General features: G+C 71.9%; 104 protein-coding genes, 2 tRNA genes and 1 riboswitch (1 of these 107 only partly in view). Of the genes, 28 read left to right on the top strand and 78 right to left on the bottom strand.

The features are described from left to right. Nucleotides 1-865: the 3' portion of an ATP-grasp ribosomal peptide maturase gene (gene tgmB, locus ACF1AL_RS00530; protein WP_391825220.1), read on the top strand. It extends 134 nt beyond the left edge of the window; 865 of the gene's 999 nt are visible here — the last part of the coding sequence; its start codon lies beyond the left edge, outside the window; it ends in the stop codon at nt 863-865. Next, nucleotides 843-2,045, top strand: coding sequence for an ATP-grasp peptide maturase system methyltransferase (gene tgmC, locus ACF1AL_RS00525; RefSeq protein WP_391825219.1), 1,203 nt, complete (start codon nt 843-845; stop codon nt 2,043-2,045). The genes tgmB and tgmC overlap by 23 nt, the downstream gene beginning before the upstream one ends. Here tgmC and ACF1AL_RS00520 read toward each other — a convergent pair. The 3 genes from ACF1AL_RS00520 to ACF1AL_RS00510 all read right to left on the bottom strand — a co-directional run bounded on the left by ACF1AL_RS00520 (nt 2,031) and on the right by ACF1AL_RS00510 (nt 4,279). Next, nucleotides 2,031-2,825 (bottom strand): alpha/beta fold hydrolase, encoded by a 795-nt coding sequence (locus tag ACF1AL_RS00520; RefSeq protein WP_391825218.1) that lies wholly within the window; start codon nt 2,823-2,825, stop codon nt 2,031-2,033. The genes tgmC and ACF1AL_RS00520 overlap by 15 nt on opposite strands. Nucleotides 2,826-3,089: 264 nt before the next feature. Next, nucleotides 3,090-3,509, bottom strand: coding sequence for a DUF2267 domain-containing protein (locus ACF1AL_RS00515; protein WP_391695220.1), 420 nt, complete (start codon nt 3,507-3,509; stop codon nt 3,090-3,092). Nucleotides 3,510-3,856: 347 nt separating this feature from the next. Continuing rightward, entirely contained in the window at nt 3,857-4,279 is a 423-nt protein-coding gene (locus tag ACF1AL_RS00510) for an Hsp20/alpha crystallin family protein (protein WP_366834300.1), read from the bottom strand. A 162-nt stretch (nt 4,280-4,441) separates the two neighbouring features. Here ACF1AL_RS00510 and ACF1AL_RS00505 point away from each other — a divergent pair, with 162 nt between their 5' ends. After that, nucleotides 4,442-4,747: a hypothetical protein gene (locus ACF1AL_RS00505; protein ID WP_366834299.1), complete on the top strand. Its 306-nt coding sequence runs from the start codon at nt 4,442-4,444 to the stop codon at nt 4,745-4,747. 140 nt (nt 4,748-4,887) lie between these two features. Here the strand turns inward: ACF1AL_RS00505 and ACF1AL_RS00500 are convergent, their stop codons facing one another. Then, nucleotides 4,888-6,411 (bottom strand): MFS transporter, encoded by a 1,524-nt coding sequence (locus ACF1AL_RS00500; RefSeq protein ID WP_391694367.1) that lies wholly within the window; start codon nt 6,409-6,411, stop codon nt 4,888-4,890. A 120-nt stretch (nt 6,412-6,531) separates the two neighbouring features. Beyond that, nucleotides 6,532-7,794, bottom strand: a complete 1,263-nt coding sequence (locus ACF1AL_RS00495) for a DUF445 domain-containing protein (RefSeq protein ID WP_391659994.1) — start codon at nt 7,792-7,794, stop codon at nt 6,532-6,534. Between the two features lie 463 nt (nt 7,795-8,257). Here ACF1AL_RS00495 and ACF1AL_RS00490 point away from each other — a divergent pair, with 463 nt between their 5' ends. Continuing rightward, on the top strand, nt 8,258-9,613 hold the full coding sequence (locus ACF1AL_RS00490; RefSeq protein ID WP_391825217.1) for an SGNH/GDSL hydrolase family protein: 1,356 nt from the start codon (nt 8,258-8,260) through the stop codon (nt 9,611-9,613). An 86-nt stretch (nt 9,614-9,699) separates the two neighbouring features. Here ACF1AL_RS00490 and ACF1AL_RS00485 read toward each other — a convergent pair whose 3' ends face one another. From ACF1AL_RS00485 to ACF1AL_RS00470, 4 genes are all read right to left on the bottom strand, one after another. Continuing rightward, nucleotides 9,700-10,539, bottom strand: a complete 840-nt coding sequence (locus ACF1AL_RS00485) for a DUF1707 domain-containing protein (protein ID WP_386416981.1) — start codon at nt 10,537-10,539, stop codon at nt 9,700-9,702. 200 nt (nt 10,540-10,739) lie between these two features. Then, a complete protein-coding gene (locus ACF1AL_RS00480) occupies nt 10,740-11,750 on the bottom strand; it encodes an ATP-binding cassette domain-containing protein (protein ID WP_391825216.1) in 1,011 nt (336 codons plus the stop codon). An 8-nt stretch (nt 11,751-11,758) separates the two neighbouring features. Next, complete coding sequence (locus tag ACF1AL_RS00475) at nt 11,759-12,523, bottom strand: ABC transporter permease (RefSeq protein WP_391779357.1); 765 nt, start codon at nt 12,521-12,523, stop codon at nt 11,759-11,761. A gap of 58 nt (nt 12,524-12,581) precedes the next feature. Beyond that, nucleotides 12,582-13,382 carry an ABC transporter permease gene (locus tag ACF1AL_RS00470; protein ID WP_391825215.1) on the bottom strand — a complete coding sequence of 267 codons (801 nt, stop codon included), beginning with the start codon at nt 13,380-13,382 and terminating at the stop codon, nt 12,582-12,584. An 830-nt stretch (nt 13,383-14,212) separates the two neighbouring features. Here ACF1AL_RS00470 and ACF1AL_RS00465 point away from each other — a divergent pair. Beyond that, entirely contained in the window at nt 14,213-17,098 is a 2,886-nt protein-coding gene (locus ACF1AL_RS00465; protein WP_391825214.1) for a transglycosylase domain-containing protein, read from the top strand. 147 nt (nt 17,099-17,245) lie between these two features. Here ACF1AL_RS00465 and ACF1AL_RS00460 read toward each other — a convergent pair whose 3' ends face one another. From ACF1AL_RS00460 to ACF1AL_RS00450, 3 genes are all read right to left on the bottom strand, one after another. Next, nucleotides 17,246-17,566 (bottom strand): multidrug efflux SMR transporter, encoded by a 321-nt coding sequence (locus tag ACF1AL_RS00460; protein ID WP_361622581.1) that lies wholly within the window; start codon nt 17,564-17,566, stop codon nt 17,246-17,248. Nucleotides 17,567-17,599: 33 nt separating this feature from the next. Further along, nucleotides 17,600-17,668: riboswitch (guanidine-III (ykkC-III) riboswitch) on the bottom strand. A gap of 113 nt (nt 17,669-17,781) precedes the next feature. Continuing rightward, a complete protein-coding gene (locus tag ACF1AL_RS00455; protein WP_103784957.1) occupies nt 17,782-18,135 on the bottom strand; it encodes a co-chaperone GroES in 354 nt (117 codons plus the stop codon). 77 nt (nt 18,136-18,212) lie between these two features. Next, on the bottom strand, nt 18,213-18,533 hold the full coding sequence (locus ACF1AL_RS00450) for a DUF3618 domain-containing protein (protein ID WP_391825213.1): 321 nt from the start codon (nt 18,531-18,533) through the stop codon (nt 18,213-18,215). A 93-nt stretch (nt 18,534-18,626) separates the two neighbouring features. Between ACF1AL_RS00450 and bcp the strand changes: the two genes are divergently transcribed. Both bcp and ACF1AL_RS00440 read left to right on the top strand, forming a co-directional pair. Beyond that, the gene (gene bcp / locus ACF1AL_RS00445; RefSeq protein WP_384203546.1) at nt 18,627-19,094 is read left to right on the top strand and encodes a thioredoxin-dependent thiol peroxidase; all 468 of its coding nucleotides are present in this window, start codon (nt 18,627-18,629) and stop codon (nt 19,092-19,094) included. Nucleotides 19,095-19,133: 39 nt separating this feature from the next. Beyond that, nucleotides 19,134-19,220: transfer RNA gene (locus tag ACF1AL_RS00440), tRNA-Leu, on the top strand. A 57-nt stretch (nt 19,221-19,277) separates the two neighbouring features. Here ACF1AL_RS00440 and rdgB read toward each other — a convergent pair. The 4 genes from rdgB to ACF1AL_RS00420 all read right to left on the bottom strand — a co-directional run bounded on the left by rdgB (nt 19,278) and on the right by ACF1AL_RS00420 (nt 21,568). Further along, nucleotides 19,278-19,880: an RdgB/HAM1 family non-canonical purine NTP pyrophosphatase gene (gene rdgB / locus ACF1AL_RS00435; protein WP_391659938.1), complete on the bottom strand. Its 603-nt coding sequence runs from the start codon at nt 19,878-19,880 to the stop codon at nt 19,278-19,280. 66 nt (nt 19,881-19,946) lie between these two features. Beyond that, the gene (locus tag ACF1AL_RS00430) at nt 19,947-20,348 is read right to left on the bottom strand and encodes a hypothetical protein (protein WP_391779322.1); all 402 of its coding nucleotides are present in this window, start codon (nt 20,346-20,348) and stop codon (nt 19,947-19,949) included. Nucleotides 20,349-20,519: 171 nt separating this feature from the next. Then, on the bottom strand, nt 20,520-21,257 hold the full coding sequence (gene rph, locus ACF1AL_RS00425; RefSeq protein WP_366834289.1) for a ribonuclease PH: 738 nt from the start codon (nt 21,255-21,257) through the stop codon (nt 20,520-20,522). A 77-nt stretch (nt 21,258-21,334) separates the two neighbouring features. Then, nucleotides 21,335-21,568, bottom strand: a complete 234-nt coding sequence (locus ACF1AL_RS00420; RefSeq protein WP_043440579.1) for a glucose PTS transporter subunit EIIB — start codon at nt 21,566-21,568, stop codon at nt 21,335-21,337. A 201-nt stretch (nt 21,569-21,769) separates the two neighbouring features. Here ACF1AL_RS00420 and ACF1AL_RS00415 point away from each other — a divergent pair, with 201 nt between their 5' ends. Both ACF1AL_RS00415 and ACF1AL_RS00410 read left to right on the top strand, forming a co-directional pair. After that, a complete protein-coding gene (locus tag ACF1AL_RS00415) occupies nt 21,770-23,089 on the top strand; it encodes a PTS transporter subunit EIIC (RefSeq protein WP_391825212.1) in 1,320 nt (439 codons plus the stop codon). A gap of 119 nt (nt 23,090-23,208) precedes the next feature. Further along, on the top strand, nt 23,209-24,456 hold the full coding sequence (locus ACF1AL_RS00410; RefSeq protein ID WP_391694347.1) for a PTS transporter subunit EIIC: 1,248 nt from the start codon (nt 23,209-23,211) through the stop codon (nt 24,454-24,456). A 117-nt stretch (nt 24,457-24,573) separates the two neighbouring features. Here the strand turns inward: ACF1AL_RS00410 and ACF1AL_RS00405 are convergent, their stop codons facing one another. Beyond that, nucleotides 24,574-25,326, bottom strand: coding sequence for an MBL fold metallo-hydrolase (locus tag ACF1AL_RS00405; protein ID WP_366834284.1), 753 nt, complete (start codon nt 25,324-25,326; stop codon nt 24,574-24,576). A 238-nt stretch (nt 25,327-25,564) separates the two neighbouring features. On the opposite strand from ACF1AL_RS00405, the gene ACF1AL_RS00400 reads away from it, so the two are divergent. Then, the gene (locus tag ACF1AL_RS00400) at nt 25,565-26,011 is read left to right on the top strand and encodes a type II toxin-antitoxin system PemK/MazF family toxin (protein WP_366834283.1); all 447 of its coding nucleotides are present in this window, start codon (nt 25,565-25,567) and stop codon (nt 26,009-26,011) included. A 109-nt stretch (nt 26,012-26,120) separates the two neighbouring features. On the opposite strand, the gene ACF1AL_RS00395 is transcribed toward ACF1AL_RS00400, so the two are convergent. The 7 genes from ACF1AL_RS00395 to clpS all read right to left on the bottom strand — a co-directional run bounded on the left by ACF1AL_RS00395 (nt 26,121) and on the right by clpS (nt 31,001). Next, nucleotides 26,121-27,071: a cysteine synthase gene (locus tag ACF1AL_RS00395; protein WP_366834282.1), complete on the bottom strand. Its 951-nt coding sequence runs from the start codon at nt 27,069-27,071 to the stop codon at nt 26,121-26,123. Nucleotides 27,072-27,077: 6 nt separating this feature from the next. Continuing rightward, entirely contained in the window at nt 27,078-27,356 is a 279-nt protein-coding gene (locus tag ACF1AL_RS00390) for a MoaD/ThiS family protein (protein ID WP_365666880.1), read from the bottom strand. 99 nt (nt 27,357-27,455) lie between these two features. Then, on the bottom strand, nt 27,456-27,551 hold the full coding sequence (locus tag ACF1AL_RS00385; protein WP_019065921.1) for a putative leader peptide: 96 nt from the start codon (nt 27,549-27,551) through the stop codon (nt 27,456-27,458). A 90-nt stretch (nt 27,552-27,641) separates the two neighbouring features. Continuing rightward, a complete protein-coding gene (locus tag ACF1AL_RS00380; RefSeq protein WP_366834281.1) occupies nt 27,642-28,064 on the bottom strand; it encodes a M67 family metallopeptidase in 423 nt (140 codons plus the stop codon). A 170-nt stretch (nt 28,065-28,234) separates the two neighbouring features. Beyond that, nucleotides 28,235-29,695 (bottom strand): amino acid permease, encoded by a 1,461-nt coding sequence (locus tag ACF1AL_RS00375; RefSeq protein ID WP_366834280.1) that lies wholly within the window; start codon nt 29,693-29,695, stop codon nt 28,235-28,237. Between the two features lie 370 nt (nt 29,696-30,065). After that, nucleotides 30,066-30,671 carry a DUF2017 domain-containing protein gene (locus ACF1AL_RS00370; RefSeq protein WP_366834279.1) on the bottom strand — a complete coding sequence of 202 codons (606 nt, stop codon included), beginning with the start codon at nt 30,669-30,671 and terminating at the stop codon, nt 30,066-30,068. 12 nt (nt 30,672-30,683) lie between these two features. Then, nucleotides 30,684-31,001, bottom strand: a complete 318-nt coding sequence (gene clpS / locus ACF1AL_RS00365) for an ATP-dependent Clp protease adapter ClpS (RefSeq protein ID WP_384203533.1) — start codon at nt 30,999-31,001, stop codon at nt 30,684-30,686. 121 nt (nt 31,002-31,122) lie between these two features. Here clpS and ACF1AL_RS00360 point away from each other — a divergent pair, with 121 nt between their 5' ends. Together ACF1AL_RS00360 and ACF1AL_RS00355 are read left to right on the top strand one after the other, a co-directional pair. After that, complete coding sequence (locus ACF1AL_RS00360) at nt 31,123-32,451, top strand: nicotinate phosphoribosyltransferase (RefSeq protein WP_366834277.1); 1,329 nt, start codon at nt 31,123-31,125, stop codon at nt 32,449-32,451. Between the two features lie 203 nt (nt 32,452-32,654). Next, nucleotides 32,655-33,248 (top strand): isochorismatase family protein, encoded by a 594-nt coding sequence (locus tag ACF1AL_RS00355; RefSeq protein WP_366834276.1) that lies wholly within the window; start codon nt 32,655-32,657, stop codon nt 33,246-33,248. A gap of 102 nt (nt 33,249-33,350) precedes the next feature. Here the strand turns inward: ACF1AL_RS00355 and ACF1AL_RS00350 are convergent, their stop codons facing one another. Continuing rightward, the gene (locus ACF1AL_RS00350) at nt 33,351-33,692 is read right to left on the bottom strand and encodes a hypothetical protein (protein ID WP_366834274.1); all 342 of its coding nucleotides are present in this window, start codon (nt 33,690-33,692) and stop codon (nt 33,351-33,353) included. 145 nt (nt 33,693-33,837) lie between these two features. Beyond that, entirely contained in the window at nt 33,838-36,186 is a 2,349-nt protein-coding gene (locus ACF1AL_RS00345; protein WP_391694337.1) for an immune inhibitor A domain-containing protein, read from the bottom strand. A 346-nt stretch (nt 36,187-36,532) separates the two neighbouring features. Between ACF1AL_RS00345 and ACF1AL_RS00340 the strand changes: the two genes are divergently transcribed. Then, nucleotides 36,533-36,775, top strand: coding sequence for a hypothetical protein (locus tag ACF1AL_RS00340; protein ID WP_384203525.1), 243 nt, complete (start codon nt 36,533-36,535; stop codon nt 36,773-36,775). A gap of 23 nt (nt 36,776-36,798) precedes the next feature. Here the strand turns inward: ACF1AL_RS00340 and ACF1AL_RS00335 are convergent, their stop codons facing one another. Together ACF1AL_RS00335 and ACF1AL_RS00330 are read right to left on the bottom strand one after the other, a co-directional pair. Next, nucleotides 36,799-37,575 carry an RDD family protein gene (locus ACF1AL_RS00335; RefSeq protein WP_391694334.1) on the bottom strand — a complete coding sequence of 259 codons (777 nt, stop codon included), beginning with the start codon at nt 37,573-37,575 and terminating at the stop codon, nt 36,799-36,801. 122 nt (nt 37,576-37,697) lie between these two features. Continuing rightward, on the bottom strand, nt 37,698-39,560 hold the full coding sequence (locus tag ACF1AL_RS00330) for an RDD family protein (RefSeq protein ID WP_391825211.1): 1,863 nt from the start codon (nt 39,558-39,560) through the stop codon (nt 37,698-37,700). Between the two features lie 229 nt (nt 39,561-39,789). Here ACF1AL_RS00330 and ACF1AL_RS00325 point away from each other — a divergent pair, with 229 nt between their 5' ends. Continuing rightward, nucleotides 39,790-40,200 carry an SsgA family sporulation/cell division regulator gene (locus ACF1AL_RS00325; protein ID WP_366834268.1) on the top strand — a complete coding sequence of 137 codons (411 nt, stop codon included), beginning with the start codon at nt 39,790-39,792 and terminating at the stop codon, nt 40,198-40,200. 56 nt (nt 40,201-40,256) lie between these two features. Here the strand turns inward: ACF1AL_RS00325 and ACF1AL_RS00320 are convergent, their stop codons facing one another. After that, nucleotides 40,257-41,663 carry an FAD-linked oxidase C-terminal domain-containing protein gene (locus tag ACF1AL_RS00320; protein ID WP_366834267.1) on the bottom strand — a complete coding sequence of 469 codons (1,407 nt, stop codon included), beginning with the start codon at nt 41,661-41,663 and terminating at the stop codon, nt 40,257-40,259. A 205-nt stretch (nt 41,664-41,868) separates the two neighbouring features. On the opposite strand from ACF1AL_RS00320, the gene ACF1AL_RS00315 reads away from it, so the two are divergent. Next, nucleotides 41,869-43,248 carry a tetratricopeptide repeat protein gene (locus ACF1AL_RS00315; protein WP_391825431.1) on the top strand — a complete coding sequence of 460 codons (1,380 nt, stop codon included), beginning with the start codon at nt 41,869-41,871 and terminating at the stop codon, nt 43,246-43,248. Nucleotides 43,249-43,325: 77 nt separating this feature from the next. On the opposite strand, the gene hppD is transcribed toward ACF1AL_RS00315, so the two are convergent. Continuing rightward, nucleotides 43,326-44,474: a 4-hydroxyphenylpyruvate dioxygenase gene (gene hppD, locus ACF1AL_RS00310; protein ID WP_366834266.1), complete on the bottom strand. Its 1,149-nt coding sequence runs from the start codon at nt 44,472-44,474 to the stop codon at nt 43,326-43,328. Between the two features lie 124 nt (nt 44,475-44,598). On the opposite strand from hppD, the gene ACF1AL_RS00305 reads away from it, so the two are divergent. From ACF1AL_RS00305 to ACF1AL_RS00285, 5 genes are all read left to right on the top strand, one after another. Then, nucleotides 44,599-45,081, top strand: a complete 483-nt coding sequence (locus tag ACF1AL_RS00305) for an Lrp/AsnC family transcriptional regulator (RefSeq protein WP_366834265.1) — start codon at nt 44,599-44,601, stop codon at nt 45,079-45,081. A 19-nt stretch (nt 45,082-45,100) separates the two neighbouring features. Next, on the top strand, nt 45,101-45,748 hold the full coding sequence (locus ACF1AL_RS00300; protein WP_384203514.1) for an ABC transporter permease: 648 nt from the start codon (nt 45,101-45,103) through the stop codon (nt 45,746-45,748). Between the two features lie 88 nt (nt 45,749-45,836). After that, nucleotides 45,837-47,144: a betaine/proline/choline family ABC transporter ATP-binding protein gene (locus tag ACF1AL_RS00295; RefSeq protein ID WP_391825430.1), complete on the top strand. Its 1,308-nt coding sequence runs from the start codon at nt 45,837-45,839 to the stop codon at nt 47,142-47,144. Between the two features lie 116 nt (nt 47,145-47,260). After that, entirely contained in the window at nt 47,261-48,037 is a 777-nt protein-coding gene (locus ACF1AL_RS00290; RefSeq protein ID WP_391825429.1) for an ABC transporter permease, read from the top strand. A 77-nt stretch (nt 48,038-48,114) separates the two neighbouring features. Then, the gene (locus ACF1AL_RS00285; RefSeq protein WP_391825428.1) at nt 48,115-48,996 is read left to right on the top strand and encodes a glycine betaine ABC transporter substrate-binding protein; all 882 of its coding nucleotides are present in this window, start codon (nt 48,115-48,117) and stop codon (nt 48,994-48,996) included. A gap of 24 nt (nt 48,997-49,020) precedes the next feature. Here ACF1AL_RS00285 and ACF1AL_RS00280 read toward each other — a convergent pair whose 3' ends face one another. The 3 genes from ACF1AL_RS00280 to ACF1AL_RS00270 all read right to left on the bottom strand — a co-directional run bounded on the left by ACF1AL_RS00280 (nt 49,021) and on the right by ACF1AL_RS00270 (nt 52,237). Next, on the bottom strand, nt 49,021-49,812 hold the full coding sequence (locus ACF1AL_RS00280; protein ID WP_391659949.1) for a S16 family serine protease: 792 nt from the start codon (nt 49,810-49,812) through the stop codon (nt 49,021-49,023). 506 nt (nt 49,813-50,318) lie between these two features. Next, nucleotides 50,319-51,449 (bottom strand): o-succinylbenzoate synthase, encoded by a 1,131-nt coding sequence (gene menC / locus ACF1AL_RS00275; RefSeq protein WP_391694320.1) that lies wholly within the window; start codon nt 51,447-51,449, stop codon nt 50,319-50,321. Next, on the bottom strand, nt 51,446-52,237 hold the full coding sequence (locus ACF1AL_RS00270; RefSeq protein WP_391694317.1) for a chorismate synthase: 792 nt from the start codon (nt 52,235-52,237) through the stop codon (nt 51,446-51,448). Before ACF1AL_RS00270 ends, menC begins: the two co-directional genes overlap by 4 nt. 101 nt (nt 52,238-52,338) lie before the next feature. On the opposite strand from ACF1AL_RS00270, the gene ACF1AL_RS00265 reads away from it, so the two are divergent. Continuing rightward, nucleotides 52,339-53,880 (top strand): PucR family transcriptional regulator, encoded by a 1,542-nt coding sequence (locus tag ACF1AL_RS00265; protein ID WP_391818837.1) that lies wholly within the window; start codon nt 52,339-52,341, stop codon nt 53,878-53,880. Here the strand turns inward: ACF1AL_RS00265 and dapE are convergent. The 7 genes from dapE to ACF1AL_RS00230 form a co-directional block, all read right to left on the bottom strand. Then, complete coding sequence (gene dapE, locus ACF1AL_RS00260) at nt 53,861-54,913, bottom strand: succinyl-diaminopimelate desuccinylase (RefSeq protein ID WP_391694311.1); 1,053 nt, start codon at nt 54,911-54,913, stop codon at nt 53,861-53,863. The genes ACF1AL_RS00265 and dapE overlap by 20 nt on opposite strands. Then, nucleotides 54,910-56,361, bottom strand: coding sequence for an amino acid permease (locus ACF1AL_RS00255; RefSeq protein WP_391694309.1), 1,452 nt, complete (start codon nt 56,359-56,361; stop codon nt 54,910-54,912). Before ACF1AL_RS00255 ends, dapE begins: the two co-directional genes overlap by 4 nt. A 134-nt stretch (nt 56,362-56,495) precedes the next feature. Further along, nucleotides 56,496-57,137 carry a helix-turn-helix domain-containing protein gene (locus ACF1AL_RS00250; protein ID WP_363267245.1) on the bottom strand — a complete coding sequence of 214 codons (642 nt, stop codon included), beginning with the start codon at nt 57,135-57,137 and terminating at the stop codon, nt 56,496-56,498. 363 nt (nt 57,138-57,500) lie between these two features. Next, on the bottom strand, nt 57,501-59,303 hold the full coding sequence (locus ACF1AL_RS00245; protein ID WP_384203507.1) for a DEAD/DEAH box helicase: 1,803 nt from the start codon (nt 59,301-59,303) through the stop codon (nt 57,501-57,503). A gap of 117 nt (nt 59,304-59,420) precedes the next feature. After that, nucleotides 59,421-59,831 (bottom strand): type II toxin-antitoxin system death-on-curing family toxin, encoded by a 411-nt coding sequence (locus ACF1AL_RS00240; protein ID WP_391694306.1) that lies wholly within the window; start codon nt 59,829-59,831, stop codon nt 59,421-59,423. Further along, on the bottom strand, nt 59,828-60,028 hold the full coding sequence (locus ACF1AL_RS00235; RefSeq protein ID WP_384203501.1) for a hypothetical protein: 201 nt from the start codon (nt 60,026-60,028) through the stop codon (nt 59,828-59,830). Before ACF1AL_RS00235 ends, ACF1AL_RS00240 begins: the two co-directional genes overlap by 4 nt. A 200-nt stretch (nt 60,029-60,228) precedes the next feature. Beyond that, nucleotides 60,229-61,716, bottom strand: coding sequence for an MFS transporter (locus tag ACF1AL_RS00230; RefSeq protein ID WP_391825210.1), 1,488 nt, complete (start codon nt 61,714-61,716; stop codon nt 60,229-60,231). Nucleotides 61,717-61,890: 174 nt separating this feature from the next. Between ACF1AL_RS00230 and ACF1AL_RS00225 the strand changes: the two genes are divergently transcribed. After that, nucleotides 61,891-61,965, top strand: a tRNA-Cys gene (locus tag ACF1AL_RS00225). 79 nt (nt 61,966-62,044) lie between these two features. Here ACF1AL_RS00225 and ACF1AL_RS00220 read toward each other — a convergent pair. The 13 genes from ACF1AL_RS00220 to ACF1AL_RS00160 form a co-directional block, all read right to left on the bottom strand. Continuing rightward, nucleotides 62,045-63,331 (bottom strand): tyrosine-type recombinase/integrase, encoded by a 1,287-nt coding sequence (locus ACF1AL_RS00220; protein WP_391825209.1) that lies wholly within the window; start codon nt 63,329-63,331, stop codon nt 62,045-62,047. An 83-nt stretch (nt 63,332-63,414) separates the two neighbouring features. Continuing rightward, entirely contained in the window at nt 63,415-63,642 is a 228-nt protein-coding gene (locus ACF1AL_RS00215) for an excisionase family DNA-binding protein (RefSeq protein ID WP_391825208.1), read from the bottom strand. A 335-nt stretch (nt 63,643-63,977) separates the two neighbouring features. Continuing rightward, on the bottom strand, nt 63,978-65,525 hold the full coding sequence (locus ACF1AL_RS00210) for a YfjI family protein (RefSeq protein WP_391825427.1): 1,548 nt from the start codon (nt 65,523-65,525) through the stop codon (nt 63,978-63,980). Nucleotides 65,526-65,856: 331 nt separating this feature from the next. Continuing rightward, nucleotides 65,857-66,774 carry a bifunctional DNA primase/polymerase gene (locus ACF1AL_RS00205; protein ID WP_391825207.1) on the bottom strand — a complete coding sequence of 306 codons (918 nt, stop codon included), beginning with the start codon at nt 66,772-66,774 and terminating at the stop codon, nt 65,857-65,859. Nucleotides 66,775-66,865: 91 nt separating this feature from the next. Then, a complete protein-coding gene (locus tag ACF1AL_RS00200; protein WP_391825206.1) occupies nt 66,866-67,156 on the bottom strand; it encodes a hypothetical protein in 291 nt (96 codons plus the stop codon). A gap of 13 nt (nt 67,157-67,169) precedes the next feature. Next, on the bottom strand, nt 67,170-67,646 hold the full coding sequence (locus ACF1AL_RS00195) for a hypothetical protein (RefSeq protein WP_391825205.1): 477 nt from the start codon (nt 67,644-67,646) through the stop codon (nt 67,170-67,172). Between the two features lie 14 nt (nt 67,647-67,660). Next, a complete protein-coding gene (locus ACF1AL_RS00190) occupies nt 67,661-67,855 on the bottom strand; it encodes a hypothetical protein (protein WP_391825204.1) in 195 nt (64 codons plus the stop codon). Nucleotides 67,856-67,876: 21 nt separating this feature from the next. Beyond that, the gene (locus ACF1AL_RS00185) at nt 67,877-68,131 is read right to left on the bottom strand and encodes a hypothetical protein (protein WP_391825203.1); all 255 of its coding nucleotides are present in this window, start codon (nt 68,129-68,131) and stop codon (nt 67,877-67,879) included. Nucleotides 68,132-68,272: 141 nt separating this feature from the next. Further along, on the bottom strand, nt 68,273-70,444 hold the full coding sequence (locus ACF1AL_RS00180) for a cell division protein FtsK (protein ID WP_391825202.1): 2,172 nt from the start codon (nt 70,442-70,444) through the stop codon (nt 68,273-68,275). 109 nt (nt 70,445-70,553) lie between these two features. After that, a complete protein-coding gene (locus ACF1AL_RS00175) occupies nt 70,554-70,934 on the bottom strand; it encodes an RRQRL motif-containing zinc-binding protein (protein ID WP_391825201.1) in 381 nt (126 codons plus the stop codon). Continuing rightward, nucleotides 70,931-72,058, bottom strand: coding sequence for a conjugal transfer protein (locus tag ACF1AL_RS00170; RefSeq protein ID WP_391825200.1), 1,128 nt, complete (start codon nt 72,056-72,058; stop codon nt 70,931-70,933). The genes ACF1AL_RS00175 and ACF1AL_RS00170 overlap by 4 nt, the downstream gene beginning before the upstream one ends. Further along, on the bottom strand, nt 72,058-72,705 hold the full coding sequence (locus tag ACF1AL_RS00165) for a GGDEF domain-containing protein (RefSeq protein WP_391825199.1): 648 nt from the start codon (nt 72,703-72,705) through the stop codon (nt 72,058-72,060). The genes ACF1AL_RS00170 and ACF1AL_RS00165 overlap by 1 nt, the downstream gene beginning before the upstream one ends. Next, nucleotides 72,702-72,992 (bottom strand): hypothetical protein, encoded by a 291-nt coding sequence (locus ACF1AL_RS00160; protein WP_391825426.1) that lies wholly within the window; start codon nt 72,990-72,992, stop codon nt 72,702-72,704. The genes ACF1AL_RS00165 and ACF1AL_RS00160 overlap by 4 nt, the downstream gene beginning before the upstream one ends. 628 nt (nt 72,993-73,620) lie before the next feature. On the opposite strand from ACF1AL_RS00160, the gene ACF1AL_RS00155 reads away from it, so the two are divergent. Both ACF1AL_RS00155 and ACF1AL_RS00150 read left to right on the top strand, forming a co-directional pair. Continuing rightward, nucleotides 73,621-74,391 (top strand): helix-turn-helix domain-containing protein, encoded by a 771-nt coding sequence (locus ACF1AL_RS00155; protein WP_391825198.1) that lies wholly within the window; start codon nt 73,621-73,623, stop codon nt 74,389-74,391. Beyond that, a complete protein-coding gene (locus ACF1AL_RS00150; RefSeq protein ID WP_391825197.1) occupies nt 74,388-74,861 on the top strand; it encodes an NUDIX domain-containing protein in 474 nt (157 codons plus the stop codon). Before ACF1AL_RS00155 ends, ACF1AL_RS00150 begins: the two co-directional genes overlap by 4 nt. On the opposite strand, the gene ACF1AL_RS00145 is transcribed toward ACF1AL_RS00150, so the two are convergent. Further along, a complete protein-coding gene (locus tag ACF1AL_RS00145) occupies nt 74,849-75,418 on the bottom strand; it encodes an HD domain-containing protein (RefSeq protein WP_391825196.1) in 570 nt (189 codons plus the stop codon). The genes ACF1AL_RS00150 and ACF1AL_RS00145 overlap by 13 nt on opposite strands. Nucleotides 75,419-75,429: 11 nt before the next feature. Further along, nucleotides 75,430-75,876: a winged helix-turn-helix domain-containing protein gene (locus tag ACF1AL_RS00140; protein ID WP_391825195.1), complete on the bottom strand. Its 447-nt coding sequence runs from the start codon at nt 75,874-75,876 to the stop codon at nt 75,430-75,432. 415 nt (nt 75,877-76,291) lie between these two features. On the opposite strand from ACF1AL_RS00140, the gene ACF1AL_RS00135 reads away from it, so the two are divergent. Further along, a complete protein-coding gene (locus ACF1AL_RS00135) occupies nt 76,292-79,039 on the top strand; it encodes an ATP-dependent RecD-like DNA helicase (RefSeq protein WP_391825194.1) in 2,748 nt (915 codons plus the stop codon). 117 nt (nt 79,040-79,156) lie between these two features. On the opposite strand, the gene ACF1AL_RS00130 is transcribed toward ACF1AL_RS00135, so the two are convergent. From ACF1AL_RS00130 to ACF1AL_RS00090, 9 genes are all read right to left on the bottom strand, one after another. Next, nucleotides 79,157-79,333, bottom strand: coding sequence for a hypothetical protein (locus tag ACF1AL_RS00130; RefSeq protein WP_365739048.1), 177 nt, complete (start codon nt 79,331-79,333; stop codon nt 79,157-79,159). Nucleotides 79,334-80,249: 916 nt separating this feature from the next. Continuing rightward, nucleotides 80,250-80,651 carry a hypothetical protein gene (locus tag ACF1AL_RS00125; protein ID WP_391694300.1) on the bottom strand — a complete coding sequence of 134 codons (402 nt, stop codon included), beginning with the start codon at nt 80,649-80,651 and terminating at the stop codon, nt 80,250-80,252. Between the two features lie 221 nt (nt 80,652-80,872). Then, nucleotides 80,873-81,376 (bottom strand): SUKH-4 family immunity protein, encoded by a 504-nt coding sequence (locus ACF1AL_RS00120; RefSeq protein ID WP_391694297.1) that lies wholly within the window; start codon nt 81,374-81,376, stop codon nt 80,873-80,875. Nucleotides 81,377-81,464: 88 nt separating this feature from the next. Beyond that, nucleotides 81,465-83,771 (bottom strand): xanthine dehydrogenase family protein molybdopterin-binding subunit, encoded by a 2,307-nt coding sequence (locus tag ACF1AL_RS00115; protein ID WP_391825193.1) that lies wholly within the window; start codon nt 83,769-83,771, stop codon nt 81,465-81,467. Beyond that, nucleotides 83,768-85,885 carry a 2Fe-2S iron-sulfur cluster-binding protein gene (locus tag ACF1AL_RS00110; RefSeq protein WP_391825192.1) on the bottom strand — a complete coding sequence of 706 codons (2,118 nt, stop codon included), beginning with the start codon at nt 85,883-85,885 and terminating at the stop codon, nt 83,768-83,770. Before ACF1AL_RS00110 ends, ACF1AL_RS00115 begins: the two co-directional genes overlap by 4 nt. Beyond that, complete coding sequence (locus tag ACF1AL_RS00105; RefSeq protein WP_366841531.1) at nt 85,882-86,775, bottom strand: FAD binding domain-containing protein; 894 nt, start codon at nt 86,773-86,775, stop codon at nt 85,882-85,884. The genes ACF1AL_RS00110 and ACF1AL_RS00105 overlap by 4 nt, the downstream gene beginning before the upstream one ends. Nucleotides 86,776-87,118: 343 nt before the next feature. Further along, the gene (locus ACF1AL_RS00100; protein ID WP_391825191.1) at nt 87,119-88,747 is read right to left on the bottom strand and encodes a beta-N-acetylhexosaminidase; all 1,629 of its coding nucleotides are present in this window, start codon (nt 88,745-88,747) and stop codon (nt 87,119-87,121) included. Between the two features lie 314 nt (nt 88,748-89,061). Further along, nucleotides 89,062-89,349 (bottom strand): DUF3039 domain-containing protein, encoded by a 288-nt coding sequence (locus ACF1AL_RS00095; protein WP_361622442.1) that lies wholly within the window; start codon nt 89,347-89,349, stop codon nt 89,062-89,064. A 29-nt stretch (nt 89,350-89,378) separates the two neighbouring features. Then, nucleotides 89,379-89,951, bottom strand: a complete 573-nt coding sequence (locus ACF1AL_RS00090) for a YqgE/AlgH family protein (RefSeq protein WP_366841533.1) — start codon at nt 89,949-89,951, stop codon at nt 89,379-89,381. Nucleotides 89,952-90,202: 251 nt separating this feature from the next. Here ACF1AL_RS00090 and murA point away from each other — a divergent pair, with 251 nt between their 5' ends. Beyond that, the gene (murA, locus tag ACF1AL_RS00085; protein WP_366841534.1) at nt 90,203-91,540 is read left to right on the top strand and encodes a UDP-N-acetylglucosamine 1-carboxyvinyltransferase; all 1,338 of its coding nucleotides are present in this window, start codon (nt 90,203-90,205) and stop codon (nt 91,538-91,540) included. A gap of 126 nt (nt 91,541-91,666) precedes the next feature. On the opposite strand, the gene ACF1AL_RS00080 is transcribed toward murA, so the two are convergent. From ACF1AL_RS00080 to ACF1AL_RS00025, 12 genes are all read right to left on the bottom strand, one after another. Beyond that, nucleotides 91,667-91,948 (bottom strand): HU family DNA-binding protein, encoded by a 282-nt coding sequence (locus ACF1AL_RS00080; protein WP_361622433.1) that lies wholly within the window; start codon nt 91,946-91,948, stop codon nt 91,667-91,669. A 337-nt stretch (nt 91,949-92,285) separates the two neighbouring features. Then, nucleotides 92,286-93,701 (bottom strand): NAD-dependent malic enzyme, encoded by a 1,416-nt coding sequence (locus ACF1AL_RS00075; protein ID WP_366841535.1) that lies wholly within the window; start codon nt 93,699-93,701, stop codon nt 92,286-92,288. 477 nt (nt 93,702-94,178) lie between these two features. Next, nucleotides 94,179-96,473, bottom strand: coding sequence for a HelD family protein (locus ACF1AL_RS00070; protein WP_391659956.1), 2,295 nt, complete (start codon nt 96,471-96,473; stop codon nt 94,179-94,181). 229 nt (nt 96,474-96,702) lie between these two features. Then, nucleotides 96,703-97,524 carry an anti-sigma factor family protein gene (locus ACF1AL_RS00065; protein ID WP_384203478.1) on the bottom strand — a complete coding sequence of 274 codons (822 nt, stop codon included), beginning with the start codon at nt 97,522-97,524 and terminating at the stop codon, nt 96,703-96,705. Continuing rightward, nucleotides 97,524-98,105 (bottom strand): sigma-70 family RNA polymerase sigma factor, encoded by a 582-nt coding sequence (locus ACF1AL_RS00060; RefSeq protein ID WP_103784269.1) that lies wholly within the window; start codon nt 98,103-98,105, stop codon nt 97,524-97,526. Before ACF1AL_RS00060 ends, ACF1AL_RS00065 begins: the two co-directional genes overlap by 1 nt. A 219-nt stretch (nt 98,106-98,324) precedes the next feature. Beyond that, nucleotides 98,325-98,984 carry a CGNR zinc finger domain-containing protein gene (locus ACF1AL_RS00055; protein WP_391825190.1) on the bottom strand — a complete coding sequence of 220 codons (660 nt, stop codon included), beginning with the start codon at nt 98,982-98,984 and terminating at the stop codon, nt 98,325-98,327. Nucleotides 98,985-99,431: 447 nt separating this feature from the next. Then, entirely contained in the window at nt 99,432-100,592 is a 1,161-nt protein-coding gene (locus ACF1AL_RS00050; protein ID WP_366841539.1) for a uroporphyrinogen-III synthase, read from the bottom strand. Nucleotides 100,593-100,677: 85 nt separating this feature from the next. Then, the gene (locus ACF1AL_RS00045; protein ID WP_391818823.1) at nt 100,678-102,054 is read right to left on the bottom strand and encodes an MFS transporter; all 1,377 of its coding nucleotides are present in this window, start codon (nt 102,052-102,054) and stop codon (nt 100,678-100,680) included. 176 nt (nt 102,055-102,230) lie between these two features. Beyond that, nucleotides 102,231-103,580 carry an acyltransferase gene (locus ACF1AL_RS00040; RefSeq protein ID WP_391818821.1) on the bottom strand — a complete coding sequence of 450 codons (1,350 nt, stop codon included), beginning with the start codon at nt 103,578-103,580 and terminating at the stop codon, nt 102,231-102,233. Beyond that, nucleotides 103,577-105,739, bottom strand: coding sequence for a bifunctional polysaccharide deacetylase/glycosyltransferase family 2 protein (locus ACF1AL_RS00035; protein WP_391694277.1), 2,163 nt, complete (start codon nt 105,737-105,739; stop codon nt 103,577-103,579). The genes ACF1AL_RS00040 and ACF1AL_RS00035 overlap by 4 nt, the downstream gene beginning before the upstream one ends. After that, nucleotides 105,739-107,352, bottom strand: coding sequence for a hypothetical protein (locus ACF1AL_RS00030; RefSeq protein ID WP_391825189.1), 1,614 nt, complete (start codon nt 107,350-107,352; stop codon nt 105,739-105,741). The genes ACF1AL_RS00035 and ACF1AL_RS00030 overlap by 1 nt, the downstream gene beginning before the upstream one ends. 157 nt (nt 107,353-107,509) lie before the next feature. Then, on the bottom strand, nt 107,510-108,481 hold the full coding sequence (locus ACF1AL_RS00025; RefSeq protein WP_391825188.1) for a LysR family transcriptional regulator: 972 nt from the start codon (nt 108,479-108,481) through the stop codon (nt 107,510-107,512). An 83-nt stretch (nt 108,482-108,564) separates the two neighbouring features. Here ACF1AL_RS00025 and ACF1AL_RS00020 point away from each other — a divergent pair, with 83 nt between their 5' ends. Further along, nucleotides 108,565-109,851, top strand: coding sequence for an MFS transporter (locus tag ACF1AL_RS00020; protein ID WP_391825187.1), 1,287 nt, complete (start codon nt 108,565-108,567; stop codon nt 109,849-109,851). Here ACF1AL_RS00020 and ACF1AL_RS00015 read toward each other — a convergent pair. Beyond that, nucleotides 109,843-110,832, bottom strand: coding sequence for an alpha/beta hydrolase family esterase (locus tag ACF1AL_RS00015; RefSeq protein WP_391825186.1), 990 nt, complete (start codon nt 110,830-110,832; stop codon nt 109,843-109,845). The genes ACF1AL_RS00020 and ACF1AL_RS00015 overlap by 9 nt on opposite strands. A gap of 174 nt (nt 110,833-111,006) precedes the next feature. Here ACF1AL_RS00015 and ACF1AL_RS00010 point away from each other — a divergent pair, with 174 nt between their 5' ends. Next, complete coding sequence (locus ACF1AL_RS00010) at nt 111,007-112,146, top strand: haloacid dehalogenase-like hydrolase (RefSeq protein WP_391825185.1); 1,140 nt, start codon at nt 111,007-111,009, stop codon at nt 112,144-112,146. A gap of 15 nt (nt 112,147-112,161) precedes the next feature. Here the strand turns inward: ACF1AL_RS00010 and ACF1AL_RS00005 are convergent. After that, on the bottom strand, nt 112,162-112,539 hold a 378-nt coding region (locus ACF1AL_RS00005; RefSeq protein WP_391825184.1), incomplete at its 5' end, for an IS5 family transposase.

Below are 112,539 nucleotides of genomic sequence, written 5' to 3'. Positions count from 1 at the left end.
GTTCCACATCGGACCGGGCAGGCGTCAATGGAGTGGATGGCTGCGGACGGCGACGCGGATGGTGGAACCCACTGAGATCGGTGCGGTCTACTGGCGACGGCCCACCCCCTATGCGTGTCGGTTCAGCCATCTGCCTGCCCAGCAGCGGGATTTCGCTTCCGCGGAGGCACGGCACGGGCTCGGTGGGGTGCTCAACAGCCTGAGCTCCGCTCTGTACGTCAATCATCCTCACGCGGTGACACGGGCCGACTTCAAGCCGACCCAGTTGCAAAGACTCACCGAGCTCGGGCTGCGGATTCCGCCGACCCTCATCACCAATGACATGGGGGCCGCACAAGACTTCGCCGACCGCCATGAGCGGGTGGTCTACAAGACGTTCCGCGGCCTGCCTCCGTGTGACAGCGGGCAGACCGGCGCCATTTGGACCCAGCGCATCGATCCCACAACCTTCGACGACTCGCTCAGGGCGACCGCGCACCTGTTCCAGGCCGAGATTCCCAAGACCTGTGACGTTCGGGTGACCGTCATCAGTGACCGAGTCTTCGCGCAGCGGATCACAACTCCGAACGGGGACCTCGACTGGCGTCGTGGTGACTGGAACGAACTCATCCAATCTCCCGTCACCGTGCCCGCCTCGATCGAAGGGGCGCTGCACGGCTATCTGGCCTCCTTCGGCCTCGTCTTCGGCTGCTTCGACTTCGCGATCACCGGGGAAGGGGAGGACTCCACGGACTGGTGGGCCATCGAGTGCAATCCGAACGGGCAGTGGGGATGGCTCCCGGACGCCCCCGCCATCGCCGAGGTGTTCGCCGACATCTTGACCCTGAAAGGAGGCGGGGACAGTGACCTTGCCCGCCGATCCTGAAACCGACGCGCTGCCCATGCGCGCGGCGATGACCAAGGCCCTGGCCCAGGAAGGTCTTCTGGACGACGCCGGCTGGCGGAGCGCAGTGGCCACCGTGCCCCGGCACCGCTTCGTGCCGTACTTCTACCTCCCCGCCGACGACCGGGGCGGGGATGGACTGACAGTCTGGGAGCCCATCACAGCGGATCGTGCCTACGGACGATGGCTCTCCGCCGCCTACTCCGACACGACGCTGGTCACACAGTTCGACGGCACCGAGCCCGACTGGCGGAACCCCGCCGTCCGTCACGGCGGGTCACCCACTTCCTCGTCCACGATGCCGTCGCTCGTCGTACGCATGTGGGTGGATGCCGAGGTGGAGGAGGGGCACACGGTACTGGAGATCGGCACCGGGACCGGCTACTCGACCGCGCTGGCCTGCGAACGTCTCGGCTCCTCGCACGTCACCAGCATCGAAGTCGACTCCCGACGGCTGGAGGCTGCTGCCGACACGCTGCACGACTGCGGGTACACGCCGACTCTGGCTGCCGCGGACGGGTTCCATGGGTACTGGCCGGAAGCCTGGTTCGACCGGATCGTCACCGCCTGTTCCTTCCGCAGGGTGCCTCCGGCTCTCGTGCAGCAGACCCGGCCCGACGGGAAGATCCTTCTCAATCTGTCCGGCTGGCTCTACGGCCATGCCCGTGTCCTGCTCACGGTCGCCGGAGACGGAAGCGCCGAAGGCCCACTGCTGCCGGGCACCATCTCGTTCATGTCCGCCCGGGCGCACGCGGCACCGGCATTCGGGAATCCCAGTGACTGGGCCGCGGGCCTCTGCCAGGGGCCACGCCGTGCCCGGCATGCTCCCGCGTTCATCACGGCTGCGACAACGGACGCCTTCCATCTCCGCTTCCTCGCCCAGGCTGCCGTTCCTGACGCCCAGTTGACCGTTCTCCATGGCGTCCACTACCTCATCGACGTCGTCAGCGGATCCGCCGCCGCATTGTCACCGTCCGGCGACGGGTGGGAGGTTCGCGAAGGCGGACCGGTGAGGCTGTGGGAGCGCGTTGAACGCGTCATTGACCTCTACCAGGCTGCAGGCCGGCCAGGGCCGGAGGAGTTCAGTCTTCGGGTCGACAGCGTGGGACGGCAATTCCTGCTGCACCCCCGGATGCCCGACCTCCCTCTACACGGACGGTGATCCGGCCATGAAGGCCACCATCGCCTCGTACACCGCCTCCGGTCGGTCCAGATGTACGTCGTGGCCTGCCCCTGCGATCACCTGCACCCGGGTGTCCGGGCGGCGGGATTGCATTTCCTCCGCCTCCTTGGGGCGCATCGTGCCCTTCTCGCCCCGTAGGAGCAGTGTCGGGCAGGTGATGTGGGACCAGTCCGGCCAGTAGTCGTTCGTGGACAGTTCCTGGATCGCCGCGAGGATCGTGTCTCGGGTGAAGCGGGGGTGGTAGCCGTCCTGGCGTTTTTCCAGGCCTCGGGACCAGGCCTCGTGGCCGAGGAAGGTGGTGGCCTCCGTGAGGGTGGGGAACGGGGTGGGCCAGCTGTCCAGCCAGGTGGCGATCTGGGTGGGGAGGGCCGGGTTCGGGCCCGCCGGGCCGGCCTCGATCAGGATCAGGTGGGAGACCAGGTCGGGGTGGCGGGCGGCCAGTTGGAGGGCTGTCAGGCCGCCCAGGGACTGTCCGAGCAGCGTGGCCGGGGGGACGCGGAGGTGGGTGAGCAGGGCCGCCGCGTCCGAGACCGCCGCCGCTCGGGTCATGTCGGACGGGGTGCGGGTGCTTGCGCCGTGGCCCCGGGCGTCGTAGCGGATCACGCGGTGGCCGTCGGCGAGCAGGCGTGGGGTCAGGTCGTCCCATTCGCCCAGGTGGCCTGCCAGGCCGTGCAGGAGGAGTACCGGCCCGGCCGTTCCGCCGGGGTCCTGGTCGTCGTAGGCGATGCGGGTGCCGTCGCGCGTCGTGAAGTGGTCCACGCGGGACAGTGTTGGCGGTGGCCCCGGTCGGACGCCATCCGGTTTCGGCCGGGACCTCCGATGCGCGGACGTGCGGGCCCCGGCCGGCGGCGTGCCCTTACGGCCGGAACCGCCGGTGCGCGGACGTGCCGTCCCGGCCGGGCGCCGTGCCCATTCGGCCGGGACCGCCGGTGCGCGGACGTGCGGTCCCGGCCGGTGCCGTGCCGTTGCGGCCGGGACCGCCTCCGCGCGGGCGGGCGTTGCCGCCGCCTGCGCGCGGGCGCGTTACTGCTGCGGGGCCAGGTCCGCCCTGCCGAACAGCAGGGCGTAGCCCGTGGGGAGTTCGGCAATGATGCGGTTCGTCAGGTCCTCGCCCAGCAGCGGCGGCAGGACGCTGAGGACGGAGCTGACGTCCCAGCGGGCCGTGGCCGGGGTCGCGCCCTCGATGCGGGCCGCCACCGCGTCCACGAACTCCGCCGCGGTCAGGCGGCGGGTGGCCGGGATCTGGGAGGCGACCACCGTTGCCGCCTCGTGCGGGAGCGCCTGGGCCAGCGCCACGCGCTCCTCGCCGATCACATGGCCGCCCAGCGCGGACAGGACGATACGGGTGACCCGTTCCGCCTCCGCTCTCGTCGTGTACTGGCCCGCCTCCTGCACCGCCTCGGTGAGGCTGCGCCAGCCCTCGTCCTGCTCCCTCGACGTCATCGGCTGCGGCAGTGTCCGCGGCTGTGAGGTCGTCGGCGCCGTCTGGTGTACCCGCGTCCGCGGCGCCTTCGCCGGGTGGGGCAGCGGCGGGGCGTCGGGCGTCCACGCCGGCGTGGTCAGCGTCGTCTTTGGTGTCGTCGTCTCCGGCGTCGTCGTCGGCATCGGCGTGTTCGGCACCGTCGTCGTCATGGGCGGCTCCTCCTCCTGGTCCCGGGCGGCCACGGGCAGGTGCATGCGGTGGACCGTGGCGCCCGTAACCGAATCCCCCGCGGGGCGGTTCGTACACGTCCCGCGGACCGGAAGGGGGACAACTCCGGCCGCGGGACGTTCTTTTGACCGACGGGCGGTCAGCTGTTCAGTTCCTTGCGCTGCCCTCCGCCGCTGATCTGGATGCGGCGGGGCTTGGCCTGTTCGGCGACCGGGATGCGCAGGGTCAGGACACCGGCGTCGTACGAGGCGTCGATGCGGTCCGTGTCGAGCGTGTCGCCGAGGAACAGCTGGCGGGTGAAGGCGCCCGTGGGCCGCTCGGCGGCGATCACTTCGGCGTCCTGGGGTGCGGGCGAGGTGCGCTCGGCGCGGACGGTGAGGACGTTGCGTTCGACGTCGAGTTCGATCGACTCGGGGTCGATGCCGGGGAGGTCGAAGTGGACCAGGAAGTCGTCCCCGTGGCGGTAGGCGTCCATCGGCATCGCGGAGGGGCGGGCCATGGCGCCGAAGACCTGCTGCGTGACGCGGTCCAGTTCACGGAACGGGTCGGTGCGCATGAGCATCACAGTTCACTCCTTCCCGTACGTGCTGCCTCATGCGGTGGCCTACGGTTTTTATATAGCTCCGGGGAAGAAAATTGACAAGGGGGGACTCAGGTACGCGGGCCGGCCTGGGCGCGGAGTTAGCCTCGGGGCAGACGGACTGGTCGGTGACAGGAGGCAGGCATGGCCAAGGTCCCCAGCGCGGTGGTCGCCGCGAGCGGGCTCGTCGGCGGGTACGGCGTGGCCCGGTGGACGAAGAAGCGGCAGCTCGGCGGGGCCGTACTGGCCGTTGCGGGCGCGGCCGCCGCGCAGCAGTGGCGGGCGCGGGCCGGCGGGAAGGCCGCCGGTGCGCTGACGGCCGCGTATGTCGCCGCCTTCGCGGGGTCGCATCCGCTGGCGAAGAAGGTCGGCGCCTGGCCGGCCGTCTTCGGCGTCGCCGGCGCCGTCGCCCTCGCCTCCTGGGCCGTCGCCGACCGCGACGCGCAGTAGGAGGGCCGGGTTCCGGCAGGGCACAGGCTGAGGGGCCGGTCCGAGTCGCTACGGCGACCGGGACCGGCCCCTTCGACGGCTTGCCTCCGCCTGCGCCGTCGCCTGCCTACGCCTGCGCCGCCGCCTGCATGCGCCTACGCCTACGCCGTCGCCGGATTCGACTCCGGCCGCCCCGGTGCCGTACCGGACGCGCCCGCGCCGGAGGCCTTCGTCACCGCGGTGAGCGGCTGGGCGATGTCCTCCAGGGAGCGGCGTTCCGCCTTCACCGCCAGGAAGGCGGCCACCAGGCCCGCCGCGCACATCAGCGCCGCGCCGATGGAGAACGCGAGGACCGTGTCGCCGACCTTGCCCGTGCCGGTCAGGTCGGCGAACAGCACCGGGCCGCTGATGCCGCCGGCCGCCGTGCCGAGGGCGTAGAAGAAGGCGATGGACATCGCGCGGGTCTCCATCGGGAAGACCTCGGAGACGGTCAGGTACGCGCTGCTCGCGCCCGCCGAGGCGAAGAACAGCACCGCGCACCAGCAGGCGGTGAGCGTCGTGGCGTTCAGGTGGCCCTGGTCGAACAGCCAGGCCGTGCCGAACAGCAGCAGGCCGGACAGCAGGTAGGTCCCGGAGATCATCACCCGGCGGCCGACCGTGTCGAAGAGCTTGCCGAGCAGCAGCGGGCCGCAGAAGTTGCCGACCGCGATGACGGCGAAGTAGTAGCCGGTGTGGTCGGACGGCACCTTGAAGAACGTCGTCAGGATCGCGCCGAAGCCGAAGGTGATCGCGTTGTACAGGAACGCCTGGCCGATGAAGAGCGAGAAGCCGAGGATCGAGCGGCGCCGGTAGCGGGCGAAGACCGTGCGGGCGATCTCCAGGAAGGTGACGCTGCCGCGCTGGTTGATGGTGATCTCGCCCTCGGGTTCCGGCAGCCGCTTGCCGCCCTGCTCGGACTCCACCCGCTGTTCGATGGAGGAGACGATTTCCTCCGCCTCCCGGTCCCTGCCGTGGATCAGCAGCCAGCGCGGGCTCTCCGGGACGTGGCGGCGGACCAGCAGGATGACCAGGGCGAGGACGGCGCCGAGCGCGAACGTCAGCCGCCAGCCGAGGTCCTTGGGCAGGATCGCGGTGTTCAGCGCGAGGATCGACAGCAGGGAGCCGCCGACGGCGCCGAGCCAGAAGCTGCCGTTGATGATCAGGTCGACGCGGCCGCGGTAGTTCGCCGGGATCAGCTCGTCGATCGCGGAGTTGATGGCCGCGTACTCACCGCCGATGCCGAAGCCGGTGAGGAAGCGGAACAGGAAGAACCACCAGGCGTCGAAGGAGAACGCGGTCAGGGCCGTGGCCGCGAGATACACCGCCAGGGTGATCATGAACAGCTTCTTGCGGCCCCAGCGGTCGGTCAGGCGGCCCCAGAACAGGGCGCCGGCGCAGGCACCGGCCACATAGAGGGCGGCTGCCGTGCCGGTGATCTGGCCGGAGCTGATGTCCAGCCCGCTGCCGGACTCCGACAGCCGGCTGGCGATGTTGCCGACGACGGTGACTTCGAGCCCGTCGAGGATCCATACGGTGCCGAGGCCGACGACGATCGTCCAGTGCCACCGGGACCACGGCAGGCGGTCGAGACGGGCGGGGATGTTCGTGGTGACGGTACGGCCGGTCCCGGCCTCCGCGGTGGTCATGGGCACCCTCCTCTGCGAGCGAACCGCTCGAACGGGTGCCCCGGCCTGCCCGCCTTACGCCCGGTCAGGCGCCCGGCGCCGCCCCGCGCCGGCTGCCCGGGCGCCCCGCCGGACCCCCGCTCAGGCCCCCAGCGCCTGCGTCACGACGTAGATCAGCAGACCGGCCAGGGAGCCGACGACCGTGCCGTTGATCCGGATGAACTGCAGGTCGCGGCCGATGTGCGCCTCGATCTTGCGGGTGGTGTGCTCGGCGTCCCAGCCGGCGACCGTGTCGGTGATCAGCGAGGTGATCTCCTTGCGGTAGGTGGTGACGACGTGCACGGCCGCGCCCTCCACCCAGCGGTCGACCTTGCCCTGGGTGCCCGGGTCGGACGCCATGCGGGCACCCAGCGCCAGCAGGGAGGCACGCACCCGCAGCCGCAGCTGGCTGCGCTCGTCCTCCGCCGCGGAGACGATCATGGAGCGTACGGCCGTCCACGCCGACGCGATCAGGTCCTGCACCTCGCCGCGGCCCAGCACCTCGCCCTTGAGCCGCTCCACCCGCGCCCGGGTGTCCGTGTCGGACTGCAGATCGCCCGCGAAGTCACCGAGGAAGCGGTCCAGGGCGCCGCGCGCGGGGTGGGAGGGCATGTCGCGCATCTCGGCGCAGAAGCGCAGCAGCTCCTTGTAGACGCGCTCGCCGACCTTGCGGTCCACGAACCGTGGCGTCCAGCCGGGGGCGCCGCCCTGCACGGCGTCCATCACCGAGTCGCCGTGCAGCACGAGCCAGTCGTGGGCACGGGTGACGATCAGGTCGACGACGCGCTTGTGGCCGCCGTCAGCGACGATCTTCTCCAGCATCTTGCCGAGGCCGGGGCCGATCTCCTGGGCGCCCGCGCGCCGGGTGATGGCCTCGCCGACCACCGCCTGCACGTCGGAGTCGCGCAGCACGGTCAGCGCGCCGCGCAGCGCGGTGGACAGCTCGGCGGTCACCCGGTCGGCGTTCGCCGGTTCGGCGAGCCAGGCACCGAGCCTGCTGCCGATGCCGACGGCGCGCAGCCGCTGCCGTACGACGTCCTCGGAGAGGAAGTTCTCCCCGACGAACTCGCCGAGGGAGACGCCCAGCTGGTCCTTCTTCGTCGGGATGATCGCGGTGTGCGGGATGGGCAGGCCGAGCGGGTGGCGGAAGAGCGCGGTGACCGCGAACCAGTCGGCGAGCGCGCCGACCATGCCGGCCTCGGCGGCCGCGGCGACGTACCCGGCCCAGGGGCCCGCGCCGGAGCCGTGCGCCCACTTCGCGAGGACGTAGACGACGGCGACGAGGAGGAGCAGACCGGTCGCGGTGAGTTTCATACGGCGCACACCGCGGCGGCGCTCCTCGTCGGCGGGGCCGAAGGCGGTCATGGCGCGTGCGGTCGTGGTCGCCCGGCCGGCCTGTGCCTCCGGTTCCTGGCCGGTCCGTGTCTCCGGTTGCCGGCCGGTCTGTGTCTCCGGTTGCCGGCCGGTCTGTGTCTCCGGTTCCATCCGCTCCATCCGATCACGGTGCTGCGACCCATTGTCTTGTCCGGTACCCCTCTCGTCCCCCTATGACCGACTCCGGGGGCGGGCGAAAGGTTCCCGGGGGCGGGGGCGGCGGGCGCCCGGGCCGCGGCCTTGCGGGTCCCGTTCCGCGGCCTTGCGTGTTCCCGCTCCGCGGCCTCGGGGCGGCCTGTCCGCGGCCTCGGGGCCGTCAGCCCGGGGCCGCGGGGTGGTTCGTCCCGGGGGCCCGTCGGTGGTCGTTTTTTCCTCATGCCGCATCATGAGGTGATCCTTTCGGAGTACCGGGCACCCGTCCCGGGCTCCCCTGGTCCGAGGAGAGACCTGCCCCATGACCAGGCGTCACGGCACCGCCCTGCTCTGCGCGATCGTCGCTCTCGTCGCGGTCGTGTCGGCCGGCCTGTACGTCTCCGTCGCCGGCACCGGCCTCGGCACCGGCGGCTCCGGCGCGCGCACCGCCGCCGCCCCGCCGGACTCCGCCGCGCCCGCGTCCACCGGGCTGTGGGTGGGCACCTGGTCCGCCGCGCCTTCCGGCACCGAACCGGGGACGGCCACGGGCGGCCTCGCCGGGCGGTCGGTGCGCAACGTCGTGCACACCAGCGTCGGCGGTACGAGTGCCCGCGTCACGCTGTCCAACCTCTACGGCGCCGCGCCGCTGACGATCACGCACGCCTCCCTCGCCGTCGCCGACCCCTCCGGCACCGCCACGGCGCGGCCGGACAGCATGCGGCGGCTGACGTTCGGCGGGGCCCCGAGGGTCGTCATACCGGCCGGCGGGCAGGTGGTGAGCGATCCGGCGCGGGTGGCGATACCCGCCGACGGCGACGTCCTGGTGACCACGTTCTCCCCCGTCCCGTCCGGGCCGGTCACCGTGCACCACCAGGCCCGGCAGATCTCCTACGTCGCCGACGGCGACCGCACCGAGAGCGTGAGCGGCACGCCGTACACCGGACGGGTGCCGTACTGGCGCTACCTGACCGCGCTGGACGTGCTCGGCCACGGGGCCGACGGCACCGTCGTCGTCTTCGGCGACTCGATCACCGACGGCTCCGCCTCGACGGTCGGCGCCAACCGGCGCTGGCCCGACGTCCTGGCGGACCGGCTGCGGGCGGCCGCCGAGGAAGGCCGGGAGGTGCCGCGCTACGGCGTCGTCAACGCCGGGATGAGCGGCAACCAGGTGCTCGCCGACGGGCCCGGGCGGCCCGCGCAGAACCCCAGCGGGCTCGCGCGCTTCGGCCGGGACGCGCTCGGCCGCTCGGGCGTCCGGGTCGTCGTGATCGACCTCGGCATCAACGACATCCTGCGCGCGCCCCGGCTCGCCGACCCCGAGCGGGTGCTCGCCGGGCTGCGGACCCTGGTGCGGCAGGCGCACGCGCGCGGGCTGCGCGTGGTCGGGGCGACGCTGATGCCGTTCGGCGGGCACCACGGGTACTCGGCCGCGCGCGAGGCGGTACGGCAGCGGATCAACGCCGAGATCAGAGCGGGGCACGTGTACGACGCGGTGACCGACTTCGACGCGGCCCTGCGCGACCCGTACGACCCGCGACGGCTGCGGGCGGAGTACGACTGCGGGGACCACCTCCACCCGAGCGACCTCGGCTACCGCCGGATGGCACAGTCCTTCGACCTGCGGCTGCTGACGAGCGGCGCCGAGGGATCGCTGAGCGTGGCGGGGGCGCGGACCTGAGGCCGGGCGGCTGCCTCCGCGTGGTCGCCGGACGCCGGTCGTCGGACGGGAGCCGGGGCGCCCCGTGTCAGTACTCCCCCCGCGCGTCAGTACTCCCCCCGCCTCCTGCGGTCGCGCCGCTCGCGGCGCTCCTCGCGGCGTTCGCGCTGGAGGTCGCGGCGCTCGTGCAGGAGGTCGCGGTGGTCCTCGCGCATGCGGCGGTGGGCCTCGCGGACGTCCTCGTGGAAGCCGGACTGGAGCTCGCGCAGCGACGCCCTGCGGTCCAGCTTCTCGCGGCGGCGCTCCTCCTTCAGCCGCAGCCGCTCCGCGCGCGGCAGCTTGCGCTCGATGCCGACGCCGCCCCAGAAAGCGAACCCGGTGACGATCACCCGGGGCGCGCCCGGCTCGCCCGCGTGGCCGGCCTCGTGGTGGTCGAAACCGCCCATGATCCCGATGCCGCGGACGACGACCTCGACGCCGGGCGGCACGACGATGTTCACGCCGCCCATGACGGCCACGCAGTTGATCACGACCTCGCGGTCGGCGAAGACCGCCTCGCGCAGGTCGAGTTCCCCGCCGCCCCAGAAGGCCACGCAGTCCATGCGGCGCGGCACGGTCCAGCGGCCCTTGCGCTGGAAGCCGGACATGATCGCCACGGCCCACTGCGAGGAGCCGTCGCCGCCGACGACACGGTCCTGCCAACTCCCGCTCACCGCGGGCTCCTTGGTCAGGGAGACGGGCGGTGCGGCCGGCGTCCCGGCGGCCGGCAGATCGCGGGTGATCGGCGCCAGTTCCCCGTAGGTGCGCGCCTTGTACGTCGCGTCGAGCCGTTCCTCGAACTCGGCCATGTCCAGGCGCCCCTCGGCGAGGGCGTCCCGCAGGATCTCGGCGACCCGCTCACGGTCGGCGTCGGAGGCACGGAGATCCGGGACTGCGTCGTCGGTCATGCGAGCAGCCTACGAGACACACCGGTCGGCGGCTACGACACCGGGTGACCGGCCGGGAGCGGGGACTACAGCACCGGCTGCCCCCGGCCGGGCGCGGGGTTACGGCACCGGCTGACCCCGGCCGGGCGCGGGGTTACGGCACCGGATGCTGGGCCGGGTGCGCTGGTTACCGCACCGGGTGCTGGCCCCTGCTGCGGTCGCTACGGCACCGGGTGCTGGGCCGGGTGCGGTGGCTGCTCGGCGTACATGCGCGCGATCACCGCCTCGATGTCGGGCTCCCGCACCGACAGGTCCACCAGCGGATACTCGGTCGCCAGCCGCGCCACCAGCGGGGCCGCCGACTGGGACGCCGGGAACGCCAGCCACTGGCGCGGGCCCTCCACCCGGACCACCCGGGCGGGCGCGGGCGCGTCGATCGGCGGGAGTTCGCGTTCCAGGTCCACCACCAGGGTCCGCTCGCTCTCCCCCGCCTCGTGCAGACCGGCCAGCGGGCCGTCGTACATCAGGCGGCCGTGGTCGATGACCATCACGCGGGAGCACAACTGCTCGATGTCCTGCAGGTCGTGGGTGGTCAGCAGGACCGTCGTGCCGCGCTCGGCGTTCAGGTCCCGCAGGAACGCGCGGACCTTGGCCTTCGACACCACGTCCAGGCCGATCGTCGGCTCGTCCAGGTACAGCACCTCCGGGTCGTGCAGCAGCGCCGCCGCGATGTCGCCGCGCATCCGCTGCCCGAGCGACAGCTGCCGGACCGGCACGTCCAACAGGTCGCCCAGTTCGAGGAGTTCCACGCAGCGGTCGAGGTTCTCCCGGTAACGGGCCTCGGGCACCCGGTACATGCGGTGCACCAGCCGGTAGGAGTCGATCAGCGGCAGGTCCCACCACAGCGTGGTGCGCTGCCCGAACACCACGCCGATGCGGTGCGCGAGCCGGGTGCGCTCACGGGAGGGGTCGATACCGGCGACGCGCAGCCGGCCGCCGCTCGGGGTGAGGATGCCGGTCAGCATCTTGATCGTGGTCGACTTCCCCGCGCCGTTCGGGCCGATGTAGCCGACCATCTCGCCGCGCGCGACCGTGAAGGACAGCGTGTCCACCGCCCGCACCTGCCGCCGCTCCCGTTTCAGCAGGCCGGTCCTGCGGCGGACGTCGAAGACCTTCTCGACCCGGTCCACCTCGATGAAGGGCCGCGCCGCCGTCGCCAGGGCATCCGTCATGCGTCCGCTCAACTCCCCGTACTCCGATAGGCCCGAAGCCCCGCCCGCCAGGCCACGCCGGCCAGGGCACAGCACGCCACCGCCACCAGCGGCGGCGCGAACGCCACCCAGCGGGGCAGGTCCAGCGGCATCGGCAGGCCCAGGACGTAGGCCGCCGGCAGCCAGTTCACGAACGCCAGCGGCAGGACGTAGACCACCCCGCGCACCAGTTCCGTGGCGAAGATCGTCGGCGGGTACTGCAGCAGCGTCGTCCCGCCGTAGGTGAACGCGTTCTGCACCTCCGAGGCGTCCTGCGCCACGAACTGGAACGCCGCGCCCGCCACGAACACCGCGCAGAAGATCACCCAGCCGCTGAGCAGCATCAACGGCATCAGCAGCAGCCGCACCGGCGTCCAGTCGACGTCCAGGTGCAGCAGCGCCCAGCCCAGCACCAGCGCGCCCTGCGTCACCCGGCCCAGGCGCCGCAGGCCGAAGCGGTCGGCGGCGACCTGCGCGAGCACCGGGGCCGGACGCACCAGCAGCACGTCGAGGGTGCCGTCGCGGACCCGCTTGCCGAGGCGGTCCATCGAGCCGATCGCCAGGTCGGCCCCGCCGAAGGCGACGGAGGACGCGCCGTAGAGGAACGCGACCTGGGTGAGCGAGTAGCCGCCGAGGGCGTCCACGCGGGTGAACATCAGCAGGATCGCCACGAAGTCCAGGCCGGTCAGGGCGAAGTTGCCGAGCGTGGTCAGGACGAAGCTCGTGCGGTAGGCGAGGGTGGAGCGGATCCACATGCCCGCGACCAGCCGGTACGTGCGGGCCGCGGCCGTGAGCCGGGCGAGTGCGGCGCGTTCAGCCACCCTGCACCACCACCCTGCGCGTCGCCACCGACTGCACGGCCCGGCCCGCCGCCAGCAGCACCACCGCCCAGCCCGCCTGGAAGAGGTACGTCCGCCACGGCACCGCGTGGCCCAGCAGTACGTCGGCCGGGGCCTGCAGCAGCGACGACCACGGCAGGGCGCGGACGATCTCGCCGATCACGCCGGGGAACAGGTTCAGCGGCAGCAGCATGCCGGAGCAGAAGAAACCGGTGATCAGCAGCATCTGCGTGACCCCGGTGCCGTCCAGCAGCCAGAACGCGGTCAGCGCCACCAGGTAGCGGATGCCGAAGCCGACGACCATCGCCAGCACCACGGCGAGAAGGAAGGCGGCCCAGGTCGCGGGGCGCGAGGGCAGCGCGACCGGGAAGAGCAGCGCGCCGAAGGTGAAAGGAATCACGCCCCGGCCCAGCAGCTGGAAGGAGGCCCGGCCCACGTCGGCCGCCAGCCACCACAGCTGCAGGTCGACCGGGCGGTACAGGTCGATCGCGATGTCGCCGGTGCGGATGCGCTCCATCAGCTCGTCCTCGACGCCTCCGCCGCCGATCGCGAGCGCGGACAGCAGCGCCTGGCCGAGCCAGACGTACGTCGTGGCCTGCGCCTGGTCGTAGCCGCCGAGGTGCGGTTTTTCGTTCCACAGGGCCAGGTAGGTGTATACCAAGATCAACCCGAAGACGGTGTTCGTGAACACCCCGGCGACCGTGGCCGCCCGATACGTCGCGTACCGTCTGAAACCGCCCACCGCGACGGCCGCGTACAACCGCCCCGTTCCCACGCCGACGACCTCCCGGCTCGCCCCGGCACCGAAGCGCAGGAGCCTAGTGCGTGTCCGCCGCGGGCCGCCACACGTTTTCCCGGCCGACGGCGGCCCGGTGCGGGCACCCGGGAACGAAACGCCCGCTGCGAGAGTCTTCAATGGGGGCGCTGAAGCCGTAAGTGGGCGCAGACGGCGCAAGTGGGCGCCGGCAGGCGCAGTAGGCCGTACGGGAACGTACGACGCGAAAACAGGAGTCCGTGCACGAGATGAGCGACGAGCCGCAGCAGCCGACCCCGGGCTCGGCGAAGCAGGAGCCCGGGACGGCCGCCGACCCCAAGGCCGCCAGAGCCGCCAGGGCCGCGCGAGCGGCGGCAGCCGCGCGAGCCGCCGCCGCGGGGGCCGCATCCGCGGGATCCGCTTCCACGGGGGCGACCGGAGACATGGGGGCCGCAGGCCCGGAGGCGGGGACCCGGGGGGCCGAGCGCACCGGGAAGTCCGGAGGGAACGGTCAGCCCGAGCAGGAGGCGACGACCGGACGTTCCGGGGCTGAAGCGGCCGAGCGGAAGTCCGGGTCCGGACGGAACGCGGACACCGGTCACGCCGCGGGGAACGAACAGACCGCAGACACCCCGGGCCGTCCGGCCGCGACGCGCGCGGCGAAGGGCGCGGGAGCGGGGCAGGGCGCCAAGGGTGGACGTACCGCCCCTACCGGTCCGGTGGCCGGACGCAACGCGACGGGTGAAGGCACCGGGCAGGGCGCCGCGGGCGCCGGTCGCAGTGAGGGCTCGCCCTCCGGTGAGGCCTCCGCGGCCGCGCGGTCCGCCGTGCCTGCGGACCCTTCCGAGACCATGCAGCTCGCGAAGGCCGACGTGAAGGCCGACGTGACCGGGGACGGTGCGCGCGGCTCGCAGAGCCGTTCGGTCGGGCGTGCCGCCGCGGGGGCTGTGCCTGCCTCCGACGACACGGACGACACGGCGGCCGCACACCCCGCCGCTACCGGCCCCACCGCTTCCGGTCCCGCCGCGGCCAGGTCCTCCCGCGCCGCACGCGCGGCGAAGGCCGCGGGCGCCGGTGCCGCAGCGAGCACGTCCGCCGCCGGCGCCGCGGCCGGCTCCACCGCCTCCTCGGGCGCGCAGGCCGCCGGTGCCGGGGCGGCGTCCGCCGCCGGTGCCGTCGGGGCCGCCGCAGCCGCCCGGGCCGCACGCGCCGCGCGGGCCGCGCAGGCCGCCGGTGGTGGAGCGGCATCCGCGGGCGGTCCCGCGGGCCCCGCCGGCGCCGCAACCGGCACGACCGCTGCCGCCGGTGCCGCGCGCGCCGCGCAGGCCTCCGGTGGCGGCGACGTTCCCACCGCTCACGCCTCCGACGCTCCCGCCGGTGGCGGGGGTGGGGGCAAGAAGGGCAAGCGGCCCAAGCGGACCGGGTGGCGGCGGCTCGTGCCGACCTGGCGCATGCTGCTCGGGACCCTCGTCCTCGGCATCGTCGTGATCGCGGGGCTGTTCCTGCTCGGCTACTCCATGGTGAAGATCCCGTCGGCGAACGCCATGGCGACCAAGCAGTCCAACGTCTACTTCTACGCCGACGGCACCGAGATCGCCCGCGACGGCGAGATCAACCGGGAGAACGTCTCCCTCGCCCAGGTCTCCAAGGCCGCCCAGCACGCCGTGCTCGCCGCCGAGGACCGCGACTTCTACAGCGAGTCCGCCGTCGACCCCAAGGCGATGATCCGCGCCGGCTGGAACACCGCCACCGGCAAGGGCAAGCAGTCCGGCTCCACCATCACCCAGCAGTACGTGAAGAACTACTACCTGGGCCAGGAACAGACCGTCACCCGCAAGGTGAAGGAGTTCTTCATCGCGATCAAGCTCGACCGCGAGAAGAGCAAGGACCAGATCCTCGAGGGCTACCTCAACACCAGCTTCTTCGGCCGCAACGCCTACGGCATCCAGGCCGCCGCCCGCGCCTACTACGGCATCGACGCCGTCGACCTGAACGCCGCCCAGGGCGCCTACCTCGCCTCCCTGCTCAACGCACCCAGCGAGTACGACATCGTCGCCCACCCGGAGAACCGGCGCGCCGCCGAGGCCCGCTGGAACTACGTCCTGGACGGCATGGTCAAGAAGGGCTGGCTGAGCCAGGCCGACCGCGCCAAGGCGAAGTTCCCCGCGCCCAAGGAGGAGACCCGCTCCACCGGCATGTCCGGCCAGCGCGGCTACATCGTCGACGCCATCAAGGACTATCTGCGCGAGAACAAGATCCTCGACCCCGACGACCTGGAGCGCGGCGGCTACCGCATCACCACGACCCTGCAGAAGGCCAAGCAGGACGCGTTCGTCGAGGCCGTCAACGACAAGCTGATCAGCAAGCTCGACAAGAAGAACAACCCGCGCGACCGCTACGTCCGCGCCGGCGGCGCCTCCGTCGACCCCAAGACCGGCAAGGTCGTCGCCATGTACGGCGGCATCGACTACGTCAAGCAGTACACCAACGGCGCCACCCGCGGGGACTTCCAGGTCGGCTCCACCTTCAAGCCGTTCGTGTTCACCTCGGCCGTGGAGAACGGCGCCACCACCCAGGACGGCCGCCCGATCACCCCGAACACGATCTACGACGGCACCAACAAGCGGCCCGTCCAGGGCTGGGACGGCGAGCCCTACAGCCCGGAGAACGAGGACCAGGTCTCCTACGGCCCCATCACCGTCCGCGAGGCCACGGACAAGTCCGTCAACGCCGTCTACGCGCAGATGGCCGTCGACGCCGGCCCCGCCAAGGTCAAGCAGACCGCGATCGACCTCGGCCTGCCCGCCGACACCAAGGAGCTGTACGCCTCGCCGTCCATCGCGCTCGGCGTCGCCAACGCCAGCGTGCTCGACATGGCCGAGGCCTACGCCACGCTCGCCAACCACGGCCGGCACGGCACGTACACCCTGATCGAGAAGATCACCAAGGGCGGCGAGACCGTCCCGCTGCCCGCCCGCACCACCCGCCAGGCCGTCAGCCGCGAGGCCGCCGACACCACCACGGCGATCCTGCAGAGCGTCGTCGAGAACGGCACCGCCACCGCCGCGCAGGCCGCCGGCCGGCCCGCCGCCGGCAAGACCGGCACCGCCGAGGAGGACACCGCGGCCTGGTTCGCCGGCTACACCCCCGACCTCGCCACGGTCGTCTCCGTCATGGGCCAGGACCCCGACACCGCCGCGCACAAGTCGCTGCGCGGCGCGCTCGGCCTGAACCGCATCAACGGCGGTGGCGCACCCACCGAGATCTGGGCGCAGTACACGAAGGACGCCCTGGAGAACACGCCGGTCAGCGACTTCGACCTGGAGCTGCAGGACGGCGCGGACGTCTCCCAGGCGCCGCCGAGCACGGACCCGTCGCAGCAGCAGCCGGGCACCGTCGGCGGCGGTGACGGCGGCTCGACCGGCGACACCACCGGCACCGCCCCGGCCACGCGGGGCCAGACCCAGGGGCAGACGCAGGGCCAGACCGGCACGCCGACCACCGGCGGCACCACCACCGGCGGCACGACCGGCGGCACCCCGACCACCGGCGGCGGGGGCACCGGCACCACCGGCGGCTCCGGCACCACGGGCACCACGACCGGCGGCGGCAGCGGAACCGGTGGCTCCGGCACCACCGGCGACACGACCGGCGGAGGCACCACCGGCGGCGGAACCGACGGCGGCGCCGGCGGCACTCCCGGAGGCGGCACCTCGGACGGCGGCACCTTCCCGTAGAAGACGGGGGCCCCTTGCCCGTAGAAGGCGGGAGCCCCTTCCCGTGGAAACGGCCCGCGCCGCCCCGCACATCGACGGGGCGGCGCGGGCCGCGGTCTGTGGCCGGACGGCGCCTTCGGAGTCAGTGGCCGGACGCCGCCTTCGGAGTCAGTGGCCGGACGTCGCCTTCAGACCGACGACGGCCACCAGCAGCAGACAGATGAAGAAGATCCGGGCGGCGGTCGCCGGCTCACCCAGCACCACCATGCCCAGCACCGCCGCCCCGGCCGCACCGATGCCCACCCACACGCCGTAGGCGGTGCCGATGGGCAGCGAACGGGCGGCGTACGACAGCAGCACCATGCTCGCGACGATGCCCGCGCCGGTGAACACACTCGGCCACAGACGGGTGAAGCCCTCGCTGTACTTCATCCCGATCGACCAGCCGACCTCGAGCAGACCGGCGACGACCAGCAGAACCCACGCCATGACGGCACCTCCGGAAGATCACTCCTGAACGGGGGTGCGTCGTCTTTGCCTTGGCCCGGTACGGCGCGTCTCGTCGGGCTGTGCTTTCGAAGGTAGCAAACAAGCAGCACAAGGGGCCGGTGACGATGGTCACCGGCCCCTTCGGACCGCTGAAGGACAGGTACCGGGCAGACACCGGCCGGGCACCGGGCGGACACCCGGCCGGTGCCGACGGGTCAGAGGTACAGGCCCGTGGAGTCCTCCGACCCCTCGAAGCGGTCGGCCGCCACGGCGTGCAGGTCGCGCTCGCGCATCAGCACGTACGCGATGCCCCGCACCTCCACCTCGGCCCGGTCCTCCGGGTCGTACAGGACCCGGTCGCCCGGCTCCACGGTCCGCACGTTCTGCCCCACCGCGACGACCTCCGCCCAGGCCAGCCGGCGACCGACCGCCGCGGTGGCCGGAATGAGGATGCCGCCACCGGAACGCCGCTCGCCCTCGCTGGTGTCCTGCCGCACGAGGACTCGGTCGTGCAGCATGCGGATGGGCAGCTTGTCGTGCTGGGTGCTGTCGTTTCTGTTGGCGCTCACGCCACTGAACCTACCTGCCTGAACCGGATTCGTGAGCGGGTGGGTGGGCCTCTGTGCCCCGGCAGCGCTCCACCGCGTCAGTCCTTGCGGCGCCGGGTGCCCAGGGCGAGCAGCCCGACCACCACGAGCGCGACGGGCACCACGCGCTCCAGGCGCGGCTGGCCGTCCTCGTCCGTGAACTGCGCCTTCACCTCGCTGACCACCCGGTTGACCTGGACGTAGGCCCGCCCGACCGTGTGGTCGAGGTTGGCGACGACCTTCGCCTTCGCATCGCCGACGATCGTCTTCGGGTGCACCCGCACCCCGATCTCGTCCAGCGTCTCGGCCAGCACCTGACGACGGCGCCTGATGTCCGCCTCGATCTGCGCCGGGGTTCTCGTGTCCGACGTGTCCGCCACCGTACGGCCTCCGAAGTGAGAGGATGCTGTTCTGGACAGTCTGTCAGTTCCTGGTCCCGCCGCACGGTCAGGACCCCCGGTTACGCTAGCCCGATGAGCGAGCGACTCCAGCCGGGGGACGTGGCCCCCGCCTTCACCCTCCCCGACGCCGACGGCAACCAGGTGTCCCTCGCGGACCACAAGGGCCGCAAGACCATCGTGTACTTCTACCCCGCAGCCCTTACCCCGGGCTGCACCAAGCAGGCCTGCGACTTCACCGACAATCTCGAGCTGCTGGCCGGCGCCGGGTACGACGTCATCGGCATCTCTCCCGACAAGCCGGAGAAGCTGGCGAAGTTCCGCGAGAAGGAGTCCCTGAAGGTCACCCTCCTGGCCGACCCGGACAAGCAGGTCCTGGAGGCCTACGGCGCCTTCGGCGAGAAGAAGCTGTACGGCAAGACGGTGGTCGGCGTGATCCGCTCGACGGTCGTCGTCGACGAGGACGGCAAGGTCGAACGCGCCCTGTACAACGTCAAGGCGACCGGCCACGTGGCCAAGATCATCAAGGACCTCGGCATCTAGCCGCGCTGCCCGGCCAGTAGCATGGCCGGGCAGCACCAGGCGGCCGTGGTGGAACTGGCAGTCACGCTGGGTTTAGGTCCCAGTGGGGTAACTCCCGTGAGGGTTCGAGTCCCTCCGGCCGCACCAGCACGCAGCACTCGGCACCGGTGGGCCGTTACGCGGCGCCGACGGGCCGTACCGCTCTCAGCCCAGCAGTTCCCGCACCACCGGCACCAGGGCCCTGAACGCCTTCCCGCGGTGGCTGATCGCGTTCTTCTCGTCGGCCGTCAGTTCCGCGCAGGTCCGGCTCTCGCCGTCCGGCTGGAGGATCGGGTCGTAGCCGAAGCCGCCGGTGCCCGCGGGGGCGTGGCGCAGGACGCCGCGCAGCTGGCCCTCGACGACCCGTTCCGTGCCGTCGGGGAGGGCGAGGGCGGCGGCGCAGGCGAAGTGGGCGCCGCGGTGTTCGTCGGCGATGTCGGCGAGCTGGGCGAGGAGGAGGTCGAGGTTGGCCTGGTCGTCGCCGTGGCGCCCGGCCCAGCGGGCGGAGAAGATGCCGGGGGCGCCGTTCATGACGTCGACGCAGAGGCCGGAGTCGTCGGCGACGGCGGGGAGGCCGGTGGCCTGGGCGAGGGCGTGGGCCTTGAGGAGGGCGTTCTCGGCGAAGGTGGTGCCGGTTTCCTTGACGTCGGGGATGTCGGGGTAGGCGTCGGCGCCGACGAGTTCGTGGGGCAGTCCGGCCTCGGCGAGGATGGCCTTGAGCTCGGTGATCTTTCCGGCGTTGCGGGTGGCGAGGATCAAGCGGGTCATGCCGTTCAGTATCGCGGGCCGGGCCGGCGGCCGGTCATGCCGCCCGCATGGCGCCGGTCGGCGTCGTCACGGGGTGCAGACCTTGGTGAGTTCGCCGGCCGCGTCGGTGACCGGGGTGAGGTCGGGGGTGCGGTCGCCGTTGCGGACGGCGGTGCGGACGTTGCCGACGGCTTTGCGGAGGTCGTCGACGGCCTTGTTGACGTCGGTGTTGCCGGTCTTGTCGCCGATCTTGTCGAGGTTGCGGTCGATGGCGGCGAGGGCCTGGTCGGTTCGGGTGGGGTCGTTGGCGGCGTTCTCGACGGCTTGCTGGAGGTCGGTGACGCTGTCGGCGATGGAGTCGGCGGTCTGCACGCAGTCCAGGGCCTTGCCGACGGCGTCGCAGCCGGTGGTGAGGCCGGCGGTGAGTGCGACGGCGGCGATCGCGCCGGCGACGGTGGTGGTGATGCGGCGGCCTCGGCTCGCGGCCATGATCGGTGTCCCTCCCCTGGCGGCCTCCCGGCCGCCGTGTCCCTGGCGGCCTCCCCGGCCCCCGTGTTCCTGGCGGCCTCCCCGGCCGCCGTGTGTGCCTTTCGGTATCCGTTCTGACGCGAGGACGGGCGGCTCGGTTGCTCGGGCCGCCCGTCTTTCTTGGCGCGTCTTTTACTTTTCGGCGGTGGCCGCGAGGGCCGCTCGCTGGAGCGTGGCGAGTTCGGCGCAGCCGGCGACGGCGAGGTCGAGGAGGGCGTCGAGTTCGGCGCGGGCGAAGGGCTCGGCCTCGGCGGTGCCCTGGACTTCGACGAAGCGGCCGTCGCCGGTGCAGACGACGTTCATGTCGGTGTCGGCGCGTACGTCTTCCTCGTAGGCGAGGTCGAGCATGGGGACGCCGCCGATGATGCCGACGGACACGGCGCTGACGGTGCCGGTGAGGGGCTGGCGGCCGGGCTTGACGAGCTTCTTGGCCTGGGCCCAGGCGATGGCGTCGGCGAGGGCGACGTAGGCGCCGGTGATGGCGGCGGTGCGGGTGCCGCCGTCGGCCTGGAGGACGTCGCAGTCGAGGACGACGGTGTTCTCGCCGAGGGCCTTGTAGTCGACGACGGAGCGCAGGGAGCGGCCGATGAGGCGGCTGATCTCGTGGGTGCGGCCGCCGATGCGGCCCTTGACGGACTCGCGGTCGCCGCGGGTGTTGGTGGCGCGGGGGAGCATGGAGTATTCGGCGGTGACCCAGCCTTCGCCGCTGCCCTTGCGCCAGCGGGGGACGCCTTCGGTGACGGAGGCGGTGCACAGGACCTTGGTGTCGCCGAAGGAGACGAGGACGGAGCCTTCGGCGTGCTTGCTCCAGCCGCGTTCGATGGTGACGGGGCGGAGTTGTTCGGGGGTGCGGCCGTCGATGCGAGACATGCGGCTGAGCCTATCCGGAGCGGCGCGAGGGGCTCCTCCCGTGGTGGGAGGAGCCCCTCGTGGGTGACCGGCTTCGGTCACATCATGTCTTCGATCTCCGCCGCGATCGGGTCGGCGTCGGTGCCGATGACGACCTGGATGGCGGTGCCCATCTTGACGACGCCGTGGGCGCCGGCGGCCTTCAGGGCGGCCTCGTCGACCAGCGAGGCGTCGTGCACTTCGGTGCGCAGGCGGGTGATGCAGCCCTCGATCTCGTCGATGTTGTCGATGCCGCCGAGCCCGGCGACGATCTTCTCAGCCTTGCTGGCCATGTTCCGTCTCCCTGAACTACCTGATCCGAACCGCTATGTCGCAGTAACCCACAGTTGGCCCAACTTCGCGAGCGGTCATGTCGTCTGTACCGAATGATGGCGATCACGACAGCGGAACCGAACCGTACGCAACTGGTCTACACCAGCTGAAGGACGGTCGCCAAACCCGCCCCTGCCTCCGGGGGCCGGAAGGACACCGCCATGAGTGCCGAGAGCGCCGCCGCCGCACCGCGTCCCGTGAGCCCCGTGCGCCAGCACTGGAACCGTTTCTTCCAGGGCCTGCAGAAGATGGGGCGCAGTCTGCAGCTGCCCATCGCCGTGCTGCCGGCCGCGGGCATCCTGAACCGGCTGGGCCAGCCGGACGTGTTCGGGGACGACGGCCTGGGCTGGACGAACGTGTCCAAGGTGATGAAGGGTGCCGGCGGTGCGCTGCTGGACGGCTCCATCGGTCTGCCGTTGCTGTTCTGCATCGGCGTGGCGATCGGCATGGCCCGCAAGGCGGACGGTTCGACGGCGCTGGCGGCGGTGGCGGCGTTCCTCGTCTACTACGGGGTGCTGCACCAGTTCCCGGAGGGCTGCCCGGGCGGGTCGAAGGCGATCGCGGACATCGGCTGCCAGGTGACGGTGGGGGCGGACACCGGTTCGGTGACGGCGTTCACGTTCCAGAATCCGGGTGTGTTCGGCGGCATCGTCCTGGGTCTGCTGACGGCGTTCTTCTGGGCGCGTTTCCACCGGACGAAGCTGGTGGACTGGCTGGGCTTCTTCAACGGGCGCCGTCTGGTGCCGATCATCATGGCGTTCGTGGCGATCGCGTTCGCGGCACTGTGCCTGTGGGTGTGGCCGCCGGTCGGGGACGCGCTGGAGAGCTTCAGCAAGTGGCTGCGGGACGCGGGCTCATGGGGCGCGGGTGTCTTCGGGGTGGCGAACCGGGCGCTGCTGGTGATCGGTCTGCACCAGTTCCTGAACGTGCCCATCTGGTTCCAGTTCGGGACGTACACGCCGCCGGGCGGAAAGCCGGTGCACGGTGACATCAACATGTTCCTGGCGGGCGATCCGAACGCGGGTCAGTTCACGTCGGGCTTTTTCCCGATCATGATGTTCGCGTTGCCGGCGGCGGCGTTGGCGATCGCGCACACCGCGAAGCCGCACCGCCGCAAGGAGGTGGGCGGTCTGATGCTGTCGGTGGCGCTGACGTCGTTCGTGACGGGCATCACCGAGCCGATCGAGTACTCGTTCCTGTTCATCGCGCCGCTGCTGTACGCGGTGCACGCGCTGCTGACGGGTGTGTCGATGGCGGTGACGTGGGCGCTGGGCGTGCACGACGGCTTCAGTTTCTCGGCGGGGCTGATCGACTACGTCATCAACTGGAATCTGGCGACGAAACCGTGGGCGATCATTCCGATCGGTCTGTGTTTCGCGGTGGTCTATTACACGGTGTTCCGTTTCGCGATCACGAAGTTCGATCTGAAGACGCCGGGGCGGGAGCCGGAGGAGGAGGTGGAGGACACCACCAAGGCATAACCGCATAACGCTGCGCACCCCCGCGGTCACGGGAATCGCGGGTTCCTTATCGCGCCTTCATCGTGCTACAACAGGTCTACACCACTGAGTGGTGTAGACCACCACCCGATGGAGGACGTATGAGCACCGCCACCGCAACGGCGGCTCCCGCAAAGAAGCGGGGATCCGGCCTTTTTCAAGGCCTGCAGAAGGTCGGCCGCAGCCTGCAGCTGCCCATCGCCGTACTGCCGGCGGCGGGCATCCTCCTGCGCCTGGGACAGCAGGACATTCACGACAAGCTGAACCTGCCCGACAAGGTCACGGCGGTGTTCGCCACGGCCGGTGGCGCGATCTTCGACAACCTGCCGATGCTGTTCTGCATCGGTGTCGCGATCGGCTTCGCCAAGAAGGCCGACGGCTCGACGGCCCTCGCCGCCCTGGTCGGCTTCCTGGTGTACAGCAACGTCCTGAAGGCGTTCCCGGTCACCGAGGCGAAGATCCAAGCCGGCGAAGACATAGCTGCAACTTACAACAACCCTGGGGTGCTCGGCGGCATCGTCATGGGTCTGTTGGCCGCCGTGCTGTGGCAGCGCTACCACCGCAAGAAGCTGGTGGACTGGCTCGGCTTCTTCAACGGCCGCCGTCTGGTGCCGATCATCATGGCGTTCGTCGGCACCGCCATGGGTGTCTTCTTCGGCCTGGTGTGGGAGCCGATCGGTGAGGTCATCTCCAACGTCGGCGAGTGGATGACCGGCCTCGGCGCGGTCGGCGCCGGCCTGTTCGGTCTGATCAACCGCGCGCTGATCCCCGTCGGCATGCACCAGTTCGTCAACACCGTCTCCTGGTTCCAGATCGGCGACTTCAAGGACGCGGCCGGCCAGGTCGTCCACGGCGACCTGAACCGCTTCTTCGCCGGTGACCCGACCGCCGGGCAGTTCATGTCGGGCTTCTTCCCGATCATGATGTTCGGCCTGCCGGCCGCCGCGATCGCCATCGCCCACAGCGCCCGCCCCGAGCGCCGCAAGGCCGTGCTGGGCATGATGGTCTCCCTCGCCCTGACCTCCTTCGTCACCGGCGTCACCGAGCCCATCGAGTTCGCGTTCATGTTCATCGCGCCCGTGCTGTACGCGATCCACGCCGTGCTGACCGCGCTGTCCATGGCGATCACCTGGGCGCTCGGCGTCCACGCCGGCTTCACCTTCTCGGCCGGATTCATCGACTACGCCCTGAACTGGAACCTCGCCACCAAGCCGTGGATGATCATCCCGATCGGTCTGGTCTTCGCCGCGGTCTACTACGTGCTCTTCCGGTTCGCGATCACCAAGTTCAACCTGCCGACCCCGGGCCGCGAGCCCGAGGAGGAGGTCGAGGACCTCACGAAGGCGTGAGCCCCGCCCACGACGGCACGAAGGCCCCCCGGAGCACTGGGCGCTCCGGGGGGCCTTCCCCGTTCACCGGACCGGATGCCGCAGGCCCGTCGGGCCGGGCCCCGGTCCGCTCCCGGATCAGATCTCGTACGACTGCCTCGGGGCCGCCAGGTGCACCGGACCGTCGTAGACCGCGCGGGCGTCGGTCAGGTTGACCTCGGGGTCCGTCCACGGGGGGATGTGGGTGAGGACCAGGCGGCGCGCGCCGGCGCGGGTCGCCGTCTCGCCGGCCTCGCGGCCGTTGAGGTGCAGGTCGGGGATGGACTCCTTGCCGTGCGTGAAGGCGGCCTCGCACAGGAACAGGTCCGCGTCCCGGGCGAGTTCGTCCAGGGTGGGGGTGACGCCGGTGTCCCCGGAGTACGTCAGCACCTTCCCGCCGTGCTCGATGCGGATGCCGTACGCCTCGACCGGGTGGGCCACGCGTTCGGTGTGCACGGTGAACGGGCCGAGCTCGAAGGTGGACGGCTTGACCGTGTGGAAGTCGAAGACCTCGCTCATCGAGGAGGCCGACGGGGTGTCGGCGTAGGCCGTGGTCAGGCGGTGCTCGGTGCCTTCGGGGCCGTACACCGGCAGGGGCGCGCAGCGGCCGCCGTCGTGGCGGTAGTAACGCGCGACGAAGTACCCGAGCATGTCGATGCAGTGGTCGGCGTGCAGATGGCTCAGGAAGATCGCGTCGAGGTCGTAGAGACCGCAGTGGCGCTGCAGCTCGCCCAGGGCGCCGTTGCCCATGTCGAGAAGCAGCCGGAAGCCGTCGGCCTCGACGAGGTAGCTCGAGCAGGCCGACTCCGCGGACGGGAACGACCCCGAGCAGCCGACGACGGTGAGCTTCATGAAGCAGAAACCTCCGCTGGCGGGGACCGGAAGAAAAGGGGGGCGACGGGGGTCGTGCGGTCCGTCGAGCGTAAGGCGCAAAACTCCTTGTCGCTCCTCCACCAGGGGCTGTTGTGGGCGAACTCACCTGCGCTGTCACCGGTTCGGATGGACGTGGGGGCCGGTGAGGGCGGCGGGGGCGGCCATCGGCGTGACGAGGGGGGCGCGCCCGGGTGGGGTGCGCCGGTAACGTCGTCTTATGGAGACGTCCTGGTGGCTGGCGCTGGCGGCGATGGTGCTGCTCGCGGTCGTCGCCGTGCTCGTGGACGGCTGGGGGCGCGGGCGGCGCGCGGGACGGCGCGCGCGGTGGGCGGGTCGTGGGGCGGGCGGGGCGCTGCGGCCGCGGCCGGCGGAGATCTGGTGGGCGCAGGTGCCGCACGAGGACGGGCCCGAGCGCCGGGACCGGCCCTGTCTGGTGCTGTCGGTGCACGGGCGCCGGGTGCGGGTGGTGAAGATCAGCACGAGGTACCACGACGAGCGGTCCGGGGTGATCCCGCTGCCGCCGGGTTCGGTGGGCGACGTGCAGGGCCGGGCGGGCTTCCTGCAGACGGACGAGCTGCGCGAGGTCCGGATGGGCGACTTCCGGCGCCGGGTGGGCGTGGTGGACCCGGTCCTGTGGGACCAGGTCCGTCACTTGGCCGGTTAGAACCTGCCGGCCTGCCGCGTCCGGTGAGGGCCCGTCGCACCGGTCAGGCCCTGTCGCGTCCGGTCACACCCTGCCGCGTCCGGTCAGGACAGGTCGTACCGGGCGGCGTTCACGCCCAGAGCTGGCCCTGGAGCGTCTCGATCGCTTCCTCCGTCGTGGCGGCCGTGTAGACGCCGGTCGACAGGTACTTCCAGCCGCCGTCGGCCACGACGAAGACGATGTCGGCGGACTCCCCCGCCTTGAGCGCCTTCCTGCCGACACCGATCGCCGCGTGCAGGGCGGCGCCGGTGGAGACGCCGGCGAAGATTCCCTCCTGCTGGAGGAGCTCCCGGGTGCGGGTGACCGCGTCGGCGGAACCGACCGAGAAGCGGGTGGTGAGGACGGAGGCGTCGTACAGCTCGGGGACGAAGCCCTCGTCGAGGTTGCGCAGGCCGTAGACCAGGTCGTCGTAGCGCGGCTCGGCGGCGACGATCTTGACGTCCGGCTTGTGCTCGCGCAGGTAGCGGCCGACGCCCATGAGGGTGCCGGTGGTGCCGAGGCCCGCGACGAAGTGGGTGACGGAGGGCAGGTCGGCGAGGATCTCCGGGCCCGTGGTGGCGTAGTGGGCGCCGGCGTTGTCCGGGTTGCCGTACTGGTAGAGCATCACCCAGTCGGGGTGCTCGGCGGCCAGTTCCTTGGCGACGCGGACGGCGGTGTTCGAGCCGCCGGCGGCCGGGGAGGAGATGATCTCCGCGCCCCACATGCCGAGCAGGTCACGGCGTTCCTGCGAGGTGTTCTCGGGCATGACGCAGACCATGCGGTAGCCCTTGAGCTTGGCCGCCATGGCCAGCGAGATGCCGGTGTTGCCGGAGGTGGGCTCCAGGATCGTGCAGCCCGGGGTGAGGCGGCCGTCCTTCTCCGCCTGCTCGATCATGTGCAGGGCGGGACGGTCCTTGACGGAGCCGGTGGGGTTGCGGTCCTCCAGCTTGGCCCAGATGCGCACGTCGTCGGACGGCGACAGCCGCGGCAGCCGCACCAGGGGGGTGTTGCCGACCGCGGCCAGGGGGGAGTCGTACCGCATCGCCGATCAGGCCATACCGCCGGCCACGGCCGGCAGGATCGTGACGTTGTCGCCGTCGGACAGCTTGGTGTTGATGCCGTCGAGGAAGCGGACGTCCTCGTCGTTGAGGTAGACGTTGACGAAGCGGCGCAGCTGGTCGCCGTCCACGATGCGGGCCTGGATGCCGGCGTGCCGGGTCTCGAGGTCGGCGAACAGCTCGGCGAGGGTGTCGCCGGTGCCCTCCACCGCCTTCTGACCGTCGGTGTACTGGCGGAGGATGGTCGGGATGCGGACCTCGATGGCCATGGCTCAGGGCTCCTGTCGGAAGGTGTCGTCGGTTCGGTCAGGCGCGCACGGGGCAGCGGCGCGCCGCGGCTCACGGCCGGACGGCGGCAGCGGGGTGGATCAACAGATGGCGCTGTTCAGCCTGCACAGGTCGACGTGCAGCCGCGCCACGAGCAGCGTGCCCGGCGCCTTGTCGCTCACGTCGAGAAGAACCATGGGCTCATCGTATCGATTCCCGGACCCGGTCCCGGAGTGTGATTCCGTATGCCGGACGGATTTCGTCCGCCCAGCGAGACCGGACGGCGTTCAGTAGGCCTCGACGACCCTGACCTCCTCCTCCGTGACCTCGCCGTCCACGATCCGGAAGGAGCGGAACTGGAAGTCGCCGAGGCCGTCGGTGTCGGCGGTGGAGACGAGGACGTAGTGGGCGCCGGGCTCGTTGGCGTAGGAGATGTCGGTGCGCGAGGGGTAGGCCTCGGTGGCCGTGTGGGAGTGGTAGATCACCACCGGCTCCTCGTCGCGGTCGTCCATCTCGCGGTAGAGCTTGAGCAGGTCGCCCGAGTCGAACTCGTAGAACGTGGGCGACATGGCCGCGTTCAGCATGGGGATGAAGCGCTCGGGGCGGTCCGAGCCGGCCGGGCCCGCGACGACGCCGCACGCCTCGTCGGGGTGGTCCTTGCGCGCGTGGGCGACGATCTGGTCGACGAGGGCCTGGGTGATGGTCAGCATGGGGGTCAGGATAAGCAGAAGGGCCGCCCCGTACCGAGGGTTGGTACGGGGCGGCCCATATGCCGGACGTCCTGAGCGGCAGCCGCCCGGGGCACCACGAGAGCCCCGGGCGGCTGGACGTCCCTGGCGGGCGCCTTCGGCGGTCGCCGAGGCGCTCGGCCGGGTGTGCCTCAGTGCTCGACGGAGGCCGTGGCCTGCCGCTCGCCGCGCTTCTTGAAGGCCGCGGCCTCGGGGTTGCGGCTCTTGAGCACCAGGTAGGACACCCCGAGGATCAGGGCCCACACCGGCGCGCAGTACAGCGAGATGCGCGCGTCCTTGTCGATGCCCATCAGCACGATCACCATGCCGATGAACGCGAGCGCGAACCAGCTGGTCAGCGGGGCGCCCGGGGCGCGGAACTCGCTGCGCGGCAGCTCCCCGCGGTCGGCCTTGGCCCGGTAGCGGAGCTGGCAGACCAGGATGACGATCCAGGCCCACATGCCGGAGATGGTCGCGAAGGACACCACGTAGTCGAACGCCTTGCCCGGCCACTGGTAGTTGATCCAGACGCCGACCATCATCAGCGCGGCGGAGAACGTGGTGCCGACGAGCGGGGTACCGCTGCGCGTCAGCTTGGTGAAGAACTTCGGACCCTGGCTGTTGAGCGCCAGGTCGCGCAGCATGCGGCCGGTGGAGTACATGCCGGAGTTGCAGGAGGACAGCGCGGCGGTCAGCACGACGAAGTTGACGATGCCGGCGCCGGCGGCGAAGCCCATCTTCTCGAAGGCGGCCACGAAGGGGCTCACGCCCGCGTGGAAGTTCGTCCACGGCACGACCGAGAGGATCATGATCAGTGCGCCGACGTAGAAGACGGCGATGCGCCACGGCACGGTGTTGATCGCCTTGGGCAGCACGGTCTTCGGGTCCTTGGACTCGCCGGCGGTGACGCCGACCAGCTCGACCGCGAGGAAGGCGAACATGACCATCTGCAGGGTCATCAGGCTGTTTCCGACGCCGTGCGGGAAGAAGCCGCCCTGGTTCCACAGGTGGGCCACGGAGGCGGTGTCGCCCGCGTCGGAGAAGCCGAGCGTGAGGATGCCGGCGCAGATCAGGATCATGCCGATGATCGCGGTGACCTTGACCATCGAGAACCAGAACTCCAGCTCACCGAAGAGCTTCACGGAGATCAGGTTGGCGCCGTACAGGACGACGGTGAAGACCAGGGCCGACAGCCACTGCGGGATGTCGAACCAGTACGTCATGTAGGAGGCCGCCGCGGTCACCTCGGTGATGCCGGTGACGACCCAGAACAGCCAGTACGTCCAGCCGGTCACGAAGCCCGCGAAGGGGCCGATGAACTCGCGCGCGTACTCCGAGAAGGAGCCGGACACCGGGCGGTACATCAGCAGCTCGCCGAGCGCCCGCATGATGAAGAAGATGACCAGGCCCGCGATGGCGTACGCCAGGATCAGGCTGGGGCCGGCCTTGGAAATGCCCTTGCCCGCGCCGAGGAAGAGGCCGGTGCCGATGGCACCGCCGATGGCGATCATCTGGATCTGCCGGGCTCCGAGCCCGCGCTGATACCCCTCGCCGCCCTCGTGCGCCACGGCCTCGTTGCCGTCGCGATGCTGGTCGACCTGCGCAGAGGTCATGTGTGGTGCGCCTTTCTCCATGCCGACCCGCGCCTTGAGTCGGCCGCGGATCGGGTCTCGATCCCCCCGGATGATGGAGCTGAGCGGGCTACACGCGCCTGCTCGTGCCTGGCCGGTGGTTACCGGCTCGGTGGCGCACCCGGCTGAACATGGGTGGTGTTCGCCGGGCGGTCGTGAAGATTTATCACGGCCGCAACAGAGATCACAGGTGTGCCCTGTGAGGCATCCCACAGGGAGAAGCGGACAAAGGCCACCCGAACGGGGCGTAAGAGGGCACCGCTTTCACAGGATCGTTATCCGGATTTGAGCGTCCTCTGAGCGGACGCCCGTATCCGGACACGTCGGGAAAGGTTGGGGCAGTCGGCGAGGGTCAGGGCATGAGGGTGGTGACGAGGGTTTCCTGGAGTCCGCCCAGCCACAGGTACGCCATCACCATCGGCTTGCGCGGGTCCTCGTCCGGGAGCCGGTAGAGCAGGTCGGTGTCGTCCTCGTCGGTGATGTCCAGCCGGGAGCCGATGGCCAGGCGCAGGTCGTTGAGCGCGCCCAGCCACTGCCGGGACTCCTCCGGGGACAGCTTGAGGACGGCGCCGCCGTCGCCCGCGGGGGTCAGCGCGTCCAGGGAGCGGATCACCGCGAGGGCGTTGTCGCGCTTGCCGGCGCGCAGGTCGTTCTCGGTGTACCGGCGGAACTCGGCCGAGTGCGCCTTGGCCTCCTCGGCCGCCTGCGCGGTGGGGGGCTGCTCCTCGGGGTCGGTGTAGGCGTCCGGGAACAGGCGCTTGAGGACCGGGTCGGAGGGCGGCTCGCTCGGTCCCTCGGCGAACAGCTCGGCGAGCGGGTCGGCGCCCGCGTCCTCGGCGGGGCCGGGGCCGATCAGCTCCAGGAGCTGGACCGCGAGGGAGCGGATGATGGAGATCTCGACGTCGTCGAGGGCGACGGCCGCGCCGCCGCCGGGGAGCGGTTCGAAGGTTCCTGGCATGGAGAAGGTTCGCTACTTCCGGTCCTGCTGGAGGGTGGCCCACAGACCGTAGCCGTGCATGGCCTGTACGTCGCGTTCCATCTCCTCGCGGGTTCCGCTGGAGACGACCGCCCTGCCCTTGTGGTGGACGTCGAGCATGAGCTTGGTGGCCTTGTCCTTGGAGTACCCGAAGTACGTCTGGAAGACGTAGGTCACATAGCTCATGAGGTTGACGGGGTCGTTGTGCACGATCGTCACCCAGGGAACATCGGGCTCGGGTACGGCGGACACCTCTTCCGCCGACTCGGTCTTCTCGATCTCGATGGGTGCGGCTGCCGTCACACTGCCCATGCTGCCACCTGAGGTGGGTACTCGCACAAACGGCCCCCCGGGACACGGCGTTGCGCGGGGGGCCGAGATCACATCCGGCTTAAATCGTCAGAGTGACGAAATGGGAGTAGCATCCGTTGCCATGAACACAGCGGACCTTGGGCTGCCGGTGGACGTTCCCTCGACGGCGCTCTTCACGGACCACTACGAGCTGACGATGCTGCAGGCCGCCCTGAAAGCCGGTACGGCCGAGCGGCGGAGCGTGTTCGAGGTCTTCACCCGGCGGCTGCCCAACGGCCGGCGCTACGGCGTCGTCGCGGGCACCGGACGCGTCCTGGACGCGGTGGAGAACTTCCGCTTCGACGCCGGTGTGCTCGGCTTCCTGCGCGAGCGCTCCGTCGTCGACGACGAGACGCTCGACTGGCTCGCCGACTACCGCTTCAGCGGCGACATCTGGGGCTACCCCGAGGGCGAGGTGTACTTCCCCGGTTCGCCGATCCTGCGGGTGGAGGGCTCCTTCGCCGAATGCGTGCTGCTGGAGACCGTGATCCTGTCGATCCTCAACCACGACTCCGCGATCGCCGCGGCCGCGTCCCGGATGACGGCGGCGGCGGGCGGGCGGCCGCTGATCGAGATGGGCGCCCGGCGCACCCACGAGCTGTCCGCGGTGGCCGCGGCGCGCGCCGCCTACGTCGGGGGCTTCGCCTCCACCTCCGACCTGGCGGCCGGGTTCCGCTACAACATCCCCACCGTCGGCACCTCCGCGCACGCCTTCACCCTGCTGCACGACAGCGAGCGGGACGCCTTCCAGGCGCAGGTGGACTCCATGGGCCGGGGCACCACGCTGCTGGTGGACACCTACGACGTCGCCGAGGCCGTACGGACCGCGGTGGAGGTCGCCGGGCCCGAGCTGGGCGCGGTGCGCATCGACTCCGGTGACCTGCTGCTGGTGGCGCACCGGGTGCGGCAGCAGCTGGACGAGCTGGGCGCGACCGCCACGAAGATCCTCGTGACCTCGGACCTCGACGAGTACGCCATCGCCTCGCTGGCGGCGGCGCCGGTGGACGCCTACGGGGTGGGCACGCAGCTGGTGACCGGGTCCGGGCACCCGACGGCGTCCATGGTGTACAAGCTGGTCGCCCGGGCCGAGACGGCGGACCCGCGGGCGCCGCTGAAGCCGGTGGCGAAGAAGTCGTCCGGCGGCAAGACGTCCATCGGGGGACGCAAGTGGGCCGCGCGGCGGGTGGACGCGTACGGGGTGGCGGAGGCCGAGGTCGTGGGCACCGGGGCCGTGCCGCACGAGCTGGCGGACCGGCAGCTGCTGGTGGAGCTGGTGAAGGGGGGCGAGGTCGTGGGGCGTGAGCCGCTGGATGTGGCGCGGGAGCGGCATGCGGCGGCGCGGGCGGGCCTGCCGTTGTCCGCGACGCAGCTGTCGCGGGGGGAGCCGGTACTGCCTACGGAGTACGTCTAGGTAAGGGGTGCCCGGCGTCGTGCCCGCGGACTACGCGGACGGTGACTGCAACCCCTCAGGGGCCCGGGGAACTGCGCGACCAGCCACCCACCCGCCCGCACCCGGACACGGTCTGTGCCCGCCCCGCGACTGGCCCCCCGCGGGGGCGGGTAGACAGGTCGTGTCGTGACACTCTGTAGATCCCATAGCCCGAAGGACACCGCATGCGTCGCGCCTTGATCGTCGTCGATGTGCAGAACGACTTCTGCGAGGGAGGCAGCCTCGCGGTGGCCGGGGGTGCCGACGTCGCCGCCGCCATCACCGAGCTGATCGGGCAGGCGCCCGCCGGCTACCGGCACGTGGTGGCCACCCGGGACCACCACATCGCCCCCGGGGGCCACTTCGCGGACGAGCCGGACTACGTCCGCTCCTGGCCGGCGCACTGCGTCGCCGGCACCGAGGGCGTCGGGTTCCACCCGAACTTCGCGCCCGCCGTCGCCTCCGGCGCGATCGACGCCGTGTTCGACAAGGGCGCCTACGCGGCCGCGTACAGCGGCTTCGAGGGCGCCGACGAGAACGGCGTGAAGCTCGCCGACTGGCTGCGGGCCCGCGAGATCGACGAGGTGGACGTCGTGGGGATCGCCACGGACCACTGCGTACGGGCCACCGCCCTGGACGCGGCGGCCGAGGGCTTCCGTACCCAGGTGCTGCTCGACCTGACCGCCGGGGTGGCCCAGGAGACCACCGACCGGGCGCTGGAGGAGATGCGCGAGGCGGGCGTGGAGCTGACCGGCAAGCCGGTCGTGGCCCGCGGCTGAGGCACGCCGAGGGCCCGCGGCTGAGTCACGCCGAGGGCCTGCCGCTGTGTCCCGCCGGGGGCCCGCGGCCGGCTCACGCCGGGACGGCCCCGCGCGGGCGCGTCACGTCTGGGGCGCCGGGCGGCGCAGCAGGGAGCGGATCGGGTGCCACAGTTCCGTCGCCAGGTCGGGTGAGGTGACACCGTTGTCCGGTGCCGTCCGCCACACCAGCCCGTCGGGGTGGTGCAGGACGGCCGTGATCTCGTCCGGGGTGGGCGGGGCCGCGTTGCCCCGCAGGTAGACGGCGCGCAGGCCCAGGTTGCGCAGCCGGGTGAGGGCCCGGGCGCGGTTCTGGGCGTGGACCAGGACCCGCACTCCGGCGGGGCCGTCGCCGGCCGGGCGCGGCAGGTTCAGCGCCACCACCACCGTGCCGTTCGGCAGCTTGCAGAAACCCCCTGCGGCCATCTGGTCACATCCCCGTTCCGGTCGGCGCCGACGCCGCTGCCGGCGCCGGTGTCAATAAGACAGTCACAGCACGCACCTAAACACGATCGGCGGCAACCCGCCAGGGGGTTACCGCCGATACGCGTCTGACCTGCGGAAATGCCGACTACTTCACCGCGGGGCCGACCTGGAGGTTGATCGTCGAGCCGTCCTTGGCCTCCTTGACGATCCGGATCCGGGTGTTGGTGTCAGTGACCTTCACACCGGAGGCCGGGTTCGTGGCGTCCCAGTAGGTGCCGGCGTGGTCGTCGAAGACCGAGACGCCGGAGGACGGCCAGATCTTCGTCGCGACGTCCGCCCTGTGCAGCGTGATGCCGTCCGTCGGGTACAGGCTGAAGGGCGCGTCGTAGGACTGGATGCGGCCGCGCATCAGCGTGCCGTCCTTCCAGCGCAGCGCCTCCGGGTGGGAGTCGATCGGCAGGATCAGGCCGGCGCCGGGGTGGGTGCCGGTGTTGTTGTCCGCCTGCGAGGTGTCCCACTTCCAGATCAGCAGGCCGTTCTGGTACGGGTAGTGCTCCACCCAGTCCGGGCGGGACGCGAAGCCGAAGTTGTACGGGCCGGTCTTCAGCGTCTTGTCGTACGACACGTACTGCCGGTTCTCGGCGATGTAGTACTGCGCGTAGTCCTTGGTGAAGGACGCGCCGATCCGGGAGAAGCCGGCCGCGGTCCACGCGGCGTCCGCGCTCTCGGCGTTGTCGGAGAACACGGGGGTGCCGTCGGCGGTCACCGTGATCTCGTCGGCCGCGAAGCCCTTGAGGGCGACGCCGCCGTCCGTCTGGTAGCGGAAGCGCAGGTCGATCTTCTTGCCCGCGTAGGCGTCGAGCGAGTACGCCAGCTTCTTGTAGCCGTCGACCGAACCGGTCAGGGCCGGCTTGTCGCTGCCGTCGCGCGGGATCGGCGATCCGTCCACCGTGCCGTCGAGGGCGGTCCAGTTGGCGCCGCCGTCGGTGGAGACCTCGGTGTACAGGTAGTCGTAGCCCGCCTCGATGTCGTACCAGCCGTCGAGGGTGAGGCCGGCCGACTTCTTGCCGGTGAGGTCGACGCTGCGGGTCAGCGTGTTCTTCAGGTCGTCGCCGCTGCCGCTCCACCACTGGGTGGCGCCCTGGGCGGGCTGGACGACCGTGGTGGTGACCGCCTTGTCGGGCAGGTTCACCACGAGGGCCTGCTTGTCCCAGGTGTTGTACTCGGCGACGCCCAGCTTGTGCGTGGACTGCTTGCCGGCCTTGGCGGTGTCGTAGTTGAGCCAGCCGAGCTGCAGCTTGTCCCAGGCGTTCATGTCGCCCGGCAGGTCGCCGATGGCGTTCTCGCCGCGGCCGAGCCAGGAACCGGAGGACATCAGCGTCCAGAAGCCGGTGGAGTTCTCGCCGCCCGCGGTGTCGTACTCGTCGGGCAGGCCGAGGTCGTGGCCGTACTCGTGCGCGTAGACGCCGAGGCCGCCGTTCTCCGGCTGGATGGTGTAGTCGCCGACCCAGATGCCGGTGTTGCCGATCTGGGCACCGCCCAGGCGGTTGTTCGCGGGGCCGGTGGCGCCGGCGTCGGTGCCGAAGGCGTACCAGCGGTGGGCCCAGATCGCGTTGGTGCCCTCGGCACCGCCGCCGGCGGACTCGTCCTCACCGGCGTGCACGATCTGGAAGTGGTCGATGTAGCCGTCGGGCTCGTTGAAGTTGCCGTCGCCGTCGTAGTCGTAACGGTCCCACTGGTCGAACTGGGCGACGTCCGCCTTGATCTGGGCGTCGGTGCGGCCGGCCGCCTTCTGCTGGTTGACCCAGGCGTTCAGGCCGTCGCTGACGACGTTCCACACGCTCGGGCAGTTGGTGGAGCCGCAGGCGTTGTTGCCGTAACGGGCCTCGTTGTAGGGCACCTTGACCCAGTCGGAGACCTCGCCGTCGACCGAGTAGCGGCCCGAGGACTGCTTCTCGTAGTACTTCTTGACCGACTCGACGTTCTTGCCGGTGCCGAAGTACAGGTCTTGGAAGTGCCGGCGGTCGTAGTCGGCCTGCCAGGCCGTGGAGTTGTCCTTGGTGCGGTCCGGCTGCGGGATCGTGTTGTGCAACGGGCCGGGCGTGCCGCCGAACTTGGGGTCGGCCTGGTCGCCGAACTCGACCAGGATGGTGAAGATCTTGTCGGTCTTCTCCCGGCCAAGCTCGACGTACTTGCTGTCGCCCTTCTTGCTCTTGAGCTGAACGACCTTGGAGCCGTTCTTGTCCTTCACCTGGGCCTTGCCGGATATGACCTGGTCGAGCGCTTCCTGACGCTGCGCTTCCTGGGTCTTGCTCAGCGGGCCGTCCAGGTCGTGCTTCTGCTGCTTCACCGGCGCCGGGTCGTGCCGGTCGACGCTCGTGGCGCCGGCGGTCGTGGCCGCCTCGGCCACCGCGAAGGTGGTGAAACCGGCGGAGGCCGCCGCGAGCGCGACACCGATGGCCGCCGCTCGGAACATCCAGGATCTACTGGTCACTTGAGTTCCTCCCCCGCGTGGGCGCACGCGGACGGGGGGCCCTTTGGTCATGGCGGGAGCCGCGCGCGCGTGATCAACGCGTGTAATCAAGTGACGACATTTGACTAGAGGTTTGAAAGAAAAGACAGATCTTGACTTGGACAAGTCAAGTGCACTATGCGGAAGAGAGGTTCGCTTTGCGGACACCCGGCGCTCATCCCGCCGTCGCTCGGACACGCCTCGGACATGACTCGGTGCGCCCCCTGTGCACCGGCACTGTTGGTCAGGTCACGCTTACTCTTCGTTCCGCTCGGGCATGCACGCGAATAGAGTCGAGCACACCCCCGCTTCCGAGGACACGATTGCCATGCCTCGTCCGACCGTCGCACAGCTCGTCTACGGTTCGACCACCGTGATCTTCTCGACGCTCGCCATGCTGCTGCTGTCGCAGACGAGTTCGGGCCCGGCGATCGCGGTCATCGCCGTCGCGGCACTCGTGCTCGGCCTGCTGGTCGCCGTGACCGTGCCGGCGCCGTCGCCCTCCCGGGCGGCACGGGCCTCCGATGCCGCCGGGGAGGCGGTACGGCAGCCGACGGCCTCCGTGCGCTGAGCGGACGTCACGCCGAGCGCACGTCAGCCGGTCGACACGACCACCGTCTTGGCCGCCTTGTCGTGCAGGCCCTGTTTGTAGGGCTTGTCGAAGTAGCTCCAGCCGCCGCAGATCGCCGTCCAGATGCAGGCGCAGCAGAAGGCGAACGGGATCCACAGCACGGCCGCGCGCGTCAGCGAGGTCTGCACCGAGGGGTTCTGGCCGTTGTCGAGGTTGGCCACCCGCATGTTCAGCCACTTCTTGCCGAGCGTCTGCCCCGTCCGGTTGATCAGGTACGTGTCGTAGGCGATGTAGAGGACGGCGGCGACGACGGACTGCCCGATCGACTTGCTGACCTCGATCTTGTTGCCGTCCACCGTGTACTCGTTGACGCCGAAGCCCCAGGAGAGCAGCCAGACGACGATCCCGACGAGGATCATGTCGATGATCCGGGCCAGCGTGCGCCGGCCGCTGTCCGCCAGCGGGGGCATGCCGGCCAGCGGGTCGGCGGGGTAGCCGGAGCCACCGCCGTACGGGCCGCCGCCGGGCGGCTGTCCGCCGTAGGGACCACCGCCGCCGGGCGGCTGTTCACCGTAGGGTCCGCCGCCGTACGGGCCATCACCGGGGGGCGGCTGGCCTCCCGGCGGGGGCGGACCTCCGGGCGGCGGCTGGCCTCCCGGCGGGGGCTGGCCTCCCGGCGGGGGCTGGTTGCCGTGGGGGGTGTCGTACGGCGAGCCCTGCCCCGGGCCGGGCGGGGGCTGCTTGCGGAACGGGTCGTCTTCGGGCGGCGGGCCGGAGCCGGGGGGCGGTTCGCTGCTCATGGCCCGAGTGGACCGCGAAGCCGGGGACCGTGCATCCGGCGGGCCGCCGGACGGAGTACCGGACGCGGCGGCGGGGTGACGGACCCTCAGCCGCCGCCGTCCGCTCCGCGGGCGACGGACCCTCAGCCGGCGACGAACGTGTGCGCCGCCTTGTCGTGCCAGCACTGGTGCCACGGGCGGTCGAACAGGCACCACGCGACCCCCACCACACCCACGGCGAGCAGGCCGGGGACGCTGTACACCAGCCAGCGGCGCAGCGCGGCACCGAACGACGGCGCCTCGTGCCCCTCGATGTCCCGCACCTCCAGCCCGAGCAGCTTCTTGCCCAGGGTGCGGCCCCAGCGGGCGGTGGGCAGCGCCTCGTAGAGGACGCCGGCCACGAGCAGGACCGCGAGGACCACGCCGAGGTAGACACCGGTCGTGCCGTCCAGCAGCCAGACGGTGACCTCGCGGCCGGACAGCCTGGCCGCGTCGACCTTGTCGCTGATGTGCTGGGCGGCCTTCGTGCCGAGCGGGACGGCGGCCACGGAGGTCACCGCCCCGAGCACCACCGTGTCGATCAGCCGGGCGGCGAGCCGCTTGCCCAGGCCCGCGGGGCGCGCCGACGCCTGACGCCGGGCGGCCGCCTGGAAGACGTCCTCCACGGGCGGCTTCCAGGGCGCCACGGGCTGCTCGCCCTCTCCCCCGGCCAGCTGGTGCACCTGCTGCGCCCAGGACGCCTGGCCCCCGCCGGGGCCGGTGGTGAGGGGCGTGGACAGGGGTGCGGAGCCGCCCGCGGCGGGTGCGGGCGCGGGCCGGTGGCCGGGGACGGACGGCGCCCCGGCGGCCGGGCTCGCGGCCGGGCCGGCGCCCGGTCCCGCGGCCGCACCGGCCACGGGCAGGGGCGCGCCGGCCTGGTGCGGTACGCCGGGTGCGGCCGCCGTGGCGGACGCGGGGGTGCCGGGGGCGGACGCGGCAGGACCGGGGCGGGCGCCGCCGGGCTGGTGGCCGGCGAGCGCGGTGGGGGCGGAGGGCGCCTGCGCACCGCCGAGCTGCGGGCCCTGGGCCGCCTGGCCCGCGCCCATCTGCGGTCCCTGCGCCGCCGGGCCGGGGCCGCCGGCCTGCGGGTTCTGAGGCGCGGAGGTCTGAGGCGCGGAGGCCTGGGGCGTGCCGCCCCGCGGCGACACCGCGCGCATCGTGATGGTGCCCTCGTCGGAGTCGCGGCCCGTGCCGGGCCGTGCGCTGCCGCCCGGCGCGGCGGACGACGTACCCGGGGTTCCGTTCCCCGCGCCCGCGCCACCCGTCGGGCGCCGGAAGACGAACGTGCCGTCGGAGGGCACGTCACCCGAGGCCGCACCCGCACCGGGAGTGCCCGCACGCCCGTCGGCCGGCCGCCCGTCGGCAGACCGGGCCTCGCCGGGCCGTCCCTCGGCCGGGACCCGCGGGTCGGCCCCCTGCGCGGCGCCCCACGACACCCGCCGGTCCTGGTCGCCGCCGTAGCCGGACTGCCGGGACCGCTCGGCACCCCACGAGGACGCCGGCTCGGGCCAGCCGCCTTGGGCGGCACCCGCCTGGGGCGCGGCCCCCTGCCCGGGCACCCCGTGCCCGGCACCGCCCTGCGCCGGACCACCGGCCACGGCACCGCCGTGCTGTCCCGCACCGCCCGGCGCGGAACCCGCGACCACCGGCCCCTGCGCAGGACCGCCCGGGGACGCAGCACCCGAAGCCGCAGCACCCGGAGCCGTGCCCCCGGTCGCCGGCTCCGGCTGGGGGTCCTCGTCGAAGAAGTGCGGGCCGGTCTCCTCGACGGACGGTGCCGCCGGAGGGGTCGCCGGGCGGACGCCGGGCGGCGGGAGAAGCGGTTCGCCGTCCGTCGGCGCCGGACGGCTGGTGCCCGGTACCCAGGCGGCACCGTTCCAGTACCGGACGTAGCCGGGGATGGACGGGTCCGGGTAATAGCCTTCGCGGGGCCGCTCGTCGCCGGGGGCCGGGGTTGGGGCGCTCATGTCCGTCGTCCCGTATCTGTCGAGGGGGTCGTATGGCGGCCTCCACATCTATCAGACGAGCGCAACCGCCACCGCCTCTCCCGCAGGACCCGCCCCTTTCCGGGCAACGCCGCACCCCTTCCTTCACCGCGTCGGAGAAAATTTCGCGGAACCCGCGTAATGCTCCCGGCCCGGCGCCCTCTCCCTCGTGCGGGCCCACAACAGGGCCCCAGGACCCGAGAGGAACGAGATGCACACCGTCGTGGAGCGCGAGCTGGAACTGCGGCTGATCCTGTCACCGGAGCACGGCATCCCCGTCCCGGCCCGCCTGGCCTACCGCACGGACGATCCGTACGCCGTGCACATCACCTTCCACATCAACTCCGACCACCCGGTGCACTGGACGTTCGCCCGGGAACTGCTGATCGAGGGCGTGTTCCGGCCGTGCGGGCACGGGGACGTGCGGGTGTGGCCGACGAAGGCCGACGGGCGCAGCGTCGTGCTGATGGCGCTGAGCTCGCCGGACGGGGACGCCCTGCTGGAGGCGCCCGCCGCCCAGGTGTCGGCGTGGCTGGAGCGCACGCTGCGGGTGGTGCCGCCGGGGTCCGAGAGCGAGCAGCTGGGGATCGACGACGCGCTCGACCAGCTGCTCGCCCGGTGACGACGGCGGGCGGGAGGTGTCACGAGAGGCGGGACGTCGCGGAAGGCCGGGACGCGTCAGAAGAGCTTTCCGGGGTTGAGGATGCCCAGCGGGTCGAAGACCTGCTTGACGGCCCGCTGCATCTCCACCCCCACCGGGCCGATCTCACGCGCCAGCCACTCCTTCTTCAGGACGCCCACGCCGTGCTCGCCGGTGATGGTGCCGCCGAGTTCCAGGCCGAGGGCCATGATCTCGTCGAAGGACTCGCGGGCGCGCCGCGACTCGTCGGGGTCGGCGGCGTCGAAGCAGACCGTGGGGTGGGTGTTGCCGTCGCCGGCGTGCGCGCACACGCCGATGGTCAGGTCGTACTTCTCGGCGATGCGTTCGACGCCGTCCAGCATGGCGCCGAGCCGGGAGCGCGGCACGCACACGTCGTCGATCATCGTGGTGCCCTTGACCGCCTCCAGCGCGGTCAGGGACAGCCGGCGCGCCTGGAGGAGCAGTTCGGACTCGGCGGCGTCGTCCGCGGGCACCACCTGGGTGGCGCCGGCCGCCTCGCACAGCGCGCCGACGGCGGCGAGGTCGGCGGCCGGGTCGGGGGTGTCGAAGGCGGCGAGCAGCAGCGCCTCGGTGCTCTCGGGCAGGCCCATGTGGGCGAGGTCGTTGACCGCCTTGACCGTCGTACGGTCCATCAGTTCGAGGAGTGAGGGGACGTGCCCCTCCTCCATGATCCGGCACACGGCGTCGCAGGCGGCGGTCGCCGAGGCGAACTCCGCGGCCAGCACCAGCTGCTCGGGCGGCTTCGGCTTGAGCGCGAGGACGGCCTTGACGACGATGCCGAGGGAGCCCTCGGAGCCGACGAACAGCCGGGTCAGGTCGTATCCGGCGACACCCTTCGCGGTGCGCCGGCCGGTCGACATCAGCCGGCCGTCGGCGAGGACGACGTCGAGACCGAGGACGTACTCGGCCGTCACGCCGTACTTCACGCAGCACAGGCCGCCGGAGGCGGTGCCGATGTTGCCGCCGATGGTGCACATCTCCCAGCTGGAGGGGTCCGGCGGGTAGTACAGGCCGTGTTCGTTCACCGCGCGGGAGAGCGTCGCGTTGATCACGCCCGGTTCGACGACGGCGACCCGGTCGACGGGGTTGATCTCCAGGATGCGGTCCATCCGGGTCAGGGACAGCACGATGCAGCCGTCGGTGGCGTTGGCGCCGCCGGACAGGCCGCTGCGGGCGCCCTGCGGGACGACCGGCACGCGCAGCTCGGAGGCGACGCGCATGACGTGCTGCACCTGCTCGACCGTGCGCGGCAGGACCACCACGGCGGGGGCGCCGGCCGGGCAGAAGCTCGCCATGTCGTGGGCGTAGGAGGCCGTGACGTCGGGATCGGTGAGGACCGCCTCGGCGGGCAGGCCGGAGCGCAGCCGGTCGAGGAGGTTGCCCGTGTGCTCGTCGCGAGGCGCTTCGATACGGCTCATGATCACAGGTTCGCACCCGGGGCCATCGGTGTGAAGTCCGCGGATGAGGGCTGCCGTATCCCCGGGGGGACGGCGGGGCTGACGCACAGTGAGCGCCATGGAGAACCAGGTGTCCGCCCCGCAGAACCGGGAGAAGCCGAAGGCGCACGAGGAGCAGCACGAGCACCAGGGCCGGGAGGGTCGGGAGGGCGCCGTGGACGCCGTCGTGCCCATGTGGCGCAGGCGGCCGGTGCGGGTCGTTCTCGCCACGCTCGCGGGGTGCGCGGTGCTCGGCGGGGCGCTGCTGCTGTGGCCGGGCGGCGAGCGGGCGGCCGGGCCGCCGGCACCGGCCGCGGGGGCGCAGGCGCAGGCCGCGGTGCTCACGGGGGCGCCGGCCGCGCTGCCCGACCTGGACGTGCTGATCGGTGAGCGGGAGACGTATCTGCGCACGCACCCCAGGGACGCCCGGTCGTGGGCGCTGCTGGGCGCGGCGTACGTGGAGCGGGGGCGGCGGACGGCGGACGCGGCCGGCGCCTTCCCGAAGGCGGAGCGGGCCCTGCGGACCTCGCTGTCGGTGCGCGGCCGGGGCAACGCCGAGGCGCTGGAGGGGCTCGCGGTGCTGGCGAACGCGCGGGAGGACTTCCGGGCGGCGCGCGGCTACGCCGAGGACGCGCTGCGGGCGCAGCCCAAGCGGTGGACGGCGTACGGCCCGCTGATCGACGCCTGTACCGGGCTCGGCGACTACAAGGCGGCCGGGCGCGCCCTGGACCGGCTGACCGTGCTGCACTCCGGCCCGGCGGTGCGGGCGCGGGCGGCGGGTGTGTACCGGGACCGCGGCTGGCGGGAGGACGCGGCGGCGGCGCTGGCGGACGCGGCGGCCTCCGCGCAGGGACCGGCCGAGCGGGCGGCGCATCTGGAGCGGGCGGGGCAGCTGGCGTTCGAGCGCGGGGAGCCGGAGGCGGCGCTGCGGCACTTCCGGGAGGCGGTGCGCCTGGACCCGGACCAGCGGGCGGCGCAGGCCGGGCAGGGGCGGGCGCTGGCGGCGCTGGGCCGCACGTCGGAGGCGCTGAGCGCGTACCGGGTGGCGCTGGAGCGGCAGCCGCTGCCGCAGTACGCGCTGGAGCTGGGCGAGTTGTACGAGTCGCTGGGGCTCACGCAGGCGGCGCGGGTGCAGTACGAGCTGCTGCGCGAGCGGGTGCGGCGGGACGCGGCGGGCGGGGTGGACGGCTCCCTCGTCCTCGGTCGGCTGGAGGCCGGCCACGGGGACCCGGCCGAGGCGGTGCGGCTGCTGCGCGGCGCGTGGCAGCGCCGGCCCGGCATCGAGGTGGCGGACGCGCTGGGCTGGGCGCTGCACCGGGCGGGGCAGGACGCGGAGGCGCTGCGGTACGCCGTGATCGCCACCGACCAGGAGCACGGCGGCACGGTCCGCAGCGCGCCGTACGCCTACCACCGCGGGATGATCGAGAAGGCGCTGAACAAGCAGGGTCCGGCCCGCCGCCGTCTGCAGGAGGCGCTGCGGATCAACCCGTACTTCTCGCCGCTGGCCGTCCCCGAGGCGCGGACGGCTCTCGCGGCGCTGGGCGAGCCGCCGGAGGTCGCGCTTCCGCGCTGACCTCCGGCGGCCCCTCGGTCGGCGGCCCCTCGGTCGGCGGCCCGTCGGCCGGCGTAGGGTCGCCGGCCGAGGGTCGGCTAGAGGTTGCCGCGCTTCTCCTGCTCGCGCTCGATCGCCTCGAACAGGGCCTTGAAGTTGCCCTTGCCGAAGCCCATGGAGCCGTGGCGCTCGATGATCTCGAAGAAGACGGTCGGCTTGTCCTGGACCGGCTTGGTGAAGATCTGCAGCAGGTAGCCGTCCTCGTCGCGGTCGGCGAGGATCTTCAGCTCGCGCAGGGTGTCCACGGGCACCCGGGTCTCGCCGACCCACTCGCCGAGCGTGTCGTAGTAGGAGTCCGGGGTGTCGAGGAACTCCACGCCGGCCGCGCGCATCGTGCGCACGGTGGCGACGATGTCGCCCGTGTTCAGCGCGATGTGCTGGCAGCCGGGGCCGCCGTAGAACTCCAGGTACTCGTCGATCTGCGACTTCTTCTTGGCGATGGCCGGCTCGTTGAGCGGGAACTTCACCTTCAGCGTGCCGTCGGCCACGACCTTCGACATCAGCGCCGAGTACTCGGTGGCGATGTCGTCGCCCACGAACTCCTTCATGTTCGTGAAGCCCATGACCTTGTTGTAGAAGGCCACCCACTCGTCCATCTTGCCGAGCTCGACGTTGCCGACGCAGTGGTCGATGGCCTGGAAGGTGCGCTGCGCGGGCGGCTCGACGATCGGCTTGGCGGCGACGTAACCGGGCAGGTAGGGGCCGTCGTAGCCGGAGCGCTCGACGAGGGTGTGGCGGGTCTCGCCGTAGGTGGCGATCGCGGCGAGGACGACCGTGCCGTGCTCGTCCTTCAGCTCGTACGGCTCGGCGACGCTCTTCGCGCCCTGCTCGACGGCGTAGGCGTACGCGGCGCGCGCGTCCGGCACCTCGATGGCGAGGTCGATGACGCCGTCGCCGTGCTCCGCCACGTGCCGGTCGAGGAAGTGGCCCCAGGCGGTCGCCGGCTTGATCACGGAGGTGAACACGAACCGGGCCGAGCCGTTCTCCAGCACGTAACTGGCCGTCTCGCGGCTGCCGTTCTCCGGTCCGGAGTAGGCGACCAACTGCATGCCGAAGGCGGTGGAGTAGTAGTGCGCGGCCTGCTTGGCGTTGCCCACGGCGAAGACGACCGCGTCCATTCCCTTGACCGGGAAGGGGTCGGCCTGCCGGGCGGTCGCGTCGGGAGTGTGGTGTGTGGTCTGCGTCATAGCCGAAGCCTGGCCCCGCTCTGCAAGGTGCGCAATAGTTTGCGTATTCGCTGTGCATTCTGCTCAGCCGTACGGCCGTACCGACGGACTTTCTGTACAGGATGCCCACCGCTGGGAGGCTGCTGTGGCGATCGATCACCTGGACGGCCGGATCATCGTGCTGCTCGCGCAGGAGCCGCGCATCGGGGTGCTGGAGATGTCCCGGCGGCTCGGTGTGGCACGCGGGACCGTGCAGGCGCGGCTGGACCGGCTTCAGTCGAACGGAGTCATCCGCGGATTCGGTCCCGAGGTGGATCCGGCGGCCCTCGGCTACCCGGTCACCGCGTTCGCCACGCTGCAGATCCGGCAGGGCCAAGGAGCCGACGTGCGGGCCCACTTGGCGACCGTGCCGGAGGTGCTGGAGCTGCACACCACGACCGGCACCGGGGACATGATGTGCCGGCTGGTGGCCCGCTCCAACGCCGATCTCCAGCGGGTGATCGACCGCGTCGTCGGTTTTGATGGCATCGTCCGGGCCTCCACCGCGATCGTCATGGAGAACCCCGTCCCGCTGCGGATCATCCCGCTGGTGCAGCAGGCGGCGGAGGACCGGGAGCGGACCATGTGACCCATCGGGGGTGAGGCCGGTGAACTTCTGGGAGTACCTCTCCACCCGCCACCAGCAGCTGCTCACCGACGCCTGGCAGCACGCGAGCGTGGTCTTCCAGTGCATGGTGCTCGCGACCGCCCTGGGCGTGCTCCTCGCCGTCGCCACCTACCGCAGCGCGTGGGCCGGCAACCTCGCCACGCTCACCACGGCCACCGTCCTCACCGTGCCCTCGCTCGCCCTGATCGGCCTGCTGATCCCCGTCGTGGGCCTGGGCGTGCCGCCGACGGTGATCGCGCTGACCCTGTACGGGCTGCTCCCGGTGGTGCGCAACGCGGTCGTCGGCCTGCGCGGGGTGGACCCCGCACTGGTGGACGCGGCGCGCGGCATCGGGATGTCCTCCCCGATGCGCCTGCTGCGGGTGGAGCTGCCGCTGGCCTGGCCGCCGATCCTGGCCGGCATCCGGGTCGCCACCCAGATGCTGATGGGCATCGCGGCCGTCGCCGCCTACGCCTCCGGGCCCGGACTCGGCAACGAGATCTTCCGCGGGCTGGCCTCGCTGGGCAGCAGGAACGCCCTCAACCAGGTCCTCGCGGGCACGCTCGGCATCGTCGTGCTCGCCCTGCTCTTCGACGCCGCGTACGTCCTGATCGGGCGGCTGACCATTCCGAGGGGGATCCGTGTCTGACGTGTCCGAGGTGCAGGACCTCCCCGGCAGGCGGGAGCGGCAGGAGCCGCGCGGAGCGTCCGCCGCGCCCCTCGCGCCCGGCGCCTGCGTGGCCGGGGCGGCCATCGATCTGGAGCACCTGACCAAGCACTACCCCGGCTCCCCGGACCCGGCCGTCGACGACGTCTGCCTGCGGATCGGGGCCGGCGAGACCGTCGTCCTCGTCGGCCCGTCCGGCTGCGGTAAGTCGACGACCCTGAAGATGATCAACCGGCTGATCGAGCCCACCGGCGGCCGCATCCGCATCGACGGCGAGGACGTCACCGGCATCGACCCGGTGACGCTGCGCCGCACGATCGGGTACGCCATCCAGTCGGCCGGGCTCTTCCCGCACATGACCGTCGCGCAGAACATCGCACTGGTGCCGAAGATGCTCGGCTGGCCCAAGGCGCGGATCCGCTCCCGGGTGGAGGAGCTGCTGCACCTGGTCGGGCTGGACCCCGGCGCGTTCCACGGCCGCTATCCGCGCCGGCTGTCCGGCGGCCAGCAGCAGCGCGTCGGCGTGGCCCGGGCGCTGGCCGCCGACCCGCCGGTGCTGCTGATGGACGAGCCGTTCGGCGCGGTCGACCCGATCACCCGCGAGCACCTGCAGGACGAGCTGATCCGCCTCCAGCGCGAGCTGCGCAAGACGATCGTGTTCGTCACCCACGACATCGACGAGGCCGTCAAGCTCGGCGACCGCATCGCGGTACTGCGGGAACGCTCGCGCATCGCGCAGTTCGACACCCCCGAGGCGATCCTCACCCGTCCCGCCGACGCCTTCGTCTCCGGGTTCACCGGCGCCGGGGCGGCGCTGAAACGGCTGAACCTCACCCGCGTACGGGACATGCGGACCGATGGCTGCCCGACGGTCACCGTGGACACCCCGCTGCAGCAGATCCTCGGCCTGCTGCGCACCGGCGGCACCGGCGAGATCCTGCTGCTGGACCGGCGGGGCCGCCCCCACCGGTGGCTGCGGCGCGGCGACCTGATGCGGGCGCGCGGCTCTCTGGCCCGCGCGGGTACGCCGGTCACCGGCACGGTGAGCCGGGACGCGACCCTGCGCGACGCGCTGGAGGCGGTGCTCACCGACCGCGCCGGACGGGTCGCGGTGACCGGTCCGGACGGCGCGTACGCCGGGGTCCTCGCCCTGGAGACGCTGATGCGCTCCGTGCACGGGCTGCTGGCGTCCGAGCGGTTGGAGGCGGGGGGTGGCCGTGGCCGGGGCGACCTGCGGGAGGCGCGGTCGGCGCGGGCGGGGACGCAGCCGCAGCCGCGGTCGCGGCCGTCCGCGGAGGTGGCCGCCGAACCGGCCGCGGACGCAGCCGCGGAGGTGGCCGCGGAACCGGGGCGCGAGGCGGAAGGGTGGTCGGCGTGAGCGGTTCCGCGCAGGTCAGGGACGTGCCCGCCGGCGAGGAGGAACCGGCGGCTCGGGGTCGGGCCGCGGGCGAGGCCGAACCGGCGGCTCGGGTCCGGTCCGCGGCGCGGCCGCGGGTGAGCCGGCCGCGGGTGAGCCGACCGCGGGTGAGCCGGCCGCGGGTGAGCCGGAACAAGCTCACCGTCCTGCCCACGGCACTCGTCGCACTGCTGCTGGCGACCTGGCTGTGGTTCACCCGGGCCGACCTGGACCAGATCACCCGCAACGCCCTGTCCGGCGGCCAGGTGACCAAGGCGCTGTGGCAGCACGTGCAGCTCACGGTGATCTCCACCTTCTTCGTCCTGGTCATCGCGCTCCCGCTGGGGGTGCTGCTGACCCGGCGGACGTTCCGGCGGGCCACCCCGGTGGCGATGGCGCTCGCCAACACCGGCCAGGCCACCCCGGCGATCGGCCTGCTCGCGCTGCTGGTGATCTGGCTGGGCATCGGCCGCCGGGCCGCCCTGATCGGCATGGTCGCCTACGCCGTCCTGCCGGTGCTGTCCAACACGATCGCCGGCCTGCGGGCCAACGACCCGACGCTGCTGGAGGCCGCGCGCGGCATCGGCATGTCACCGCTCGGGGTGCTGCGGAAGGTGGAGCTGCCGCTGGCGGTGCCGCTGATCCTCGCCGGGGTGCGCACGGCGCTGGTGCTGAACGTCGGCACAGCGACGCTGGCCGCCTTCGGCGGGGGCGGCGGACTCGGCGTCCTCATCACGACCGGGATCACCACCCAGCGGATGCCGGTGCTGATGCTCGGCTCGATCCTCACGGTCGCGCTCGCCCTGCTGGTGGACTGGCTGGCGTCCCTGGCGGAACTGCTGCTCACGCCGCGGGGTCTGGAGCCGGGGACGTGAGACGACGGCTCCCGGCGACCCTGCTGAGCTGCGTGCTGCTCACCGTTCCCGGCTGCGGGCTGACCAGCGGTTCGCCCATGTCGGACGATGTGCGACCGGGGCTGATCGGCGGCGGTGAGCCGCTGAAGGGGGCGGATCTGACGGTCACGTCGAAGTCGTTCACGGAGAGCCTGATCCACGGCGCGATGATGGGCATCGCCTTCCAGGCGGCCGGCGCGCACGTCCTGGACCGCACGGGCATCCAGGGGTCGATCGGCGGCCACGAGGCCGTGAAGAAGGGCGACGCGGACGCCATGTACGAGTACACGGGCACCGCGTGGATCACGTATCAGGGGCACGGCACGCCCCTCCCCGACCCGCGGCGGCAATGGCAGGCGGTGCGGGACGCGGACGTGAAGGCCGGCCTGACCTGGCTTGCGCCGTCCCGGCTGAACAACACCTATGCGCTGGCGATGAACCAGGCCGCCTACCGCAAGTACGGCACCCGGACCCTGTCGGACGTGGCGGCGCTGGCGAAGAAGGACCCGGGCGCGGTCACGCTGTGCGTGGAGGGCGAGTTCGCCAACCGGACGGACGGGTTGCCGGGGCTGGAGAAGAAGTACGGCATGCGCGTCCCGGCGAAGAACATCACGCAGATGGACAGCGGGATCATCTACACCCAGACGGCGAAGGGGAGTTGCACCTACGGCGAGGTGTACACGACGGACGGGCGGATCCGCTCGATGAACCTGGTCGTGATGGACGACGACAAGAAGTTCTTCCCCAACTACAACGCCGCCCCCGAGATCAACACCGCCACGTTCGGGAAGTGGCCGGCGATCGCCCGGGTCCTGGCGCCGCTGACGGCCCGGCTGGACAACACGGTGGCCCAGGAGCTGAACGCGAAGGTGGACGTGGACGGGCAGGACCCGCACCAGGTGGCACTGGAGTGGATGAGGGAACAGGGGTTGGTGAAGTAGGGGACGCCGCCTCAAAAGCTCGGGTCAGCAGCTCGGGACGGTCCCCTTGCCCTTCTCCAGGGCGGTCAGGGCGTCCACCGCGCCCTTCAGCGTGGTGACCGGGATCAGGCGCAGGCCCTTGGGCAGCTCGCCCTTGGCGTCGGAGCACTCCGACTTCGGTACGAGGAAGACGGTCGCCCCGTCGCGGCGGGCCGCCTGGGTCTTCAGGCCGACGCCGCCCACCGCGCCCACCGTGCCGTCGGCGTCGATGGTGCCGGTGCCGGCGATGGTGCGGCCGCCGGTCAGGTCGCCGCCGCTGCCGTCGCCGTCGAGCTTGTCGACGATGCCGAGCGCGAAGAACAGGCCCGCGCTGGGGCCGCCGATGTCGGCGAGCTTCAGATCGACCTTGACCTTCTGGTCGCTGAGGTGGAGATAGCCGAGCGCGGCCTTGGTCGCCGCGTCCTGCGACTGGTCCATCTGCGCGAGGTTGTGCCGCTCGATCTCCCGGTCGTTCTCCCCGCTCGGGTAGACCGCGTCGCGCGGCATGATCGCCCGGTCGGTGGCGAACCAGCCGTCGAGCACGTCGCCCAGCGACACGCTCGCGTCGGGGCCCGTCGCCACGATCGTCGTCATCCGCAGCTGGCCGGTCGTCGGGCGGGTGGGCGCCCCGGAGATCGTGATGACCGGCGTGCCCTTGTGCTCGCCCAGGACGTTCGCCGTGTCCCCCGGCTGCGCCACCGAGAAGGGCAGCGGCGCGAACGCGGCCGTGGCGAGCAGCGCCACGACGGGCAGGGCGCAGACGGCGAGGGCCTGGGGACGTGAGAGACGCGAGAGCACGAGGCCAATCTAACGCGCGGCCACCCCCGCCTCCGGCCCCGGTCACCACGGGCCACCCCGCCTTCGTCGCCGGGCGGCGCGGGCCGCTCACCACCTCGCACCGGTCACGGCGGGCCGCGGCCCTGCCCGGCGGTGGCCGGCGCAAGCCGCCCACCCGTCCCGGCGGTGGGCAGCGCAAGCCGCTCACCCGCCCGGCGCCGGGCGGCGCGGAAACGTTCGCCCCCGCACGGTCCAGGGCGGCACGGCCCTCACCCAAGGGCCACGGACCGTTCAGCCCTTCCCCCGGCGCCGGGCGGCGCAAGGCGGCGGGACCGCTGCCCGGTCTCCGCCCTGATCGCGCTCGCGGGCAGGCCGCCGCCCGGCCCGGCCGCCTTCAGGTCCCCGGCCAACCCCTGCCGGTCCCAGTCAGCGCCGTCGCTCCCCGCCTCCCGTCGGTCGCCGCCAGGCCGACGCCCGTCCCCGGCAGACCGACGCCCGACGCCCGTCAGGCCGAGCCCCGAGGCCCGTCACGCCGGCCCCCGTCCCGGGCGGCGGGTGTACAGGTCGCGGCGTTCCCTCGTGCAGCGGCGCAGTGCTTCGGGCAGGGGTTCCACGCCGATGCCCGGGCCGGTCGGCACGGGCAGGTGGCCGTCCTTCAGCACGAACGGTTCCGTGATGTCCTCGGCGAAGTAGCGGCTGGAGGCGGAGGTGTCGCCGGGCAGGGTGCAGCCGGGTAGCGCGGCCAGCGCCAGGTTCGGGGCGCGGCCGATGCCGGTCTCCAGCATGCCGCCGCACCACACCGGCACCCCGTGCGCGTGCGCCACGTCGTGCACCCGGCGCGCCTCCAGATAGCCTCCGACCCGGGCGGGCTTGACGTTGACGACACGGCAGGCGTCCATCGCGATCGCGGAGGCGGTGTCGCGGGCGTTGTGCAGGGACTCGTCGAGGCAGACGGGGGTGCGCAGCCGCTTCTGGAGCCGTGCGTGGGCGTGCAGGTTGTTCTCCTCCAGCGGCTCCTCGATCAGCAGCAGGGAGAAGTCGTCCAGGCGCCGCAGGTGCTCCGCGTCGGCGAGGGTGTACGCCGTGTTGGCGTCGACCTGGAGGGGCAGGCCGGCCCCGAAGCGTTCCCGCACCGCCCGCACCGGCTCCACGTCCCAGCCCGGCTCGATCTTCAGCTTGACGCGGACGTACCCCTCGGCGAGATAGCGCTCGACGTCGTCCAGCAGCTCACCGACGGACTCCCGGATGCCGACCGAGACACCCGCGGGCACACGCTCGCGCACGGCGCCGAGATACGCCGCGAGTGGCATGCCGTAGGAGCGCAGCTCGGCGTCGAGGACCGCGGTCTCCAGCGCGGCCTTGGCCAGCTCGTGGCCCTTGATCCGCGCACAGGCGGGGGCGAGGGCGGCGGCCGTGAGGCGGGGCAGGGCCGCCGCGCGCGGCAGCAGGAAGTCCCGCAGCACGATCTCCGCCCCGGCGACGAACTCCGAGCAGTACAGCGGTTCGGGGTCGGCGGCGAACTCCGACCAGCCCTCGGCCGTGTCGGTGACGACGTGCAGCAGGAAGGTGTCCTTCGTCGTCATGGTGCCGAAGGAGGTGCGGAAGGGGGTGACGAGAGGGATCGCCACGTGCACGATCTCCGCGCGTTCGAGCCTCATGCGCCGGCCTCCCCGGCCACGCGGGTCAGCGTGTACCAGCCGTCGCGGGACATCCCGGTCGCCCGGAAGCCGTCGGCGAAGGCCCGCGTGAACACCTCGCGCACCGCGTACCGCCAGCGCAGCGCGAGCACCGGGTCCTCGGCGCGCAGGGCGACGATGTCGTCGGGGACGCGGCACCACAGGTGCCGGTCGTCGAGGGAGCGACGGGTGAGCGCGCCGCCGTCGGGCGCGGTGGCGGTGACGGGCCCCTGCGCACCGAGGTCGGGGCCGGGGTCGAGGTCGTACGGCTGTGAGGGGCCCGTCAGGTCCCAGGTCACCGTCAGCCGGTCGCTCTCGTCGCCGTCGTTGACGCCGTCGGCCATGCGGCCGTAGAAGTCGACCAGGTACTCCGTGCCGACCGCGCCCAGTTTGGCCAGGTTGAAGCGGGCGTTGCGGCCGACGAGCGGGTCGAAGGTCCAGCGCATAGTGCTCGCGCCCACGCCGACGGCCCACGCCCGCTGCGCCTGCTTCACCGCGTGTCCGAGACCGCGGTCGGCGGCGGCGACCAGCGAGTACGTGTCGCCGTCCGCGCCGCGCACCGCCACGGCCGCCCCGGCGAGCCGCCGTCCGGTGTGCGCCGCGTGCACGGCTCCCCCGGCGTGCACCAGGCTGTGCAGCACCTCGGCCGGGTAGGGCGGCGCGACGCGGGGGGTGCGCCACACGTCGCTGAAGAAGTCGGCCACGGCCGCGAGCGAGGCGACGTCGTGGACGGTTCGGATGGTGACTCCGGTCGTCACGGTGTCTGTCATGGCTCGAGTGTCGAAGCCCGGGCGGCCGCATGTGTTGTGCGAGGGGACAACGCGGACGTAGGTTCCTTGCGAGATCGGCCAATCATGCGCGAAGGAGCCCGATGGACGCCCGCACTCTCGGCGCCCTGCTGGACGTGGTCGGCGGGCCCACCGTCCGCCTGCACACCGCGCCGGCCGGCCTCGCCGTCCCCGTCACCGACGTCCTGCTGTACGACGCCCACGCCCCGCTGCCGCGCACGCCGGGCGCGCTGCTGCTGGCGGTCGGGGTGCTGCCCGAGGCGGCCGGACCGCTGGTGGAGGAGGCGGCGCGTGCGGGACTGACCGGAGTCGTGGTGCGGGGCACGGGCGGCCCGGCCGAGGTGGCGGAGGCGCACGGGGTGGCGCTGCTCTCGGTCGACGAGGACGCGGCCTGGCACCAGGTGCACCTGCTGCTGGCCTCGGCGGCCGGCTCCGGGCCCGCACCGGCCGCCGGGGGTCTCGCGGACCTGTTCGCGCTGGCCGACGCGATCGCGGCGGCGGTGGGCGGGGCGACGGCCGTGGAGGATCCGCGCCAGCGCATCCTGGCGTACTCGACCGTGCCGGGCCAGGCGGTCGACGAGGACCGCCGTCAGGGCATCCTCGGTCTTCAGGTGCCGGTCAGCGCGGAGAACACCGAGCAGTACCGGGTCCTGTTCGCGGCCGGCGGCCCGGTGCGGCTGCCCGCGCTGCGGGCGGGGGACCTGCCCCGGCTGGCGGTCGCCGTGCGGGCGGGCGGCGAGACGCTCGGCTCGATCTGGGTGGTGGACGACGGCCGGCTCGCGCCCGACGCCGAACAGACCCTCGTGCAGGGCGCGTCCACGGCGGCGCTGCTCCTGCTGCGTTCCCGCGCCGCCCAGGAACTCGCCCGGCACCAGGGCGGCGACCTGCTGCGCCGTCTGCTCGACGGCAGCGCCGACGACACGACCGCCGGGCGGCTGGGGGTGCGGGGTCCGGTGCGGGTCGCGGCGTTCGTGCTCGGCACCGCCGCCGGCCTGCCCGACGCGGAGCAGACCGCGCTACGGCTGCTGGACGTCGTACGCCTGCAGTGCGAGGCGCGTTACGGGCGGCACGCGTGCGTGCTGCTGGACGGGGTGGTGTACGCGCTGCTGCCGGGGCCCGGGGAGCGGCATGTGAAGCTGGCCGAGGACATCGTGGCGCGGGCCGGGCAGGCGCTGCGGGTGCCGGTGCGGGCCGCGCTGGGCGAGGTGGTGCCCGAGCCCGGGCGGGCGGCGGACTCGCGGGCCGACGCCGACCTGGTGCTGCGGCTGCTCGGACCGGAACTGCCGGTGGCGTCGGTGGACGCGGTGCGCCCGCGCGTCGTCCTGATGCGGCTGACCGAACTGCTCGGTGAGCGGCGCGAGTTGAGTGCGGGCGCGTGGCGCCGGGTGCTGGACCATGACGAGCGGCACGGCACGGAGTACGCCCGCACCCTGGTGTGCTTCTTCGACGCCGGGTGCGACATGTCGGGCGCGGCGAAGCTGCTCGGCGTGCACCCCAACACCTGCCGCTACCGGCTCCGGCAGCTCCAGCAGCAGACCGGGGTCGACCTCGACGACGCGGACGAACGGCTCGTGCTGTGGCTGCAGTTGCGCACCCTGGCCGGGCTCACCTCAGCCACCGCCTGAGCCGCTCCTCGCAGGCCCGCAGATGCTCCACGGGCACGTACTCACCGGGGGTGTGCGCGAGCGACGGGTCACCGGGACCGTAGTTCAGCGCGGGCACGCCGAGCGCGGCGAACCGGGCCACGTCCGTCCAGCCCAGCTTGGGCCTCGGCCGCGCGCCGAGCGCCTCGACGAGGTCGCCGACCCGGTCCAGGTGCGGCAGGGCACCGGCGACGACCTCGGTGACCCGTACCTCGTACTCCGGGAAGAGGCCCCGCACGTACGCCTCGGCCTGCTGCGGTGAACGGGTGGGCGCGAAGCGCAGGTTGACGGTGACGACGCACTCGTCCGGTACGACGTTCCCGGCCACCCCGGCCCGTACGGCGACGGCGCTGAGCCCCTCCCGGTACTCCAGGCCGTCGACGGCGACCCGTTCGGCCGTGTGCTCGTCCAGGCGGCGCAGGACGCCGGCCGCCTTGTGGGCGGCGTTGACGCCCTGCCAGGCGCGGGCGGTGTGGGCGCGGGCGCCCTTCACGACGATGTCGGCGGTGAGGATTCCCTGGCAGCCGGCCTCGACGCCGGCGTCCGAGGGCTCCATGAGGATCGCCAGGTCCGCGTCGAGCAGTGCGGGGTCTTCGGCGGCGATGCGGTGCAGGCCGTTGCGGTCGCCCTCGACCTCCTCGCACTCGTAGAAGACGTAGGTGACGTCCCGGGAGGGCGCCGGCACGGCGGCGGCGAGGCGCAGGGCCACCGCCACGCCGCCCTTCATGTCGCAGGCGCCCAGGCCATGGACGCGGCCGTCGGCGAGCCGGGAGGGCAGGTTCCCGGCCTCCGGGACGGTGTCCAGGTGGCCCGCGACCAGGACCCGTCGCGGCCGGCCGAGGCGGGTGCGGGCGACGACGGAGTTGCCGGTGCGCCGCACGGTCAGATGGGGCAGTTCCCGCAGGGCGGCCTCGACGGCGTCCGCGATCGGAGCCTCCTGCCCGCTGACGGAGGGGAGGTCGACGAGGGCGCGGGTGAGGTCCACGACGTCGGCGGACAGGTCCAGGGCGCTCACACGTCCTCCCGGGCGGCGTCGAGCTTGGAGTGGCGGATGCCGTAGAGGCCGTAGACGACTAGCCCGGCCGCCATCCACGCGCCGAACGCGATCCAGGTGTCGGTGCCGAGGCTGAAGAGCATGTAGCCGCAGAACAGGACGCCGAGGATCGGGGTGACGGGGGAGAACGGGACGCGGAAGGAGCGCGGGGCGTCCGGGTTGCGGCGGCGCAGCAGGACGACGGCCAGGTTGACCAGCATGAACGCGAAGAGCGTGCCGATGCTGGTGGCGTCGGCGAGACTGCCGAGCGGCACCAGCGCGGCGAGCACCGCGATGAACGTGGAGACGATCACGGTGTTGGCGCGGGGCACTCCGGTACGCGGGTGCACCCGGGCGAACAGCGGCGGCACCAGGCCGTCCCGGGCCATTGCGAAGAGGATGCGGATCTGCCCGTACTGCACGGTGAGCACCACGCTGGTGGTGGCGACGACGGCGCCGACCGACAGCAGGACGGGCCACAGGTCGCCGCCGCCGACCGCCTGCACGAGCACCTCGCTGAGCGTGGCCTCCGTGCCCGCGAACCTCGTCCACGGCATCGCGCCGAGCGCGGCGACGGCGACGAGGACGTACAGGGCGGTGACCAGGACGAGGGAGAGGATGATGGCCCGCGGCAGGTCCCGCTGCGGGTTCTTCGCCTCCTCCCCGGCGGTGGAGGCGGCGTCGAAGCCGATGTAGGAGAAGAACAGCGAGGCCGCTCCGGCGCTCATGCCGGCGGCGCCCAGCGGGAACAGCGGCTGGAAGTTCCCGGCGCGGAACGCGGTGAAGGCGACCGCGCAGAACAGCACCAGCGCGGCGATCTTCACGGCGACCATGACCGTGTTGGCGACGGCGCTCTCGCGGGCGCCGCGCAGCAGGACGGCCATGGCGAGGACGACGATCAGGGCGGCGGGCACGTTGAGGGTGCCTCCCGCGCCGGGCGGGGCGCTGAGCGACTCCGGCAGGCTCACGCCGAGCGTGAGCCGGAGCAGCTCGTTGACGTACTGCCCCCAGCCGACGGCGACGGCCGCGACGGACACGCCGTACTCCAGGATCAGACACCAGCCGCACACCCAGGCGACCAGCTCGCCGAGGGTGGCGTAGGCATAGCTGTACGACGACCCGGAGCCGGGGATCATCCCGGCCAGCTCGGCGTACGACAGCGCCGAGAACAGGGCGGTGACGCCGGCCAGCACGAAAGAGATGACGATCGCGGGGCCGGCCTCCGGTACGGCCTGCCCGAGCACGACGAAGATCCCGGTGCCCAGGGTGGCGCCCACGCTGAGCAACGTCAGCTGGGCGACTCCCATGGTCCGGTGCAGCGGGCTGCGCCCGGCGTCCCCGACGAGCGAGCCGACGGCCTGCCGCCGGGTCAACCGGCCGACGGGCCTTGTCCGCTGTCCTGCTGGCGCCTGCGTGCCGACTGTGTCCACGCTGCCACTCCCTCCACCGCACGGGCTTGTTAGGCCCTTGATGATGCGGAGGAGGGAATGTCACAGGGTGATGGGAACGGCCTAAGGGGCGGGCCGATGTTTGTCGGGTGGGCCAAAGCACCGTGGCCGAGCGCTCAGCGCAGCGCCTCCGCCACCTCGCGGGCGGCGTCGACCACGCGGGGGCCGACCCGTTCCGGTACGGCGTCGGCGAGCATCACCACACCGACGCTGCCCTCGACGCCCGTCAGCCCCAGCAGCGGTGCCGCCGCCCCGCTGGCGCCGGCTTCCAGCTCCCCGTGCGTGAGCGTGTACCCGGGGTCCCCCAGCGGATTGGCCCGCGCCGCGAGGATCGCCTTGCCCGCGGCCCCCCGGTCCAGCGGATGCCGGAACCCGGCCCGGTACGCCACGTGATAGTCCGTCCACGACGGCTCCACGACCGCCACCGCCAGCGCCTCCGTGCCGTCCACGAGCGTGAGGTGCGCGGTCGCGCCTATGTCCTCCGCCAGTGACCGCAGCGCCGGCAGCGCCGCCTCCCGTACCAGCGGATGCACCTGGCGGCCCAGCCGCAGCACCCCGAGCCCGACGCGGGCCCGTCCGCCGAGATCACGCCGTACGAGAGCGTGCTGTTCCAGCGTGGCGAGCAACCGGTACACCACGGTCCGGTTTACCCCCAGTTTGTGGGAAAGCTCGGTGACGGTCAGCCCGTGGTCCGTGTCGGCCAGCAGCTTGAGGACACGCAGTCCTCGGTCGAGCGTCTGAGAGGTCTCCGCGGTCACGACGCCCACTCCTCCAAGTGGTGAGGTCGGCGGGCCTTCACCGGGGCGGACGCGTCACCGAGTCCCGTCAGTGACGCGCAACGAAGGCCGCCGATCGGTGACGGTCCGGGTCGTCCCGGACCCAGTCGCTTCACGGCTGCGCTCCGCGGCGGCGCTGCCACGGGGCGTGTGCGTAGCGGGACAGTAGCGAAGCCGGTTCGCTCAGCGGAAGGCTCCGTCCAGAATCCGGGCAATGGCCGAGACGAACCATCTGTGTTTGTCCGGATACGTACTGCGCACGCGCGCGCCCGCACACCCCCGAGGAACGCCATCAGGGCGTCCCCGGTGCGTTCCCGGGGGCGTCACGCCGACGCCCCCGGAACGTCACTTCATCCGCGTCGCCCACTCCTGGACCTTGGCGATGCGCTGCCGCAGCTGCCCGGCCGTCGCCTCCGCGCTCGGCGGCCCGCCGCACACCCGGCGCAGCTCGGTGTGGATGACGCCGTGCGGCTTGCCGCTCTGGTGGACGTAGGCGCCGACCATGGTGTTGAGCTGGCGGCGCAGCTCCATCAGTTCCTTGTGGGTGACCACGGGCCGCCGCTCGGCGGGCAGTTCGAGCAGGTCGGCCTCCTCGGCCGGCTTCTTCTTGCTGTGCGCGATCTGCTTGGCCTGCCGCTTCTGCAGCAGCAGCTGCACCTGCTCCGGCTCCAGCAGCCCGGGGATGCCGAGGTAGTCCTGCTCCTCCTCGCTGCCCGGGTGGGCCTGCATGCCGAACTCGGCGCCGTTGTACATCACCCGGTCGAAGACGGCGTCGGACTCCAGCGCCTCGAACGGCAGCATGTCCTGCTCGCCGGTGTCCTCGTCCTGCTGCTTCTCCGCCTCCTGGAGGAGCTTCTCCTCCTCGGCGTAGGGGTCCTCCTCGCCGTCCTTCTTCGGCTTGTCGAGGACGTGGTCGCGCTCGCGCTCCATCTCGTTGGCGAAGGAGAGCAGGTCGGGCACGGTCGGCAGGAACACGGACGCGGTCTCGCCGCGCCGCCGGGAGCGCACGAAACGGCCGACGGCCTGCGCGAAGAACAGCGGCGTGGAGATCGTCGTGGCGTACACGCCGACCGCGAGCCGCGGCACGTCGACGCCCTCGGACACCATGCGCACGGCGACCATCCACCGGTCGTCGCTCGCGCTGAACTCGTCGATCTTCTTCGACGCGCCGGCGTCGTCGGACAGCACGAGGGTCGCCTTGTGCCCGGTGATCTCCCGGATCAGCTTGGCGTACGCGCGCGCCGAGTCCTGGTCGGAGGCGATGACGAGGGCGCCCGCGTCCGGGATGGCCTTGCGCACCTCGGTCAGGCGCTGGTCGGCGGCGCGCAGCACGGACGGCATCCACTCGCCGCGCGGATCCAGCGCCGTGCGCCAGGCCTGGCTGATGGCGTCCTTGGTCATCGGCTCGCCGAGGCGGGCCTCGATCTCGTCGCCCGCCTTGGTGCGCCAGCGCATGTTGCCGCTGTAGGAGAGGAAGATGACCGGCCGCACGACGCCGTCGGCGAGGGCGGAGCCGTAGCCGTAGGTGTAGTCGGCGGCCGAGCGGCGGATGCCGTCCGCCCCTTCCTCGTACGTCACGAAGGGGATCGGGTTGGTGTCGGAGCGGAACGGCGTACCGGTCAGCGCCAGGCGCCGGGTGGCCGGCTCGAACGCCTCCAGGCAGGCCTCGCCCCACGACTTGGAGTCGCCGGCGTGGTGGATCTCGTCGAGGATGACGAGGGTCTTGCGCTGCTCGGAGCGGTTGCGGTGCAGCATGGGCCGCACGCCGACGCCCGCGTAGGTGACGGCGACGCCGTGGTACTCGCGGCCGAGCGGCCCCGCGCTGTACTCCGGGTCGAGCTTGATCCCTATCCGGGCGGCCGCCTCGGCCCACTGCTTCTTCAGGTGCTCGGTCGGCGCGACCACGGTCACCTGCTGCACGACGTGGTGGTGCAGCAGCCAGGACGCCAGGGTCAGGGCGAAGGTCGTCTTGCCGGCGCCGGGGGTCGCGACCGCCAGGAAGTCACGCGGCTGCTCCTGGATGTACTTCTCCATCGCCCCCTGCTGCCAGGCACGCAGCTTGCTGGCGGTGCCCCAGGGGGCGCGGCCGGGGAACGCGGGCGACAGGTGGTGCGAGTGCGCGGAACTGGGGCTGGCGGTGGTAGTCACGGTCTCCGGGAGTCTCGGGGTCGGGCTCGGCTACGTATGACAACCGGGCCACCCTACCGGCGCCGACCCGGCGCGGACGCCCGGACGAGGCCGGGTCGCCCACGGGTGGGACTCACGTCACAGCGCTCTCAGCCGTCCCGCGATCGCTCCCACGTCGCTCTCCTTGCCCGAGGCCACGTCGATGACCAGGTCGTACGCCACGTCCTGGTCGCAGCCGGCGAGATCGACGCCGTTGACGGCGAGGAAGGTGGCCGCGGCGAGCCAGGCGGTGCGCTTGTTGCCGTCGACGAGGGGATGGTTCGTGGCGAGGGCGTGGAGCAGCGCGGCGGCCTGCTCGTACAGGTCGTCGTAGGCCGGCGTGCCGAACATCCGGGCCCGCGGCCGGTGCACCGCGGAGGCGAGCAGTCCGGCCTCGCGCGCCTCGGGCGGCCGGCCGCCGAACGCCGTCGCGGCCAGCGCGGTGACCTCGGCGACGGTGAGGTGCCGGGTGGCGCGGGGGGTGGCTTCGGTGGTCCCTGCGGTGGTCATTCGCCCAGCCTCCGCAGCAGGTCGGCGTGGGCCGCGGCGAGCCGCTCACCGGCGGCCAGCACGCGTGCGGCCTCCGCGTCGACGTACCGGCGCACGGCCTCCCGCGCGATCTCCTCCGGCGGCCGCCCGGTGGCGTCCGCGAGGTCGTCGAGGGCCTGCCCGAGGTCCGGGCCGAGCGGGACGATCAGCTGCTGCATGCCGGGAGACTACGGCCGCGGCCGCCCGCCCGGCGACCCGGTTTCGCGCCTCGGCACGCATGGGGCCGCCGGGTCAGCCACGGGGCCTCACCGCGCGTGAAGCCCCCGGTAATCCACGGCACCTCACCGCGCGTTGAGCCGCCCGGACACGGGGTTTCGCGCCTCACCGCGCGTAAAGCCGCCAGGTCACCCCCGGCGCCTCACCGCGCGTGGAGCCGCCGGGTCACCGCCGCCCCGACGAGGGCGACCGCCGCCATCGGCAGAAAGACGGCGGCGAAGGCGGCCGGGTGGCTGCCCGGGCCGGCGGCCTGCGTGGCCGTGTGGGTGACCGTGCCGCCGCCCAGGGCGGCGAAGGCCGCTCCGCCGGCGGCGAGGAGCAGGGCGTTGGACAGGCCGTCGGAGATCTGCAACGCGGCGGAGTTCGCGCCGGCCTCCTCGGGTGCGGACAGCTGGAGCAGCAGCACGCTGGTGGAGGAGATCACCAGGCCCATCCCGAAGCAGCCGAAGCCCCAGGCGACGGCGACCGTCCACGCCGGCACCGCGTCGATCAGTACGCTCGGGGCGGCGGCGATCGCGGCGGCCACCAGGAACATGCCGAGGGTCGTCAGCCGCTCCCGGTACGGCTCGACACGCGGCCGGGACTGCACCCAGGAGCCCAGCGCCCAGGTCGCCCCGCCCGCCGCGAGCGAGAGCCCGGCGAGCGTCGGGGAGAGGTGGCGCTGGGTGACCAGCATCAGCGGCACGAACGATTCCGCGGCGATGAACGACCCGGCCGCCAGGCCGCGCAGCAGCACGACCGCGGGCAGCCCGCGCGCCGCCCGGTACGTGCCCCGGGGCAGCAGGCCCAGCACCGCCGGCACGAGCAGCGCGGCCCCGGCAACGCCGGGCAGCAGCGACAGCGGGCGCAGGTCCTGCGCGGCGTACTGGAGCAGCCCGGCACCGACGGAGATGCCGAGCGCGAGCCGCAGCCGGCGGCGGTCGGCCGCGCGCCCGGCGGCTTCGCGTCCCGGCGTGTCGCCGCCCGCGTCCACCGGCCCGGACGCCCGCAGCCGTATCTGCGGCAGCGCGAGCGCCAGCGGGACGACGACGAGCACGGGAATGCCGACGAACACCCAGCGCCAGCCGAGGTGTTCGGTCACCGCGCCGGCGGCCAGCGGGCCGACGACGGACGGCACCACCCAGCCCGCCGCGAACGCCGCCATGATGGCCGGCCGCAGCGGCTCCGGGTACGCCCGGCCCACGACCACGTACAGCGCGACGATGACCAGCCCGCCGCCGAGGCCCTGCACGGCCCGCCCGGCGATGAACAGCCACATCGCACCCGCCGTCCCCGACAGCAGCAGCCCGGCCCCGAACGCCCCGATCCCGCACGTCAACGCGCCCAGCGGACCGCGCCGGTCGGACCACTGCCCGGCGAGCACCATCCCGAACAGGCTCGTCGTGAAGTACCCCGAGAACGCGAACGCGTACAGCGACACCCCGTCCAACTCCCGCGCCGCGACCGGCATCGCCGTGCCCACGGCGGTGGCCTCGAAGGCGATCAGGACGATGACGGAGACGATCCCGATGCTCAGGGCCCGGTAGGACCGGCTCAGCACGGTCTCGCGGGAACCCTGCGTCCCCGTTCCCACCTCGTCGGCGGCCTGGTCATGGGCGACGGCGTCGTCGCGCGGTTCGAGGGCGGTCATGGTCGCCAGGGTAAGGCCCGCTACCGCCTTTGGCTCCTGTCGCACCCTCCGTTCATGAACGCGGTGTGGCAGTCGCGTTGCACCACCCCCACTTCCCTTGAGCCCGCCTCACGCCCCGCCCTACGGTCATCTCACCGAGTTCGGCACGGAGACGACAGCCTCCGACACCGACCCGGCCGTGTGCCCGAGTGGTTCAGGGACTCGCCTGCAAAGCGAGTTACGCGGGTTCGATTCCCGCCACGGCCTCCAGTGGCTTGACCAGGCAAAAGGAAAGGGCGGCACCCCATGCAGGGTGCCGCCCTTTCGGTCGCCCGTCTCAGTTACCGTCTCAGTTGGCCGGTACGAGGGCGCCAGCCGCGCCATCGTCGTCATCATCCGGACGGTCCGTCTCGGGCTTCCAGATCAGACCATCCACCTGCCGGGCGATGTCCGTCCGCACAGCGTCCACCATGTGCTGATACCGGGCGGCCATGGCCGTGGTCGACCACCCCATGAGGCCCATGACAGCACGCTCGGGGACACCGAGGATGAGTAGGACCGTGGCGGCCGTGTGGCGGGCGTCGTGCAGGCGCCCGTCCCGTACCTTGGCCTCTTTCAGAAGAGCCTTCCACTCAGTCCAGTCCCTGCGGTGGGACGGGCTACGGCCGTACTCATCTGGGAACACCAGGCCGTTCTCCTCCCAACGCTGTCCGGCCACCTGTCGCTCCGCCTCCTGCGCCTTGAGATGAGCACGGAGTAGGTCAACAAGCTGTTCGGGAAGGCCAACCGCGCGTCGGCCGGCGCGCGACTTTGTGGTGGACAAGTCCGGGTTGGTCCGCCGCCGCTTCGGGCAGTAGCCGGCCGCCTTTCGTCCGCAGGGCTCCGCCGCCGTGCATCCGTGGGCGTACTGCGGCCGGTGACGACTACGGCGGACCACGAGAAAGCCACCGTCAAGGTCTATGTCCTCCCACTTCAACGCCAGCACTTCACCTTGGCGCAGTCCGAGGGCAAGAGCGACGGCCCAGCGTGCGGAGTTGCGATGTTGGTCAGCGGCCTTGAGTAGACGCTGTACCTCTTGGACGGTGTAGGGCTCCACCTCGTACTCCCCCGTCTTCGGCGCCTTGGCCAACTGAACCGGATTCTTGCCGAGATGACCCCGCCGTACGGCCTCGTTGAGCGCGACGCGGAAGGTGCGATGCACCTGGTGAGCGGTCGCGGGCTTACTGCCGTTGGCCTGCATCTTCGCGTAGAACGCCTCGATGTGCTCAGGCTTGAGCCTGTCGAGACGATGGGCACCCAGGCCGGGAATGAGGTGCTTCCGTACGGCGACGCCATAGCCGACCATCGTGTTGTCGTTGACCACGAGCGGCGCGATGTTCTCGATCCAGTGCGACAGCCAAGCCTTGACCGTCCAGGGCTTCCCCGGTTTGCGCACAGCGCCAGCGTCACGCTGACGCTCCAGCTCGCGCACGGCGGCGACGACTTCCGCCTTGGTCTTCCTCTCGACGTGGCGACGGTCCGGCTTGCCGTCGTCGCGGACGCCGACCGTGACCCGGCCGTGCCACTTTCCGTCCTTGCCGAAGTAGATGGAACTACGCCCGTTCGGCTGTCGGGTGCGCTTCTCTTTCTCTGCCACAGACAGCTCCTGTTCATGGTGTCGGGGTGGAGGCCGGGGCGGCAGGCTGTCCTTGTCCGGGAGTGCTGCCGCCCCGGTCGGCGTCAAGCGGCGCGCTGGGCGGTGCGGAGACGGGTGACGAATGCGGGTACGGCGTCGGCCGGCACTCGGCGCAGGTGGCCGACCTTCACAGACTCCAGCGCGCCGGAACTCACGAGGTTGAAGCACGTGGTCCGCCCGATGCGGAGGCGGCGTGCGGCTTCTTCGACCGTGAGGAGAACCAGCGTCGGGTCGTCGTCGGTGGGCGCCGCGGAGGTGCTGTGCTCGCTCAAGGCTCACTCCTCTTGTGCTGCGTTCGCTGGGGATGCCGCCGCACAAACCGCAATATCCGCAGAAAACCCGGGCCGTGCCGGTGACCTGCGGTGATGCGGTTCGTGGTCGGCGTCGGGATGGGGCTCGCAAAAATCCGCGATATTCCGCAAAAATCGTGGCGCCCCTGGAGACACCGGGGCGCGAGGCCCCGGACGCTGGTTTGTGCGGAATATTGCGGAATAGTGCGGCGGGGCCTCGCTGCGCAGTGCCGGGAGGTCCCGCCGCTGGTCAGCGGCCCCGTCGGGGTTTTTTGCGATTTTGCGGTTTGTGCGAGGGGGTCAGCAGGGAGACCGGCTCACCGGCCGCCCTGCCGAAGGGTGGGGTGGACCTGCAATCGGGGCGCCGGCGGCCTGCCGCGCTTGCCCGTGCGCTCCGGCTGATAGGTCCGCAGATACCCGTGGTCTTCCAGCAGGGCGAGGGCCGGTTCCAGGTCCGCGATGGTGGGCACTTCGGCCCGCGACAGAACCGCGAACAGGTCGCGTCGGCTCACGTCGTCCCATCCGTTGTCCCTCAGCGCCTCCAGGACGCTGCGGGCGCGAGACAGGACCGGGTCGGCGCCCATGACGTCGAACACGGCGAGGGCGTGGGCGGTGTAGTACTCCCCCAGCTCGATGGCCGCGCGCATGGTGACCTCGGAGACCGGGTGGGCGTAGCCGTTGCCCAGGTGCTCGGCGAGGTGCAGCAGCGCGGCCATGCGGGCGGTCGCTCCGGCAAGCTTTCCGGCCCAGTTCGAGATGTGACCGAGCTTGCCGCCACGCGCCTTGAGCTGCGGTTCCACGTGCTTCTGGTACTCGATCAGCGCCGCGTCCGCCTCGGGGCTGAGCTGGATGACCGCCGGGTCCGTCCACTCCGCGAACGCCAAGGTCAGGTTGATCACGTTGGCGGAGTAAGTAGCGGCCGTCTGCTCCGGGACCGGGTCGGTGATGACCTTCCGCTCACCGACCGTGGACTGGGGCAGGGAGTACAGGAAGCGGGCCAGCAGTCCGCGCCCCTCGAACCCCTTCACCTTGCCGATGTCCCGCAACACGTCCGGCTGGACGGCGAGGCCGATCGTCAGGGCGGGGTCGTCGATGTACTCGCGGCGGGTCTGCCGGTTCACCCTCAGCCGGTCACCGGCGTGTCCCTTGAGGAACACTTCCATGTTCGGGGCGCCGGAGTAGCGGCCGGCGATGATGTCGAAGATGCCGCCCTCAGCGCTCATCACCGACAGCCGACCGCCCTGCTCGGCCATGAGCGAGGTGACCGTCTCCGGGGTGGAGTCGTCCGCCAACAGGACCGGTTCGGCCGGGACGGTGAGCGTGTCGGCGCTCTGCGCGAGACCGACGGCAGTGGCCACCATCTCGTCACGCCTGTCCGCGTCTGCGGACGCGGCTTTGGCGGCGGCCTTGTCGGCCGCTTCCTTGGCGAGGCGAGCGGTCAGCTCCGCCTCGACAATGACCGGCTTCATCGCGGCCTTGAGCTGCTTTTCCGCCTCGTACAGCGGGTCCGTCAGCAGGGCGAAGACGGCGGACTTGCGGTTGGCCGGCGGGAGCGCCACCACGGTGTAGAGGTTGGTGGGCTCACGCCAGTTGCCGCGCACGTGGACGACGGACCGACCGCCCGCGGCCGTGGCGAGCACGGCGAGAGCGATCGATCCGGAGAGGTCCACCGGAGTCTGGGTCTCCTCAGCGACGGCCGCCACGAAGTCGTGCAGCCACGCGGGGAAGACGTGGACCGGGAACGGCGGACGCTCCCGCCGGCCGGTGAGGGGAATGGGGTCTTCCCACACGTCCGGCGCCGTCTCGACCTCGGCGGGCGGCGCTTCGAGGGCGGACAGTCCGGCCCACAGGTCAGGGCTGTCCACAGGCTGTGTGGTCACGCTGCTGCCCTCCCTTCGGCGGTGGTGGTGTGCGGGCACATGCCGACGCGGACGCGGGCCGTGAGCCTCATGACGGCGGCGCGGCCACGGGCCCGTTCATGACGCCCGCACGAGCACAGCCAGTCGGCGACGGGCGGTTCCGTGATGCGGACTTGCAGGCCCGGCTGAATGCCGCCGACGGTGACCGGCTGCGGGTCAGAACGAACAACAGAAAGGACGCCCTTACGGGCGACGCCCTTCGGCTCGCCCACGGCCGTCCGTGTCGCGGCCCGTACGGCGTCCTGCGGGCCGTTCGCGGGATTACGGGATGCCTTGTTCATGCCGCCCGCTCCGAGGCCACCTCAAAGCCGTTGGCGACCGCGCGGCGCGCGTACGCCTCGGGGACTCCGACCGAGACGGCGGCGGCCACGATCTCTACCGCGATGACTTCCAACCCGCACGGACCGGGGCAGTTCGCGTGCTGCGCCGCGAGGAACCGGGCCACCCCGAACGCCTGCGATCCGGCGCCCGATTCGATGCGGGAGCGCACCTTGGCGAGGCCGCGTTCCAGGCCCGTGCGTACGTAGCGCTCGGTATGGCGGCACCCGGTGGCAACCGTCCGGTCCCAGGTGGCGCGGGTGGGAAGAGAAGAGACCACCTCGCCCCGCGCGGGGGTGGCCTCTTCCTTCACCGCGAGCGCGCGGACGACCGGCGTCAGGTCCGTCATGGTGCCGCTGCCGGGACCCAGCCACCGGGCGTAGGACATGAGCGACTTGACGTCCACACCGGGTCGAACGGCGTTGTGCGAGGTCATGGCGCCCCGGTAGATCCAGTGCTGACCGCGCGTGGTCGGCACGGTCCGGGTAGGGGGCAACGTCTCGCGGGCCCACGCGACGGCCGCCGCGTTGTCGAGGTCCACCACGGTCAGCCCGGCCCCGCCGGGGTGGTAGCCGACGCAGACGGCCTCACGCCACGCCAGCGCCCACGCGGGCGAGGTGATCACCTGCGGGTTGGTCGTGGCGGCGGCCCACGCGTGGCAGGGGGCGGGGCACTGGCAGGGACCGGCGTTCTTCATGTTCGGCCGCCCACCACAGGCGCCGCCCGCGCACGCGCGGCAGTTCCCGAACGGCACCTTGCCCTCGCGCAAGGGCAGCACGGGCACGCCCGCCGCCGCGAGGTCCAGCGCGGTTCGCAGGGCGTTCCCGTCCGGGTGATTCCCGCCGGCGGGGCGCCGGGTCTTGCAGTCAGGTGTCATCCTGTAGGTCTCCTGTTCTGCTTCGTCGGGATTGGGAGACCGGGGGCGGCGGGCTGTCCTTGTCCGGGAGTGCCGCCGCCCTCGGGCGTAGCTAGAAGGGCGGTTCGTTGCTGTAGCCGCCGGGGGCCCACGGGTCGCGGCCGGTGCCGCTTCGGCTCAGCCAGCGCGGCAGTCGGGGCAGCGGCAGCAGGAGAATCCGCCACTCGGTCCAGCAGTCGCAGGGCTCCCAGTCGGTACCGGCATACTCACCGGTCGCCGGGTCGCCGTAGTCGTGCGGGATGCCGCCCACGCCCTCGCAGTTCCGGCAGTCGGGGCGAGGCGTGTCGGTCAGGATCAGCGCGTTGCGGGGCAGCGCCGTGCGCTGGATACGCAGTCGCAGCACAGTCGTTGTCCCCTCAGCCGTGGAAGTGGTTGCGCTTGATGACGGCCTTGCGGATGTGGACGGTGCTGCCGCTCCGGCCGTCGGTGATGGCGCGGACTGGCATGCGCCACGCGAGCACGGCGAGGGCGATCCACATCGCGGCGCCGGAGGTGAATCCGGCGACGGCGTTGATGACCTCGCCGACGCCCCAACCGACGCCGGCCGCGAGGGCGCCTGCGCCGATCCCGGCGCCGACGAAGCGCTGAGCGATGGGGTCCAGCAGCGGCAGCGGGGTCAGGTCGCGCGGCTCCGGCACGGCCATGGGCGGCGGGGCGAGATGCTTGGGCATGGGCACCATGCGGCCGTAGGCGTCGGGGACCCACACCACAGAGCCGCGCTCGGCGGCCAGTTCGACGGCCGACAGGGCGGGCGCGTACAGCTCCGTCGATGCCGGGTCGTACGCGGCGGCAGTCGGCGCGTCCGGCCGCAGGGCGGGGACGTGTCCGTTCATGAGTCGGTCTCCTGTCACTTGCCGAGGGCGGACAGAGCGTCGGCGGACGCCTGTACGAGGTTGTGGATGGGCTCGTAGGCGCCGGTCCCGGCGGTGAAGAAGCCGAACAGGAACAGCACCAGGGCGGCGCCGCCACCGGTCGACTTGGTCTTGACGGCGAGGGCGGAGGCGGCGCCGAACAGCAGCACGGCGGAGATGTTCAGGACCATCGAGGTTTCCTCCGGATGGGGTCAGTCGGCGGTTCCGGCGCGATAGATGCGCGCCCAGCGGTTGTAGAGCCAGCGGCCGACGCGGATGCGCTTGCCGGTGGCCTTGCAGCGGCGGCAGTCCTTGCCGCGCTTGAGCCGTCCCTTGCGGTCGGACTTGAGTTCGTGACCCATGCCGCGGCACTTGCGGCAGTCACCGAACGGCGAGGCCGCACACAGCCCGCCGTAACCGAGCGTGACGACGAACAGGCAGGCGATAGCAAGGAGGATGGGGGTCACCAGGGGCCCTCCGGGCGAGATTTCGGGCGTTTCCGCAGGTGGGCCGCTATCCGCTAGCGGCCTGATCAGGGGCGGTTTGGGGCGCTAGCGGGGCCGCTAACGTTAGCGGGGCTTGCCGCTATCGTTAGCGGCCCCTGAGCCTCAGCCCGCGTCCCGGTTTCCGTCACGCTCCGCGATCGCGGTCGTGATGTGGGAGCGGGTGATGCCGCGCCGGTTGACGACCTTGCCGTCTACCCGGCGGCCGACCTGCACCGTGCTCACGCCGTGCGGCTTGAGTGCGGCGGCCAGCGCATCGGGGTCCCATCCGTCGTAGACCTCGGGGCGCAGCTCAGCGAGCCGGGCGACGACGGTTTCGGACCACACCTTGGCCTCGGCGGCCGGCACCACGGCGAGGATGTCGGCCAGCAGGTCGTACGCGGGGCCGGTGACTTCCTCCGGCGCCTCCCCGAGCGCGTAGCCGGAGAGAAGTCCAGCCTTCTCGCGCGCCGTGCGGGCGCGTGCGGCGATCGCTTCGGCGCCGGGGGCGTCGACGTAGACCGAGGCGACGATACGGGCGTCGGCGCCCTCGCCGACGAAGTAGTGAATGCCCTTGTCACCCCAGGCGAACATGGTGGCGCGCACTCCGCGCTTGTACTGCGAGGTGCCCAGCACCATGTCGTTCTCGGTCTGGCCCATGACCTTGAGGCACCACCGGGCCGACGCGTTCGCGCTGATCCCGGTGGGCAGCGACTTGGCGTCCGGGCGCTGCGTGGCCAGCAGGACCACGATGCCGGTCGCAGGTCCCCGCTTGACCAGGTCGGTGGCGATCTCCTCGAACTCCTTGCCGTGGTCGGGGTGCTCGAACAGGACCTGGCACTCGTCCACCCCGACCACGATCGGGTGCAGCCCGAGCGAGCGCTTGTCGGCGAGCTGGCTGGTCACCTTGGACTCGGGGCAGATGTCCCGGGGCAGGGACCGGATCACCTTGGTACGGCGCCGCAGTTCCTCACGCAGGGCGCGGAAGTCGGCGAGCGCGTAGGCGATCGACTCGTCGTCGTCGCCAGCGGCGTGCCGGTGGGAGACGGCGTTGCCGACCGGGTCCAGGTCGCCGGTGCCCTTCATGTCGTAGGTGTGCAGCTCCGCACGCGGGTCGAGTGCGGCGATGAGCAGCAGCAGCCGCAGAAGGAACGTCTTGCCCATGCGCGGGATGGCGCCGATGACGCCGGCGATGTACATGAGCGTGACCTCGACCCAGCGTCCGCGCTGGTCAGTGCCGTAGGCGACGGGCTTGAACAGGTCCACCGTGCCCGACTTGGCCAGCGGCCAGGCAGGCTTCTTGGCCTTGTTCATGTCCTGGTCGCCCACCCACAGCACCAGGTGCCCGGTGTGCTCGTCCGGCACCGCCTCCGGCCACACGCACCCCAGCGGGCGGCGCAGACCCGAGGCGAGGCGTTCGCGCCGTTCGATGATGTCCGTAACCGTCACGCCGAACGGCAGGTTGCCCTCGGCGCGCCAGCCGGGGCCGTCCCGGGTGATCGGGGCGGTGAACTCGAACCCGTCCCGGCCCTTGGCCTGAGCCTGGCTGATGGCGGAGATACCGAGCGCACCGAGCGCGCGCAGAACGATGTCCGAGGTGAGCTTGGTCGCCTTGGGCAGTTCCACCGCCCGGTGGATGACCGGGGCGTCCGCGCGGCGGCCGGCGGCCCCGAGGGCGAGCACCACCGCGCTCACCGAGACCGCCTGCAGCCAGGCAGGGGCGAGCACGTAGATGGCGAGCGCCGTGGCGAGGCCGACGAACAGTGCGAGCACGGTCACCAGGGTGCGCAGCCGTACCCGGCCGTCGCGCTGCCGGGAGAGCTTGAGGTATTCGGCAGCGTCCTCGCGGCGCACGGCGGCGAGGCGGACCGGTTCGCCCTCGCGGTCGGCGATCCACCGCATCGTGCCCCCGACGAATCGGGCCGCGCCGGTCGGGGCCTGGAAGGTGAGCCGGGCAGCGTAGACCGGGGCGCGCAGGGCGTGGTAGCCGATCGTGTGGGCGTAGTGGCGGGCCACCCACGCCGACGCGGTCCGCAGCTCAGCCACCGACCGCAGCCAGATCGGGACGACCGGGCGGCGCCGGGCAGCGGCGAGCCGACCCAGGTAGCCGGGACCGGTCGCGGTCGGGGTCGGCTGGTCCACCATGACGGGGGCGGTCGGGTCGTCCACCTCCGGGCCGGTCGGGGTCGACTCACGGGCGGCGCGGGCCTTGTCCAGGTCGACCACATCGGCGCCGCCCTCTGCGGCCATCTCGGCTTCCAGCCGGTTGAACAGTTCGTCGTCGTCGGGATGCTTCACTGAGGGTCCTTCCAGTGGGAGGAAAGGCGAGGCCCGACCGGCGCTGTGGAAGGTGAGCGGTCGGGCCCCGCCGGGATCAACGGAGGGCGCGCCGGGCGAGCCGTAAGGCTCAGGCGGCGCGCTGTTCGGGATAGGCGCAGGTCACACACATGCCGAGCGAGGCGGGGACGACGTAACCGGCGTCCTGGCCGCACTCGGGGCAGCGGCGGCGGGCGCGCATCATCGCTGCGTGCGCACGCCACCTGCCCGGTGTCATCGGTCGCACGGGAAGCGCCCGGTCGATGCGGTAGAGGTAGGCGGTCAGCGGCTCGCGCCGGCGGCGCGGCCGGAGGAGCTGTGCCGCAACGTCCTGGCCGCCCGGCCGTAGCCCTTGACTGCGCAGTTGGCGGCGGGTGGCCAGGCCATCGGGAGCGCAGCGCCACGGATAGGTGGGGATGCCGAACCGCTCGCCGTCCGGGTCGAAGCAGTCGGCGAGGGTCAGCCGCGTCACGCGGCCACCGCTCCGTCACCGTTGGCACGGTCGGCGCGCTCGGCAAGGAGCGTGTCCCGCAGCATCCGGGCGTTCGCCGGCGAGGTGTGCACAGTGCGGCGGATGCCCTCGGCAGTGATCTGCGCGTCCGGCCAATCCGCGGTAGCGGCGCGTGCCTCTTCGAGCAACTGAGCCGCCGTGCGCTTCGGCCGGGGCGACCGGGCCACCTCGGGAACCCGACCGGTCGCCCGGCGGGGTCGAGGGGAGTCGGCCGCCACCGCCCGGGGCGTGCTCGACCCGACCGGGTCCCGATCGGCCTTCTTGGGGTCGACCGGAGCGGCGATCGCCGGAGCGGGCTTGAGCGGGAGCGTCGACTTGGCGAAGTCGACCGGCACCGGATCGGGGATCGTCAGTCGAGTCAGCACCACGGAGGGGGCCGGGGTCGATTCCGGCAGGTCAGCGGTAGACCGATTCCTCATGGTCTCGGTAGATTCCTCCGCTTTCGCGATCCCGCCGAACATGGCGGACAAGGCGGCGTTCGCGCCGTCCGTCACCCGATCGCGCTGCACATCCAGAAGCCTCGACCCGAGCGCCGCGTCACCGACGCCGACCCTCCGCACGAGCCGCCACGACTTGCGATCCGACCGCTTCCGAACTCGCGTGTCGGGGTGGTTGGCCGCGCGGGCGCGGTGGTAGGCGAGGGCCTGGACGACGGCGGCGGCCTTGCGTTCGGCCTCGGCGTCGCGGCCGTCGGTGTGGACGACGATGCGCCGCGCGAGGAACGCCATGCCCTCGGCGGACACGCACATACCCATGGGGGTCACCGCGTAGATGACGGTACGGCCGGCGTCGGGGCCCGCCATCGCGGCCATGACCGAGGCGGCGGCCGGCAGTGCCCACAGCCCGATCCGGACCGGCCACGGCGACGACTGGCCCAGCATGGTCAACCCCAGCAGGACCAGACCGAGCACGGCGGTCGCGCCCTCACCGGCCGCCACCGCTCCCAGCGCAGTGCCCTTGCCATAGGCGTGGCCGATGTTGCTGAACGTACCGATCCCGCCGGCCACACCGGTCAGCAGCATGGGCACGAACGCGGCCGTCAGTACGGTCCTCTGCGTTTTGGTCAGCGGCTTGCGTCCGGTCATCACGCGGCCTCCCTTCGAGCCGTTCCGGGGCGCCCGGTGCGGCGGCCGGCCGTGGTCGTCTGGGTGAGCGCGGGGCCGTCGGCGATGCGCCATCCGCCACCGCTGCGCTTGGCCTCGTACATGGCCTCATCCGCCCGTCGCAGCGCCAGCGACAGCGAGGGCGCCGGGAGGGCCGTGGTCAGACAAGCGCCGATGGAGGCACCGACGGCGAGCGTCATGCTCTGGTAGGCGAACGGGGCAGTCACCTCGCCGTGCAGACCGCTCAGCAGCCACGGCAGGTGCGCGGGGTCCGGCAGCGGCACGGCGGCGGTGAACTCATCCCCGCCAAGCCGGGCGGCCACGCCGCCGCGCCGGTCGCTGAGCGAGTCGGTCAGGCTCGCGGCCGTGGCGCGGATCGCCGCGTCACCGGCCGCGTGCCCGAACACGTCGTTGAGGTGCTTGAACCCGTCCAGGTCCATCACGATCACGACGTGCGGTCCCCGGGCCAGCGCGCGCTCCGCCCGCCGCTCGAACACGGCCCGGGTCGGCAGACCGGACAGCGGGTCCCGGCGGGCGTCGGACAGCCGGCGGCGCATCGCCATACCGTGCCAGGCCCACCCCGAGGCGAGCGGCGCAGCTGCGGCGAGCGCGGTAATAAAGTCGTTCATGCCGCTTCCCCCGTCCCCGGCCGGTGGCCGCGAGCGGCGCGCAGGAACGGCACCGTGTGGGTCAACGCGTCGGCGTACAGGGCGTCCCAGGCGGCGATCTCGTCACCGGCCTCGCCCTGCGCCCGCAGGTCGGCGAGCACGTCACGGGCAGCGTCCTCCCGGGCGGCGCGCTCGGAGTCCGTCTCCGGTTCCAGCGGCCCACGGAACAGGTCGATGTCGATGCCGAGCGCCAGTTCCGCGAACTCCGCGTCGTCGTACGCCTCATGGCCAGCGACGAAGGTGCGCATACGCATGGCGGATCTCTCCTCTTCTGCTACGTCGGGAAGGGCGCGGGGCGGTCTGCTGTCCTTGTCCGGGAGTGCAACCGCCCCGCACCGTGCGGGGATCGAGCAGTGACACCGGAAGCGGCGGGCTGTCCATGCCCGGGAGTGCCGCCGCACCGGAAGTGGGTGATGAGGTTCGCCGCCCCTCGTCGACACGGGCAGCGAGCGCGAGGGCTGCCCCTCGCCAAGGTTCTGCGGACTTCAAATCAAGTGATGCCGGCCTGCCCCTGAGGGGCTGCGCCGGGCGGGTCACCCGGCCCGACATGGGCGGTCGGGGTGGTGACCCGCACCCATCGACCACCCCTGTTCAGGTGGCTGGGTCGGCACTCTGTTGAGTTCTTGGCAGTGCGGAATCCGGGCCTAGCCATCCGGACACTGCATGAGGAACATGTAGTACGTGTTCCTCATCATGCAGAGAGGGGTTCGCCCCGTCAAGCCCATCGGCTTTGTGGCGATCGGCGAGCCCCTCGCCGCGATGTACCTACAGACTGGCGCCGGCGCGGACGACGCTCGACTTCGCACCTGTACGGCTTCGGTCGTTCTTGGCTAGCGTGAAGTCGTACCAAGTCGTCCCAGACAGGCGGAGGTTGGAGTGGCGAACGAGCGGCTGCGAGGCGCCATCGTGGACTTGGGCCTGACGCTCGATGAGGTCGCGGAAAGGCTGGGGGTCGCTGCCAAGACGGTAGAACGCTGGATCAACGATCCCGAGCGCAAGCCTTACCGGCGCTTCCAGTACGCAACTGCCTCGCTGTTGAAGTGCGAGGTGTCGTATCTGTGGCCCGACGAACGCACATCGGCTGAGGTCACGGCGTCCGGCAATGCCGAGTTGGTCAGGCTGTATCCGCACCGATCCGTTGTGCCGCAAACGCTTTGGACGGCCCTCTACGCCAAGGTAACGCGCTGCTTCGACGTGCTGGTGTACTCCGGATTCTGGCTGACGGAAGACGCCACGTTCCATCGCATCGTGAAAGAGAAGTCAGCTGACGGCGTACCCATCCGCTTCATGCTCGGAGAGCCCACGTCTACGGCCGTGGCCGTCCGCGGCGAAGACGAGGGGATCGGCACGGCGATGGCGGGCAAGATCCGAAACGCCCTCATCAACTACGGGCCGCTCTTTGGACTCCCCGGCGTTGAGTTCCGGCTGCACGGCACCACCCTCTACAACTCGATCTATCGGGCCGATGACGAGTTGCTGGCGAACGGCCATCTGTACGGCGTGGGCGCCTACATGGCGCCTGTGCTTCACCTGCGGCGCGTGCCCGGTGGGGAACTCTTCGACGCCTACGCTGAGAGCGTTGAGAGGGTCTGGGAGTCAGCCCGACCGATCTCCTCGCCCGCCGACTGGGAAGGCGCACCATCATGAGCCGTATCGACTACTTCCGCGACCCGAACGCCCCGACGGCCAACTCGGTGGTGCCCTCGGTCACGGCGGTTGTCCGGGACGACTCGGGACGACTGCTACTCATCCACAAGACCGACAACGACCTGTGGGCGCTTCCCGGCGGCGGCCACGACATCGGTGAACGGATCGGTGACACCGTCGTCCGGGAGGTCCTGGAAGAGACGGGCATTCAGGTTGAGGTAGTCAGCATCGTCGGGCTTTACACCGACCCTGAGCACGTCTTGGCGTACGACGACGGCGAGGTCCGGCAACAGTTCTCCATCTGCTTCCGGGCCCGTCCCGTCGCGGGCTCTCTGCGTACCAGCAGTGAATCGAAAGAGGTCCGCTGGGTCGACCCAGCGGACCTTGATGGCTTGGACATCCATCCGTCGATGATGCTGCGCATCCGGCACGGCCTGGACGAATCGCGGCAACAGCCCTACATCGGCTGACTGCCGGCGGATGCCTGTGCCAAGCGTGCTTCCACTCGTCCCACTGCTGCATGAATCTCGGGGGCAGCGCGCTGGATAAAGCGTCCGACGATGGTGTCGGGGCCGTATCGCTTCACGATCTCGTCCAGCCGTTCGGCCGGCGTGGTCGGCGTACCGTCCGGCGTCGTCGTCATGTCGCAGTAGATTAGTGCGTCAACGAGGTCCGGACGCTCCGGTTGGAACTCGGTCTCCAGTTCTTGCCTCAGTCCGCGTTCCTCGGCCTCCAGGAGGGCGCAGGAGTGATGCGCGACCAGCCGCACGATGCGTTGGTCCACCCCTTCCTGGCCCCGGAGGAACCGCGCCCCGTCCAGTGGGTGAAAGCCTGTCGTCGCGATGGTCGGCGAGTACCCGATGTCGTGCAGAACGGCGGCGGATTCCAGTACTTCCGCGTCGTCACCGAGGATGGGGCCCAGGGAGCGAGCGCGCTTGGCTACCCCGAGGGAATGCGCCCAACGGCGCGGCAACGGTTCGGACAGCATCGCTTCGGAGAGCGAGTACGCCCACTCAGTCAGTCCCATGTCGGCCAAGACTACGGCCGCCCCGTGGGCGCCGGCAGAGCGCGCACCGTGCGCCCCTTCCCGTGAACCGTGGTGAGCAAGCCGTTCCCTTCCATCTGCGCCAGAACGCGCCGTACCGCGGTCCGGGATGCGCCGAACCGCTCGCACAGCTTCGCCTCTGACGGGTACGCATCGCCCACTGCCAACGAATCCTCCGCGATCACGTCAGTCATGCGTTCTGCCAACGACCGCCGGTCGCCGCTCCGAGCGGGACGCCATCCGATTCCGGGTGCGGACTCGACAATGCCTTCGGCTTCGAGCACCTTGAGGGCGCGACGGATCGTGTTCCGGCCGACACCGTGCGAGCGCATCATGTCGGCTTCCGACGGAAGGGTGTTAATACCCCTCCCGTTCTCGATCTCGGTTCGCAGTGCCTCTGCGATGACCAGGTACGTTCCACGCGGACTGGCCTGCGGCACGGGGGCTCACCTTCCTCGACCTGCACTCTATGGCAACAAGTGTTGCACTCCCCGTGCCACCGGCCGATGGTCTCGTCTTCCCATCCACGGGATGACTGCCGGCGTGATCACAGGGACCTCGGCTGACGCGAAGCGCGGGTGGCCAGGGTGGCGCGGGCCGCCTCTGGTCTCGGGAAGGTACAGGTCGGTCGGGAACCGGTGGGACAAGCAGGGCAGATCAGAAAAGATGGCCAGTTCGAGGCCTCTTGAGTGGTTCCATGGGCGTCTGATGGTGTCGGGGCGGCGCCTGATGTTCGACAGCAGGGCGAACACTCGTGCGAATGCACTGCAGCGGCGCTCGGGGCGAGGCGGCTAGGACTTCGTGCCTCGATACCGAAGGTGACGTGCATTCCTTCGGGGAAGTAGAGCGGGAGCGATGGCAACAGTAGAACAGCAAGTCAAGAGTGCCGACGACGTGATCTGCCAGAACCTTGCCAACCCAGTAGGCGACCGAGGCTTCCTCTCGCAAAACGTGTTGGGGCAACTCCGAAATCTCGTCGAAGGCCTTGCTGTCTGGGCACACCTAAATGATCGCTCGGCTGAGTTTCATTACAACCAGGTCGGGCCAGCTCTGGACGCTGTTAAGGCCCTCGCCAAGTTCAGGCTCCTGAGTAGATTCCACGGCCTACTCCAGGCCAGCGTCTCGCACTACACACTGGATCGTGACCCGTCCGAGCGATTGATGCTGAAGTATTACGAATACCTGCTCCGCACCCGCGACCTAGCAAAGGATCAGCTCGGGGTAACGATCCTGACCAACATCGAACAGTTTCCGATCGACCTCGACCCCTCGTTGCGGGAGTACTACGAGAAGATTGCCGCCTGCATCGAGGAGGAAAAGACGAGGCTGCCCACAAGTCGACGTCGCGAGCGATACTACATTCATAGCTCTCGACCTTTCTTCATCGCTGGCCGGATCTACTATGAGGTCACGTTTCACCTCGCCCACAATCGGACGAGCAAGTTCGATCGCATCATTGGGTTCACCGACATCGACGTCACTGACAAGTACGCAGCCAGTCTGGAGCTGGCAAGCGACACGATCGAGGTACTCGGCAAGAAAATGCCCATCACGCTGATCCGCTCATGGGAGGTGTCAATCCGACCGTGTGAGTTCGACAACTTCGCACGCCTCTTCGACGCCTCGCACGGAAAGGTCAGTACGTCGCATTCCGAGTACCGCAACCTGATGCGGTACCTCACGACGACGCGATCAAGTCTGCTTGATCTCATGGATATGACCGACGCCGCTTACGCATCGCTCCGCTCATGGGCACTAACTGGGACTCAACGAAGTGCGTCTATCTTCCCCGTCCTTGACCGCGCGCGGTCACTCATCCGCAAGGACCGGCCTGGCTCTCGTCTGCTGCGGTACCTCATGCTGCGGATGAACAATCGCGTCATCAAGGATCAGTTCTATGTCGATCCGTGTACTGCACTTTCCGGGCTGCGCGTCTCCTGGGGTTGCAGGCCCTTTGACACGATGCCGTTCTGCACATCACCACGCAAACACAACCCGCGCTTTGGGGATCTTGCCGAGAGTTTGGACGCTAAGGCTCGGCCTCACGAATTGCTTGCCAGGCGGGTCAGGAGCAATGTCGAGCAGCGCGGTGTGATTTATACACCGGCATCTGAGCTAGAGGACCTCGGTGACCTCGACGAACTGATATCGCGTCACAATTCGATGCTTCCGCCCACCGAACGGCACGCACGACGCAAGCTGGCTCAAGCAAATGGGCATGTGTTCATCGTCGGGTACGAGGACGACACGGTATCGATCGTGAACAAGCTCCGGGAAATCTCTGCTAGTGGCGTCCCCCAACATAGCAGCGACGTTCAGGCATGGATCGACGCGAACCCGGGCGTCATCGATGATCCCTTGAAGGCTGAGGCGCTGACGAAGTTGTTCGAGCACTCGAAGGTCGCCCTCGTCTACGGCGCGGCTGGTACGGGAAAATCGACGATGGTAAATCACATCGCGAACTACTTCGAGGATGCTCGAAAGCTCTTCTTGGCCCACACCAATCCGGCCGTCGACAACCTAAAGAGACGAGTACAGGCGCCGAACAGCGAGTTCAGTACGATCAGCAAGCACGTACGCAATGGTGCGCCGTTCGGCGTAAAGTACGACGTATTGGTAATCGACGAGTGCAGCACCGTAAGCAACGCAAGCCTGCTTGAGGTGCTTGAGAACACGTCCTTCGACTTGCTCGTACTTGTTGGCGACGTCTACCAGATCGAGTCGATCGAGTTTGGCAACTGGTTCAGTATCATTCGGTCGTATATCCCGAGCGAGTCTGTATTCGAACTGACAGAGCCCTTTAGGACGACCGACCAGGGCCTTCTGACACTGTGGAGCAGGGTTCGGAACCTGGACGACCACATCGAGGAGTCACTCTCCAAGAATGGCTACTCGACGGTTCTAGGAGACTCGCTCTTCCAACATCGAAGCGATGACGAGATCGTACTCTGCCTGAACTATGACGGCCTGTATGGCATCAACAACGTCAACCGGTTCTTGCAGGCGAGCAACCCGAATCCATCCGTGACGTGGCACGAGTCCACGTACAAGGTCGGAGATCCAGTACTTTTCAACGAGTCTGATCGGTTTAGTCCGGTCATCTTCAACAACCTGAAGGGGAAGATCGTCAAGATCGATCGCGCGCCCGGCCGTATCACGTTCGATGTGAATCTCGAACGGGATGTCACTGCAGACGATGTTCTCTTCACAAGTCTGCGCTGGGTGGAAGGATCGACTGTGCAGTTCGATGTCTTCGAGCGCGGCAATAGCGACGATGACGACGACTCCGTCAACACCATCGTGCCGTTTCAGATCGCTTACGCCGTGTCGATTCACAAGGCACAGGGTGTTGAGTACGAATCTGTGAAGGTCGTCATTACGGATGCCAACGAGGAGAGTATCTCCCACAGTATTTTCTACACCGCGATAACACGTGCTCGGAAGCGTCTCGAAGTGTTCTGGACTCCGGAAACGCAGCATCGAATCCTGAGCCGGCTGGCAGTGCGCGAGAACACGAAAGACGAGCATCTGATGAAGATCCGCAGGGGTTTGGTCCCTGTTGCGAAGCGACCGAAGCGCCAAAAGACGCGCCAGCTACCGTAGACACTGACAGTGACAGCAACGCGGCGCCGTGGGGCATCTCCCAGTCGACACGAGAGGTGTAGATCTGGAGGTGCCTCATCGGTATTGGGCAGGACCTTGCCGAGCTCGGCGGCGTTGCTACTGCTGTCGGGCCTCGGTGTTCTCACGGATCGCGGCGGCGACGTCGAGCAGGGCGTAGGCGATGGCAGCGAGCCCTTCCCCAATGGCGTCGGTTCGGTCTTCGTCGCCGGTCCGGCTCGCCGCCGCGTCTGCCTTGCCCTCCGCGTAGCTCCCGTACACGCTTTGATTCGGCATCCGTGTCCCTCCCTCTCCCCGGCTTCTCCAGGGATCTTTGTTGCCTCCCCCGACCTGAGCTCGGCCAAGCCTCAGATCACGCCAGCCCTCATGCCGGTTGGCCCCGTGCTCCAAGTGCAGGCTGAAGAGCACCCAACGCCAGACGCCGGTAGCTGACCCTCTGCCGGCAGCGCTGCGTCCGTCTCAGTTTCCGTCTCGTTCATCGCCGTACACAGGCATACAGCGCGGTTCGCGCTGCCCGGCGGATGCGGCCCTCCGTATGGGGCTGAACGGCGACGGTCGCACACGAATGACCCTCTGAGCAGGTCCGACAAACCTGCAAAGCGAGTTACGCGGGTTCAATTCCCGCCACGGCCTCCGGCGGCCTGGCCAGGCCAAACAGAAGGGCGGCACCCCAGCACGGGTGCCGCCCTTCTCGCCGTCCGTCCCCGTTTCCGTCGCAGTTGGTCCGCGTGAAGGCCAACCGCGGAACCGGGTCTCGAACACGCGGAGTCCCTCCCCTCGCGGGGTAACGGGATGGAATGGCGGAGCGTCAGCGATCGGACGATGAGGCAACCCCTTCGTGGCGCCGGCGCGGAATGGCGCGGTGGCTCGCGGTGGCTCGCGGTGCCGGCTTACGCGCTTGCCGTGGCGGGGCTTGCGGCCGTGTCATGGCGCTGGGTGAGGGGCAAGTCGCGGGACGACTCGCTGTCTTTGGCGCTGACGGTCACGTCGAGCGCGATCGGTGGCCAGTGGATGGCCGCGCGCATCCGGCGGAGGGCCGGTCGAGGCGAAGGCTGAACGTCAGCCGCGGACGTGGTCGCGCTGGAACGTGGTGCGGCCTCATGGCCGTCGCCGACCGGGAAGGGGTGGCACGCGTGCGTGCCGCCCCTTCTGCTGTGTGGGCGGGTCAGCCGCCTTCGGGGCGTGGGCGGGGTCAGCCCGCCGAGCACAGGCCGTCGTTCGGGCAGAACATCACCTCGGTGTAGTTGTAACCGGTGTGGACGGTCACCGGGTTCGGTGAGGGACCGATGTTGACGTACGAGCCGGCGTCGGGGGTGGCGGTGAACGTGACCGTCGTGCCGACCGTGAACGTCGCGGTGCAGGTGCCGGTCGGGTTCTGCTGCGGGACGTTGTAGGGATCGAGGTCCGCCGCCTGGTGGCAGTTGATCCCGGCCGGCTGGCTGGTGATGGTTCCGCCGCCCCAGCCGTCGCTGACGTACGCGGACAGTTGGGCGGTGGCGGCGTGGGCCGGGCCGATGGTGGCGATCGCGGCCGCCGTGGTGAGTGCGGTGACGAGTCCCATCGCCCGCCAGGTGCCCTTGGTCGTCTTGCGCATGGGAGGCTCCTCGGAGATCGAACCATGTCGACCCCTGTGACCAGCCTATGAGTCCCTCAGGGCGCACGCATCCGGCGGCCCGGCAGGGCAGACGGCGTTCTCCGACCGCGGCTCGGCGCCCGCGCGCTCGGCGCCCGGCTCACGACCCACTGCCCACGCGTCAGGTCGGCAGGTCGCCAACCCCCGCGCCCCGGGGTCCCTGCGCGCCGGCTCCCCTGCTGCTACTGCGCCAGTGCCACCGGCTCGCCCATGTCTCCGAGCGCGCGGGCGTTGCGGTGGTGTGCCAGCCACAGCAGGAACGCCAGGCCGGAGACGTCGGCGTTCAGAGGCTGGGGGGCCGCGCCGGGGCCGGGCCAGGACAGGACCGTGCCCGTGGTGCCGTCGAGCGCCAGGCTGGTGCCGTCCACGGCCTCGCCGAGGCGTATCAGGCGGGCCGCACCGTGCGGCAAGGGCGCGTGCGAGCGCAGCTCGTGCACGGCGTACTCGCTCAGCGTGGCCAGCGGGACGTCCATGTCCAGCCGGAACCACGGCGTCTCCTCCGGCAGGCCGACCTCGCGCAGGAAGCGGCGCGTCGGCTCGTGCGTGAGGGCGCGCGGAAAGTCGAGGTCCTCGAAGCGGACGATCCGCCCGGCCCCGAACTCCTCGTCCAGCAGCCGCGGCGGCAGGTCCAGGGCCAGCCCGGACGCCGTGTCCGGTCCCCTGGCGGTGATGGTGCGCGTGCTCATGCTTCCCCCGTGTGCTTCCCCGTACGGGAGTTTCCCTGTGTCTCTCCCGTGGTCGGAACACTACGCCCCACCACTGACAACGGGCCCGTCAGTTGTTCACCACCGCCGCCTGGGGGCGGATCGGCAGCCGGTTGACCGGGCGGCCCGTCGCCGCGCGCACCGCCGAGGCGATCGCCGCCGGCGAGGCCACCACCGGCGCCGCGCTGACCGCCTTCGCGCCGAACGGCGCCACCACGTCCCGCTCCTCGACCAGTTTGACGATCCGGATGTCCGGCGCGTCCAGGGCCGTCGGCAGCGCGTACCCGGTGAGGTCGGGGTGGCGGATCAGACCCCGCGGCGTGCGCAGGTTCTCCGTCAGCGCGATGCCCACGCCCTGCGTGACACCCGCCTCGATGCGCGCCGCGAGCTGCGCCGGGTTGAGCACCCGGCCCACGTCCTGCGCGACGGCCAGCTCCACGACCCGCACCGAGCCCAGCTCGATGTCCACGTCCACCACCGCGCGGATCGCGCAGAACGCGAGCCCGACGAAGGCGTCGCCCTGTCCCGACTCGTCCAGCGGCTCGGTGGGGTGCGGGCGGCACTGGGCCGTGGCCCACAGCTCCTTGCCGTCCATCGCCTCCGTCACCGTCGTCGACAGCACGCCGTCGTACGAGGTGATCTTGCCGTCGGTGATCTGCAGCAGCTCGGTGGACATGCCGAACTTGTGGGCCAGCGGCTGCAGGAGCTGCGTGCGGACCATCTTGGCCGCGCGCTCCACCGCACCGCCCGACACCCACGTGTGGCGGCCGCGGCACCCGGGGCCCGCCGGGGGCTGGTCGGTGTCGACGGGCGCCACGTGGACCTCGTCGATGCCGAGCGTCTCCTGCACGATCTGCCGGGCCAGCGTGGCGAATCCCTGCCCGGTCTCCACCGCCGCGCACAGCACGGTGGCAACCCCGTCGTGCACCTTCACCGTCGCCGTGGACACCTCGTCGGCGCCCTCCGCGCCGAGCATGTGCACCACGCCCAGGCCGTAGCCCACGCCGCGGCGCACCGCGCCCGGCTCGCCCGCGCCCTCGGGGCCGCCGGGCAGCAGCCAGTCCTCCTCCGGGGTGTCCTTGGGGAGGGCGGGCAGGGGGAAGTCCCGTACGGCCTGCAGGAGTTCGGCGACGGGTGCCGGGCAGGTCACCGTCTGGCCCGTCGGCAGCACGTCGCCGGTGGCCATGACGTTGCGCAGGCGCAGCTCCGCCGGGTCGACGCCCAGCTTCTTCGCCAGCTTGTCCATCTGCGCCTCGTACGCGGCGCACACCTGCATGGCGCCCTCGCCGCGCACATGGCCGGAGGGCGGGTTGTTGGTGCGCACCGCCCAGCCCTCGATGAACGCGTTCGGCACCACGTAGGGGCCGCAGGCGAAGGAGACGGCCGCGGCGAGCGCGTCGGAGGAGGTGTCGGCGTAGGCGCCCGCGTCGAGCAGGATCTGCGCCTCGACCTTCACCAGTCTGCCCTCGGCGTCCGCGTGGTGGCGGTAGCGCAGCAGGGTGGGGTGCCGGTGGGCGTGGCCGAGGAAGGACTCCTCGCGGGTCGCGGTCAGCTTCACCGGGCAGCCCGTCTTCAACGCGAGCAGGCCCAGCGGGAGTTGGAAGCCCTGGTCCTCACGGTCGGCGGTCGCGCCGGGCACGCCGGTGACGACGACCTTCACCCGCTCCGGCTCCAGGCCGAAGCAGGCGGCGAGGGCGTCGCGGTCGGTGTGCGGGTCGGTGGAGGCCGTGTACAGCTCCACGCCGCCGTCGGGGCGCGGCACGGCGAGCCCGGCCTCGGCGCCGATGGGCGCGGGGTCCTGGCGGCCGATGCGGTACAGGCCCTCGACGACCACCTCGCCGACCGCGGACGGGTCGCCGTGGCGCAGCGGGATGTGCCGGATCAGGTTGCCATCGGGGTGCAGCGGCTCGGCCTCGAAGGCCTGCTCGGGGTCGGTGACCGGGTCGAGCACCTCGTACTCGACGATGACGGCCGCGGCGGCCATCCGCGCGGTGTCCGGGTGGTCGGCGGCGACGGCCGCGATGGGCTCGCCGTGGTGGCGTACGACCTCGGAGGCGAACACCGGGCGGTCGGCGGCGCCCCGGCCGTACACCGGGCTGCCGGGGACGTCCTCGTGGGTGACGACGGCCCGCACGCCGGGCATCTCGCGCGCGTGCGTGGTGTCGATGGACACGATGCGCGCGTGCGGGTGCGGGGAGCGCAGCACGGCCGCCCACAGCAGGCCCTCGGCCCACAGGTCGGCCGCGTACGGGAAGGTGCCCTCGGTCTTGGCGCGGGCGTCGGCGGCCGGCAGGGAGGCGCCCAGGCCGTGCGGGATCTGCTCGGGGGCGGGTGCTGCCTCCGCGGTGGTGGTCGCGGTGGCGGCTTCGTTGCTCACGCCTGGCCTCCGTCCTCTCCCTGTCCGTACGGCTGCTGGTCGTGCCCGTGCGGGGCGGCCGGGTCCTGGAACGCGCCCGGGTGCCCGCCGTGTTCGAACACGCTCGGGTGCGCGCCCTCCTCGAACGCGCTCGGGTGCACGCCGCCCGCGCCCGGGCCCGCCTGGTGCGGGATACGCGGCTCGTCGCCGTCCGTCTCACCGTCGCCCGCGCGCAGGGCCTCACGCTCGGCGACGACCTCCTGGACGGCCTGCACGACGCCCCGGTAGCCGGAGCAGCGGCACAGGTTGCCGCAGAGGGCCTGGCGGGTCTCCAGCTCGGTCGGCGCCGGGTTGCCCTCCAGCAGGTCGTGCACGGTCATCGCCATGCCGGGCACGCAGAAGCCGCACTGCACCGCGCCGCACCGGGCGAGCGCCCGCTGCACGTCGGAGGGCTGCCCGTCCTCGGCGAGGCCCTCCACGGTGCGGACCTCGCTGCCGGCGGCGGTGACCGCGGGCACCAGGCAGGAGGCGACGAGCCGGCCGTCGACCTGCACGTTGCACGCCCCGCACTCGCCCTGCGAGCAGCCGTCCTTGGCGCCGGCCAGGCCCAGCCGCTCGCGCAGCACGTACAGCAGCGACTCGCCGATCCAGGCGTCGCCGACGGGCCGGTCGGCACCGTTGACGCGCAGCACGTAGGAGGCGAGGGGGTGTTCGTCGTGCGGCGGTGGCGGGGCGTCGTGCGGCGGCGCCTCCGGGTGCGGCGCCGCGCCGGGCGCCGGGCCGTCGTGCGGCTGGGCGGCCTCGTGCGGCTGCCCGGCCTCGTGCGCGTCGTGCGCGTCGTGCGGGTCCGGCGCGGCCGGGGGCTGCTCCGGGGACTCGGCGTGCCCGGCGGGGGCCTCGGCCTCTGCGGGCGGTTCGGCGGACGGCTGCTCCGGCGCCTGCTCCGACGCCTCGGCCGTCTCCGGCGCCGGCGCGTGCTCGGCCTCCGGCGCCTCGTCGGCGTGCGGCGCGTGCGCGGGTACGGCGGTGGGGTCGGCCCCGGTCGGCACGGCCTGCTGGACGTCGTGGGCGCCGAGGGCTTCCTGGGCGGCGTGCGCGCCGGGCGTGGCGTGGGCGTCGTGCGCGTCCTCCACGCCCTGTGCGCTGTGCGCGTCCTGCACGCCGTGCGCGTCCTGCGCGGGCGCCTGCGTGGGCTCCGTCGCGGGCTCCCCGCCGGTGGGTTCGGCACCGGACGGTTCGGCGTCCTCGGCCGTCGGCTCGGCGGCGGGGGCGTAGTCGCCCTGGGGGCCGGCGAAGTGGCCGGTGTGGTCACCCGGGGTCTCGCTCGCGAAGGGCTGCGGCTGCGCACCGGCGAAGTGGCCGCTGTCCTGGCCGGCGGCGTGACCGGTGTGCGGGCCCGCGTAGGGGGCGACCTCCGGTCCGGCGGCCGGGTAGCCGCCCTCGTGCGCGTGCCCGGCGACCGGCTCGCCCGGCTCACCGCCGTGGACCGGTGCCTGCGGCTGTTCCTCGCCCGCGCCGGGCTCCGGCTGCGGCGTGTCCCAGGGGCGTCCCGGTGCGCCGGTCGCCCAGGGGGCGGCGGCCCCGCCGGGCAGTGTGGCCGGAGGGGTGCCGCCCCACTGCTCGACGAGCGAGGACGTGGTGTACTCGCCGGACTCGTCCGGCAGGTCGCCCCCGGCGACGGGGATGGACCACTGCCCGGTGACGTCGTGGCCGGGCGCGGGCGCCGGCTCGTGCTCGGGGGCGCCCCCGCCGCCGTACGCGCCCGTGTGGTCCTCGAAGTTCCACTGCCCGGTCGCGCCGGGCTGGTAGGTGAACCGGTCGTCGGCGGACGCCTGCGGGGCCTCGCCCGAGCCGGTGGCCGGGGCACCCCACTGCGCCCCGTCGGCGGGCATGCTCCAGGTGCCCGTGGCGGCGGGGTCGGTGCCGGCGGTGGTGGCCGGGGCCACCGTTATCTGCGGCGGCACATAGCCGTGCCCGGGCGCGGCGAGCGGGCTGTCGCCGGACAGCAGCGCGTCGACGCCGCCCTCGGGGAGCTTGACGAAGGCGGTCGCGCCGTCGTCGTAGTCGCCCTGGGGCAGCGGGTCCCAGCGGCCGCCGCCCTGCGGGGTGCCCGTTCCCTGCTGGTCGTCGGTCACGACAACGCCCTCCCCAGTGCTCGTCGGGCCAGCGCGGCGACGGTGCGCCGCAGGTGCAGTACGGCGGGTGGAAGCGGTGGTACGGAGCCGTCCTGCTCCGGGGCCGGGTCGGGGATGCAGGCCGCGGCGACGTACTCCCCGAAGGCGTGCAGCGCCTCGGGGACGATCGCGCGGTTGTTGTCCCAGTCGATGAGCTGGGCGACCCAGTGCTCGGCCTCCAGGGGGCGCAGCGGCATGGGCGCGATGGCGCCGACCGCGCAGCGCACGCCCCGGCGCGCGGGGTCGAGGACGAGCGCGACGGAGGCGACGGCGCGTCCGGGGCCGGTGCGGCCGGTGGCCTTGAGGAAGACCTGGGGGGCGTGCAGCAGCGGCACGCGCACGTAGCCGATGAGTTCACCGGCGCGCAGCAGGTCCATCCCGGCCAGCAGGTGCGACACCGGGATCTCGCGGCGGGCCCCGCCCGGCCCGGCGATGATCAGGGTGGCCTCCAGCGCGGCGAGCACGGGCAGCGCGTCGCCGGTCGGAGCGGCGGAGGCGATGTTGCCGCCGAGGGTGCCGGCGTTGCGGATGTGCGGGGGGCCGGCCGCGCGGGCGGCGGCGGCGAGCGCCGGGATGAGGGCGGCGAAGTCGGGGCGGCCCATGCGCGCGTGCGTGAGGCCGGCGCCGAGCAGGGCGTGGCCGTCCTGGTACTGCCAGCCGCGGATCTCGCTGATCCGGTTCAGGCCGACCAGTGCGGCGGGCCTGAGCTGCCCGGAGTTGACGGCGGTCATCAGGTCGGTGCCGCCCGCGACGGGCACGGCGGCGGGCATGGCGGTCAGGGCCGCAACGGCCTCGTCCAGCGTCGTGGGCAGCGTGACGGTCTGCGCCGCCTGCGGTGCGTGCGTGGTCAAAACCGGCTGCCCCTTCCCGCTGCCCCACCTGGTCCCACCCGTTGCGCCGTACGGTACGTGCTGACAGGGCGGACGTGGCAACTCTGGCACATCTTCCGAGCAGCTGAGGACGCGGGTCCGGTAGGAGGCGTTCGCCCACCTCACCGGCGAGTTGGTCCGTTTTCGCACGGCTTCGCCGAAGGGTGCGAATTGGCACTCTTCGGTGACCTCGATGGGATTGTGCCATTACCTGTTCGACCGGCGCGGGGCCTGTGGAAAACGTCCGTCCTCAGCCTGTGGACGACGGCCGCCGGGCCAAAGAAGGCACCCGCTGAGGGCAGCACCCCCGGGGGCTCGGGCGCGGCTACCGGTTCGGCGGCGGTCCGTCGATCGGGCGGCCCAGGATGCCCGGCCGGCGCTGCCAGGGCCGCGGGCCCGAGGGCGGGCGGTAGGCGACGCCGAGGGCGTCAAGTCGCCGGTAGTGGGCGGCCATCCGCCGCTCGAAGCCGGCGTGGTCGCGCTCGGCGGGGGCGGGCAGGTCGCTCCAGGCCACCTCGGCGAGGGCGGCCAGCCGCGGGAACACCTGGTAGTCCACGCGCCCCTGGTCCTCCGTCACCTCCGACCACAGGTTGGCCTGGGTGCCCAGGACGTGCCGCCTCTCGTCCCCGGTGAGCTGCGCCGGCACGGGATCGAAGCGGTAGACGTCCTCCAGGGTGCGGACGAAGCCGATGGGCACCGGCTCGTCCTCGCCCGGCGCCTGACGGTGGTCCAGGTACACGTACTGCTCGGGGCACATGACGACGTCGTGGCCCGCGCGCGCGGCGGCGATGCCGCCCGCGTAGCCGCGCCAGGACGACACGGCGGCGCCCGGCGCGAGGCCGCCCTCCAGGATCTCGTCCCAGCCGATGAGGCGCCGCCCGCGCGCGCTCAGCCAGCGGTCGAAGTGACCGATGAACCACGCCTGGAGCCCGTCCTCACCGGCCAGCCCGAGCTCCTTGATCCGGGCCTGCGCGGTGGCCGAGCGCCGCCATTGGTCCTTCGGGCACTCGTCACCGCCGATGTGGACGAACTCGGACGGGAAGAGCTCCAGGACCTCCTCGAACACCTCTTCGTAGAAACGGAGGGTGGTGTCGGTGGGGGCCAGTACGTTGGGGCTGACTCCCCAGGTGTCCCAGACGGAGAGGGCGGTGGTGTCGATGACGTCGGTGTTGCCGAGTTCCGGGTACGCGGCGATGGCGGCCTGCGAGTGTCCCGGCACGTCGATCTCGGGGACGACGGTGATATGCCGCTCGGCGGCGTAGGCGACGATCTCCCGGATGTCGTCCTGGGTGTAGAAGCCGCCGTGCGGCCGCTCGTCCCACAGCGGTGAGGCGCGGTGGCCGAGTTTGGTGCGCGCGCGCCAGGAGCCGATCTCGGTCAGGCGCGGGTGACGGCGGATCTGCAGGCGCCAGCCCTGGTCGTCGGTCAGGTGCAGGTGCAGCACGTTGAGTTTGTGCGCCGCCATCAGGTCCAGGTAGCGCAGGACGCCGTCCTTGGGCAGGAAGTGGCGGGCGACGTCCAGCAGGAGGCCGCGCCAGCGGAAGCGGGGCGCGTCCTCGACGACCGTGCCGGGCAGGGTCCAGCGGCGGCCGGGCGTGAGGGGCGCGCGCCGGAAGGCGTCGGGGCCGAGCAGCTGGCGCAGCGTCTGCGCGGCCCAGAAGACGCCGGCCGGCCCGCCGCCGAGCAGGGTCGCGCCGGTGGCGTCCACGGTGAGCCGGTAGCCCTCCGGGCCGAGCGTCCCGGTGTCCCCGACGGCCAGCCGGATCGCCGTGCCCCCGTCACCTCGGCCGGGCGGCAGCGCGTACCCGGTCGCGGCCTGGAGCATGGCGCGCAGCCGGCGCGCGGTGGCTTCGGTGCCGGGCCCGGCCGCGAGCACGGTGTCCTCGTCGAGCGCGCAGCCGGCGTCGGCCGTCCGCACGGCCCGCGGCGCCGGGATCAGATCCGCTGCGGTCATCGCTCCCCCCACCGTGCGCGGCCCGCGGGAGCGGGAAACCGGCGCACAAGATTCACAGAGCGCGGCCCGGCCTTCACGGGACGGCCCTCGGTACGGCACACCGGGAAGGCTCCTCCGCCACGGCACACGCCAAGACCCCTCTGCCCGGCAGACCGGAGAGGCTCCCCCGCCACGATGCGCAAGGCTAGGGAGCGCGGGAAGGCGCCCACAAGAGGTCTGCACCACTGCGTGAAAACGCACGGAGGCCCCGACGGCACGCCACTGCGCGCCAGGGGGCCTCACCCACGTCGAGAACGGCCGAGCCGGCCGGCCGGCTACTTCTTGCCGCCGCCCTTGCCGCCCTCGTCGCCGCCGGCGCCCATGGAGTCGTAGATCTCCTTGCACATGGGACACACGGGGTACTTCTTCGGGTCGCGGCCCGGCACCCAGACCTTGCCGCACAGCGCCACGACGGGCGTCCCGTCGAGGGCGCTCGCCATGATCTTGTCCTTCTGGACGTAGTGGGCGAAGCGCTCGTGGTCACCGTCACCGTGGGAGGTCTGCGGCGTCGGCTCTACGAGGGTCCCCGTACCAGTCCCGCGCTCGGGCTCGAGAGTGCTCATAAACGCAAGGGTACTGAAGGTCACACGGTTCAGTTGAGCGATGGGTCGTCCGGGTACGTGGCCACCATCGCGAGCTCGTTGCGCTGGCGGCGCAGCACCTCGCGCCAGAGTCGTTCGGGGGACGGGGAGGAGACGTCGCCGGGTTCGGACTCGACGACGTACCAGGCGCCCTCGACCAGTTCGTCCTCCAGCTGTCCTGGCCCCCAGCCGGCGTATCCGGCGAAGATCCGCAGGGAGCCGAGGGCGGAGGCGAGGAGCTCGGGCGGGGCCTCCAGGTCGACCAGGCCGATCGCTCCGTGCACCCGCCGCCAGCCGAGCGGGGTGCCGTCCGCCTGCGGGTCGCCGGGGACGACGGCGACGCCGAGGGCGGAGTCCAGGGAGACCGGGCCGCCCTGGAAGACGACGCCGGGCTCGCCGGCGAGGTCGGCCCAGCCCTCCAGGATGTCGCCGACGCCCACCGGCGTCGGGCGGTTGAGGACGACACCGAGCGAGCCCTCCTCGTCGTGGTCGAGGAGGAGCACCACCGCACGGTCGAAGTTCGGGTCCGCCAGGGCGGGGGTGGCCACGAGCAGCCGCCCTGTGAGCGAGGACACCTCGGTCATGCCAGACATGATCCCGCATCTTCCCGGGCTGTGGGGAGGCAATCGGGGTAGGCGGGTGAAGGCAGGTCACGGCTCACGGAGGCTCCCCCGGGCGCACGGCCGGGTCCGTGACCGCATGTGCCCGGTGCTCCACGGTTCGTGTTGTGACAAAGCCATGACGTTCCCGGGTGGTCCGCGGGCTTACTTCAGGGGGGTCCGTGGCGATTACTCTGTCTCTCTCCCCCTGCCCGACTCATCGGAACGCGAGATACATGACCGTCAACGACGATGTCCTGCTTGTCCACGGCGGAACCCCGCTGGAGGGCGAGATCCGTGTCCGAGGCGCGAAGAACCTCGTGCCGAAGGCCATGGTGGCCGCCCTGCTGGGCGGTGAGCCGAGTCGACTGCGCAACGTTCCGGACATCCGTGACGTGCGGGTCGTACGCGGTCTGCTGCAGCTGCACGGGGTGACGGTCCGTCCGGGTGAGGAGCCGGGCGAGCTGGTGCTCGACCCGACCCGGGTGGAGAGCGCCAACGTCGCTGACATCGATGCCCACGCGGGCTCCAGCCGTATCCCGATCCTGTTCTGCGGACCGCTGCTGCACCGCCTCGGGCACGCCTTCATCCCGGGCCTGGGCGGCTGCGACATCGGCGGCCGGCCCATCGACTTCCACTTCGACGTGCTGCGGCAGTTCGGCGCGGTCATCGAGAAGCGGGCGGACGGCCAGTACCTGGAGGCCCCGCAGCGCCTGCGCGGCACGAAGATCCGGCTGCCGTACCCGTCGGTCGGCGCGACCGAGCAGGTGCTGCTGACGGCCGTGCTGGCCGAGGGCGTGACCGAGCTGTCGAACGCGGCGGTGGAGCCCGAGATCGAGGACCTGATCTGCGTCCTGCAGAAAATGGGCGCGATCATCGCGATGGACACCGACCGCACGATCCGCATCACCGGTGTGGACAAGCTCGGCGGGTACACCCACCGCGCGCTGCCGGACCGGCTGGAGGCCGCGTCCTGGGCGTCGGCGGCGCTGGCGACCGAGGGCAACATCTACGTCCGCGGGGCGCAGCAGCGCTCGATGATGACGTTCCTGAACACCTATCGCAAGGTGGGCGGCGCCTTCGAGATCGACGACGAGGGCATCCGCTTCTGGCACCCCGGCGGGCAGCTGAAGTCCATCGCGCTGGAGACGGACGTGCACCCCGGCTTCCAGACCGACTGGCAGCAGCCGCTGGTGGTGGCGCTCACCCAGGCCACCGGCCTGTCCATCATCCACGAGACGGTGTACGAGTCCCGGCTCGGCTTCACCTCGGCGCTGAACCAGATGGGCGCCCACATCCAGCTCTACCGCGAGTGCCTGGGCGGCTCCGCCTGCCGCTTCGGCGCGCGCAACTTCCTGCACTCCGCGGTGGTGTCGGGCCCGACCCGGCTGCAGGGCGCCGACCTGGTCATCCCCGACCTGCGCGGCGGTTTCTCGTACCTGATCGCGGCGCTCGCCGCCCAGGGCACGTCCCGGGTGCACGGCATCGACCTGATCAACCGCGGCTACGAGAACTTCATGGAGAAGCTCGTGGAGCTGGGCGCGAAGGTGGAGCTGCCGGGCCAGGCGCTGTGAGGGAGCAGGCCCTGTAACGGCGCCAGCCCGCACGACGACGATGGGGCGGCCCCCCGGGAAGGGGGACCGCCCCATTGGCGTCCAGAGCGTCGCGTACGCCGTCCCGTGGCGTACGGACGGCCGGGGTCACTTGCCCTTGGCGGCTTCCTTGAGCTTGGAGCCCGCGGAGACCTTCACGCTGAAGCCGGCCGGGATCTGGATCGGCTCACCGGTCTGCGGGTTGCGGGCGGTGCGAGCGGCACGGTGGGTGCGCTCGAAGGTCAGGAAGCCGGGGATGGTGACCTTCTCGTCGCCCTTGGCGACGACATCGCCGACGACGTCGGCGAACGCGGCCAGCACGGCGTCGGCGTCCTTGCGGGTCACCTCGGCGCGGTCGGCCAGCGCGGCCACCAGCTCACTGCGGTTCATGTTGTTACTCCCGTGTTCTTCTTGCCGTTGGGGCGTGCCATGCGGCGACAGCCGCGTCGGACACAGCGAAGCCGTTGCTGCCAGGGTCGTCGGACGGTTCCGGGGCCGGTTCCGTCCTCGGACGCGAGCGCCCAGGGACGCATCCTGCCCCTACCTGCGGCGGTAAAGCCAATCCGGCACCCGCAGGAGTCGTGAGAACACTCTTGGGAGTCACACGAAAGCGCCACCGCCCCGGCCGTCACTTTTGCCACTGGCCGGCCGCCCACCCTAGAGGGCGGCCGCAGGCCCCTGGTTCCACGACGCGCCGGGCGGTGGTCGTGGGAAGTCTCACAAGCGTTTACGCGGTCGCGCCGGCCGCCCTGGCCGCGTCCCGGACCGCCCCGGCCACCGCACCGGCGACCTTGTCGTTGAAGACGGACGGGATGATGTAGTTCGGGTTCAGCTCGTCCTCGGTGACGACGTCCGCCAGGGCCTTCGCGGCGGCGAGCATCATCTCCGTGTTGACGGTGCGGGACTGCGCGTCCAGCAGGCCGCGGAAGACACCCGGGAAGACCAGCACGTTGTTGATCTGGTTCGGGAAGTCGGAGCGGCCGGTGGCCACAACGGCCGCCGTCTGACGGGCGATTGCCGGGTCGACCTCGGGGTCGGGGTTCGCGAGCGCGAACACGATGGCACCCTCGGCCATGCCGGCCACGTCGTCGCCGTCGAGGACGTTCGGGGCGGAGACGCCGATGAAGACGTCGGCGCCGCGCACGGCCTCCTTCAGCGTGCCCGTCAGGTTCTCGGGGTTGGTGTTGTCGGCGATCCAGCGCAGCGCGGAGCCGGCGGGCGCGTCGACCAGGTCGGCCCGCCCGGCGTGCACGACGCCGTGGATGTCGGCGACGACGGCGTTCTTCACACCGGCGGCCAGCAGGAGCTTCAGGATGGCCGTACCGGCGGCCCCGGCGCCCGACATCACCACGCGCACGTCCCCGATGCCCTTGCCGACGACGCGCAGGGCGTTGGTGAGGGCGGCGAGGACGACGATGGCGGTGCCGTGCTGGTCGTCGTGGAAGACGGGGATGTCCAGCGCCTCGCGCAGCCGGGCCTCGATCTCGAAGCAGCGGGGCGCGGAGATGTCCTCGAGGTTGATGCCGGCGAAGCCGGGCGCGATGGCCTTGACGATCTCCACGATCGCGTCGGTGTCCTGGGTGTCCAGGCAGATCGGCCAGGCGTCGATCCCGGCGAACCGCTTGAACAGGGCCGCCTTGCCCTCCATCACCGGCAGCGCGGCCTTGGGGCCGATGTTGCCCAGGCCCAGCACGGCCGAGCCGTCCGTCACGACCGCAACGGAGTTGCGCTTGATGGTCAGACGGCGGGCGTCCTCGGGGTTCTCCGCGATGGCCATGCACACGCGGGCGACGCCCGGGGTGTAGATCATCGAGAGGTCGTCACGGTTGCGGATGGGGTGCTTGGACGCCATCTCGATCTTGCCGCCGAGGTGCATCAGGAACGTACGGTCGGAGACCTTGCCCAGCGTGACGCCCTCGATGGCGCGCAGCTTGCCGACGATCTCCTCGCCGTGGGCGGTGGAGGTGGCCGCGATCGTGACGTCGATCCGGAGCTTCTCGTGCCCGGATGCGGTGACGTCGAGGCCGGTCACCGAGCCTCCGGAGGACTCCACGGCGGTGGTGAGCTGCGAGACGGCGGTTCCGCTCGCGGGCACCTCCAGCCGGATCGTCATCGAGTAGGAGACGCTGGGCGCCGTTGCCATGGCCGACTTCCTCTGCTTTCACCGTTGCGCTGGGTTTGTAGCCGTCCGATCGTCGCACCTACCCCTGAGTACGTGGTAGTCGCCCCGGATTGCGGACGTTTTGTTCACGGGCAGGGGCATCCTGGGTGCGTGTTTTCGGAAAACGACTTCCGCCATGCGAGAGAATACGACAGGGCGTCAGACAAATAAAGAGACCCACGTCACGATGACGTGGGTCTCTCAACGTTCATGACACCGACCCGCCATGCTCGCCTCGCGGCAAGTGGTCCCTCTGAGGGACAAAGGTTGGGCCCGGGGGCTTGGATCGGGCCGGTGCCACACCCAGGCTAACAAACGGATCCGCCGGGGCCATTCCCCCCACGGAGTTCTTTGTCGTGGCACCCCGATACGGCCCAGCGCGGCATGGCGCCCGGGGCCGGGTGACCGCCACGGGGTGCGCGGCCCGGCGTCGCGGGGTGCAGCCGCGCAGGGACCGGTTCAGTCCCGGAGCAGGTCCGGTACGCCGTCCGTGTCGGGGTCGTCGCGGTCCGTCGAGACCACCGTCAGCTGCTGGGTCGCGCGCGTCAGCGCCACGTACAGCACCCGCAGCCCCGCCGGCGACTCGTCCGCGATCTCCGCCGGCGACACGACGACCGTCGCGTCGTACTCCAGGCCCTTGGCCTCCAGGCTGCCCAGGGCCACCACCCGGTCGCCCAGCCCGGCCAGCCACCGCCGCGCCTCCTCCCGGCGCTGCATGGCGACGACGACGCCGACCGTGCCGTCGACCGCCCCCAGCAGCCGCTCGGCCTCGGCCCGCACGGTCTTCTCCAGCGAGTCCCCGGCCACCGCGAACCGCGGCCGCACGCCGGTCGAGCGGACCGCCGACGGCGCGGTGGAGCCCGGCATGGCCAGCGCCAGCACCTTCGAGGCCAGCTCGGCGATCTCCGCCGGGTTGCGGTAGTTCACGGTGAGCTGGAAGCGGCGCCGCGGCCGTGTGCCGAGCGCCTCGTCCCGGGCCTCGGCGGCCTCGTCGACGTCGGACCAGGACGACTGGGCCGGGTCGCCGACGACCGTCCACGTGGCGTGGCGCCCGCGCCGGCCCACCATGCGCCACTGCATCGGCGTGAGGTCCTGCGCCTCGTCGACGATGACGTGGGCGTACTCCACGCGCTCGGCGGCCAGCCGCTCCGCGCGCTCGCGCTGCGACTCCTCGCGCACCGGCATCAGCTCCTCCAGACCGGTGAGCTGGTCCAGCGGGTCGAGCTCGCGCTTCTTCTTCGGGCGCACCGGGGCGCCGAGGATCGCCTGCAGTTCGTCCAGCAGCGCGATGTCGTGCACGGAGAAGCCGTCGCGTCTGAGCGAGCGGGCGACCTTGCGCACCTCCCCCGGGTTGAGGATGCGCCGCGCCCAGCGGCCGAGCCGCTTCTCGTCGGCCATCGCCGACAGCACCGCCCGCGGGGTCAGCTCCGGCCACCAGGCGTCGAGGAACTCCAGGAAGGAGTCCTCGGTGCTGACGTCCTCGTCGAAGGAGGAGCGCAGCTCCGCGGCCAGCTCCGGATCGGTGTGCCGGCCGGCGGCGCCGGACTGCTCCCACAGGGCGTCCAGCAGCAGCCTGCGGGCGCGCGGACGCAGCAGGTTCACCGGCGCCGTACCGCCGAGGGCGGTGCGCCGGACGCGGTCCAGCTCCGCGGCCTCCAGTTCGAGCCGCCGCCCGAAGGCGACGACCCGCAGCCGGGCCGGGGCGTCCGGCCCCTCCAGGGCCCCCCGGGCGGCCTTGCGCAGCACCTTCAGCATGCGGATGGAGCCCTTGGCGCGGGCGACCGCCGGGGAGTCGTACAGCGTGGCCTCGACGCCGTCGACCAGGGAGCCGATCGCGCGGATGGCGACCTGGCCCTCCTCGCCGAGCGAGGGCAGCACGCCCTCGGTGTAGGCGACGAGCAGCGGGGTGGGCGAGACGATCAGGATGCCGCCGGCGTAGCGACGCCGGTCCTGGTAGAGCAGGTAGGCGGCACGGTGCAGCGCCACGGCGGTCTTGCCGGTCCCAGGGCCGCCCTCGACGTACGTCACGGACGCTGCGGGGGCGCGGATCACCATGTCCTGCTCGGCCTGGATGGAGGCCACGATGTCCCGCATGGTGTGGGTGCGGGCCTGCCCCAGCGCGGCCATCAGCGCGCCGTCGCCGATCACGGGCAGCCGCTGCCCGTCGAGGTACGCGGTGAGCTCCGGGCGCATCAGGTCGTCCTCGACGCCGAGGACGCGCCGTCCCTTGGACCGGATGACCCGCCGCCGCACGACACGGCCCGGGTCCACCGGCGTGGACCGGTAGAAGGGCGCGGCCGCGGGCGCGCGCCAGTCGATGACGAGCGGCGCGTAGTCCTCGTCGAGGACGCCGATGCGGCCGATGTGCAGGGTCTCGGCGATGTCGGCGGTGTTGTCGGGCCGTACGGCGCCCTCGGCGGGCTCCACCGCCGTGTACGCGCCGTCGGGCCCCTTCTTGCCGTCCTTGCCGAGCAGCAGGTCGATCCGGCCGAAGAGGAAGTCCTCGAACTCGTTGTTCAGGCGGTTGAGGTGGATGCCCGCCCGGAAGACCTGCGCGTCCCGCTCGGCGAGCGCCCCGGGCGTGCCGACCTGGCCGCGCCGGGCCGCGTCGTTCATCAGGAACTCCGCCTCGTGGATCTTCTCCTCGAGGCGCCGGTACACCCGGTCGAGGTGTTCCTGTTCGACGGTGATCTCCCGGTTCCGAATCGATTCGTGAACCGGGTCGACCGCGGATTGCTGTGCCTGAGCGGCCACCGGGCCCCCTTCTGACGTGCTGGGCAGCCGTCAACCGTACGCGAAGGAAGCACGAAGAGGCGAGAGGAGACGGCACTGCCCGGTACCGGGCAAGCCGCCGGGGCCAGAGCGCGGGGCCGTACGGCTGTGCGGGCGGCGCCGCGTGGGCGCGGGAAACCACAGATCACCCGCACCCGTCAGACGACCGCCCTCACCTTTTGACGGGCGGCGAGCGCCGCCCCCGCCGGGCTCACGCCTTGATCTGCACGAGCTTCTGCCCCTGGAAGGTCATCACCTCGAAGTGGTCGATCTCGTTCGGCTTGAAGGCCGCCCCACCGCCGATGTACAGCGGGTTCTTCGCCTCCTCCGTCTTGGCGTTGGGGATGCCGTATCCCCAGCCCGGCACGGACCAGGACGACACCGTCTCGCGCTCGCCGTTCTTGCCGACGGCGATGAGCGAGCACTTCAGCGGGCCCTTGACGTTCTTCAGCTCCAGGACCGCCTGGGTGCCCCAGTCCTTCTGCGCCATGCCGACGGTGCCGGTGACGTCGGTCGCCGGGTCGTGGCCGGTGACCTTGTCGCCCATGGTCGAGAACAGCGTCTTGGCGGGGCTGGCCGGCGCGGCCTGGTTGCTGCCGCCGGAGTCGGAGCCGGTGGTGGCGACGGCGACCAGGGGACCGCCGACGATCAGCGCGGCGGCCGCGGCCACCATGTAGAAGCCGCGGCGGCGCTTCGCGGCCCGCCGCTCGGCGACCTCGTCGACGAGCTTCTCCGCCAGCCGCGGGCTGGGCCGGGCCGACAGCGACTCGCCGATCGCGGGCGTGCCGGTGCCGGGCAGGTCGGCCAGCGCGGCCAGCATCGGTTCCATCCCGGCGAGTTCGTCGAGCTGCTGGGCGCACCACTCGCAGGTGGCGAGATGCGCCTCGAAAGCGGTTGCTTCGGCGTCGTCGAGAATCCCCAGGGCGTAGGCGCCGACGGTCTCGTGCTCGTTCGGGCCCGGTGATCCCTGCATGGGACCAGTGTTACCCGGACCTTCCGGTCCGAATCCTCGCATTCCCCCGTACCCGCTCATCACGCCGTCACCCCCCGCTCCTCCAGTGCCAGCTTCATGGACCGCAGGGCGTAGAAAACCCTTGAGCGGACGGTGCCGCTGGGGATGCCCAGCGTCTCGGCCGCCTCATTGACGGTACGCCCTTTGAAGTACGTCTCGACGAGCACCTCCCGATGGGCCGGGGTCAGGTCGTCGAGCGCGTCCGACAGCGTCATCAGCCACAGCGCTTTGTCGATCTCGTCCTCCGCGGGGATGACCTCCAGCGGCGACGGATCGACCTCCTGCGGCCGGGCCTGCCGGCTGCGGTGGCCGTCGATGACGATGCGGCGCGCGACCGTCACCAGCCAGGGGCGTACCGAACCGGTCGCTCGATTGAGCTGGCCGGCGTTCTTCCAGGCACGGATGAGCGTCTCCTGCACCACGTCCTCGGCGCGCTGCCGGTCTCCGGCGACCAGGCGCAGCACATACGCGAGCAGGGGTCCGGCGTGCTCTCGATACAGGGCACGCACCAGCTCCTCGTCGGGTTCCGAGGGCTGGGAAGCGCGATGTCGGGCCCTCGATCCACGTTCATTGGCCACGACGGAATCCTTGCGCACGCCCACCTCCGGTGTCCGGGGCTTCCCCCAGTCGGTCGCTCGACCACCGGTACGGAAGCGGGCCGTCGGATGTTCAAAAGAAGGGGAGGCAATTCCGCGAGGTCGGGTGACGAGGGAGGACATGCACGCACATTCCCGCCCCGCGTTCTTTACATTTCCCCCACGGGCGGCAAGATCTGAGCCTCTGTCCCTACGGGAGCGTAGGTAAACCGCGTGTAACCGAGATCACGTCGATGCTCCTGTCGCCGAGGCGGACGCACCCCGCGCCGACGCCGGGAACCGGGTCGCCGCGCCCGGGGTGCGCGAGGCCACCCGGCGGCGGTGGCGGGCCACCCGTTCCCGGTTGCCGCAGATCTCGCTGGAGCACCAGCGGCGCCGGCGGCCGCGGGAGGTGTCGAGGTAGACGATCGGGCAGTTGTCGCCCTCGCACTGGCGCAGCGCCGCCCGCGCGACGGGGTCGGTGAGCAGGTCGACCGCGTCCCGCGCGACGGCGCCCAACAGGGCGGCGCAGTCCGGGGCGCTCGCCAACTCCCGCACCAGCGAGCCGTCCTGGGTGCGCACGGCCCGGGGGGCCGGTGGCGGGGTGCGGGCGGTGTCGTTGACGCGGACGAGCGCGAAGTCGTACGACAACGAGCCGGGCGTGAGCCAGCCGCGCACCAACTGGCCGAGCTGCCCGCGCAGTTCGCGGAAGCCGAGCAGCCAGGCGGCGTCGGCGTGGGCGAGCGGGGTGCCCGGCGGGACGAGGCCGGAGCCGGTGATCCAGGCGCGCAGCACCTCGACGGAACCGAGGCGTTCGACGGGATGCGTGGTGGCGAGCAGGTCGAGACAGACCCGCCCGGCGTCGAAGCGCAGCTCGTACGGTGCCGTGGCCGTGCCCAGTGCCATGTCCCTGCCACCGCCTAGGTCGCCCCGCGGAATCACTCCCTTCCACAGTGCCTGCCCACCGGCGTGGCCGGTACCCCCCGGACGGCGTGGTGCCCTGCGTTTACTTGGCGCCCGGGGGTGCGGTGACCGCCGTGGGGGGCGGTGCCCTGCGTTTGCTTGGCGCCCGGGGGTGCGGTGACCGCCGTCGGGTGCGGTGCCCTGTGTTTGCTTGGCACCCGGGGGTGCGGTGACCGCCGTCGGGTGCGGTGGCCCTGCGTTTGCTTGGCGCCCGGGGTTGCTGTGACCGCCGTGGGGTGCGCTGCCCGGCGGTGCGGGGTGCCGCTGCGCCCACCCGTGCCGCCCCAGCGGCACGATTGCCCGCAGCTGCGCATGACTGGGTGGGCGCCGCCCCTTGCGGCACGACTGCCCGCAGCTACGGCAGGTACCGGGCTGCGAGTTGCTGTCGTGCTACGCGTCTGCGTATTTGTCTGTCGGGGTGGGGTCCAGGGAGAGGCGGTAGCCGCGTTTTACCACCGTCTGGATCAGTTTCGGGGTACCGAGGGCCGTGCGGAGGCGGGTCATCGCCGTTTCCACGGCGTGCTCGTCGCGGCCCGCGCCCGGCAGGGCTCGCAGCAGGTCGGCGCGGGCCACCACCCAGCCCGGACGCCGGGCCAGCGCCCGCAGCAGGGACATGCCGGCCGGCGGGACGGGCCGCAGCTCGCCGTCGACCAGGACGGCGTGCCCGCGGATCTCCACCCGGTGCCCGGCGACGGGCAGCGCGCGGGCCCGGCCCGGCAGCTCCTTGCACAGCAGCTGCACCAGCGGCCCCAGCCGGAAGCGCTCCGGCTGCACGGTCTCCACCCCGTGCGCCTGCAACGGCAGCGCGGTGACCGGGCCGACGCAGGCCGGCAGCACGTCGTGGTGGAAGGCGGCGAGCAGCTCCGGCAGCAGGCCGCGCTCCTCGGCGCGGTTGAGGAGGGAGGCCGCGGCGGGCGCGCTGGTGAAGGTGATCGCGTCCACCCCGCGCGCGACGGCCGCGTCCAGCAGCCGGTCCAGCGGCGCGAGGTCGTCCGGCGGCATCCACCGGTACACCGGTACGCCCACCACCTCGGCCCCGCCCTCCCGCAGTGCCTCCACGAACCCGGGCAGCGGCTCCCCGTGCAGCTGGACGGCGATACGGCGGCCGTCGACGCCCTCCTCCAGCAGCCGGTCCAGCACCTCGGCCAGGGACTCGCTGGACGGCGACCAGTCCTCGGTGAGCCCGGCGGCGCGTACCGCGCCCTTCACCTTCGGGCCGCGGGCGAGGAGTTCCACCGACCGCAGCCGCTCCAGCAGCTGCTCGCCGAGCCCCCAGCCGTCGGCGGCCTCGACCCAGCCGCGGAAGCCGATCGCGGTGGTGGCGACGACGACGTCCGGCGCGTGGGCGATCAGCTGCTTGGTCGCCGCCAGCAGTTCGCCGTCGTCGGCGAGCGGCACGATCCGCAGGGCGGGCGCGTGCAGGACGGTGCCGCCGCGCCGCTCCAGCAGGGCGATCAGCTCGTCGGCGCGGCGGGCGGCGGTGACGCCCACGGTGAAGCCCGCGAGGGGTCCGTGGTCCGCTCGTCGGGGGTGCTGCTCTTCGTCGTACATGGCTCTCCTCGCTGACCGGCGCGCGGACCGAGCCTGTCAACGGCGCGTGACAGGCTCGGTTCGGCTTCATGTCACCGGTGTTACTTCAGACCTCGGCGTAGCTGAGCTGCGGCTTCGTCTCGGCTGTGGCGTCGGCTTCGCGGCCGGGGGCCGTACGGCGAAGGTATACGGCCCAGGTCACGGCGAAGCAGACGGCGTAGTAGGCGAGGAAGGCGACGAACGCGCCGGTGCCGGAGCCGTAGGAGAGGAAGGACTGGCGGAAGGCGAGGTTGATGCCGACGCCGCCGAGCGCGCCGACCGCCCCGATGAGGCCCATGGACGCCCCGGACAGCCGCCGCCCGTAGGAGGCGGCCGCCTCGCCGGTGAGCCCCCGCGCCTGGGCCTTGGCCTGGAAGATGCCGGGGATCATCTTGAACGTCGAGCCGTTGCCGAGCCCGGTGAGCAGGAAGAGCAGCACGAAGGCGCAGGTGAACAGCGCCAGCGACTTCTGCACCGAGGCGAAGATCAGCACCGCGGTCGCGGCGCCCATGGCGATGTAGGTGTACAGGGTGATCCGGGCGCCGCCGTACCGGTCGGCGAGGCGGCCGCCGACCGGGCGGATCAGGGAGCCGAGCAGCGGGCCGATGAAGGTGACGTAGGCGGCCTGCAGCGGCGTACGGCCGAAGCCGTTGGTGAGGACCTGCCCGAAGGCGAAGGAGTAGCCGATGAAGGACCCGAACGTGCCGATGTAGAGCAGCGACATGATCCAGGTGTGGGCGTCCCTCGCGGCGTCCTTGGCGGCGCCGGTGTCGTTGCGGACGTTCTCCAGGTTGTCCATCTTCCACGCGGCGAGGGCGGCGGCGAGGACGATCAGCGGGATGTAGATCCCGAGCAGCACGCGCGGTCCGCCGTTCGCGCCGATGATGGCGAGGGCGGCGAGCTGGATGACGGGCACGCCGATGTTGCCGCCGCCGGCGTTCAGGCCGAGGGCCCAGCCCTTCTTCCGCAGCGGGAAGAAGGCGTTGATGTTGGTCATGGAGGAGGCGAAGTTGCCGCCTCCGACGCCGGCGAGCAGGCCGACGAGCAGGAAGGTGGAGAAGGAGGTCCCCGGCTCCATGACGGCGAACGCGGCGATCGTCGGGACGAGCAGCAGACCGGCGGAGATCACCGTCCAGTTCCGCCCGCCGAAGACGGCGATCGCGAAGGTGTAGGGCACCCGGACCACGGCCCCGACCAGTGTGACCATCGAGGTCAGCAGGAACTTGTCGGCGGGGCTGAGCCCGTACTCGGGGCCCATGAAGAGCACCAGCACGGACCACAGGGTCCACACGGAGAAGCCGATGTGCTCCGACAGCACGGAGAACAGCAGGTTCCGGCGGGCGATCCGCTCCCCCGTGTGCTGCCAGAAGGTCTCGTCCTCCGGATCCCAGTGCCGGATCCAGCGGCCGCCCCTGGGGGCGGGAGGGGAACTCGGGGCTGTCATGACGCCTCCACGGTGCGACGGGCTCGGTCTGTGGCGGACCTGCGGGTGACCGAGTCCCGACGCTAGGGAGGGCGCGTTTCCGCGCTGTGGCTGCGGGTGACCGGGAGGGAACGTTGCTCTCACGCGGAGCGTCGCCCCACGGTGAGGGCCGGGGCGTGCAGTCCCCGGCCCGGGGCTCAGCCCCGGTGGGACCCTCCGCGCGCCCTGCCCGGGACGCCGCCGCGCGCCCTGCCCGGGACGCCGCCGCGCGCCCTTCCGGCGGCTTTGCCCTGCTTGCCGCCGGCCCCGTCCGGCCACAGCTGCGGCCTGCGCTTGGCGGCCACGTCCTCCATCCAGCCGAACCAGACGATGCAGCTGCAGATGAGCAGCCAGGTGACGACGAGCACCGGCCACAGGCTGTCCAGCAGCCACGGCACGTTCGCGGCGAGCGTGTCGAAGCGATACAGGTGGTCCCACATCGTGCCGGCGACGAGGATGCAGATGTTGTGCCAGAGGTAGATCGTCACCGCGCGGGAGTTGAGCAGCGTCACCACGCGGTCGAAACGGCGCAGCGGGCGCGGCCACTCGGACCAGGACGGGCTGACGTGCAGGAGCAGCAGCACCGTCGCGAAGGACCACAGAGCCTGTGCCAGGGGGATGTCGTCCAGGTCGTGGCCCCCCTTGAAGCCCTGCGAGAAGGCGTACCAGAGGCCGGCCGCCGCGATGAACGGGGCGATCGACGGGACGACGTAGCGCGGCAGGCGTTTGAGGACGCCCTCCTGGTGGGCCATGCCCAGGACCCAGCAGGCGCCGAAGGTGCTGAAGTCGGTCAGGGCGGAGGGGAAGCGCTCCCCGGGCAGGAAGTCCAGGTAGCCGAACTCGAAGGCCGCGGAGATGGCGATCGGGAACAGGATCGTCGGCCAGGGCAGGCGGCGCAGCGCCTTCAGGATGAACGGCGACAGCAGGACGTACCAGAGGTAGGCGCGGATGTACCACAGCGGACCGGCGAGTTCGGCCGCCCAGTCGTCGCCGAGGACGCCGTGCACGCCGTGCAGGCCCTCGGCGAACGGCGGGTCGCTGACCGGGACGATCCAGAAGGTCAGGTGCAGCCACCACCAGCCGGGGTGCCCGTCCGCGTCCGGTCCCCAGCCCTGCAGCACCATGCCGGTGACGCCGATCGCGCCGAGCAGCCACAGCGGCGGCAGCAGGCGGCGCATACGGCTGCGGACGACCTGCACGGCCGGGCGCTTGAGGGAGCGGGCCATGAGGTTGCCGGCGAGCGCGAACATCACGCCCATCGACGGGAACACCACGGGCAGCCAGGCCCAGCCCGTGAGGTGGTAGAAGACCACCCGGAACAGGGCGATCGCGCGCAGCAGGTCGAAGTAGCGGTCGCGGACGGGACCGCGGCGCGGCGGCGCGGCCGCCGGGGGCGCGCCGGCGCCGGCGGGGACGGTGGGTGCGGTCACGGGGGCGTGGACTTCCTGAGGGGCCGGGGTCCCGGCGGCGGGCGGCGTCGTGAGGTAGTCGAACGGCTGGTGCGTCATCCGGCCGCCCTTCCCACCGCGGCGTGCCGCCGCTCGCCGGGTCCGCTCGGCGGGGCCGACACCCCGCCCTTGCGGCGCAGTTTCTGCCAGCGCAGCCGGCCGCCGGTGAGCGCGGTGATCCAGGACTGCAGCAGCACGACGTACATCAGCTGCCGGTAGAGGATCTGCTGCAGCGGCAGCGAGATCAGCGGGGTGAGCCGCTCCCGGTCGAGGAGGAAGGAGTACGCCGCGCAGACCGCCTGGACCGCGAGGACGCCGAACCAGGCCGCGATCGTCTTCTCGGTCGGGCCGAAGACCACGCCGTAGATCAGGAAGATGTCGAACAGCGGGGCCAGCAGCGGGGCGACGACCATGAACAGCGACACCAGGGGCAGGCCGACCCGGCCGAACCGCCCGGAGGGGCCGCGTTCGATCAGGGCGCGGCGGTGCTTCCAGATCGCCTGCATGGTGCCGTACGACCAGCGGTAGCGCTGGGACCACAGCTGCTGCACGGACTCCGGCGCCTCGGTCCAGGCGCGGGCGTTCTCGGCGTACACGACCCGCCAGCCGTCGCGGTGGATGGCCATGGTGATGTCGGTGTCCTCGGCGAGCGTGTCGTCGCTCATGCCGCCGACGCGTTCCAGGGCGGTGCGGCGGAACGCGCCCACCGCGCCGGGGATCGTCGGCATGCACTGCAGGACGTCGTACATCCGGCGGTCGAGGTTGAAGCCCATCACGTACTCGATGTGCTGCCAGGCGCCGATGAGGGTGTCCTTGTTGCCGACCTTGGCGTTGCCGGCGACGGCGCCGACGCGCGGGTCGGCGAAGGGCTGCACGAGCTCGCGGACGGTGGACGGTTCGAAGACGGTGTCGCCGTCCATCATCACGATGATGTCGTAACGGGCGTTGGCCAGGCCGCGGTTGAGCGCGGCGGGCTTGCCCGCGTTGAGCTGGCGGATGACGCGGACGTTGGGGATGCCCATCGCCTCCACGAGCCGCGCGGTGCCGTCGGTGGAGCCGTCGTCGATGACGATGACCTCGATGGGGTGCTCGCTGCGCATCAGGGAACGGACCGTGTTCTCGATGCACTTGGCCTCGTTGTACGCGGGCACGAGCACGGAGACCGGTTCGGTGACCGGTGCGCCCGGTCCCCAGCGGAAGCGGCGGCGGCGCGTGCGGCGGGCGTGGACGCCGGAGAGGACCAGCATCAGGCCGAAGCGGCCGAAGACGAGGACGCCGATGACGGTGAGGCCGACGACGAGGGTGCCGGTGATGTCGTCGGACGCCTGCACCAGCCAGATCCAGGCCTTGCCCTTCCACAGCTCCAGGCCGCTGACCGGGATGTCGCCGCTGGGCGCGTTCAGGGCCTCTGTGAGGTTCTTGAACTCGTAGCCCTGCCGCTGCATCTGCGGCAGGAAGCGGTCCAGCGCCTCCACGGTCTGGTGCCGCTCGCCACCGGAGTCGTGCATCAGGACGATCGCGCCCTTGCCGTGTTTGGGGGTGGCGTTGCGGATGATCTGGTCGACGCCCGGGCGGCGCCAGTCCTCGCTGTCGGTGTCGTTGACGACGGTGAGGTAGCCGCGGCTGCCGATGTACTGCGTCACCGGCCAGGAGGCGTTGTCCATGTTCTGCGACATGGAGGAGTACGGCGGCCGGAACAGCGAGCTGCGGATGCCGGCGGCGCCGGCCAGCGCGAGCTGGTTCTGGGACAGCTCCCAGTCGATGCGCTTGTGGGAGTGGTAGGAGAGGTCGGGGTGGTTGAAGGTGTGCAGGCCGACCTCGTGACCCTCGGCGACCATCCGCTGGACGATCTCCGGGTAGCGGGAGGCCATGGTGCCGGTGATGAAGAACACCGCGTGCGCGTGGTGCTTCTTGAGGATGTCCAGGACCTTCGGCGTCCACGTGGGGTCCGGGCCGTCGTCGAAGGTGAGGACGATGCGGTGGTCCGGCACCCGGAGGGTGGTCGCCTTGCCGCCCCGGGTGTCGATGACCGGGCCGCCCTCGAGGATGCTCGCCGGGACCTTGTCGTTGTCCACGGCCTCCCGCACCCGGAAGTCGGCGAGGATCTCGCTGTGCACATAGCCGCGCAGCATGAGCATCGCGAGCATGGACAGCAGGACGAGGACGGGCAGCAGGTAGCGCAGAGGCAGCCACCGCCGGCGGCTGGTGCGGGGTGCCATCAGGTGACGTTCTCCGGGGACGTGGGCGGTGCGGTGGGCGTGGCCGCGGTGGGGGCCGGGACCACGGGTCCGCCGGCCACCGTGTCGGTGGCGGCGGCCGGGGAGCTGGAGGGGCGGGGCGAGGTGCCGCCGCTGGGCGAGGACGGGTGCGAGGAACCGCCGCCGGGGGACGTGCTCGGCTTGACCGGGTCCTTGCTGCCGCCGGTGCCGACCGTGCCGCCGGTGCCGGTGGAGGTGGAGGGCGTGCCGCCGCCGCTGGCCGAGGGCTTGGGCCGCAGGGAGGTGCCGGACCCGCCGCTGCCGTGCGTGGCGCCGCCCGTGGTGCCGGGGCGGGAGCCGGCGCTCTGCGACGGCGGGGCGACCTGGTCGGAGGCTCCGGCGCCCGAGGGCGTCGGGGTCGAGGAGACGCTGGGCACGGTGGAGGGGTCCACCTGACCTGCCGGCTGGTTCTGCTCCTGGGCGGGCACCGGCACCCAGGGCGCGCTGGAGTTGCCCGACAGCAGGGTGGCGACGATGACGACGGCGTAGACCGCGCAGGCCAGGCCGATCGCGATGCCCAGGCGCCGGAAGGTGCGGCTGCGCCGCCCGGACTCGTCCACGAACACCGGGCCGTCGGAGCCGTCCGGCGCCACGCCGGGGCCGCCCTTGACCGGGCGAAGCCGGGTGTCGCCCAGCTGCACGGCGTCCATCTGGACGGTGACCTCGTGCGGGTCGTGCTCGGCGGCGGCCGGCGAGACACCACCGGGCCCGTCGCCCCAGGGGTCGCGCAGCGCACCGGTGCCCCCGGCCGGGGACGGGGTGGCGGCGGTGCGGGCGGTGGGGTCGTACGGGGACGGGATCGCGTCGGCGCGCGGGGCCGTGCCGTACGGGGACGGGGTGGCCGCGGGGGCGGCGGCGTACGGCGACGGGGCCGGGGCCGGACCCGGGTGGGCGTGACGGGGGGCGGACGGGGCCGCCGGCCGGGCGGGGTGACCGGGGTTCCCGTAGGGCGGGAGCACGGCGGTCCGGTCGGCGGGACCCTGCGGCTGGGGGACCTGCGGTTGGGGGGCCCGCGCTTGGGGGGCCTGCGCCCATCCGGCGGCACCGGCGCGCGGAAGGGCCTGCGTCGGATCGGCGGCACCGGCACGCGGGAAGGCCTGCGTCGGATCGGCGGCACCGAGGTGCGGAAGCGCCTGGGTGGGATCGGCGGCACCGGCGCGGGGAAAAGCCTGCGTCGGATCGGCGGCACCGATGCGCGGGAGGGCCTGGGTGCGGTCCGTGCCGCCGTGGGGCGGGCGTATCCGGGCCGGATCGCCGGGCACGGCGGCGGAGTTCGGGTCGCCGGGTATGCCGGGGGTGTGCGCGGCACCAGGTATGCCGGAGGTGTGCGCGGCGCCGGGTGTGCCGGAAGGGCCGGGCAGGCCGGGGCCGTTCGGGGCGCCGGGGAAGCCCCCGGCACGCGGGTCGCCGGGCAGGCCGGGGTACCCCGCATCGGCGGGCATGCCGGAGGGCCGGCTGCCGGTGGGTCCGGTTTCCGGGAGGGCCTGGGTGTCGCCGCCCGTCGGGGAGAGGTTCCACGTCGCGGACGCGGCCTCGGACCATTCCGGTTGGGCGTCTTCCCGCCACTGTTTCACGTGCGTACATCCCCCCACGGGACAGTTCTGGAAGCGCCTGACGACTCCGAGCACCCGTCGGCCGAACCGGGCCCCCACCCGCTTCGAGCGCCCCCTTTACCACACCGTGCTCGGGCCATGAATGTAGCGCACGCGGGGGACCCGTGGTCGCCACGTGTCAGTTGTGCAGCAGCTTTGTGACATGGTGCATGGCCGGAATCCATCCGTCGGCGGGCCTGCGCAGCCAGTCCTCTTCCGCCGTGAGCTGGGCCGCCGCGCGCCGCAGGGCGTCGAACCCCGGGTGGGTGAGCCCGCGTCGCCAGACCAGGGAGACCGGCGAGAGCGGCACCGGTTCCACGAGCGGCCGCACCACCGTCCCCGGCAGCGCCGGGAAGTCGGTGACGGCGAGGACGGGATGGCCGGTCTTCGCCATCAGCCGCTGGAACTCCTCCTCCCCGACGGCCAGCGGAGCCGGCGGCGCGACCGTGATGCCGCGTCCCTCGAAGAGCCGGCGGGCGAGGTCGGTCCACTCCGGGGTGCGGGGGTTGCCGGCGCCGGCGTACACCGTCTCCCCCGCCAGCGCGGCCAGCGGGACCGCCTCCCGCGCGGCCAGCGGGTGCGCCTCGGGCAGGATGACGGCCATCGCCTCGTAGCGCACCGGCTGGTGGTCCAGGGCGGCCCGCAGCGCCGGGTCCAGTCCGGCGAAGTGCCCGAAGGACGCGTCCAGCCGTCCGGCGATCATCTCGGTGGCGGCGCCGGTCAGGCCGCTCTCGTAGCGGGCCATGAGCTCGCAGTCGGGGGCGAGTTCCCGGGCCCGCTCCAGGACGCGGCGGCCGGTGGCCAGGCCGGGCGAGTTCAGGTCGACCAGCAGCGGGCGGGCCTGCCCGAACGCGGCGAGCAGGTCCTCGTGCGCCTGGAGCACCCGGCGGGCCAGCGGCAGCAGCCGCTCCCCGTCGGGCGTGAGGGCGACCTGACGGGTCGTCCGCAGGAACAGTTCGGTGCCCAGGTCGCGCTCCAGCCGCCGTACGTCCCGGCTGAGGGCCTGCTGGGCGACGTAGAGCCGGGCGGCGGCGCGGGTGAAGTGCAGTTCCTCGGCGACGGCGACGAAGGCACGCAGCAGCCGGGGGTCGACGGCGGAGGGGGTCGGCATCGGGCGAATTTACAACGCGGGTGTGTGAATCGGCGACGATCAGGTGTTGGACCCGCCGCTCCGCCTCCGGCCAGCCTGGACGCATGCCGCAGACCCCCCGGGGGACCACTCCCCCGCGCGCCGCCCTGCCCGCCCTGACCGCCGACACCCTCGTCCTCGCCGACTTCTCCCCCCGCACCCGGAACCGGCCGCCCGGCCCCTACCGCCGGCTCTTCTCCGTCCCCGGAGCCCTGGCGTTCACACTCGGGAACCTTCTCGCCCGCCTGCCCATGGGGATGTTCAGCGTGAGCGCGGTGGTGATGATCGCCGGCTCCCGGGGGTCGTACGCCCTGGCCGGTGCCGTCACCGCGACGGGTCTCGCGGCCACCGCGGCGGTGGCGCCCCGCGTCGCGCGGCTGGTCGACCGGTACGGGCAGGCGCGCGTCGCCGTGCCCGCCACGCTGTTCGCGGCGCTGGGGAGCCTCGCACTGCTGGTGTGCGTGCGCACCGGCGCGCCCGACTGGACCCTTTTCGCCGCGTACGCCGCGACCGCGACCACGCCCAACACCGGCGGCATGTCCCGGGCCCGCTGGGCCCACCTGCTGCGCGCGGAGCCCGAGGCGCTGCACACCGCCAACTCCTTCGAGCAGGCGGCGGACGAGCTGTGCTTCATGATCGGCCCGGTGCTGGCGGCCTTCCTGTGCGGGACGTTCTTCCCCGAGGCGGGCACGCTCGCCGGGGTGGTGCTGCTGGTCACCGGGGTGCTGCTGTTCGCGGCGCAGCGCTCGACCGAGCCCCCGCCGCGCCCCCGCGCCCCGGCCGCCTCGCCGCTGCGGGCGCCCGGCATGCCGCCGCTGCTGGCCGTGTGCCTGGCGACGGGCGCGGTGTTCGGCGCGATGGAGGTCGTCACGATCGCGTTCGCGGACGCACACGGCCACCGCGCGGTGGCCGGGGTCGTGCTGGCGCTCCAGGCGGCCGGCTCGGGAGCGGCGGGCCTGGTCTACGGGGCCCTGCGCCCGTCCGGGCCGGCCGAGTGGCGCCACCCGTGGTGCCTGGCGGCGATGGCCGCGCTGATGACGCTGCCGGTGCTGGCGGCCGTGTCGGGTTCGCTGCTGCTGCTCGCGGGTGCGCTGCTGGTCGCCGGGACGGCCACCGCGCCGACGATGATCACCACGATGACGCTGGTCCAGGAGCGCACCCCCGAGGGCCGGCTGAACGAGGGCATGACCCTCGCCGTGACCGGCCTGCTGGGCGGGATCGCCTGCGGCAGCGCGACGGGCGGCTGGGTCGTGGAGCACGTGTCACCGACGGCCGGCTACGGCGTGCCGGTGACGGCGGCGGCCCTCGCCCTGCTCATCGCGCTCGCCCGGCAGGCGCGGCCCTCAGCCTGAGGTGAGCCCCCAGGCGAGCGCGAAGCGGTAGCCGGCGCACAGGTCGACGTCGAGGAGGTAGGCCCCCGCGGTCCCGCACTGCGCGGGGCCGCTGCCGGGGTCGACGGGCTGCCCGTGGCCCATCCCGGTGACGCTGTAGGTCTCGACGACGGTCCGTCCGGCGGCGTTGCGGTACACCCGGTGGGGATAGCCGGCGACGGTGTCGGACCCGTCGGCGGTCTGGTCGGCGCCCTGCACGTCGGTCCACTGGGCGACCAGGTCGGTCATGTTGACGGGTTTGACGGTGTAGTCGGCGGTGCCCTGCACGACGGCGAGGGTGGGCCACGGGCCGGTGTAGCCGGGGCGGGCGGCGCGCACCCGGTCCCCCCACTGCTTCGGGGTCTGGGTGGCACCGACGTACATGCACACGTACGGCGACCCGGCGGCCTGGGCGCAGCCGTAGGGCAGCCCGGCGACGATCCCGCCGCCGGCGAACTTCTCCGGGTACGCGGCCATCATCACGGCGGTCATGCCGCCGCCGGCGGACAGCCCGGTGACGTACACGCGCGCCGGGTCGCCCCCGGTGTCGGCGAGCTGCCGGTCGACCATCTGGGCGATGGACGCGGCCTCGCCCTGGCCGCGGGCGATGTCCCCGCTCTGGAACCAGTCGAAGCATCCGGAGGCGTTGTTGGCGGACTGCTGCTGGGGCAGCAGGAGCGAGAAGCCGTAGCGGTCGGCGAGCTGGGTCCACCCGCTGCCGGTGCCGTACCCGGCGGCGTCCTGGGTGCAGCCGTGCAGGGCGACGACGACGGGCCGTCCGGCGGGCAGGCCGTCCGGGACGTAGCGGAACATGCGCAGGTTGCCGGGGTTGGTCCCGAAGGCGGTGACCTCCGTCAGGGAGGCGGCGTGGGCCGTCGTGGGCGTGAGGAGAGCGAGGCCCAGGACGGCGAACAGGGCCGCCGCGAGGGCGGCGACACGGTGTGCGGCTCTGGTGGGGTTCATGGGCCGGGACGGTAGGAGCCTTGCGCCGGGCGGGACATGGGACCGGGCACCACAATCGGCCGCCCTTCCTGTGGCGGTGTCGCACGTCTTGACACGGCCGGTCCGCTACCGGTTCCCTTCGTTGCTCATAGGGCGAGGCATTGCACGATACGAAACCCAACGAGAGGGGCCGGCATGCCCGTTACCCGACGTCGTCTGCTCACCGCCGTCTCGGCCGTCACCGCGGCGACGGCCGTGCAGGGCCCGGCGCAGGCCGCGGACGGCACGACGGCCGCTCATCCCGGCGGTGACGCGTCTGCCGCCCGTCCCGCCGGGGCTTCGGCCGAGTTGAGGCACTGGCCGCCGGCGCAGGCGCGGCGGCTGGAGCGGCTGATCCGGGAGTCCGCGGATCGGCCCGGCGCGTACGCCGTGTTCGACGCCGACAACACGATCTGGCGCAACGACCTCGAAGAGGCGCTGCTGCCGTACCTGGAGATGCTCGGCGAGCTGACGCCTCGGTCGCTCGACCCGTCGCTGCGACTGATCCCCTTCCGGGAGGCGGAGAGCCTCTACTCCTACTACGTCCGCCTCTGCGAGATCGACGACAAGGTCGGCTACCCGTGGATCGCGCAGGTCTTCGCCGGCTTCACCCTGAGCCGGCTCAAGACACGCGTCGACGCCCTCCTCGCCCACGACCGGCCGATCCCCGTGACGTACTACGACGGCGACACGCTCGTCCACGGCACGGTCGACCCCCCGCGCATCCACCCGGGCCAGCGCGAACTGCTGAACTGCCTGCGCGCGCACGGCATCACGCCGTACGTGGTGACCGCCGCGCACGAGGAACTGGTGCGCATGGTCGTGTCCGACCCGCGTTACGGCCTCGGCGTGGAGCCGCGGAACGTCATCGGCGTCACGACCCTGCTGCGCGACCCGGCGACCGGCGACCTGACCACCGCGCGCAAGCAGATCGAGCGGGGCCACTTCCTGGACGAGCGGTACCCGGCGAGCAAGCACGCCGGCATGGTCGTCACCCCGTACCTGTGGACCCCGGCCACCTGGTACGTCGGCAAGCTCGCCGCCATCAAGGAGTACATCGACCCCTACGCCCGCCCCGTCCTCGTCGCGGGCGACTCCCCGTCCGACTGGTACATGCTCTTCGACACCGACGTCCGCGCCGGCGGCGTACGCCTGTGGGTCAACCGCAAACAGAAGTACACGGACGCCCTGGAGGCGGAGAAGGCCCGGCGGGCGGACGCCCAGAAAGCGGCCCACGTCCCCGTGGACGCCGACCGCGGCTGGATGGTGGTGACACCGGCGGAGATCGGCGGCTAGGCAGCGTCTTGTCGATCACGCCTCGAGCCAGATGAGCGTGCTGGCCAGGGTGATGGCGGCGAGGAAGCGGTCGGGCAGCTTGTCGTAACGGGTGGCGATGCCCCGCCATTGCTTGAGGCGGTTAAAGCAGCGTTCAACGACGTTGCGGCGCCGGTAGACGGCTCTGTCGAAGCCGCAGGGCCGTTCACGGCGCCGTCGTCGGCCCGCGAGCTGGTCGACGCGTTCGGGGATGGTCGCTTTGATGCCGCGTCTGCGCAGGTAGGCGCGGAAGGCGCGGGCCGAGTAGCCCTTGTCGGCCACCACCCGCTCCGGGCGGACGCGAGGCCGTCCCGGTCCGGGCCGGATCACGCGGATCTTGTCGATGACCGTCTCGGCCTGGGTGCAGTCGTTGCG

The sequence above is a fragment of the Streptomyces sp. NPDC014801 genome, from assembly GCF_043082085.1.
Lineage (GTDB): Bacteria > Actinomycetota > Actinomycetes > Streptomycetales > Streptomycetaceae > Streptomyces.
This window is presented reverse-complemented; position numbering and strand designations above follow the sequence as displayed.

Coding starts and splice junctions, on each gene's coding strand:
- ACF1AL_RS00040 (WP_391818821.1), bottom strand. CDS start 103,580: ATGACGCACCAGCCGTTCGACTACCTCACGACGCCGCCCGCCGCCGGG.
- ACF1AL_RS00505 (WP_366834299.1), top strand. CDS start 4,442: ATGGCCAAGGTCCCCAGCGCGGTGGTCGCCGCGAGCGGGCTCGTCGGC.
- ACF1AL_RS00340 (WP_384203525.1), top strand. CDS start 36,533: ATGCCTCGTCCGACCGTCGCACAGCTCGTCTACGGTTCGACCACCGTG.
- ACF1AL_RS00100 (WP_391825191.1), bottom strand. CDS start 88,747: ATGACCGCAGCGGATCTGATCCCGGCGCCGCGGGCCGTGCGGACGGCC.
- ACF1AL_RS00080 (WP_361622433.1), bottom strand. CDS start 91,948: ATGAACCGCAGTGAGCTGGTGGCCGCGCTGGCCGACCGCGCCGAGGTG.
- ACF1AL_RS00150 (WP_391825197.1), top strand. CDS start 74,388: ATGAGCCGTATCGACTACTTCCGCGACCCGAACGCCCCGACGGCCAAC.
- rdgB (WP_391659938.1), bottom strand. CDS start 19,880: ATGACCCGCTTGATCCTCGCCACCCGCAACGCCGGAAAGATCACCGAG.
- ACF1AL_RS00020 (WP_391825187.1), top strand. CDS start 108,565: ATGCCGCAGACCCCCCGGGGGACCACTCCCCCGCGCGCCGCCCTGCCC.
- ACF1AL_RS00510 (WP_366834300.1), bottom strand. CDS start 4,279: ATGCTCATGCGCACCGACCCGTTCCGTGAACTGGACCGCGTCACGCAG.
- clpS (WP_384203533.1), bottom strand. CDS start 31,001: ATGGGCAGTGTGACGGCAGCCGCACCCATCGAGATCGAGAAGACCGAG.
- hppD (WP_366834266.1), bottom strand. CDS start 44,474: ATGACGCAGACCACACACCACACTCCCGACGCGACCGCCCGGCAGGCC.
- ACF1AL_RS00230 (WP_391825210.1), bottom strand. CDS start 61,716: ATGACCGCCCTCGAACCGCGCGACGACGCCGTCGCCCATGACCAGGCC.
- ACF1AL_RS00045 (WP_391818823.1), bottom strand. CDS start 102,054: ATGACAGCCCCGAGTTCCCCTCCCGCCCCCAGGGGCGGCCGCTGGATC.
- ACF1AL_RS00400 (WP_366834283.1), top strand. CDS start 25,565: ATGGAGACGTCCTGGTGGCTGGCGCTGGCGGCGATGGTGCTGCTCGCG.
- ACF1AL_RS00120 (WP_391694297.1), bottom strand. CDS start 81,376: ATGAGCACGCGCACCATCACCGCCAGGGGACCGGACACGGCGTCCGGG.
- ACF1AL_RS00075 (WP_366841535.1), bottom strand. CDS start 93,701: ATGGCAACGGCGCCCAGCGTCTCCTACTCGATGACGATCCGGCTGGAG.
- ACF1AL_RS00095 (WP_361622442.1), bottom strand. CDS start 89,349: ATGAGCACTCTCGAGCCCGAGCGCGGGACTGGTACGGGGACCCTCGTA.
- ACF1AL_RS00380 (WP_366834281.1), bottom strand. CDS start 28,064: ATGCTGACCATCACCCAGGCCCTCGTCGACCAGATCGTCGCCCACGCG.
- ACF1AL_RS00335 (WP_391694334.1), bottom strand. CDS start 37,575: ATGAGCAGCGAACCGCCCCCCGGCTCCGGCCCGCCGCCCGAAGACGAC.
- ACF1AL_RS00265 (WP_391818837.1), top strand. CDS start 52,339: ATGGACGCCCGCACTCTCGGCGCCCTGCTGGACGTGGTCGGCGGGCCC.
- ACF1AL_RS00460 (WP_361622581.1), bottom strand. CDS start 17,566: ATGGCGTGGGTTCTGCTGGTCGTCGCCGGTCTGCTCGAGGTCGGCTGG.
- ACF1AL_RS00475 (WP_391779357.1), bottom strand. CDS start 12,523: ATGTGGATCCGCTCCACCCTCGCCTACCGCACGAGCTTCGTCCTGACC.
- ACF1AL_RS00480 (WP_391825216.1), bottom strand. CDS start 11,750: ATGACGGATGCCCTGGCGACGGCGGCGCGGCCCTTCATCGAGGTGGAC.
- ACF1AL_RS00485 (WP_386416981.1), bottom strand. CDS start 10,539: ATGACCGACGACGCAGTCCCGGATCTCCGTGCCTCCGACGCCGACCGT.
- ACF1AL_RS00090 (WP_366841533.1), bottom strand. CDS start 89,951: ATGACCGAGGTGTCCTCGCTCACAGGGCGGCTGCTCGTGGCCACCCCC.
- ACF1AL_RS00410 (WP_391694347.1), top strand. CDS start 23,209: ATGAGCACCGCCACCGCAACGGCGGCTCCCGCAAAGAAGCGGGGATCC.
- ACF1AL_RS00050 (WP_366841539.1), bottom strand. CDS start 100,592: ATGTACGACGAAGAGCAGCACCCCCGACGAGCGGACCACGGACCCCTC.
- ACF1AL_RS00035 (WP_391694277.1), bottom strand. CDS start 105,739: ATGGCACCCCGCACCAGCCGCCGGCGGTGGCTGCCTCTGCGCTACCTG.
- ACF1AL_RS00235 (WP_384203501.1), bottom strand. CDS start 60,028: ATGCAGCAGCTGATCGTCCCGCTCGGCCCGGACCTCGGGCAGGCCCTC.
- ACF1AL_RS00350 (WP_366834274.1), bottom strand. CDS start 33,692: ATGGCCGCAGGGGGTTTCTGCAAGCTGCCGAACGGCACGGTGGTGGTG.
- ACF1AL_RS00285 (WP_391825428.1), top strand. CDS start 48,115: ATGTCGGACGATGTGCGACCGGGGCTGATCGGCGGCGGTGAGCCGCTG.
- ACF1AL_RS00270 (WP_391694317.1), bottom strand. CDS start 52,237: ATGACAGACACCGTGACGACCGGAGTCACCATCCGAACCGTCCACGAC.
- ACF1AL_RS00495 (WP_391659994.1), bottom strand. CDS start 7,794: ATGACCGCCTTCGGCCCCGCCGACGAGGAGCGCCGCCGCGGTGTGCGC.
- ACF1AL_RS00165 (WP_391825199.1), bottom strand. CDS start 72,705: ATGAACGACTTTATTACCGCGCTCGCCGCAGCTGCGCCGCTCGCCTCG.
- ACF1AL_RS00160 (WP_391825426.1), bottom strand. CDS start 72,992: ATGCGCACCTTCGTCGCTGGCCATGAGGCGTACGACGACGCGGAGTTC.
- ACF1AL_RS00415 (WP_391825212.1), top strand. CDS start 21,770: ATGAGTGCCGAGAGCGCCGCCGCCGCACCGCGTCCCGTGAGCCCCGTG.
- ACF1AL_RS00490 (WP_391825217.1), top strand. CDS start 8,258: ATGACCAGGCGTCACGGCACCGCCCTGCTCTGCGCGATCGTCGCTCTC.
- ACF1AL_RS00405 (WP_366834284.1), bottom strand. CDS start 25,326: ATGAAGCTCACCGTCGTCGGCTGCTCGGGGTCGTTCCCGTCCGCGGAG.
- ACF1AL_RS00360 (WP_366834277.1), top strand. CDS start 31,123: ATGAACACAGCGGACCTTGGGCTGCCGGTGGACGTTCCCTCGACGGCG.
- ACF1AL_RS00315 (WP_391825431.1), top strand. CDS start 41,869: ATGTGGCGCAGGCGGCCGGTGCGGGTCGTTCTCGCCACGCTCGCGGGG.
- ACF1AL_RS00010 (WP_391825185.1), top strand. CDS start 111,007: ATGCCCGTTACCCGACGTCGTCTGCTCACCGCCGTCTCGGCCGTCACC.
- ACF1AL_RS00375 (WP_366834280.1), bottom strand. CDS start 29,695: ATGACCTCTGCGCAGGTCGACCAGCATCGCGACGGCAACGAGGCCGTG.
- ACF1AL_RS00420 (WP_043440579.1), bottom strand. CDS start 21,568: ATGGCCAGCAAGGCTGAGAAGATCGTCGCCGGGCTCGGCGGCATCGAC.
- ACF1AL_RS00130 (WP_365739048.1), bottom strand. CDS start 79,333: ATGCCGAATCAAAGCGTGTACGGGAGCTACGCGGAGGGCAAGGCAGAC.
- ACF1AL_RS00385 (WP_019065921.1), bottom strand. CDS start 27,551: ATGGTTCTTCTCGACGTGAGCGACAAGGCGCCGGGCACGCTGCTCGTG.
- ACF1AL_RS00390 (WP_365666880.1), bottom strand. CDS start 27,356: ATGGCCATCGAGGTCCGCATCCCGACCATCCTCCGCCAGTACACCGAC.
- ACF1AL_RS00190 (WP_391825204.1), bottom strand. CDS start 67,855: ATGGTCCTGAACATCTCCGCCGTGCTGCTGTTCGGCGCCGCCTCCGCC.
- ACF1AL_RS00065 (WP_384203478.1), bottom strand. CDS start 97,524: ATGAGCGGGTACGGGGGAATGCGAGGATTCGGACCGGAAGGTCCGGGT.
- ACF1AL_RS00195 (WP_391825205.1), bottom strand. CDS start 67,646: ATGAACGGACACGTCCCCGCCCTGCGGCCGGACGCGCCGACTGCCGCC.
- ACF1AL_RS00170 (WP_391825200.1), bottom strand. CDS start 72,058: ATGACCGGACGCAAGCCGCTGACCAAAACGCAGAGGACCGTACTGACG.
- ACF1AL_RS00205 (WP_391825207.1), bottom strand. CDS start 66,774: ATGACACCTGACTGCAAGACCCGGCGCCCCGCCGGCGGGAATCACCCG.
- menC (WP_391694320.1), bottom strand. CDS start 51,449: ATGAGGCTCGAACGCGCGGAGATCGTGCACGTGGCGATCCCTCTCGTC.
- ACF1AL_RS00055 (WP_391825190.1), bottom strand. CDS start 98,984: ATGGCACTGGGCACGGCCACGGCACCGTACGAGCTGCGCTTCGACGCC.
- ACF1AL_RS00325 (WP_366834268.1), top strand. CDS start 39,790: ATGCACACCGTCGTGGAGCGCGAGCTGGAACTGCGGCTGATCCTGTCA.
- ACF1AL_RS00430 (WP_391779322.1), bottom strand. CDS start 20,348: ATGGCCGCGAGCCGAGGCCGCCGCATCACCACCACCGTCGCCGGCGCG.
- ACF1AL_RS00395 (WP_366834282.1), bottom strand. CDS start 27,071: ATGCGGTACGACTCCCCCCTGGCCGCGGTCGGCAACACCCCCCTGGTG.
- ACF1AL_RS00135 (WP_391825194.1), top strand. CDS start 76,292: ATGGCAACAGTAGAACAGCAAGTCAAGAGTGCCGACGACGTGATCTGC.
- ACF1AL_RS00370 (WP_366834279.1), bottom strand. CDS start 30,671: ATGCCAGGAACCTTCGAACCGCTCCCCGGCGGCGGCGCGGCCGTCGCC.
- murA (WP_366841534.1), top strand. CDS start 90,203: ATGACCGTCAACGACGATGTCCTGCTTGTCCACGGCGGAACCCCGCTG.
- ACF1AL_RS00015 (WP_391825186.1), bottom strand. CDS start 110,832: ATGAACCCCACCAGAGCCGCACACCGTGTCGCCGCCCTCGCGGCGGCC.
- ACF1AL_RS00500 (WP_391694367.1), bottom strand. CDS start 6,411: ATGACCACCGCGGAGGCCGGGACCGGCCGTACCGTCACCACGAACATC.
- ACF1AL_RS00145 (WP_391825196.1), bottom strand. CDS start 75,418: ATGGGACTGACTGAGTGGGCGTACTCGCTCTCCGAAGCGATGCTGTCC.
- rph (WP_366834289.1), bottom strand. CDS start 21,257: ATGTCTCGCATCGACGGCCGCACCCCCGAACAACTCCGCCCCGTCACC.
- bcp (WP_384203546.1), top strand. CDS start 18,627: ATGAGCGAGCGACTCCAGCCGGGGGACGTGGCCCCCGCCTTCACCCTC.
- ACF1AL_RS00465 (WP_391825214.1), top strand. CDS start 14,213: ATGCAGCTCGCGAAGGCCGACGTGAAGGCCGACGTGACCGGGGACGGT.
- ACF1AL_RS00515 (WP_391695220.1), bottom strand. CDS start 3,509: ATGACGTCGAGGGAGCAGGACGAGGGCTGGCGCAGCCTCACCGAGGCG.
- ACF1AL_RS00125 (WP_391694300.1), bottom strand. CDS start 80,651: ATGCGCAAGACGACCAAGGGCACCTGGCGGGCGATGGGACTCGTCACC.
- ACF1AL_RS00025 (WP_391825188.1), bottom strand. CDS start 108,481: ATGCCGACCCCCTCCGCCGTCGACCCCCGGCTGCTGCGTGCCTTCGTC.
- ACF1AL_RS00240 (WP_391694306.1), bottom strand. CDS start 59,831: ATGACCACCGCAGGGACCACCGAAGCCACCCCCCGCGCCACCCGGCAC.
- ACF1AL_RS00355 (WP_366834276.1), top strand. CDS start 32,655: ATGCGTCGCGCCTTGATCGTCGTCGATGTGCAGAACGACTTCTGCGAG.
- ACF1AL_RS00330 (WP_391825211.1), bottom strand. CDS start 39,560: ATGAGCGCCCCAACCCCGGCCCCCGGCGACGAGCGGCCCCGCGAAGGC.